This window comes from Geodermatophilus sp. SYSU D00742 (genome assembly GCF_054049935.1).
In genome coordinates, this window is the sequence record NZ_JBJGYJ010000003.1 from 114594 (window position 1) to 226567 (window position 111974).

Sequence of the window (111974 nt, forward strand, 5' to 3'; positions counted from 1 at the left end):
AGCACCCCGCGCACCGTCGTCACCTGGGCCATCGCGTCGGGTGCGGAGGCATCGACGACGTGCAGCACCAGGTCGGCCTCGACGACCTCCTCCAGGGTCGAGCGGAAGGAGTCCACCAGCTGGTGGGGCAGGTGGCGCACGAAGCCGACGGTGTCGGTGAGGGTGTACTCGCGCCCGCCGGGGGTGTGGGTCCGGCGGACGGTGGGGTCCAGCGTGGCGAACAGTGCGTCCTGCACCAGGACGTCGGCGCCGGCCAGCCGGTTCATCAGCGCGGACTTGCCGGCGTTGGTGTAGCCGGTCAGTGCCACCGCCGGCACCCGGTTCCGGCGGCGCCGCAGCCGCGTGCGTTCCCGGCGGCGGGCCGTCTCCTGCACCTGCCGGCGCAGCAGCGTGATCCGGCGGCGCAGCTGCCGGCGCTGGCTCTCCAGCCGCATCTCGCCGGGCCCGCGCACCCCGGTGCCGGCACCGCCCGCCGTCCGGCCGCCGCCGATCCGGGACAGCTCGGTCCCGTGCCCGGTCAGCCGGGGGAGCTGGTAGGCCAGCTGGGCGAGCTCGACCTGCGCCTTGCCCTCACTGCTGCGTGCGTGCTGGGCGAAGATGTCGAGGATCAGCGCCGTCCGGTCGACCACCCGCGCGCCCAGCCGTTCCTCCAGGTTGCGGACCTGCGCGGGGGAGAGGTCGCCGTCGGCGATCACCAGGGCCGCCTCCTGCTCCCGCACCAGCTCGGCGAGCTCGGTGACCTTGCCGGCGCCCAGGTAGGTGGCCGGGTCGGGCCGGTCGCGGGCCTGCGTCATCCGGCTGACGACCGCCACCCCGTCGGTCTCGGCCAGCCGCTGCAGCTCGTCGAGCGGGTCCTCGGACCCGCCCGCCCCGTCGCCGCCGGCCCGCAGGCCGAGCAGGACCGCCCGGGGGCCCTCCCCGTCGGTGCCGGGCGGCGCCTGCGCGCCGAGCAGCCACGTCCCTGGCATGTCGCCTCCCGCGCCCGGGCCGCCGGCCCGGGCCGTGGCCGGAGGTGGGGGGCCGTCCTGGCCCGGCGCCCCGGAGGGCGCCCTCCGGCTCCTCCAGCGTCGTCGCCCGAACGCGTCCGTGCCACCCGACCGGGGGCCGACGGGCCGCTGCGGCCCTCAGGGCAGGAACAGCATCGTGTCGCCGTACTCGTGCCACAGGTACCCCGTGGCGGCGGCGCGGGCGTAGGCGCGGTCGACCAGCTCCCGCCCGGCGACGGCCTCCAACAGCAACAGGTGGCTGGCGTCGGGCGCGTGCAGACCGGTGACCAGCCCGCTCACCGCCCGGACCGCGCGGCCGGGGCCGAGGACGAGGTCGGTCCAGCCGGCGGCCGCGCGCGTGACGCCGTCCTCGCCGGTCGCGGACTCCAGCGCGCGGGTGACGGTGGTGCCCACGGCGACCACCCGCTGACCGGCCCGGCGGGTGGCCTCGACCAGCCGCGCGGTGGGCCCGGGCACGCGGAACCGCTCCGGCGCCGGGGGCTCGTGCAGCTCGGGGCTGGAGACGCCGGCGTGCAGGACCACCGGGGCGACGACGACGCCGCGGGCCATGAGCCGCACGAGGAGCGGCTCGGTGAACGGCCGCCCGGCGCTGGCGTTCTCGGCGCTGCCCGGTTCGGTGGCGTAGACGTTCTGCGCGTCGGCCAGCGACGGGGCGGCGGTGAGGTAGCCGTAGCGGATCGGCTGTCCGTGCCGGCGCAGGTGCTCGGCCACCGCCACCGGCCGGTCGGGCCGGGCGCGCCACAGCCGTGAGGGCCGGGCCGGGTCCGGGAAGCCCGCGAGCAGCTGCAGCCGGACGCCGCCGGGCAGGCCGAGCACCGTGCCGGGCTCGACGCCGCGGTCGGGGCCGTCGTTGTCCGGGCGGCGGACCTCGACCACCCAGTCGCCGTCGTCCAGGGCCGTCGAGACGTGCAGCGGGGTGGTCGTGCCGTCGGCGCGGCGGGCGTCCAGCCGGGCGGGCAGCGTCGCGGAGGTGTTGACCACGAGCAGGTCGCCGGGCTCGAGGTGGTCGGGCAGGTCGCGGAAGGTGGCGTCCGACAGACCGTCGGGGCGGACCACCATCAGGCGGACGCCGTCCCGGGCCACGCCGCGGTGCTCGGGCGGGGCGGTCGCCTCCCGGCCCATCGCCGGTGCGCTCACCGGGTCACCTCCAGGCCGACCGGGGCGTCGACGGCGAGCGGGAGGACCTCCCTGCCCCCCACCCCTCGCAGGCTCGCGGCGGGCCCCTGCGGGGAGGCCGCCACGCGGTACCGGCCGCTGGGCAGGTCGCCGTCGACCAGCCGCAGCAGCGCCGGGACGACCGACTCCGGGGCCGGCAGGCCGGTCGCGTCGGGGTCCGCCGCGCGGTGCATGTCGGTGGCCATGTCGCCGGGGTCGACGGCGTAGAGGCGCAGGTGGGGGTGCTCGACGGCGAGGACGGCGGTCAGCTGGTCCAGCGCGGCCTTGCTCGCGCCGTACCCGCCCCAGCCCGGGTAGGCCTCGACGGCGGCGTCGCTGCTGATGTCCAGCACCCGCCCGCCGGCGCGCTCCAGTGCCGGCAGCACCGCCTGCAGGAGGGCCAGCGGGGCGACGGTGTTGACCGCGAGCACGCGCTCGAGGGCGGCGGGGGGCAGGTCGGCCAGGCGGGGCATCGGGGTGGGGCCGAGGTCGCTGGCGTTGTTGACCAGCAGGTCGAGCCGGCCGGGGACGGCGGCGGCGAGTGCGGCCCGGTGTGCGGGGTCTGCGACGTCGCCGGCGACGGCAGTCACGAGTCCGGGCCGGGGGAGGGCGGCCACGGTGGCGGCGAGACGGTCGGGATCGCGGCCGTCGACGACCAGCCGCCAGCCACGCCGGCTGAGGGCCTCGGTGAGGGCGGCGCCGAGGCCGCGGGACGCTCCGGTGACGAGTGCGGTCGGGGTGCTCATGGGACTACGGTGAGATCTCAAGTCCACTTGAGGTCAAGGGCTCGGGCCGTCTCGACGGTCGGGAGGTGTCGTGGCCGAGGAGCTGACGATCGGGCAGGTGGCGCAGCGGTCGGGGGTCGCCGCGTCGGCGCTGCGCTACTACGAGACGCAGGGACTCATCACGGCGTCCCGCACGGCCGGGGGTGCCCGCCGCTTCCCCCGCAGCGTGCTGCGTCGGCTGGCCTTCATCCGGGCGGCGCAGAACGTGGGGCTGACGCTGCCGGAGATCAGGGACGCGCTGGCGACCCTGCCCGAGGGGCGCACGCCGTCGGCGCGGGACTGGGCACGGCTGTCGCAGGGCTGGCGGGACCGCCTCGACGACCAGATCGCCGCGCTGGTCCAGCTGCGGGACGGGCTGTCGTCGTGCATCGGCTGCGGCTGCCTGTCGCTGACCCGGTGCGCGCTGTCCAACCCCGGGGACGTCGCCGGCGGGGAGGGACCGGGGGCCCGCTGGCTGTCCCCGGCGCTGCGGCGGGTGCCGCCGGTGTCGAATGCGGGGTGACCGGACGGCCTCGCTAACGGCGCGGGTGCGGGTGATGATCGGGGGGTCGCCGTCGACGAGGGAGCAGCCCCATGCCGGTCATGCCCGCCGCGTTCATCGGCCACGGCAACCCGATGAACGCCCTCGAGGAGAACCGCTACACCCAGGCATGGCGGGCGTTCGGCCAGTCGGTGCCCCGGCCACGGGCCATCCTGGTCGTCTCGGCCCACTGGTACGTGCACGCCACCGCCGTGACGGCGATGCCGCGGCCGCGCACCATCCACGACTTCTTCGGCTTCCCGCGCGAGCTGTTCGACGTCAGCTACGAGCCCCCGGGGCTGCCCGAGCTGCACCAGGAGATCGCCGACGTCGTCCACCCGACGTGGGTGGGCGCCGACGTGGACAGCTGGGGCATCGACCACGGCACCTGGTCGGTGCTGCGGCACGCCTTCCCGGATGCCGACATCCCGGTCGTGCAGCTGTCGATCAACGCGCTCAAGCCGTTCGACTACCACCTGCAGCTGGGGGCGTCCCTCGCACCGCTGCGGGAGGACGGCGTGCTGGTGATCGGCAGCGGCAACGTCGTCCACAACCTCGGCGGGGTGAGCCGCGCGATGCCCGACGCCGGGTTCGACTGGGCGCGCCGGTTCGACGAGGAGGCCCGCGAGCTGATGCAGCTCGAGCCCACCGAGGTGGCCAAGCTGGACGGACACCGTGACTACGACCTCGCCGTCCCGACGCCGGACCACTTCCTGCCGCTGCTCTACGTCGCCGGGGTGGCCGGCGCGACCGGCACGACCGCCGACGTGCTGGTCGACGGCTACGCCTACGGCTCGCTGTCGATGACCGCCTACACCGTCGGCATGACCCCACCCGAGGCGAACGGGGGCGGGTTCGCCGCCCCGCTGCCCGAGGAACCGCCCCCGGACGGCGCGAACATCTGACGGACCCGTCCTCCTCGCGGCGAGCCCCTGGTCGGGGCCGACCCGGGGCAGCCGGCCTCGGTCGACGGCCACGCGACCTCCGGCGGGCCCGGGTCCCGGACGTCAGCGCGACGGACTGAGCTCCGCGGCCAGCCGCACGACCTCGCCGACCACCCAGACCGCGGGCGGGCGGATGCCCTCGTCGGCCAGCGTCCGGGCCAGCCCGGCGAGCGTGGTGCGCACGGTCCGCTGCGTGGGGGTCGACCCGTCGGCGACGACGGCGACCGGGGTGTCCGGCGCGCGGCCCTGCTCGACGAGGGCCGCGGCGATCGCCGGGGCGGTGTCCACGCCCATGAGCACGACCAGGGTGCCGCGCAGCCGGGCGAGGGCGGTCCAGTCGACCAGCGACGAGGGGTGGCCCGGGGGCACGTGGCCGGAGACGACGACGAACTCGTGGGTGAGCCCGCGGTGGGTCACCGGGATGCCGGCCAGCGCCGGGACGCCGATCGCCGAGGTCACCCCCGGCACCACCTCGACCGGGACGCCGGCGGCCACGCAGGCCTCCAGCTCCTCCATGCCGCGGCCGAACACGAACGGGTCGCCGCCCTTGAGCCGCACCACCCGTCGGCCGGCCCGCGCGTGCTCGACCAGCAGCGCGTTGATCTGCTCCTGGGCCATGTAACGGCCGCGCGGCAGCTTGGAGGCGTCGATGACCTCCACGTCGGGCGGCAGCGAGGCCAGCAGCGACTGTGGCGCGAGGTGGTCGGCGACGACGACGTCGGCCTGCGACACCGCCTGCTGCCCGCGCACGGTGATCAGCCCGGGGTCGCCGGGGCCGCCGCCGACGAGGACGACGGTGCCCGGCCGCCCCTCCGGCGCGGCCCGCGCGGCGCGGTCGCGGATGCTGCCGTCGGTGAGCCCGGCGACCACCGCGTCACGGACGCCGACCGCCCGCTGCGGGTCGCCGCCACCGTGGACGCCGACCACGAGGTCCCCCTGCCGGCCGACCGCGGGGGTCCAGACGCTGGAGGCGGCGCGGTCGTCGGCGCGGGCGCAGAACACCCGGGCGGCGTCGGCCTCCGCGGCGACCGCGGCGTTGACCGCGGGGTCGTCGGTGGCGGCCACCGCGTACCAGGCGCCGTCGAGGTCGCCGGGCTGGTAGCGGCGGCGCACCCAGACGACCGCGCCGGGGCCGACCAGCGCCTCCAGGGCCGGGGTGACCTCGGGGCTGACGACGGTCACCCGTGCCCGCGCCTCCAGCAGCCCGGCCACGCGGCGGTGGGCGACCTGACCGCCGCCGACGACGACCACCCGCCGGTCGAGCAGCCGCAGCCCGACCGGGTAGACGACGCCGCTGGCGGGGTCGACCGGGGTGGCGTTCACGCGTCCTTCCCCGTGACGCCGGCGGAGTCGAACGTGGCGACGTCGCGCAGGGCCCGCGCGGCGCTGGCGACCAGCGGGAGCGCGAGGAGGGCCCCGGTGCCCTCGCCGAGGCGCAGGTCCAGGCCGAGCAGCGGGCGCAGGCCCAGGGCGCGCAGGGCCAGGCCGTGGCCCGGCTCCGCGGAGGCGTGCCCGGCGAGCGCGTGCTCCAGGGCGGTCGGGCACAGCGCGGCGGCCACCAGCGCCGCCGAGCCCGCGATCACGCCGTCCAGCAGCACGGGCACGCGGGCCGCCGCGGCACCGAGGACGAACCCGGCGAGGGCGGCGTGCTCCAGCCCGCCCAGCTCGGCGACCGCGGCCAGCGCCGCCGAGGGGCCGGCGGGCCGCTCGGGCACCCGCGCCGCCGCCCGGGTCACGACCTCGACCTTGCGGGCCAGGGTGCGGTCGTCGACGCCGGTGCCGCGACCGGTGGCCGCCGCGGGGCTCGCGCCGGTGAACGCGCAGACCAGCGCCGCCGACGCGGTCGTGTTGGTGATCCCCATGTCGCCGGTGACGAGGCAACCGTGGTCGGCGGCGAGCGTCGTCGCCACCTCGATGCCGACCTCCACCGCGCGCCGCGCCTCGTCGACGGTCATCGCCGGTCCGGTGGCGAGGTCGGCGGTGCCGGAGCGGACCCTCCGGCGCAGGAGGGCGGCCGTGGGGTCGACCGCGTAGGGGGTCGCCACGCCGACGTCCACCACGACGACGTCGGCGCCCAGCTGCACGGCGAACGCGTTGACCACCGCGCCGCCGCGGGCGAGGTTGGCCACCATCTGCGCGGTGACCTCCTGCGGCCACGGCGTGACGCCCTGGGCGTGCACCCCGTGGTCGCCGGCGAACACCGCGACCGCGGCGGGCACCGGCAGCGGTGGCGGGCAGGCGCCCGCGGTGCCGGACAGCTGGGCGGCCACGTCCTCCAGGACGCCGAGGGAGCCCGGCGGCTTGGTCATCCGGTCCAGCCGGTCGCGGGCGGCGCGCTCGGCCTCGGCGTCCCGGGGGGCGACCGCGGCGATCGTCTCGCCCAGCAGGGTGCCGGCGAACGGGGTCGGGTCGGTGCTCAGCGGATCTCCTCGGGCTGGCGGGGCTGGGCCCGCGGCGTCGGTGGCGCGGGAGGGATCCCCTCCAGGATCGCAGCGAGGTCGGCGGCGAACGCACGCGAGGTCGCCGGGCGGCGGACGGCGACCCGCAGGTGGTCGGCGGAGAGGCCGGGGAAGGTGTCGCCCCGGCGCACCGCCCAGCCCCGCTGCCGCAGCTCCGACCGCACCCGTTCCCCCTCGGGCACGCGCAGCAGGACGAACGACGACCGCGGGGTGCCGACCACCTCCACGCCGGGCGGCAGCGCGTGCACCAGCACCTCGCGGTGGTCGATCAGGTGGTGGGCCGCCGCGGTGGCCTCGGCGCGGGCGGCGTCCGTCGTGCAGGCGGCCAGCGCGGCCAGCGCGGGCGTGGACAGCGGCCAGTGCGGCTGCTGCGCGGCCAGCGCGGCCACCAGGTCCCGCGGGCCCAGCGTGTAGCCGACCCGGAGCCCGGCCAGCCCCCAGGTCTTGGTCAGGCTGCGCACCACCAGCAGCCCCGGCAGGTCACGGCGGGCGGCCAGCGACTCCGGCTCCCCGGGCACGGTGTCGGCGAACGCCTCGTCGACCAGCAGCACGCGGCCGGGCCGGGCCAGTGCGGCGACGTCCGCGGCCGGGTGCAGCACCGAGGTGGGGTTGGTCGGGTTGCCGAGCACGACCAGGTCGGCGTCCCGCGGGACGGCGGTGGGGTCCAGCCGGTACGCCGGAGTGGGCAGCAGCAGCCGCTCGACCGGGTGGCCGGCGGCCCGCAGCGCCGCCTCCGGCTCGGTGAACGACGGGTGGACGACGACCGCGCGCCGGGGCCGCAGCGCCCGCGCGACGAGGGTGAACGTCTCGGCGGCGCCCGCCGTCAGGAGCACCTCGCCGGCCGGCCGGCCGGAGGCGGCGGCGACCGCGGCGCGCGCGGGGCCGGCGTCGGGGTAGGCGGCGACGTCGGCCACCGCGGCGTGCAGGACGGCGCGCAGCCACGGGGGCGGCGTGCCGGCGCGGACGTTGACGGCGAGGTCGGTCAGCCCCGGGGCGAGCTCCGCGTCCCCGTGGTGGTCGAGGTCGGGCTCACCCACCGGCCACCGCCACGGTGACCCGGCCGACCACGGTCCGGCCGACCAGCAGCGTGCCGCCGCCCAGCAGCGCCGCGGCCTCGGCGACCGAGGCGGTCCCCACCGCGGCCGCCACCCGTGCCGACCGCGAGGGGACCGGGACGGCGGCCAGCGCGGCCGCGGGGTGCCCGGTCAGCGGCCAGCCGCGGGCCGCCGCGGCGACTTGGAGACCGGGCTCCGCGGCGCGGGCGTCGAGGGTGGCCAGCCGCACGTCGCCGGCCCCGGCCGGCAGGACGGCGTCCACCGCGGCCAGCACCTCCGCGGCGGTGACCCCCGGTCGCGCGCCGACGCCCACGACCGTCACGGGGTCACCCCCTCCGGCAGCGCGGCCAGCAGCTCGTCCGCGTTCCGGGGGAGGGCGCCGTCGGGCAGCAGGCCGAGGGCGCGCAGCCGGACGCCGAGGGCCAGCGCCCACGGGCGGTCGAGCCGGGCACGTGCCAGCAGCGCGTCGTCGGCGAGCAGCTCCGCGGGCGCCCCCTGCACCACCGTGCGGTCGACGACGACGGCCACCTCGTCGGCCCAGCGCAGCGCCAGGTCGACGTCGTGGGTGCTCATGACCACGGTGGACCCGGCGCTGCGCAGCCGCTCCAGCGCGGCCAGCGCCTCGGCGACCGCCGAGGGGTCCAGACCGGCGGTGGGCTCGTCGAGCAGCAGCACGCAGGGCCGCATCGCGACCGCGCCGGCGATCGCCACCCGCTTGCGTTCGCCGTAGGAGAGCTGGTGGGTGGGCCGCCCGGCGAGGGAGGCGACGCCCAGCAGGTCGAGGGCCTCGGCGACGCGGAGACGCACGGCGTCCTCCGGCAGGCCGAGGTTGAGCGGGCCGAAGGAGACGTCCTGGGCGACCGAGGCGCTGAACAGCTGGTCGTCGGGGTCCTGCAGCACCAGTTGCACCTCCTGCCGGTGCGCCCGCAGCCCGCGCCGGGTGTGCCGCAGCCGCTCGCCGTCGACCGCGACCGTGCCGGCGGCGGGCTCGAGGGCCCCGGACAGGCAGCGCAGCAGCGTCGTCTTGCCCGACCCGTTGGCGCCCAGCAGCGCCAGCCGCCGTCCGGCGGGGACGGTGAGGTCGGCGCCGTCGAGCACCCGCCGGTCCCGCTCGTAGCCGGCGACCAGGCCCTCGGCGGTCAGCGTGTGGTGGCTCACGCCGCGAGCACCCCCACCGACACGAGCGCCGCCAGCCCGGCGGCGGTCGCGGCGAGGAACGCCCGGGACGAGGGCAGCGCCTCGGGCAGCACCTGCAGGCCGGCCTCCATCCCGCGGCCGGCCAGGCCCTCCTGCAACCGGCGGGCGCGGTCCCAGGAGCGGGTGAGGACGGCGGCGGCGAGCACCCCCGAGGACCGGTAGGAGCGGCGCACCGACGAGTGGCCCATCCTGGCCGCCTGCGCCTCCCGGACGGCGCGCAGGCTGTCCAGCAGCACGAACAGCAGCCGGTAGGTGACCGCGGCGACCTCCACGACGGCAGCGGGGACCCGCAGGCGGCGCAGCGCCGGGAGCAGGTCCGACACCGGCGTGGTGGTGGCCAGCAGGAGCACCGCGCTGGTGCCGGCCACGGCGTGACCGACGAGGGAGCCGGCCCGGGCCGCGGCGTCGGGTGCCCAGCCCAGCCCTCCGGAGTCCACCGACACGACCGCGGTCAGCGCGCCGGTGGCCACGAAGGCCAGCGGCCACCGGACCGCCCGGCCGAACGTGCGGGCCGGCACGCGGGCGGGGCCGAGCGCCAGGGCGACGGCGGTCACGGTGACCAGCACGCTGCCCGGCCAGGCGGGCAGTGCCAGGGCGCAGACGACGAGCCCCGTGCAGAGCAGCAGCTTGTCGCCCGGCGAGCGCCGTCGCCAGGCGCTGCTCCACGCCGCGTCGTCGACGGCCAGCGTCACCGGGGCCCGGGTTCCGGTGCGGGCCCGGGTCCGGGTGCGGTCCCGGGTTGGGGCCGGCGACGTCCGCGCAGCCGGCCGAGGACGTAGCCGAGCACGCCCCCGCCGACGGCGGCCTGCAGGGCGAACAGGCCCGACTCGACCTCGCCGGCCGGGGCGGAGAAGGGCTCGAACCAGGGCGTGTAGCCCGCGGCCTCGAGGTCCTCGGTGACCGCGGCGTCGGTGCCGCCGTACCCGGAGGCGCCGCCGTCGAGCAGCAGCGGGACGGCGAACAGCGCCACCACGGCCAGCACGATGACCGCGTCGACCCACCGACGGCGGGTCATGCGGCACCTCCGGCGGACGCGGGCCGCAACACGCCGAGCCGTTCCAGCTCGGGTCGGGCGTTGACGGTGAGGACGCGGAAGAGGAGCACCCCGAGCAGTCCCTCACCGATGGCCAGCGGGATCTGGGTGACCGCGAAGACGCCGAGGAACTTGCCCAGCGCCCCGGCCAGCCCGGTGCTGGCGTCGGGGAAGGCGAGCGCGAGCTGCACCGACGTCGTCACGTACGTGGCCAGGTCGGCCAGCGCGACGCCGGCGAACACGGCGGGCAGCAGCCCCGCCCCTGCCGCGCGGACCAGCCGGTAGGCCCCGTAGCCGGCCCAGGGCCCCACGACGGCGAAGGCGAAGGCGTTCGCGCCGAGCGTGGTGAGCCCGCCGTGCGCCAGCAGCAGCGCCTGGAACAGCAGGACCACCGTGCCCAGCAACGCCATGACCGGGGGCCGGAAGAGGACCGCCCCGACGCCGGTGCCCGTCGGGTGGCTGGAGCTGCCGGTGACCGAGGGCAGCTTGATGGCGCTCAGCACGAAGGTGAACGCGCCGGCCGCACCGAGCAGCAGCGTCGACTCCGGGTTCTCCCGGACCTCGGTGACGACGGCCCGGGCGCCGTGGACCACGAACGGCGCCGCCGCCACGGTCCAGCCGACGGCGTGGGCCGGCGGCAGGAACCCCTCAGCGATGTGCATGACGTGCCCCCTCCTGGACGGCCGCCGCGCAGGCGGCCACGAGACGCTCGGCCACGGTCGGGGACCCGGCCCAGTTCAGGTGCAGGTAGCTCGCGTGGACGCTGCCGGTGACGAACCCCTCGGGGGAGGCGGGTCCCTGGTGACCGACCCACTGCCAGGCCGGCGCCGGCCCCGCGGCCGGGGTCGCGACGGTGCGGTGGAACTCGTGGCCGCGGACCCGGGTGCCCGCCGGGGCGAGCACCGAGTCGGTGAGCGCCACGGCGGCGCGGTAGCCGAGGGTCAGCTGCGGGGACATCGCCGCGTCGGTGTCGAGGACACCGCACATGGGCAGGCCGTCGAGGCTGCGGGCCAGGTAGAGCAGCCCGGCGCACTCGGCGGCGACCGGACCGCCCCGGGCGGCCAGCGCGGCGACGTCGGTGCGCAGCGTGGTGTTGGCCGACAGGTCCGCGGCGTGCACCTCGGGGAAGCCGCCGCCGACGACCAGCCCGGCGGTGCCCGCGGGCAGGTGCTCGTCGCGCAGCGGGTCGACGGTGACCACCTCGGCGCCGGCGGCCGCGAGCAGCTCGGCGTTCTCCGCGTACCCGAAGGTGAACGCCGCACCGCCCGCGACGGCGACCCGCGGCCGCCCGGGCCCGGGCACGACCTCCGCGGCGGGGTCCCACGGGACGGCGTCCAGCGGCGGGGCCGACCGCGCCAGGCGCAGGACGGCGTCCAGGTCGAGGGCCGCGCCGACCGCCTCGCCGAGCCCGCGGACCGTGGCCAGGGCCTCGGCCGAGCGTTCGGCGGCCGGCACCAGCCCCAGGTGCCGGGACGGCGTGCCGAGGGCGTCCAGCCGGCGGACCGCCCCGAGCACCGGCACCCCGGAGGCGCCCAGCGCGTCGCGGAGGATCTCCTCGTGGCGGTCGCTGCCGACCCGGTTGAGCACCACCCCGCCGAGCCGCACGCCCGGGTCGAAGGTGGCGAAGCCGTGCACCAGCGCGGCGACGGACTGGGCCTGGGCCGAGGCGTCGACGACGAGCACGACCGGCGCCCGCAGCAGCCGGGCGACGTGCGCGGTGGAGGCGAAGCCGGGCTCGACCGAGGGGTGCGTGGCGCCGTCGAACAGGCCCATGACCCCCTCGACGACGGCGACGTCGGCACCTCGCGCCCCGTGCAGGAACAGCGGCACGACCTGCTCCTCGCCGACGAGCACCGGGTCCAGGTTGCGGCCGGGGCGGCCGGCGGCGAGCGCGTGGTAGCCGGGGTCGATGTAGTCGGGGCCGACCTTGTGCGGCGACACCCTCAGCCCGCGGGCGGTGAGGGCGGCGACCAGCCCGGTGGTGACCGAGGTCTTGCCCGCGTTGCTCGCCGGCGCCGCGACGACCACCCGGGGCACCGCGACGCTCACCACTCGATCCCCCGCTGGCCCTTCTGGCCGGCGTCCATCGGGTGCTTGACCTTGGTCATCTCCACGACCAGGTCCGCGGCCTCGACCAGCGCCGGCGGAGCGTCGCGGCCGGTGACCACGACGTGCTGGGTGCCGGGGCGCTCGACCAGCGTGCGCACCACGTCGTCGACGTCCACCCAGCCCCACCGCAGCGGGTAGGTGAACTCGTCGAGGACGTAGAAGCGGTGCGCCTCGGCCGCGAGGTCGCGCTTGACCTGGGCCCACCCCTCGGCGGCGTCGGCGGCGTGGTCGACCTCGCTGCCCTGCCGGCGCGACCAGCTCCACCCCGCGCCCATCTTGTGCCAGACCACCGGGCCGCCCTCGCCGGTCTGCTCGTGCAGCCGGCCCAGGGCGGTGAGGGCGTTCTCCTCGCCCACCTTCCACTTCGCGCTCTTGACGAACTGGTAGACCGCGACCGGCCAGCCCTGGTTCCACGCCCGCATCGCCATGCCGAACGCGGCGGTGGACTTGCCCTTCATCTCCCCGGTGTGGACGACGAGCAGCGGACGGTTGCGCCGCTGGCGGGTGGTCAGCCCGTCGTCCGGGGTGACCGTCACCTGGCCCTTCGGCATCAGGCCGCCTCCCGGACGCCGCGCACCGTGGCCGCCAGCGACTCGGCGGCCAGCTCCTCCAGCCGCAGCGTCGTCGCGCCCAGGTGGGCCCCCAGCGCCCCCGCCAGGCCCAGCCGCACCGGGCCGGACTCGCAGTCGACGACGACGGCCGCCGTCCCGGCCCCGGCCAGCAGCCCGGCCGCGGCGTGCGCGTCGGCGACGTGCGCGCCCCCGCGGGCCCCGGTGGCCCGCCCGTCGGTGACGACGACGAGCAGCGGACGGCGTCGCGGGTCGCGCACCCGCTCCACCCGCAGCGTCTCGTGCGCCCGCAGCAGACCCGCGGCCAGCGGCGTACGCCCACCGGTGGGGAGCTCGCGCAGCCGGGCCGCGGCGGCCTCCACCGACCACGTGGGCGGCAGCGCCAGCTCGGCGCCGGTGCCGCGGAAGGTGACCAGCCCGACCTTGTCCCGCCGCTGGTAGGCGTCCAGCAGCAACGACAGGACCGCGCCCTTGACCGCGGCCATCCGCGACCGCGACCCCATCGAGCCGCTGGCGTCGACGCAGAACAGGACGAGGTTGCCCTCGCGGCCCTCGAGGGTGGCCTGGCGCAGGTCGCTCCGCTGGACGTGCAGGCCGGGCCCGGTGCGGCCGCGCGCGACCTGGTGGGGGGCGGCGGCGAGGACGGTGCCGGTCAGGTGCAGCCGCGTGACGGTGCCCTGCGGGCGGGTCGAGCCGACCACCCGGCCGCGGTCGGCGCGCGCCCGGGACCGCCTCCCGGCGGCACCCGCGCCGATCCCGGGGACCTCCAGCCGTCGCGTGCGGAACGGGTCGGCCGGCGCCACGGCCGCCCGCTCCGGTGCCCGCCCCGTCGTCGACGCGGAGTCGCCGGGGAGCCGGTCCTGCGCCGCGCCGGCTGCACCCGGGGCCGGGGAGGGTCCGTCGTGGCGACCCCCGTCGCCCTCTGCAGCGGTGCCGTCCCCCGGGCCGCTGCCGCCCGAGGGCCCTGCGCCGGGCGGTCCGCCGCCGGCCGGTCCGCCGCCGTCGTCGTCGGGGCCGTCCGGGTCCTCCGGCTCCTCGGGGCGGGCGTCGGAGAGTGCCTGCTCCAGGGTCTGGTCGTCCAGGCCGGGTGCGTCGAACGGGTTGCGCCGGCGACGGTGCGGTAGTGCCAGGCGGGCGGCGACCCGGACGTCGTCCTCGGTGACCTCGTCCCGGCCGGACCAGGCGGCGTGCGCGAGCGCGGCACGGGCGGTGACCAGGTCCGCGCGCAGGCCGTCGACGTCGAACGCCGCGCACACGGCGGTCACCTGGCGCAGCGCCCCGTCGGAGAGGACGACGTGCGGCAGGCGGGCCCGGGCGTCGGCGATGCGGGCGGCCAGGGCGGACTCCTCGGCGCCCCACTGCGCGGCGAACCCGGCCGGGTCGGCGTCGGAGGCGAACCGGCGGCGCACCACCTCGGCCCGCTCGGCCGGGTCCCGGGGGGCGGCGACCTCCACGGTGAGACCGAAGCGGTCGAGCAGTTGCGGGCGCAGCTCGCCCTCCTCGGGGTTCATCGTGCCGACGAGCAGGAACCGGGAGGCGTGCCGGACCGAGACGCCCTCGCGCTCGACGTAGGCGGTGCCCAGCGCGGCCGCGTCCAGCAGCAGGTCCACCAGGTGGTCGTGCAGCAGGTTGACCTCGTCGACGTAGAGCACACCCCGGTGTGCGGCGGCCAGCAGCCCCGGCTCGAACGCCTTCACGCCCTCGGTGAGCGCCCGCTCCAGGTCGAGGGAGCCGACGACGCGGTCCTCCGACGCCCCCACCGGCAGCTCGACCAGCCGGGCGGGGCGGGTCTGCGCGGGGGCCCCGGTGTCGTGCGGACCGTCCGGGCAGGCCGGGTCGGGGGCGGCGGGGTCGCAGGCGAACCGGCACCCGGCGACGACGTCCACCGGCGGCAGGACGGCGGCCAGTGCGCGCACCGCCGTCGACTTCGCCGTCCCCTTCTCACCCCGGACGAGCACGCCCCCGACGGCGGGGGAGACGGCGTTGAGCAGGAGGGCCAGTCGCATGTCGGCCATGCCGACGACAGCGCTGAAGGGGTAGGTCATGCAGGTCGACCGTGCACGGCACGCGTCCTCTCCCCGGGTGTCCACGCCCGGAGGTGGCAGGGGCGACGGCGGGAGTCTCCTGGCTGCCGGATCGTCGTCCGCCCCCGACCTTCCCGTCCCCGGGGGGACAGTGGCCGAGCATGGGGGCGGGCTCCCCGGTCACAGTGGCGGGACCGCGCCGGAGTCTCACCGGGCTTCCTCCACTGCCGTCGCGTGTGGCGGCGTCATCAGACCACGACCCGTCGGCGCGCCGACAGTCCCGGGTGTCCCGACGGCTCCCGGAGTGACCCAGCACCCCCTCCCCGGCCCGGCGGCGCCGACCGGCAGAGTGGGTGCGTGGGCGGCTCCGGGCGGATCGCGTGGCTGGTGGACGCCGTCCTGGTCGTCGCCGGCGCGCTCGCGGCGACCGTCGTCCTCGATGCGCTCGACCTGCCCTCGCCGTCGCTGTTCGGCGGGCTGCTCGCCGGGCTGGTCCGCGGCCTGACCGTCGCCCGCCGGCTCGCCGTCCCCCGGCCGGGCACCACCGCCGCGCAGGCGCTGATCGGCGTCTCCGTCGGCGCGCTGGTCGACCTGGACACCCTCGAGGCGATCGGCCGTGACTGGCTGCCCGTCCTGCTGGTCACCGTCGCCACCCTCGCGCTGACCGTGCTGGCCGGCCTGCTCATGCGGCTGCAGCCCGGCATCACCCCGGTGACCGGTGCGTTCGCGATGATCGCGGGGGGCGCGTCGGGGATCACCGCGATGTCCCGGGACCTCGGGGCCGACGACCGGATGGTCGCGGTCCTGCAGTACCTGCGGGTGCTGATCATCGTCGTCCTCATGCCGGTGGCCGCCACAGCGGTGTTCGGGGCCGAGCCCGGCTCGGGCGGGACGCTCGCCGCGGAGGGCGGTCCCGGCTGGGCGGCCGGGCTGCTGTTCTCGCTGGTGTGCGTGGTGGTGGGGCTGCCGCTGGCCCGGCTGCTGCGGATCCCGGTGCCGGCGCTGCTCGGCCCGATGCTGGTCGCCGCCGGCCTGGACCTCAGTGGCCTGTCGGGCGGCGCGCAGGTGCCCGCGGCGCTGGAGCTCGGGGCGTTCCTGGTCATCGGCCTGATGGTCGGCCTCAACTTCACACGCGACAGCCTGCGCACCATCGGGCGCGCGCTGCCGCTGGCGCTGGTGATCATCCTCGGCCTCATCGCCGCCTGCGCCGGCCTCGGCGCGGTGCTCACCGCCACGACCGACGCCAGCGCGCTGGACGCCTACCTGGCCACGACCCCCGGAGGGCTGTACGCGGTGCTGGCCACCGCCCGGGACGGCGGCGCGGACGCCACGTTCGTCCTCGCCGTCCAGGTGCTGCGGCTGTTCGTGATGCTGCTGTCGGCGCCGCTGCTGGCCCGGTGGCTGCGCCGCGCGCGCTGACGGGAAGCAGGCGGGACACCGGGTGGTTGACCGTTCAACCGACAACGGCAGGGAGTGGCAGTGGAACTCGGGGTCTACACGTTCGGCGACGTCCTCCGGGACCCGCACACCGGGACGACGACCAGTCCCGAGCAGCGGCTGGCCGACCTGCTGGAGGAGGTCGAGCTCGCCGACCAGGTGGGCCTCGACGTCTTCGGCGTCGGTGAGCACCACCGGCCCGACTACGCGGTCAGCTCCCCGGCGACCGTGCTGGCCGCGGCCGCCGTCCGGACCTCGCGCATCCGGCTGACCAGCGCGGTCACCGTGCTCTCGTCGGAGGACCCGGTGCGGGTGTTCCAGCAGTACGCCACCGTCGACCTGCTCTCGCACGGCCGCGCCGAGGTGATGGCCGGCCGCGGCTCGTTCATCGAGTCCTTCCCGCTGTTCGGCTACGACCTCGACGACTACGACGAGCTGTTCGCCGAGAAGCTCGACCTGCTGCTGCGGCTGCGCGACTCCGTCCGCGTGACGTGGTCGGGTCGGCACCGCGCGGCGCTGGCCGACCAGCCGGTCTTCCCCCGGCCGGTGCAGGAGCCGCTGCCGGTCTGGGTGGCGGTCGGCGGCAACCCGCAGTCGGTGGTCCGCGCCGGGGCGCTGGGCCTGCCCCTGGCGCTGGCGATCATCGGCGGCGAGCCGGCCCGGTTCGCGCCGCTCGCCCAGTTGCACCGGCGGGCCGCGGCGCAGTACGGGCACGGCCCCCTGCCGGTCTCGATCAACTCGCACGGGTTCGTCGCCGACACCTCGCAGGCGGCCGCGGACAGCTTCTACGACACCTACGCCGAGGTCATGACCCAGCTGGGGCGCGAGCGGGGCTGGGGCCCGATGACCCGCCCCGACTTCGACGCGCTCGCCGGCCTGCACGGCGCGGTCGTCGTCGGCAGCCCCGAGCAGGTGGCCGAGAAAATCCTGTTCCAGCACGAGTTGTTCGGGCACGACCGGTTCCTGATGCAGTCCTCGCTCGGCGCCGCGCCGCACCGCGAGGTGCTGCGCTCCATCGAGCTGCTGGGCACCGAGGTGGCCCCGATCGTCCGCGCGGAACTGGCCTCGCGCGCGAGGGCGTCGGCCTGATCACTCCTCCAGGGAGAGGCCTCGCCGCCCGGACACGCCTACCCTGGCCCGGGGCGCCAGGGAGGTGAGGGAGCTGTCCGAGGAGACGACGAGCACGGAGGACGCCGTGCTGCTGTTCGTGGGTGGTCCGCTGGACGGGCGGGTGGAGGTCCGCGAGGCCCGGCACGGCGACCCGCTGCCGACCATCACCCACGTGCACCTCCACGGCGGCCCCAAGGTGGTGCACCGCTACGACCTGACGACGCTGCACGGCTCGGCCGGCGTCTACACCGTGCGGCCGCGGCAGTCGGTCCGCGACGAGTCCGTCGCCGACTGACCGCTCACCGGCGCCGCAGCACGAACCCCGCGTAGCCGTACTCGTCGGCGTGCGCGCGGTGCAGGTCGATCTCGCGGCGGGCCTCGGCCAGCACCGCGGCGGTCGGCTCGTCCGGGTCGGGCCAGGCCCCGATCGCCGCCTCCAGCGGGCGGTGGTACTCGTCCTCCCAGTCGGAGTCGGGCAGCACGTACGTGCCCAGGACGTCGTAGCCGGCGGCCCGCGCCGCGGCGACGGTGGCCGGGACGTCGCGCATCGCCGGGTACACCGACCAGAACGCGGCGGCCTCGGGCGAGGGGGTGTCCGTCGTCCACACCGCGTCGGTGAGCACCACGGCACCGCCGGGCGGGACCAGCCGCCGCCACGCGGTCATCGCCGCGTCGACGCCCATGAGGTAGGCCGCCCCCTCGCACCACAGCAGGTCGAACACCCCGTCCGGGTGGGGGAGCGCGCTCATCGACGCCCGCACGACGGCGATCCGCCGACTCAGGCCGGCGTCGACGGCGGCCTGCCGGGCCCTCCGCAGGAAGGGTTCGTGCAGGTCGACGGCGGTGACCCGGGCGCCGGCCTCCGCGAGGACCAGGGACGCCCGCCCCGGGCCGCAGCCGACGTCGAGGGCCCGGGGCTCGTCCGGCAGGGGGCCGGCGAGGCCGAGCAGGGTGCGGGTGGTCGCGTCGGAGCCCACGCCCTCACGCGGGAGGTCGCGGTGCAGTGCCCAGAAGACCCCGGCGGCGTCCATCCCGCGCAGCGTGCCGGGCGACGGCGGGGGCCGTCGACCGGATCCCGGCTCAGCCGCGGTGCAGCGCGCGGACGGCGGCGACGGCCTCGTCGAACGGACGCCGGGCGAGCGCGGCGCCGATCCGCCGGGCGGCGCCCGGCGGGACCAGGAGCAGCCGGTCCAGCCGAGCCTCGCTGGGCCGGCCCTGCGGGTCCCAGCCGCCGGAACCGACGTCGATCCACCGCCGTCCGAACCGCGCCTCGTCCGCGGCGTCCCGGTCGTGGTCCTGACTGGACAGCATGAGGCCGACGAGGTCGGGCCCCCGGCGGCCGATGACCAGCACCGGGCGGTCCTTGCCGCGGCCGTCGCCCTCGTCGAAGGGCACCCACGCCCACACGACCTCGCCCGGGTCGGGCAGGACGTCGTCGCGCGGGGCGTAGCCGAGCTCGACGTCGGCGAGGCTCCCCGGGAGGTCGCGCACCCGAGCAGGGGCGGACGCCGGTCCCGGTGCCGCCTCCGACGTCGGTGTCCGGGTCCGCCGGGCGCGGCGCACCGCGGACCGGGCCGGCCCGGCGGCCGGCCGGAGGGCGGCCCGGACGGCCGGCTCCAGCACCGCCCGCAACCCCGCGGAGAGACGTCGTCCCAACCCTGATCCGGTCATGACCGGCACCGTACGGAACGGCGGGCCGGTGCCGGAGGGTGACCGCCGGAGCGCTGTCCGGGACCTCAGCTGTCACGTGTGACACATCGGCACCAATCGGTCACCCGGAGGGTTCGACCTGCCGGTACGGGGGCACCATGGCGTCACGGGGCGGGTCAGGGGGCTCCTCCGACGAGAGGGGGCCGCGATGACCTCGGCCGAACCGGTTCCGCCGGCCGCGCCACGGGCGCGGGAGGTGCAGGCCAGCGTGCTGGCCGCCTTCCAGCTGGTGGAGGACGCCCGCTACCTCGGCAGCGATCGGCGACAGCGCAGAGGGCGCCGGCGCAGCCTCGTCCAGCGCACCGTGGCCTACCGCAAGCTCGCCCGCGACCTGCGCGCCGGCTGAGGCCGGAGGGTCTCCCTCACGCGACGCAGAACTCGTTGCCCTCCGGGTCGATGAGGGTCGCCCACGTGAACGGCCCCTGGGACTGCCGGTAGAGCTCGGTGGCACCCATGCCCACCAGCCGCGCCACCTCGGCGTCCCGCCGCTCGGGGCCCACGTGCAGGTCGAGGTGCACCCGGTTCTTGACCGTCTTCGCCTCGGGGACGAGCTGGAACAGCACCCGTGGCCGCCCGGGGTCGGGGGAGTCCACCGCGGCCCCGACGCGCCAGACCAGCGCGCCGCGGTGCGTGGTCGTGTCCGCCTCGCTCGCCGCCCCCGACTCCAGCAGGCCCCGGATGAACGCCTCGTCCTGCGCCTCCACCTGCCAGCCCAGGGCCTCGGCCCACCAGTCGGCCAACCCGTGCGGGTCGGCGCTGTCCACCACCACCTGGATGTCGGTCGCCATGCCGGCACCGTAGGGCCGGCCACCGACGGATCAGAGTTCCTGGGCCAGCCCCGCCCGCATGACCGCGTCGTCGGGCAGCGGTGTGGTGAGCCGGCAGTGGTCGCCGAACACCTCGCGCATGGGGGCGAACGCCGAGCGCTCCACCTGGCGCTGCGGGTCCCACAGGCCCGAGCGCATGATCGACTTGGCGCACTGGAAGTAGGCCCGCGTCACCGTCACCACGAGCACCGAGCGGGGGGCGCGGCCGAACTCGGTGAGGTCCACCTCGAGCTCCTCCGGCGCGGTGATCTCCGCGGTGCCGTAGACGCGCAGGGTCTCCTCGATGCCCGGCACCAGGAACATCAGCGCCGCCCGCGGGTTGCCGGCGACGTTGTGCAGGCTGTCGACCCGGTTGTTGCCCGGACGGTCGGGCAGCACCAGCCGGTGCTCGTCGAGCACCTTCACGAAGCCGGGGTCGCCGCCGCGCGGCGACACGTCCGGCCAGCCGTCCGCCGAGGCGGTGGACAGGGTCGCGAACGGCGACAGTCCGATGAAGGCCCGGCAGTGGCGGTCGAGGTGGTCGATCACCTTGTCCCGCACCAGCTGGGAGGGGTCGCGGTAGCGGTCCAGCACGCCGTCCATGCCGAGGACGGTAACCCCGCTACGGTGGCGCTCCGTGACGGCACGGTGGAGCGCCCCGGTCCGGTACGTCGAGTGCGACCAGCAGGGCGTCGTCTTCAACGCGCACTACCTGACGTGGGCCGACGAGGCGTCCAACGCCTGGTGGGCGGCGGCGGGCCTGTCGTGGGCGGAGCTCACCGAGCGCTCCATCGACCCGCTGGTCAAGGCCAGCACCCTCGAGTGGTCGTCGGCGGCCCGCTGGGGGGACACGGTCACCGTGGACGCCGAGACCGAGAAGGTCGGCCGCACCAGCGCGACCGCGCGGTTCACCGTGCGCGTGGGGGAGCGGGTCTGCTGCGTCGTGCGCACCACGTACGTGTGCGTGGCCGACGGCGTGGCCGCTCCCTGGCCGGACGACGTCCGGGAGCGGCTCGCAGCCGGCTGACCGCACGGCGGCTCGCGGTCAGTCCGGCCGGACCACCTGCAGGACCTCGCCCACCTCCGGCGGTCCCTCCAGCCGCATCCCGAACTCCTCGAGGATCGGGGCGAGCGTGGACATCCACTCCGCCATCGCCTCACGGGAGTCCCAGACGTCGACGACGTGCAGCACGTCCCCCGTCATCCACGCGGTGTGGCTCTGCCGACCAGCGGGGTGCCGGAGGCCCCGTTCGTCGATGCGCCGCCAGGCCTCCTCGTAGGCCGCCCGCGCGTCGCTCTTCGGCGTGTTCACCACGTGGACCGCGATCGCCATGACCGTCTCCCGCTGCCGCTACCCGTCCGGGGATGCTCCCGCGCGGCGGCGCCCGGGCACCACGGGTGCCCGGCACCCCGGCGCGCCGCCTCCCGGTGGGTCCGCGCGCCATGGCTCGCCGCGCACACCGCGCGCGGGACGCGTGTCGGTCAGCGCGGCCCGGCGCCGGGCGGGAGCAGCGGCAGGCCGGCCGGCGCGCCGCCCTCGACCAGCCGCCACAGCGCGTCGGTGTCGGCGTGCTCGGCGACCAGGTCTCCGAGGGTGTCCAGGCGCCGCTCGCGGACGGCGGCGAAGTCGGTGTCCGGGGCCGCGACGAACCGCCGGCCGGCCACGCGCGCCACCTCGGCGAGGAACGCCCGGCGGAACCCGTCGTTCTCCATCGCGCCGTGCCAGGTCGTGCCCCACACCGACCCGCGCCGCGCGCCGTCCAGGAACGGCTCGGCGTCGTCGTCGACGGTGACCACGCCGTGGTGGATCTCGTAGGCGTGCACCGGCTGCCCGAACGCCGTCCCGACCGGGCGGGCCAGCGTCTTCTCCGGCGCGAACCGCACGTCGGCCGGCAGCAGCCCCAGGCCCGGCACCGTGCCGGCCCGCGACTCGACGTCGTCGGCGATCGTGCGGGCCAGCATCTGGTGGCCCCCGCAGATGCCCAGCACGGGCAGGCCGTCGGCGGCCCGGCGGCACACCGCGTCGGCCAGGCCCGTCGCACGCAGCCACCGCAGGTCGGCCACCGTCGCGCGGGTGCCCGGGAGCACGACGAGGTCGGCGTCGGCGAGCTCGCCGGGCGTGGTGGCGTAGCGGACCACGACGCCGGGCTCGGCCGCCAGGGCGTCCAGGTCGGTGGAGTTGGACAGCCGCGGCAGCCGGACGGCGGCGACGCGCAGCACCTCCTCCCCGTGCGGTGGGCCGGCGGCCGGACGCGCCGTCCCCAGGCCCAGGGAGTCCTCGACGTCGAGGTCCAGCCCCGGCAGCCACGGCAGGACGCCGAGGGTCGGCCGCCCGGTGAGCCCGGTCAGCGCCTCGAGGCCCGGCTGCAGCAGCCGGACGTCGCCGCGGAACTTGTTGACGAGGAACCCGGCGACCAGCCGCTGGTCGGCCGGCGGCATGAGCGCCACGGTGCCGTAGAGGGCGGGGAAGACCCCGCCGCGGTCGATGTCACCGATGACGACGACCGGCAGCCGCGCCGCGGTGGCCAGCCCCATGTTGGCGATGTCGTCGGCGCGCAGGTTGATCTCGGTCGGGGACCCGGCCCCCTCGCAGACGACGACGTCGAAGCGGGACCGCAGGTCGGCCAGGCTGCTGAGCACCTGCTCCAGCAGCGCGGCCTTCATCGGCCGGTAGGACAGCGCGCTCACCTCGGCCACCGGCCGGCCGAGGACGACGACCTGGCTGGAGTCCTCGCCACCCGGCTTGAGCAGCACCGGGTTCATCGCCGCCTCGGGCGGCACGCGCGCGGCGGCGGCCTGGACCACCTGGGCCCGGCCGATCTCCGCGCCGTCGGGGGTGACCACGGAGTTGTTGCTCATGTTCTGGGCCTTGAACGGCGCCACCGAGACCCCCTGGCGCACCAGCCAGCGGCAGATGCCGGCGGTGACGACGGACTTCCCCGCGTCCGAGGTCGTCCCGGCGACGAGCAGCGCCCCCGTCACACCGTCTCGCGGGGGGCGCCCCAGCCGGCCTTCTCCTGGCCGGACAGCTCGGCGATCGCCTCCATGATCCGGTCGGTGACCGCGCGGCGCGCCCGGCCGTTGCCGGCCATCCCCCGGTACTCGGGGAACGTGAGCGGCTCGCCGAAGGTGACCGACACCTTGTGCGGGCGGGGCCAGCGGGAGCCGACCGGCTGCACCCGGTCGGTGCCGGCCACCGCGACCGGGACCACGGGGCAGTCGGCGGTCAGGGCCAGCCAGGCCACCCCGGTCTTGCCGCGGGCCAGCCGGCCGTCCCGGGACCGGGTGCCCTCCGGGTAGATGCCGAACCCGCCGCCCTGACGCAGCACGCCCAGGGCGGTGTCGAGGGCCTCCTGCGCGGCGCGGTGGGTCTGCCGTTCCACCGGCAGGGCACCGAGCGCGGTGAACAGCGTCTTCGTCAGCCAGCCCGAGAAGCCGGACCCGGTGAAGTACTCCGCCTTCGCCAGGTAGCCGACGCGGCGGGGCGCGGAGAGGGGGATGACCATGCTGTCGATGAAGGACAGGTGGTTGCTGGCCAGGATGAACGCCCCGGTGGCCGGGACGTTCTCCTGTCCGGTCACGTGCGTGCGCAGCACGATGCGGAAGAGCGGGCGCAGCAGGAACCGGACGACGAGGTAGAGCACGCCGCGCTTCCCCTCTCGGCTCGGGGGACCGCCGGCGGCCGCCGGTGGCAGCGGCATTCTCCCGTGCGCCCCGGAGCCGGTTGCCCCAGGGCCCGGCGCGTCAGTGCATGCGGGGACTCGGCGGGCAGACGTCGCGGATGAGCGCGCGGATGTCGGCCGGCAGGGACGCGTGCCCGGCCGCCGACTCGGTGATGGCCACGGCGACGTCGCGCACCTTGCGGTGGGAGTTGCTCGAGATGTGCGCCAGCACGTCGAAGGCGACCTGGTCGCCGCAGCCGGTGAGGAGCATGACGATGCCCTTGGCCTGCTCGATCGCCGCCCGGCTGCCCATCGCGGTGCGCAGCTGGGCCACCTCGGTCTCCAGCTCCCGCACGCGCTGGGCGTCGCCTCCGGCACCGCGGTGGGGTGTGTGCGCCGGCTCGGCGGGCAACGCGACGAGCAGGCCCTCCAGGGCCTCGACCGCGCCGGCCGCGTCCAGCACCGGCTCGCCGATGAGGACGCCCGGGCGCTCGGTGCCGCCGCGGCCACGCAGCCGCACCTGGAGCGAGAACGGCGCCCCGTTGGTGCACGCGGCCGCGATCGCGCCGAGCGCGTGCGGGCGGTCGCCCGAGTGCAGCGAGCGGACCAGCAGCTCCGTGCACGGGTGGGCGCCGCCGTGGCCGCAGTCGAGCAGCGTGGTCATCTCGGGGGACCAGGACCACGAGCCGGTACGCCGCTCGTAGCGGAACCGGCCGGCCAGCCGCCGGGCGACCGGTGCCGGCCGGGACGGCGGGGGTGCGGGGTGGGCCGTCGCCGGGGGTGCAGGCGTGGCGGAGGCCGAGCGGACGGGAGACAGGATGGGTGAGGGCGTCGCTGTCATGTCGACTCCACGAGTGGTCGCCGGAGGCGGAGTCCGGCTGTGCACCGACGGCCGTGGCTTCGACCACCGCGGTGGACCGGTGACTCGGGGTCACGGCACCACCGATGAGAGGCACGGTACGACGCCGCAGCCGGGCCTGCACGCCCTGCGACCGTCCCGACGCGTGCGTCAGCGCGTCGCCACGGGCTGTCGGCCTCCCGGAGCGGTCAGACGACGGTCGCCGGCCGGGCGGGGACCCGTCCCGCACCGGGCGCGGCGGACAGGTCGGCGGACACCCGGGCGAGCAGCTCCACCGCCGTCCGCAGCCGGGCGGGGGGCAGGGTGAACGGCAGCCGGAGGTGGTCGTCGAAGGCGTGCCCGGTGCCGAAGGCACGACCCTCGGCGAGCGCCAGGCCCAGCGGGGCGGCGGCCGCGGTCAGGGCGGCGGAGCTGGTGCCGGGCGGCAGCCGGCACCACATCGAGAGTCCGCCGGACGGCCGGTGCGCCGTCCAGCCGGGCAGGACCCGGGCCAGCTCGGCCAGCAGCACCTCCCGGCGTTCGCGCAGCACCGCACGGCGCTGCGCCAGGACGTCGTCCAGCCCGCGGACGAGGACGACGGCGGCGAGCTGGTCCAGGACGCCGACGGAGAGCTGCCGTCGTCCCAGCGCGGCGCCGAGCTGGTCGGCCAGCGCGGCGTCGGTCCGCACCCAGCCGATCCGCAGGCCACCCCAGGCGGCCTTGGACAGTCCGCCGACGGTGACCGTCGCGGCGTCCGGCACGCTCGCGGCGAACGGGGGCAGCGGGCCGTCGTCCAGGTGCAGCTCCGCGGTGACCTCGTCGACGACGGTCAGGACGCCGTGCTGCCAGAGCGTCGCCGCCAGCCGGCGCCGCCCCGCGGCCGAGAGCCGGGCGCCCGAGGGGTTGGAGAAGTCGGGCATGACGAAGGCCATCCGCGGGCTGCTCTGCCGGGTGACCAGCGAGGCCGCGGACACCAGGGCGTCGGGGTCGGCCGCGTCGACGGGGGCGGGGACGCAGCGCCCCCCCGCGGCGGCCACCATGCCCAGGGCACCGGGGTAGGTGGGGTGCTCGACCAGCACACGGTCACCGGGCTGGAGCAGCGTCTCGAGCACGAGGGCGGTGGCGTCCCCGGTGCCCGCGGTGACCACCACCTGGTCGCGGTCGGTGGGCAGGCCCCGGGCGGTGAACCGGTCGGCGATCGCCGACCGGAGCTCCGGCAGACCGCTGGGCGCATACCCGTGCCCGGCCGTGTACGCCGGGAGCGCGGCCACCGCCTGCTCGTAGGCGGCCAGCACCTGCGGGACCGCCTCGGGGGCGGCGTGCGCGAGGTCGAGCAGCTGCGGGTCGGTGCTCGGCGCCCGCCACGCACTGCTCGCGGTCGGCAGCTCCGTCACCGTGCCCGAGCCGTGCCGCGTGACGGCGAACCCGTCGGTCCGCAGCTGCCGGTAGGCCGAGGCGACGGTGACCCGGCTGGTGCCCAGCTCGGCGGCCAGCTCCCGCTCCGCGGGCAGCCGGCTGCCACTGGGCAGCGCCCCGGTCGTGACCAGCTCCCGGATGCGGCGGGCCAGCGCCGCGTAGCGGGGGCCCGGGACCTCCTCCACGGACCCGATCAGAGTGGCCAGCTGATGCGCCGGAGTGGACTGGTCCGATCGCGGTGGCATGCGGGCCACCATGCCGCAGTGGACCGCTTTCCGCCACCCTGGATGGTGCCACTCTTCGGTCATGACCTCAGGTGGTGTCGTCGTCCTGCTCGTCCTGTTGGGGATCACCGCGCTGTCGGTGACCACCCTCGTCGTCGCCGTCCGGGGTGGCCGCGGTCCGGCCGACCCGCCGGCCAGCCACGCCCGGGTGGACCTGCACGGGTTCCCCGTGCTGCCGGAGGCGCGCGGCCTGTTGCCGCGGCACCCGGCTCAGCCGCGGCAGTCGCGCGGCCCGCGGCGCAGCCGCCCGCTCGCGGCGAGGGCCGCGGCCGCCAGCCACACGGCGCGGGAGAGCCGCACCGCGCGGCGGATGTCGTCCGGTGCCGGCGCCCGGCCGCTGCCGAGCGCCGGCCGGTCCTCGACCCGGTTGCCGTAGACGTTCCGCCCGCCCAGCCGCAGCCCCAGCGCCCCGGCCAGTGCCGCCTCGCACCGGCCGGCGTTGGGGCTGGGGTGCGCGGCGCCGTCGCGGTGCCACGCCGCCCACGCGCCGCGGGCGGACCCTCCCGTCAGCGGTGCCGCCGCCACGGTGAGCGCGGCGGTCAGCCGGGCCGGCAGCCAGTTGGCGACGTCGTCGGCACGGGCGGCGGCCCAGCCGAACCGCAGGTGCCGCGGGGAGCGGTGACCGACCATCGCGTCGAGGGTGTTGGCCGCGCGGTACGCGAGCAGCCCCGGCAGGCCGGCCACCGCGCCCCACACCAGCGGGCCGACGGCCGCGTCGGAGGTGTTCTCGGCCACCGACTCGACGGTGGCGCGGGACAGCTCCGCCCCGTCCAGGCCGGCCGGGTCGCGGCCGGCCAGCGTGGGGAGCAGGCGGCGGGCGGCGGGGAGGTCCCCGGCGTCCAGGGTGGTGGCCATGGCGGTGGCCGCCCGGCCCAGCGAGGTGCCGCCGAGCACGGTCCACGTGGCGGTGGCGGTGACCAGGGCCCGGGGCACGGGGCGACCGCGGGTGGCGCGGTCGAGGGCGACGCCCAGCAGGCCGGCGGCACCGGTCAGCGCCGCGGCGTACCCGACCCCGGCCGGCCGGGAGTCCCGCCAGACCCGCCGCTCCAGGGCAGCGGCGACCCGGCCGAACCCGGCGACGGGGTGCCACCGCCGCGGGTCGGCGAGCAGCAGGTCGGCCGCGGCGCCCAACGCCAGGCCCGTGGCGGTGGGCAGGTCACGCGGGGGCAGCACGCGGCACATCGTGCCAACCGGGCCGGACGGCGCCGTCCCTAGGATGGGCGTCCATGCGCCTGCCCGGCCGTTACAGCGGCACCGCCCGGCCGATCGTCACCTACGGGAGCGACCCGGTCCTGCACCGGCCGTGCGCGCCGGTGACCGAGTTCGGCAAGGACCTCCGCCGGCTGGTGCTGGACATGTTCGCCTCGATGGAGGCCGCCGACGGGGTGGGGCTGGCGGCCAACCAGATCGGCGTCGACGCGCGGGTGTTCGTCATCGACTGCCCGGACGCCGACGGCGAGGACGTCGTCGGCTACGTGGTGAACCCGGAGCTGACGGTCCTCGAGCCGCGGGAGGGCGAGCCGGCCGAGGAGGTCACCGAGGAGGGCTGCCTGTCGGTGCCCGGCCCCTACGCCGAGCTCCCACGGGCCTTCCGCGCCCGGGTGGACGGCGTGGACGCGGCGGGCCACCCGGTCTCGATCGAGGCCACCGGCATGGCCGCCCGCTGCCTGCAGCACGAGGTGGACCACCTGGACGGCACGGTCTACGTCGACCGGCTCCCGGAGGAGACGCGGGAGCGGCTGCTGGCGGAGGCCGCGGGCCCCGGCGGTGAGTTGCCGGCGTGACCGCGCCCGAGGGCTGGGGGGTCACCGTCGTCGGCATCGGCGCCGACGGGTGGGACGGCCTCCCGCCCCGCTCGCGGCGGGCGGTCGAGGACGCCGACGTGCTGCGGGGCAGCGCCCGGCAGCTGGCGCTGGTGCCCGGCACGGTCCGGGCCGAGCGGGTCCCGTGGCCCTCACCGATGACCCCGGCCCTGGCGGCGCTGCCGGAGGCGCATCCGGGACGGCGGGTGGTCGTCCTGGCCAGCGGCGACCCGATGCTGTCCGGCGTCGGCACCTCGCTGGTCCGGCTGCACGGGCCGGCCGCGGTGACGGTGCTGCCCGCGCCGTCCTCGGTGACGCTGGCCTGCGCCCGGCTGGGCTGGGCGGTGGAGGAGACGCAGGTGGTCTCCGTCGTCGGGCGCTCGGTCGACCTGCTCACCGTGCACGTCGCCCCGGGACGCCGGCTGCTGGTGCTCGGCTCGGACACCCGCACGCCGGCCGCGGTCGCCGCCCTCCTCACCGACCGCGGGTACGGGGCCAGCCGGCTGACGGCGCTGGCGCAACTGGGCGGCCCGGACGAGCGCCGCTTCACCGGCCGCGCCGACGACTGGCCGCACACCGAGACCGACCCCCTCGTGCTCACCGCCGTCGAGGTGGTCGCCGACCCCGGCACCGAACCGTGGCCGGCCACGCCCGGGCTGCCCGACGAGGCCTACGCGCACGACGGCCAGCTCACCAAGCGCGACGTCCGGGCGGTCACCCTCGCCCGGCTGGCTCCGCTGCCCGGCCGGCTGCTGTGGGACGTCGGGGCGGGAGCGGGCTCGATCGGCATCGAGTGGATGCGGGTGCACCCCACGTGCCGGGCCGTGGCGGTCGAGTCGCACCCCGAGCGCGCAGAGCGGATCGGGCAGAACGCCGCCCGGCTCGGCGTCCCGGACCTGCGGGTCGTCGCCGGCCGGGCGCCCGGGGCGCTGGCGGGCCTGCCGCGGCCGGACGCCGTCTTCGTCGGTGGCGGGGCGACGGTGCCCGGGGTGCTCGACGCGTGCTGGCGCGCCCTCGGCCCCGGCGGGCGGCTGGTCGTCACGGCGGTGACCGTGGAGAGCGAGGCGCTGGTGGCGCAGTGGCGGGCGCGGGCCGGGGGCGCGCTGACCCGGCTGTCGGTCGCGCACGCCGAGCCGGTGGGGTCGTTCACCGGCTGGAGGCCCGCCATGCCGGTGACGATCTGGAGCGTGGGGAAGCCGTGACACACACCGCTGCGGCCGGGCACGCCCGCGGACCGGCACGGGGCACGTCCGCGGGCGTGCCCGCAGGAACGGGGGGACCGTGACCGTCCACTTCATCGGGGCGGGGCCGGGTGCGGCGGACCTGGTCACCCTCCGCGCCGCCCGGGTGATCGCCGCGGCGCCCGTCTGCCTCTACGCCGGTGCGCTGGTCCCCCGTGAGCTGCTGGCCACCGCGCCGCCGGGAGCGCGGCTGGTCGACACCGCCGAGCTGGACCTGGACCAGATCACCGCCGAGCTGGTCGCCGCGCACGAGGCCGGCCTCGACGTCGCCCGGCTGCACTCCGGGGACCCGTCGGTCTACAGCGCCATGGCCGAGCAGATGCGCCGGCTCGACGCCGTCGGGGTGCCCTACGAGGTGGTGCCGGGGGTGCCGGCGTTCGCGGCGGCGGCCGCGGCGCTCAAGCGGGAGCTGACCGTGCCCGGTGTGGGGCAGACCGTGGTGCTCACCCGCACCAGTGCCCGGTCGACGCCGATGCCGCCGGGGGAGGAGCTGGCCGCCTACGCCGCGACCGGGGCGACGCTGGTCCTGCACCTGGCCGTGCAGCGGATCGCCGAGCTGGCGCCGCAGCTGGCCGAGCACTACGGCGCCGAGGGGCCGGTCGCCGTCGTCGCGCGCGCCAGCCGGGACGACGAGCTCGTGCTGCGGGGCACGCTCGCCGACATCGCCGGCCAGGTGGCGGCGGCCGGGGTCCGGCGCACGGCGGTCGTCGTCGTCGGCCCGGTGCTCACCGCCGCGCAGTTCCCCGACAGCCATCTCTACTCGACGACCCGCCCCCGGTGAGCAACCGGTTGCCGGCCCCGCCGCCGGGGCCCACCGCGGGCCGGCGGGTGGCGGGGGACAGCGGGGTCGGTCTGCTACGCGCGGCCGACGACGGTGCCGGCCCGGTCGATCACCACGACGTCGACCTCCACCGGCGCACCCCGCAGCACACCCAGCGCGGTCTCCCGCGCTCCGGCCGCCACCAGGTCGCCCAGGGGCAGACCCGCGGCCCGGCACTGCTGGAGGGCGTCGAGCGCGGTGTTCGCCGTCCGGACCCCCTCGACGAGTTCGGGCGGGCCACCCGCGTCCCGGACCCGGGCGGCCAGCGACTCGGTCGACACCTGCGAGCGGCCGGAGTGCAGGTCCAGGTGCCCGTCGGCCAGCTTGGCCAGCTTGCCGATGCCGCCGGCGACCGTCAGCCGCGGCACGGGGTGGCGGCGCAGGTACTTGAGGACGGCGCCGGCGAAGTCGCCCATGTCCAGCAGCGCGTCCTCGGGCAGCCCGTACAGCTCGGTGACCACCCGCTCGCTGGTCGAGCCGGTGCACCCCGCGACGTGCCGGTGCCCGGCCGCGCGCGCGACGTCGATGCCGCGCCGGATCGAGTCGATCCACGACGAGCACGAGTACGGGACGACGACCCCGGTCGTGCCCAGGACGGACAGCCCGCCGAGGATGCCCAGCCGCGGGTTCCACGTCCGCCGGGCCAGCTCCTCGCCGTGCTCGACGGACACCTCGACGACGACGTCGCCCGTGCCGCCGTGCCGGGCGGCGACCGCGGCCACGTGCTCGCGGATGAACTGCCGCGGCATGGGGTTGATCGCCGGCTCCCCGACCGGCAGCGGCAACCCCGGCTTGGTGACCGTGCCCACGCCGGGGCCCGCCCGGAACACCACGCCGCTGCCGGGCTCGCCGTGGGTGACGCGGGCGGAGACGAGCGCGCCGTGGGTGACGTCGGGGTCGTCGCCGGCGTCCTTGACGACCCCGGCGCTGGCGGCGCCGTCCTCCAGCTGCTCACGGGCCAGCGCGAAGGTCGGGTGCCGGTCGTTGGGGAGGTCGATGCCCACCGGGTCGGGGAACTCGCCGGTGAGCAACGCGGTGTACGCGGCCGTGGTGGCGGCGGTGGCGCAGGCGCCGGTGGTCCAGCCGTAGCGGAGCCCCGAGCCGCGCTCCCGTCCTGCCTCCGTCACCGGATCAGCATGCACACGTGGTCGGCGTGACCGGACGGGTGCTCGTGCTCGGCGGCACCGGCGAGGCCCGGTGGCTGGCCGAGCGCCTCGTCGCCGAGGGGGTCGAGGTGCTCAGCTCGCTGGCCGGACGGGTGGCCGATCCGCGACTGCCGCCGGGGGAGGTGCGGATCGGTGGCTTCGGCGGCGCGGACGGCCTGGCCGCGGCCCTGGCCGGCGTGGCCGCGGTCGTCGACGCGACCCATCCCTTCGCCGCCACGATGACCGCGCACGCCGCGGCCGCGGCCGCGGCCACGGGCACGCCGCTGCTGCGGCTGCAGCGCCCCGGCTGGACGGCGGGGCCCGGCGACGACTGGCGCTGGGTGGAGTCCCTGGACCAGGCCGCGGCGGCCGTGGCGCGGTACGGCTCGGTCTTCCTCACCACGGGCCGGCAGGGGCTGGCCGCCTTCGCCGGGCTGTCCGGCCGCTGCCTGGTCCGGGCGGTGGAGCCGCCGTCGCCTCCGCTGCCGGGACGGGTCACCGTGGTGCTGGCCCGGGGCCCGTTCACGGTCGAGGAGGAACGCACCCTGATGCGCCGGCACGACGTCGAGGTGCTCGTCACCAAGGACAGCGGTGGGGGGATGACCGCGGCGAAGCTCACCGCGGCCCGCGAGCTGGGCCTGCCGGTGGTCGTCGTCCGCCGTCCGCCGGTGCCCTCGGGCGTACCGCTCGTGGCGACGGTGGAGGAGGCGCTGGCGTGGGTCCTGGCCCGCTGAGTCCGCGGCTCAGACGTTGGCGGGCCAGAACGCCCAGGCGGTCACCCAGACGATGCCGATGGTCACGACCAGGGCGACCGGGACGTGTGCGGCGATCTGTCCGTGGCTGCCCAGCCAGGCCTGCAGGAAGGTGAGCAGGAAGGTGACGCCGGTCAGCGCCGCCGGCCACCACACGCGGGTGCGGCGGCCGTGGAGCGCGGTCGCCAGGAGGAGGAGGCCGGTGGTCACGTGCAGGGCGATCGCACCCGCCCCGTGCCCGTCGTCACCGACCGCGCCGCTCATGAGCCGGCCGGCGGAGAAGAACTGCCAGAGCAGCACGAGCACCGACAGCACGGCCGCGGCCTGGACCGGCCGGACGGTGGACGTGGACGTGGACGTGGACGTGGCGACGGCGTGCTCACGGGTCCGGGTCATCGGGTCCTCCGGTGGTCGGGCGCGGACGGGCGGGGTGTTTGAAGATTGCAGCAGCCACGCTCGGGCGACACCAGTCCCCGGACCTGGGGGTTCCCTGTGAACCGCCTGGTCCTGTTCGACCTCGACGGCACGCTGGTCGACTCCGCCCCGGGCATCTCCGCGTCGCTGCGGGCCGCCGCGGCCGCGGTCGGCCGGCCCGAGCCGACGCCCGCGCAGCTGCGCGCGATGGTCGGACCACCCCTGCAGGACGGCTTCGCGCTCGTCCTGGGCGTTCCGCCGGAGGACGTCCCGCGGGCGGTGGCCGCCTACCGGGCGCACTACACCGCCGGCGCGCTGCTCGACGTCACCGTCCACGCCGGCGTCCCGGAGCTGCTGGCGGAGCTGACCGCCCGGGGCGCGACGCTCGCGGTGGCGACCACCAAGCCCGAGCTGTTCGCCGTCCGGGTGCTGGAGCACACCGGGCTGCTGCCGGCGTTCGCGAGCGTGCACGGGGCCACCCTCGACGGCGCCGTCCGGCACAAGGACCAGGTGGTGGCCGCGGCGCTGGCCGCCCACCCCGGCGGCCGCGACCCGGTGCTGGTCGGCGACCGGGCCCACGACGTGCTGGGCGCCGCGGCTCACGGGCTCCCCTGCATCGGCGCGGGCTGGGGCCCGGGGGAGGACGGCGAGCTCGAGGCGGCCGGCGCCGCCGTCGTGGTGGGCACCCCGGCGGAGGTGCTGACGGCGCTGGACCGGAAAATCGGCTGACCACCCGGCGGTCGTCACGCACGATGTCCGCCGGCAGTCCCACGACGTGAGGAGCAGGAACGGTGCAGGCGCTGACCGAGCGGCAGGTACGGCGCTCGTTCGTGAACTGCTCACGCGGGGAGGCCGGCGGCCTGGCCCTGCCCCTGGGCTTCCCCGACCTCGACTGGGCGGAGCTCGAGGTGCTGGGCTGGCGCGACCCGAAGGCGCCGCTGCGCGGCTACCTCGTCCTCGAGGTCGACGACGGGCCGCTGGGCATCGCCGTCCGCGCCGCCGACACCCGGATGTCGAGCCGGACGACGGCCATGTGCCTGCTCTGCCAGACGGCGCAGACCGGGGACGCCGTCTCGCTGTTCACCGCCCGGCGGGTGGGTGAGGCCGGGCGCAACGGCAACACCGTGGGCACCTACATCTGCGCCGACCTCGCCTGCTCGCAGCGGGTCCGGACGGAGATCCCGCCGTGGCTGCAGGACCGGGACCCGGCCGAGGTGGTCGCGGAGCGGGCGGCGGAGCTGCGCGGACGCGTGCTCGGCTTCGTCGCCGCCGTCCGCCGCTGACGACCCCGTGCACGTCCGCGGATGTGCACGGCGGCATTCAGGCGGCGACGGGCTCCGGACGCTCCACGGCGGCGACCCGGCGCTCGGCGCGGCGCCGGCGCAGCAGGCCGGCCACCGCGGTCAGGGCCAGGACGACGAGCACCGCGCCGTAGACCTCGGCGGTCGGCCGCAGCCCCACCTCCCCGGCGGCGAGGCCCGCGACGATCGCCGGCACGCTGAACGCGAGGTAGCCCACGACGTAGACGCTGGAGAGCAGGCCCGCGCGGTCACCCGGCGCGACGCCGGCGGTGATGGTGCCCATGGCGCCGAGGAAGGCCGAGCCGAAGCCGAAGCCGGAGATCACCGAGGCGGCGAAGAACAGCAGCAGTGAGCCGGTGCCCAGCGCGGCGATGGCGGTGCTGACGCCGAGCACGAACAGCAGGGCGCCGCCGAGCATCGACCGGTGCGGGCGGACCCGCCACATCGTGATCGAGCCGATCGCACCGGTGCCCTGCATGGCGAGGATGAGCAGGCTGCCGACGAGGTGGTCGTCGACGCCGAAGACCCCGACCGCCAGCGAGGGGCCGAGGGAGAGGTACAGCCCGCCGAGCGCCCACATGGCCACCAGGCAGGGAAGGGCCACGAGGAAGGCGGGCCGGTGCGCGCGGGGGACCCGTACCTGCGGACGCAGCGAGGCGAGCGCACCGGGCGTCCGCGGCGAGGTCTCCGGCAGGACGGCGACCACCGCCGTGGCGACGAGGAACGCGACGGCCAGCGGGGCGAAGACCCAGCGGGTCGGCTCGGGGGCGTACTCGACGAGCACCCCGGCGCTGACCGCGCCGAGGGACAGGCCGACCGTCGGGGACGCGGCGTTGAGCATCGCGGCCAGCGGCCGGTCGCGGCGCTGCAGGTCCAGCAGCATCGCGCCGAGCGTTCCGGTCAGCACGCCGACGGAGAGCCCCTGCACCACGCGGGCGGCCAGCAGCCAGCCCACGCCGTCCGCCACGAGGAACAGCACGCCGGCCAGGACCTGGAGCAGCAGCCCGGCGGCGATGACCGGACGGCGGCCGACGTGGTCGGACAGCCGGCCCGCGACGAGCAGCGCGGCCAGCAGGGCGATCGCGTAGATGCCGAAGACGGTCGTCAGCACGCCGGCGGAGAACCCGAACCGCTCCTGGTAGACGCGGTACAGCGGCGAGGGCACCCCCGAGGCCGCGAGGACCAGGACCAGCAGCGTCGCGGCGGTCCAGAAGGCAGCTGGCCGGGGCAGGCGGCGGGAGGGCACGCAACTGGGCAAGCCCTCCCGCCGGAGCCGCATTCCCGCCGCCCGGCGGGTCGTGCGTCTCAGCTGCGGGTGAAGCCCGGCGGCAGGACGACGTCGTCGCGGGTGAGATCGTGCACCGACGACCTGCCCAGCCCCAGCAGCGCCTCGTCGATGCCCTGCCGGATGATCGACAGCACGTTCTGGACGCCGCGCTCACCGCCCGCGGCCATGCCCCACAGGTAGGCACGCCCGATCATCACGGCCTTGGCGCCCAGCGCCATCGCCCGGACGACGTCGCCGCCGCGGCGCACGCCGCCGTCCATCAGGACCTCGACCTGGTCGCCGACGGCCTCGGCGACGGCCGGCAGCGAGCGGATGGCGCCCGGGGTGCCGTCGAGGTTGTTACCGCCGTGGGTGGAGACGGAGATGGCGCTGACGCCGGCGTCGACCGCGCGGCGGGCGTCGTCGACCCGGGTGATGCCCTTGAGCATGAACGGCCCGCCCCACTGCTCACGCAGCCAGGCGACGTCCTCCCAGGTCGGCAGCGGGGTGCCCATCCACTCGCCGTACGCGCCGAAGAAGTTCGGCGGCTCCTGCCCGTCGAGGGCGAGGTTCGGCACGCTGAGCTCGGGGATCGAGCCGGTGCGCAGGTAGGTGGCCAGCCAGCGCGGCTTGCGCAGCACCTCGGGGGCGAACTTCAGGGCGTTCCTGACGTCGATCTTCTCGGGGATCGGCGGGCTGCCCCAGTCACGGCGGGAGGCGAAGGACCAGTCCAGCGTCATGATCAGGCCCTTGGCGCCGGCGGCGCGGGCGCGCTCGGCGCGGGCGAGGATCGTCTCGCGGGAGCCGACCCAGTACATCTGGAACAGGAGCTTGTCGGTGGCCGCGCCGACCTCCTCCACCGGCTTGCTGGCGAAGGAGGACAGCCCCATCGCGACGTCCTGCGCCTTGGCGGCGCGGGCGACGGCGACCTCACCGTCGGGGTGCACCGCCTGCACGCCGGTGGGGGAGATGAGCACGGGCATGGACACCTCCTGGCCCATGACCGTCGTCGCCAGCTCGCGCTTGGCCGACAGGCCGGCCACGTGCGGCCGCCAGGTGATCTCGTCGAAGGCGGCGACGTTGTCGTTGGCCGTCAGCCCCTTCTCGGTGCCGGCGACCAGCGCCATGTACACCGACCGCGGCAGCCGCTTCCTCGCGCGGTGCTGGGCCTCCTCGACGGTCTCGAACCAGTCCTTCGTGCTCGCCATGGGGTCCTCCCGCGCTCGGTCTCCAGCGGCCGACGGGCCCCGGCGAACCGGTGACGCCCGCCACGTCCGGCGACATGCTGCCAGTCGGTGGCACTGAGTGTCACGCGCGCCTTCCCGCCCGCGGAAGGCTCAGCTCCCGGCCGCGGGGTGGGTGCGCGGGCTGTAGACGACGCCGCCGGGCCCGACGCGGGTCTGCGAGGAGCCGACGAGCACCAGGCAGCGCATGTCCACCGTCTCGGGGTCGAGCTCGCCGAGGGTCGTGACGGTGACGCGTTCCTCCGGCCCGCCGACGTCGCGGCCCACCACGACCACGGTCTCGGGCGCTCGGGTCTGCAGCAGCACCTCGCGCGCCTCGCCGAGCTGGTGCGGGCGGGCCCTCGACCGGGGGTTGTACAGCGCGATCACCAGGTCGGCGGCCGCGGCGTGGCGCAGCCGGTCGACGACGACGTCCCACGGCTTGCGGACGTCGGAGAGGCTCAGCACGCAGAAGTCGGCCCCCAGCGGCGCGCCGACCCGCGCGGCCACGGCCTGGGCGGCGGTCAGGCCGGGGAGCACCCGCACCGGCACGCCCGCGAACTCCGGGCGGCCGGCCACCTCCAGCACCGCGGCCGCCATCGCGAACACCCCCGGGTCGCCGCTGGAGACGACCGCGACCCGTCGTCCCTGCCGGGCGAGGGTGAGGGCGTGCGCGGCCCGCTCGGCCTCCACCCGGTTGTCGCTGGGGTACCGCGTCTGCCGCGGGTTGACCGGCACCCGGTCCAGGTAGGGGCCGTAGCCCACGAGGTCGTCGGCGGCGGCCAGCGCCTCGACGGCCTCCGGCGTGGTCCACGAGCGGCGGCCCGGGCCCAGGCCCACCACGACCACCTCACCGGTGCGCGGTGCCGTCTCGTCGTGCTGCTCGGCGCCCGGCAGTGGCCCGGTCAGGGCGCTGGGGAGCAGGGCGAGGGAGAAGTAGGGGACGGTCGCGGGGTCGACGTCGGCCAGCGGGAGGGTGCGCTCGCGGGGGGTGCTGGCCCGCTCGACGTAGAGGGCCCGCTCGAGCACCCCGGCCCGGTCGAACGCCTCCCGCACCTGCGGGAACGTGCGGCCGAGCTTGAGCACCGCGGCCGAGTCGGTGGTGGCCAGCCACTCGGCGAGCTCGTCGGCCGGCAGCGTCCCGGGCAGCACGGTGAGCACCTCGTCGCGCTCCACCAGCGGCCGCCCGACGGCCGCGGCGGCCCCGCTGACGCTGGTCACCCCCGGGACGACCTCGGTCGGGTAGCGGTGCGCCAGCCGCTTGTGCATGTGCATGTAGGAGCCGTAGAAGAACGGGTCCCCCTCGGCGAGGACGACGACGTCCCGGCCGGCGTCCAGGTGCGCGGCCAGGCGCGCCGCGGCCGCCTCGTAGAACTCGTCGATGGCGCCCTGGTAGCCGCCGGGGTGGTCGGTGGTCTCGGTGGTCACCGGGTACACCAGCAGCTCCTCCACCTGGCCCTCGCGCAGGTAGGGCGCGGCCAGCGCACGGGCGACCGAGCGGCCGTGCTGGGCGGCGTGGAAGGCGACGACGTCGGCGGTGCCGATCAGCCGGGCGGCCTTGACGGTGACCAGTTCCGGGTCGCCGGGCCCCAGCCCGACGCCGTAGAGCCGTCCGCTCACTCGGCGTCGCTCGCGATCGCGTTGACCGCCGCCGCGGTGATCGCGCTGCCGCCGCGGCGGCCGCGGACGACCAGGTGCGCCAGGTCGCTGTCCGCCAGCGCCTCCTTCGACTCCGCGGCGCCGACGAAGCCGACCGGGATCCCGAGGACGGCGGCCGGCCGGGGCGCGCCCGCAGCGACCATCTCCAGCAGGTGGAACAGGGCGGTCGGGGCGTTGCCGATCGCCACGACGGCGCCGTCGAGGCGGTCGCGCCACAGCTCCAGCGCCGCCGCCGTGCGGGTCGTCCCCAGGTCGGCGGCGAGCCCGGGCGTGCGCGGGTCGCCGAGGGTGCAGACGACGTCGTTGTGCTTCGGCAGCCGGGCGCGGGTGATCCCCGAGGCCACCATCCGCGCGTCGCACAGCACCGGCGCCCCGGCGTCCAGCGCCTCCCGCGCCCGGACCACGACGTCGGGTGACCAGGCGAGGTCGGCCACGAGGTCCACCTGCCCGCAGGCGTGGACCATCCGCACCGCCACGCGGGCGACGTCCTCGGGCAGGCCGGAGAGGTCGGCCTCGGCGCGGATGGTGGCGAACGAGCGCCGGTAGATCTCCGCGCCGTCCTTCTCGTACTCGTACATCAGGCCTTCCCGATCCGGTATCCGGTCCCTGTCGCCACCACGTCGACCGCCTCGCCCCGCGGGCGGCCGCAGCGGCGCTCGCAGCCGGCCCAGTGCTGCCGGGCGCCGCCGGCGGGCAGCGTGCCGGTGGCCACGGCGCGGGCGGCGTCGGCCCGGACGTCGGCCAGCGACTTCGCGCACCCGGGACGCCCGGCGCACGCGGTCACCCGGGTCCACGGGCTGTCGGCGTCGAAGACCATGCCGGTCCGGTGCAGGGCGACGGCGGCGTCGTCGACGGCGTCCTCGGCGAGGTCCGGGACGACGACGCTGCGCCACGGGGTCAGCTGCACCTCGTCCGCGAGCCGGGCGAGCAGGTCGGCCTGGTCGGCGCCGAGCCGCCCGAGCGGGACGACGCCGACCAGCGCGACCCGGCCGTCGTCCTGGGTCACCGCACCACAACTCCGTCGTCCTCCGGACGACCCCGCGACCAGGTGCCGTTCCCCGCCGGCGGGGAGCCGCTGCCCGTGTCCCGGTCGGGGAGCCTCCGGCCCCCGCGACCGGTCCACCGCGGTCGTGACCCGCCGGGTCACCCGAGCCGGGCCGTCGTCGAGCTCGGCCAGCCGCCATGCGGTGCCGCCCTGGGCGGCGCGCTCGTCGAGGAAGGCGCGGACGGCGGTCAGCGCGAGTGCGACGGCGTCCGCGGGGCCGGCCCGCAGGCCGCTGTCGGCGCCGGCGAGGGTGAGGGCGGCCTCGCCGGGCCCGAGGGCGAGCAGGCCGACGTCACCGCCGAGGCCGGCGACGTCGCCGCGGCCGTCGTCCAGCGTGGCGAGGAAGCGGCCGGGCAGCGCGGCGGACGCCGGCTCGGCGCAGAGCCCGGCGTCCAGCGCCGCGACCCACGGGCGGACGTCGACGTGCCCGCCGGCGCGGCCGGTGAGGACGCTCGCCAGCACGTTGCGGACCCGCTCGTGGGTGGCGCTGGGCAGCAGGCCCGCCACCGCCAGCCGGCGCCCCAGGTCGGCAGCGGCGCCGTCGGCCAGCCCGCGCAGCTGCACGTTGCCCCGGCTGGTCAGCTCGAGCGCGCCGTCGCCCAGCTCCCGGGCGGCGTCGGCCAGCACCCGCACCTGGGCGGCGGTGAGCAGGCCGCCGGGGACCCGCACCCGGGCCAGCGCGCCGTCGGCGGCGGCGTGGGTCTGCAGCGCTCCGGGACAGGCGTCGTCCCGGAGGCGGACGGCGGGGGCGGCGGTCATGGCGCTGGCGAGGGTACGGCCCGCCGCGCCCGGGCTCCTCAGCCGAGTGTGCGGCCGCCCGCGTCGAAGGACATCCACACCTGCCGGCGCTCGGCCCGCGAGTGCACCCGGGCCATCGCCTCGACCCGGCGCCGCTGGTCGGCGGTGGCGGTGTGCTGGACGACGGCGACCTCGGCGTCGCGCATCGCCCGCTCGGCGGCGAACTCCTCGGGCGTGGAGGGGTTCTCGTCGACGTACTCGTCGGCCGGCCGGGGGTGGGCGTAGGGGCTGTCGTCGGGCAGGTGCCCGCCGATCCGGCCGTAGGCGCCCAGCACCAGCAGGAGCAGGCCGGCGACGAAGGAGAAGACGACGTTGCGGAACTCGAACGCCAGGATGTTGAACGACGTCCGCAGCACCGCCAGGTTCAGCAGGCCGGAGAGCAGGAACAGGACACCGATGACGATCATCACCGTCGAGGCGGTCCGGGGGCTGCGGGCCGCGGCGACGAGCAGGACGACGGCCACGACCACCGAGATGGTCGACAGCAAGCCGTTGGACGACAGGCCGAGGATGCGCTGACCGTCGGTGGAGAAGAAGTCCAGGCCCCCGGCGTAGCCGAGGAGGCCGAAGACCAGGAGGAACAGCGCCACGAGGACGGCGCCGGTGCGTTGCACGGCGAACACGCGGGCGCCCGGGCTCGGGTGGTCCTCCGTCGTGTGGGCCGTGCGGTGCGGGAGGTGCAGTCGCAGTGCCATGGGGAGCTCCCAGGAGAGGCGGGACGATGCCCATTGTTCGCCTCCGGTGCGCTCCTGGATGCGGTCCGTGCCGATTTCCCGCCGCCCGGTCGGGACCGCGGGAAGGGCCGCGGGGTCCGCGCCGTTCCCCCGGGCATGAGCCGTCCGTTCGAGATCGACCTGCACTCCGAGTTCCTCCGCGCCGACCTGTTCCTCTCCATGGGGCAGCCGATCGAGGCGGCCAAGGTGCTGGGGCCCGTCGTCGAGGCGGAGCCGGGCAACCAGGCGGCGCTCGAACTGCTGGCGCGGGCCTACTTCGGCTCGGCGCAGCTCGGCCGCGCCGAGGAGACGCTGACCCGGCTGGTCGAGGCGGCGCCGGCCAACGGCTGGGCCCGCCGGGCGCTGGCCCGCACGCTGGAGCGGCAGAGCCGCGGCGACGAGGCCGTGGCGCACCACCGGATGGCCGACGCGCTCGGCGCCGAGTGACCGTCCCGGCCTGACCGGGCCGCGGGCGGTCGTGCCCGCGGCCCCGGTCGCGCGGGCGACCACTGGCCGCTCCCAGCATCCCGTGCGACCGTCTCCCCCGCGGCCGGCGTGGCCGCCGCACCTCGCGAGAGGACGCCGACATGACCGGGATCCGCACCGCCGCCGTCGACCTGGACCTGTACGCGATCGCCTGGCTGGCCGGTGGGCCGCGCCGGGTCGTCGAAACCGCCGTCGTCGCCCTCGTCGACAGCGGCCGGGTCCGGGCCGGCCGGCCCACGGGGGAGCTGCACGTCGTCGCCGCCCGCCCCCGGCACGCGGTGGAGGCCGCCGTGCTGGACGCCGTCGGCGACCGCGGCCGGCGGACCGTCGAGGGCGTCTACTGGCGGGTGCGCAGTGACGCACGGCTCGCCGGGGTCGGGAGCCGGCTGGAGGAGGCGGGACTGCTCGCGCGGGGCGCCGGGGACCCGTCGGCGCGACGCCGGGCCTGGGAGCCGACCCGCACCCGGGCCGGGCGACGTGCGCTGCGTGCGGTCCGCCGCGACCTCCCGCCCCACCTGGTGGGCGGCGGGACCGAGGCCCTGCTCGTGGCGCTGTCGGGACCCGGTGCCATGACCGACCCGGACCTGCGCGCCGTGGTCTTCGACCCGCCGCGCCCCGCGCTCCCGCCCGTCCCCCGGCGGGAGCGGGCACCCGTCCCGTTCTCCGACGGCCGCGGCGGCGGGTACGTCGCCGGCGGCTTCGGGGGCTACGCGGCCTTCGGCGGCGGCGGCGGCGACTGCGGGGGCGGCGGGGACGGCGGCGGGGGCTGCTGAGCCGCGCCCCGAGCGGCACCTCCGCCTGCGCGCCCGCGGTGTGCGCCGCCCTCGGCCTCGACCCGGAGAGCCCCCGCCCGGCCCGGTAGCGTGCGGGCACCACGGCAAGCGCAGCGAGGAAGCCGGTGCGATTCCGGCGCGGTCCCGCCACTGTGAACCCCTCGGGGAAGCCAGACACTCGGCGCTTCCCGTGCCCGACGACCCGGGGCGCGGACCCCGAGTGAGGAAGCGCGCCCCAGTGTTCACCCTGCTCTCCACCAGCGACACCGACCTGCTCTCGGCCCGCGCGAGCGACGCCGGCTGGCGGCTGGGCAACCCCGCCCGCCTCGACGCCGCGGGGGTCGCGGCCCTCGTCGAGGGCGCGGAGCTGGTCGTCGTCCGGCTGCTGGGCGTGCGCCGCCAGTTCGAGGAGCTGCTGGCGCCGCTGCTGGCCGGCCCCGCACCGGTGGTCGTCCTCGGTGGGGAACAGCTGCCCGACGCCGAGCTGATGGAGCTGTCCACCGTCCCCATGGGTGTGGCCACCGAGGCGCACGGCTACCTCGCGCAGGGCGGCCCGGACAACCTCGCCCAGCTGCACCGCTTCCTCTCCGACACCGTGCTGCTCACCGGCGAGGGGTTCGAGGCGCCGTCGGTCGCGCCGGACTGGGGGGTCCTCCAGCGGTCCCGCGCCGGTGACGGGCCGACCGTCGCCGTCCTCTACTACCGGGCCCACCACCTGGCCGGGAACACCGGCTTCGTCGAGGCGCTGTGCACCGCGATCGAGGACGCCGGCGGCCGCGCGCTGCCGGTCTTCACCTCCAGCCTGCGCTCGGTGGACCCGGAGCTGCTGGAGACGCTGCGCGCCGCCGACGCGCTGGTCGTCACGGTGCTCGCCGCGGGTGGCTCGCGGCCGGCCACCGCGCAGGCCGGCGGGGACGACGGCGCGTGGGACGTCGGCGCGCTGGCCTCGCTCGACGTGCCGGTGCTGCAGGGCCTGTGCCTGACCCGCTCCCGCGACGAGTGGCTGGCCGACGACGACGGGCTCTCGCCGCTCGACGTCGGCAACCAGGTGGCCATCCCCGAGTTCGACGGCCGGCTGATCAGCGTGCCGTTCTCCTTCAAGGAGACCGACGCCGACGGCCTGACCAGCTACGTCGCCGACCCCGAGCGGGCGGCCCGGGTGGCCGGGACGGCGGTGGCCCACGCGCGGCTGCGGTCGGTGCCGCCCGCGCACCGGCGGGTCGTGGTGATGCTGTCGGCCTACCCGACCAAGCACGCGCGGATCGGCAACGCCGTCGGGCTGGACACCCCGGCGTCCGTCGTCCGCCTGCTGGCCGCGCTGTCCGGCGCCGGCTACGACGTCGGCCCGTTCGACGGCCCCGGCGCGCTGCCCGGCGTGGCCGACCTGGACGGCGACGCGCTGGTGCACGCGCTGATCGCCGCCGGCGGGCAGGACGCCGACTGGCTGACCGCCGAGCAGCTGTCGGGCAACCCGGTGCGCATCCCCGCCCCGGACTACCGCGCCTTCTTCGAGACGTTGCCGGCAGATCTGCAGACGGCGGTGGTCGAGCACTGGGGGGAGCCGCCGGGCGCGCTGTTCGTGGACGGGGACGAGATCGTCTTCGCCGCGCTGCGGGCGGGCAACGTCGTGGTGATGGTCCAGCCGCCGCGCGGCTTCGGGGAGAACCCGATCGCGATCTACCACGACCCCGACCTCCCGCCGTCGCACCACTACCTGGCCGCCTACTGGTGGTTGCGCTCGGTCTTCGGTGCGCACGCGCTCGTGCACGTCGGCAAGCACGGCAACCTGGAGTGGCTGCCGGGCAAGACGGTCGGCCTGTCGGCCTCGTGCGCGCCGGACGCCGCGATCGGGGACCTCCCGCTGGTCTACCCGTTCCTGGTCAACGACCCGGGGGAGGGCTCGCAGGCCAAGCGGCGGGCGCACGCCACCCTGGTCGACCACCTGGTGCCGCCGATGGCCCGCGCCGAGACCTACGGCGACATCGCGCGGCTGGAGCAGCTGCTCGACGAGCACGCCAACGTCGCCGCGATGGACCCCGCGAAGCTGCCCGCCGTCCGGGCGCAGATCTGGACGCTGATCCAGGCCGCCCGCCTCGACCACGATCTCGGGCTGGCCGACCGGCCGCACGACGCCGAGTTCGACGAGCTGATCCTGCACGTCGACGGCTGGCTCTGTGAGATCAAGGACTCGCAGATCCGCGACGGCCTGCACGTGCTCGGCAGTCCGCCGGCAGGTCAGGACCGGGTCGACCTGGTGCTGGCGGTGCTGCGGGCCCGGCAGATCTGGGGCGGCGCGGTGGCCCTGCCCGGGCTGCGGGAGGCGCTGGGCCTGGCCGAGGGCGCCTCCCGCACCGAGACCGACGCGGTCGAGGCGCGGGCCGCGGCGCTGGTGTCCGGCATGGAGGCGGCCGGGTGGACGTCGTCCGCGGTGCCGTCGGTGGTGACCTCCGTGCTCGGCGGGCCGTCCCCCGACGTCGAGGCCGTGCTCCGGTTCGCCGTCGACGAGGTCGTGCCCCGGCTGGAGCGCACCACCGACGAGCTCGACGCCGTCCTGCACGCCCTCGACGGCGGGTACGTCCCGGCCGGGCCGTCGGGGTCGCCGCTGCGCGGGCTGGTCAACGTGCTGCCGACCGGCCGCAACTTCTACTCCGTCGACCCGCGGGCGATCCCCTCGCGGCTGGCCTGGGAGACCGGGCAGGCGATGGCCGAGTCACTGGTCGAGCGGTACCGCGCCGACACGGGGTCGTGGCCACGCTCGGTCGGACTGTCGGTGTGGGGCACGTCGGCGATGCGCACCTCCGGGGACGACGTCGGCGAGGTGCTGGCGCTGCTCGGCGTCCGCCCGGTGTGGGACGACGCGTCGCGGCGGGTGACCGGGCTGGAGCCGGTCGCGCTGGAGGAGCTGGGCCGACCGCGGATCGACGTCACCGTCCGGATCTCGGGCTTCTTCCGGGACGCCTTCCCGCACGTGGTCACCATGCTGGACGACGCGGTGACCCTGGTGGCGGGCCTGGACGAGTCCCCGTCGGACAACTTCGTGCGGGCGCACGTGGACGCCGACGTCGCCGCGCACGGCGACCGCCGTCGGGCGACGACCCGGGTGTTCGGCTCGAAGCCCGGTGCCTACGGGGCCGGGCTGCTGCCGCTGATCGACTCGCGGGACTGGCGGGGGGACGCCGATCTCGCCGAGGTCTACGCGGTGTGGGGCGGCTACGCCTACGGCCGCGGGCTGGACGGCGTCGCCGCCCGGCCGGACATGGAGTCGGCCTACCGGCGGATCGCGGTGGCGGCGAAGAACGTGGACACCCGCGAGCACGACATCGCCGACTCCGACGACTACTTCCAGTACCACGGCGGGATGGTGGCGACCGTCCGCGCGCTCACCGGCCGGGCGCCGGCCGCCTACATCGGCGACTCCACCCGGCCGGAGTCGGTGCGCACGCGGTCGCTGACCGAGGAGACCGCGCGGGTCTTCCGCGCCCGGGTGGTGAACCCCCGGTGGCTGGCCGCGATGCGCCGGCACGGCTACAAGGGCGCCTTCGAGCTCGCCGCGACCGTCGACTACCTGTTCGGCTACGACGCCACGACCGGTGTGGTCGCGGACTGGATGTACGAGCAGCTCACGCAGGCCTACGTGCTGGACCCGGAGAACCGCGCGTTCCTCGAGCAGGCCAACCCGTGGGCGCTGCACGGCATCGCCGAGCGGCTCCTGGAGGCCGCCGACCGGCAGCTGTGGGCGGAGCCGGACCCCGCGCTGCTGGCCGAGCTGCAGCAGGCCTACCTCGACACGGAGGGGGACCTGGAGGGGGGCGAGACCGCGGCCCAGCAGGGCGCCGCGGGCTGAGGCGTGCATCGACGGCGCCGTTCGGGGTACCCCACCTGCATGAGCATCCTCGGACGACTGATGGGCACGGCAGAGAACACTGCGCGCACCGCCGCTCGCGGGGGGCGGGCGACCGGACGTGGGGCCGTCGGCCGCGGGGCCGCCGGTCGTGGGATGGGCCGCGCGGCGACCGGTCGCGGCATGGGCCGGACGGCCGGCCGCGGCCGGCCGACCACCGCCGCCTCCGGCGGGCTCAGCAGGCTGATGGGTGGTCTGCTGGGCCGTCACTGACGGTCAGGGGACGACGGCCGCGGCCACCAGCAGGGTGACTGCGGCCGTCACCTCCGCCATCGCACCCATGACGTCGCCGGTGACGCCGCCCAGTCGGGTGAGCGCCCGGCGCAGGAGGAGTTCGGCCGCGGCCAGGCCGGCCAGCGCGCTGCCGGCCAGGGCAGCGGCGAGCGCCCACTCGCCGGCCGCGCCCGCCGCGACGGTGCCCGCCGACAGCAGCAGGACGCCCGCCCACCACCGTCGCGAGACGGTGCCGGTGACCGCCCGCCCGAGGGAGGACCCCTCGGCCGCCGGGACGCCGGGCAGGCCGGTGCGCGTCATCGCCAGCCGCGCGGACAGGACGGCCGTCCAGAGCGCCGCCCAGCCGTGGTCGGTGCTCAGCAGCGCGGCGGCGGCGGCGACCTGCAGCAGCACGGTGAGCAGCAGCGTGACGACGCCGAAGGGCCCGACGTCCCCCTGGCGCATGACCTGCAGTGCACGCTCCCGCCCGCGCAGGGGTCCCAGCCCGTCGGCGGTGTCGGCCAGCCCGTCCAGGTGCAGGCCGCGGGTGAGCGCGGCCAGGACGGCGACCGCCAGCACCGCTCCCGCGAGCGGCGAGACCAGCCGGGTGCCGGCGACCGCCACCGCGGTCGCCACCCCGCCCAGGAGCAGGCCCACCAGGGGCGCCCAGGGCAGCACCCCGCCCGTACCCGACGCCGCGCGCGCCGGCACCCGGACGACGGTGAGCAGCGCGAGTGACTCGCACGGCCCGCTCCACCGGGGTCTCGGGACGTCGCTCCGCCGGGACGCCGGCCGGCTCACCGGAGCCGCTGCGGCAGGCCGGCCACGACGAACCAGACCTCGTCGGCGGTGCCGGCCAGGCGCTGGTTGACCGCACCGAGGGTGTCGCGGAACAGCCGGCCCGACCGCGTCTCGGGCACCACACCCAGGCCCACCTCGTCGGAGACGGCCACCACGTGCGCCGGCGTCATCGCCCAGGCGTCGACCAGCGCGTCGCAGCGTGCCGCCAGCCGTCCGGCGGCACCGGGCTCGTCGGTCCAGACGCCGGTCTCGTCCATGAGGGCAGCCACCCAGGTGGTGACGCTGTCCACCAGCACCCACCCACGCCGCAGCAGGTCGCTGGGGGCCGTGGTCTCGACCGTCGTCCAGCCGGCCGGGCGCCGGGCCCGGTGGGCGGCCACCCGCTGCTGCCACTCGGGGTCGTCCGGGACCGGTGGGGAGGTGGCCAGGTAGGTCACGGCCTCCGCCCCGGCGACCAGGCTCTCGGCATGGGCGGACTTCCCCGACCGCGCTCCGCCCAGCACCAGCACCCTGCTCACGTCCGTCGCCCCCGGGGCGCGTGCGACCGGCTCACAGCAGCAGCTCGAGCCGGGTCACCGTGCCGTTGTGCGGGGTGGTCGACGGCAGCGCGTCGGCCCCGAGTCCCGCGGCGACCGCCTGCGCGGCCCGGATCGTGTCGCCGTGCGTGACCAGCGCGATGACCTCCGCGGGCGGCTCCGCGGCGAGGTGCTTGAGGAACGCGCCGACCCGCGCGTGCAGCTCGCCGAGGCTCTCCCCACCCTCGGGGGCCCAGTGCGGGTCGGTCCAGTCGACGACGTCCCACAGCTCGCGCGACGGACGGCCCTCCAGCACGCCGTAGCCCTGCTCGCGCAGCGCGGGGGTGGTGGTGAAGGGCAGGCCGGTCGCGCCGGCGCAGTGCTCGGCCGTCTGGACCGCACGGCGCAGGTCGCTGGAGACGAGGGCACCGGGCCGCAGGCCGGCCAGCTCCCGTGCTGCTGCGGCCGCCTGGACGTGCCCGAGCTCGGTGAGCGGCACGTGCGCCGTCTGACCCTGCATCAGTCCGGCGGCGTTCCACTCGCTCTGCCCGTGGCGCACGAGGAGGAGGGTCAACGGCTGGGCCATGGTGGGAGGCAGCGTAGCCAGGCGACCGCGGGACCCCGGACGCTCCCTCGTACCGTCGTCCGCGTGGGCAGGTGTGCCGGACCGCCCACCGACCCAGCACCGTTGGTCACGGGACCGACGAGCGTCAGACAGGAGGACCTCGTGACCGTCCCCGTCCGCCCGGGCGCCGCCCGCCCCGGCGCCCCTCGAGCCGCAGCGGGGGCGCCCGACCCGCTGGCCCCGTTGCTGGAGCTGCCTGGCGTGCAGGACGCCGCCGACGGCGCCCGCGCGGCCGTCGACCGGCTGTTGCGGCACCGGCTCATGCGCAACCGGTCGGCCGAGATCAGCACCGAGTCGGCGCTGCGCGGCGCCCGCGCCTCGGCCGCGCTGGAGGGGGTCGACATCCCCTTGGCCGACCTGCGCGCCGGCCAGGTGCAGGACTCGGTGGTGCAGGGCTCGCTGCGGACCTCCGTCGCGCTCGGCTCGCTGCAGGACACCTGGGAGCGCGCACCGGGACAGGTGCTCGCCCGGCTGCACGTGCTGGCCGCCGCCGACCTGGCCGACCGGGCCCGGCTGGGCCGGCCGGCGCCGCACGCCGGCCCCCGCCTGGGCGGCCTGTTCGGGCTGGTGACCGGCACCTCCACGGTGCCGGCGGTCCTGGTCGCCGCCGTGGTGCACGGGGAGCTGGCGGCGCTGGCCCCGTTCGGGATCGCCGACGGCGTGGTGGCCCGCGCCGCCGCCCGGCTGACCGGAATCACCCGTGGCCTGGACCCCAAGGCGGTGTCGGTGCCCGAGGTCGGCTTCGTCGAGCTGGGCCGCGACGAGTACGCCCGGGCCGTGGCCGGCTACGCCTCGGGGCAGCCCGAGGGCGTGGCCGCCTGGCTGGTGCACTGCTGCCGCGCCACCGAGCACGGGGCCCTGGAGGGGCTGGCGATCGCCGAGAGCCTGCTGCGGGGCTGACGCCCACGGCACCGTCGTCCGGCCGTCGGGCACCGCCGCCGGGCGCCGTGGCCCTGTGGCGCCCGGCCGCGACGACGGTCGTGAGGCCCCCGGCTCCGGCGTCCGGGCCGTGGGCGTCGGTCCCGGAGCGCCGCCCGTGCCGGGACGGGCAGACTGGGCGACGTGCGGACCCTCGACGTGGACGGGCTCGGTGCGGTCAGCCGCGTCGGCCTCGGGACCTGGCAGTTCGGCTCGCGCGAGTGGGGGTACGGCGACGCCTACGCCTCCGGTGAGGCCGCGGCGATCGTCCGGCGCGCCCGCGAGCTGGGGATCACGCTGTTCGACACCGCGGAGATCTACGGCTTCGGCCGCAGCGAGCGCATCCTCGGCGACGCGCTCGGCGCGGAGCGGGCCGGGGTCGTCGTGGCGACGAAGGTCTTCCCGGTCGCCCCGTTCCCGCCGGTGGTCCGCAACCGGCTCGCGGGCAGTGCCCGCCGGCTGGGGCTGCACCGGGTACCGCTCTACCAGGTGCACCAGCCCAACCCGCTGGTCCCCGACTCGGTGATCATGCCGGGGATGCGGGAGCTGCTCGACGCCGGCCGCATCGGCGCCGTCGGCGTCTCCAACTACTCGCTGGAGCGGTGGCAGGCGGCCGACGCGGCGCTCGGCTGCCCGGTGGTCAGCAACCAGGTGCACTTCTCCCTGGCCGCCCCCGGTGCGCTCGAGGACCTGGTCCCGTTCGCCGAGCGGGAGAGGCGGATGGTGATGGCCTACAGCCCGCTGGCGCAGGGGCTGCTCGGGGGCCGGTACGGCGTGGAGAACCGGCCCGGGGGCGTGCGGACGACCAACCCGCTGTTCGGGACCGAGAACCTGCGCCGGGCCGAGCCGCTGCTCGGCGTCCTCCGGGAGGTCGCCGCGGCCCACGACGTCGCGCCGGCGCAGATCGCGCTGGCGTGGCTGATCGCCCTGCCCCGGGTCGTGGTGATCCCCGGCGCGTCGAGCGTCGCCCAGGTCGAGGCCAATGCCGCGGCCGCGGAGGTCACCCTCCGGCCCGACGAGCAGGCCGCGCTGACCGCGGCGGCGCGGGCGTTCTCGCCGGTGTCGGCGGCGCACACGCTGCTCGAGCGGGTGCGGGAACGGCTGCCGTTCTGACCCCGGCGTCGGGCCGGCCCCCTGCAGGGTCCCGCCGCGGCCCCGTCCAGCAGCTCGCGGCGGCCCCGTCCCCCGTCGGACCCTGAGCCCGCGGAGGACGGGGTCGTCCGTCAGGCGCCGCGACGGCGCCGGCGGCCCGGCAGGGGAGCGGGCGCCGACCGGACGACGCTGGTCTCGCGCAGCGCACGGCGTCGGGCGTACCAGGCCAGCCCGACCACCGCGGCGCCCACGCCCATGGCCGCGCCGGTCACCACCGGTGCCGTGGGCACCGGGAAGCGCGACCGCATGGACACCGGGCGGGTGAACTCCAGCACTGGCCACCCACGCTCGGCTGCCGCCCTGCGCAGCGCACGGTCGGGGTTCACCGCGGTGGGGTGACCGACCTCCGACAGCATCGGCAGGTCGGTGATCGAGTCGCTGTAGGCGTAGCAGTCGGCGAGGTCGTAGCCGTTCTCGGCGGCGACCTCCCGGACCGCGACCGCCTTGTTCTCGCCGTACGCGTAGAAGTCGATCTCGCCGGTGTAGCGGCCGTCGACGGTCACCATCCGGGTCGCCACCACCCGGTCGGCGCCGAGCATCTGCCCGATCGGCTCCACCATCTCGGCACCGCTGCTGGAGACGATGACGATCTCCCGGCCGGCCGCCCGGTGCTCCTCGATCAGGTCCGCGGCCTCGGCGTAGACCAGCGGGTCGACGATCTCGTGGATCGTCTCCCGGACGATCTCGTGCACGGTGGCGACGTCCCAGCCGGTGCACATCTGGGTGATCTGGGCCCGCATGCGCTCCATCTGCTGGGCGTCGGCGCCCGAGAGGGAGAAGACGAACTGGGCGTAGGCACCCTTGAGCACGGCCCGGCGGTTGATCAGCCCGCCCTGGAAGAAGGGCCGGCCGAAGGCCAGGGTGCTCGACTTGGCGATGACCGTCTTGTCCAGGTCGAAGAACGCCGCTGCGCGGGTCACGGTTCACGACTGTAAGTGGACCCGCCGACGGTGACGGGGGTCGCACGCCGTCCACACCCTTTCGGGTCATCCACAGATCCCGTCCGCCCCTCCCGCACCCCGCGTCCCCCCGCTGGGCTCGGCGCGTGCCTGCGCCCCGGTCCATGCCCGCCCGTCCCCTCCTCGTCAGCTCCGACGAGGACCTCCTCGACGACCTGCTCCGGCTGCTGGCCGCCGCGGGCGCCGAACCGGAGGTCGCCACCGGCGGGCCGGCGCTGCGGCGCGCGCACCGCGAGGCGCCGCTGGTCGTGCTGGGCGCCGACGTGCTCCAGGCCGGTCCCGTGCGGGCCCTGCCCCGCCGTCCCGGCGTCGTGGTCGCGGCTCCCGACGAGCCGCCGGCCGCCACCTGGGCCGCGGCGGTGGAGCTGGGGGCCGAGCGGGTGGCGGTGCTGCCCGCCGACGAGGGCTGGCTGCTGTCCCGGGTGGCGTCGGCCCTGAGCCGGCCGGTCGACCGGGGTCCCCTGGTCGCGGTCGGAGGAGCCTGTGGGGGTGCGGGCGCCAGCACGGTCGCCGCCGCGCTGGCGCTCACCGTGGCGGCGGACGCCGACGGCGCGCTCCTGGTCGACGCCGACGCCTGGGGCGCCGGGGTCGACCTGTTGCTCGGGGCCGAGCGGGCCGAGGGCCTGCGGTGGCCCGAGCTCGCCGGGCTCCGGGGCCGGGTGGCCGGCGACGCCCTCATGGCGGCCCTCCCGGAGGTCGACGGGGTGGCGGTGCTGGCGGCCTCGCGGGAGGCGCCCGGCGAGGTCCCGGCCGAGGCGCTCGCGGCGGTCGTGGAGGCGGCCCGTGCCGGAGGGTGGCCGGTGGTGGTCGACCTCGCGCGGGGCGCGGGGCCGGAGACGGCGGAGCTGCTGTTGGCCGAGGCGGACCTGGCGGTGCTCGTCGTGCCGGCCCGGCTGCGGGCGGCGTCGGCGGCGCGTCTGCTCGTCGAGCACGGTCCCGGCGGGCGCCCGTCACCCTGGTCGGCGGGCCGCCCGGTGGTACGGCGCGTGGCGGGTGGGCTGTCGGCGCACGAGGTCGCCGACGTCGTGGGCCGGCCGCTCCTGGCCGAGCTGGCCCTCGACCGCAGCGTCGTGCCGCGGGGTGAGCGCGGGCAGCCACCCCTGGTGACGGCACGCTCGCCGCTCGGCGCCCTGGCCCGACGGGTGCTGGCCGAGGTCCCGCGTGTGGCGGGGGTCGCGGCGTGAGCGGGGGAGCACTGGTCGACCGGGTCCGGGTCCGGCTCGCGCTGGCGCCCGAGGCGCCGACACGGGCCACGGTCGCCGCCCTGGTGCGGGAGGAGTCCGGTGGCCTGCTCGGCGACGACGACGTGCTGCGCGCGGTCCGGGAGGCGGTGGACGAGTTGGCGGGAGCCGGCCCGCTCGAGCCCCTCCTCCGGGCGCCCGGGGTCACCGACGTGCTCGTCAACGGCCCCGACGAGGTCTGGGTGGACAGGGGCGGCGGGCTGGAGCGGTCCGCGGTGCGGTTCCCCGACGAGGACGCCGTGCGCCGGCTGGCCGTCCGCCTCGCGGCCGCGGCGGGCCGCCGGCTCGACGACGCCGCCCCCTGGGTGGACGTCGGCCTGCCCGACGGCACACGGCTGCACGCGGTGCTGCCACCGGTGTCCGGCACGGGCACCTGCCTGTCGCTGCGGGTGCTGCGTCGGGCGTCGCTGACCTTCACCGACCTGGTCCACCGCGGCACCTTCCCCGGGGCGTCCGGTGACCTGCTGCGTGCCCTCATCGATCGGAGGTCGGCGTTCCTGGTCACCGGTGGCACGGGGTCGGGGAAGACGACCCTGTTGGCGGGGCTGCTCGGCCTGGTCCCACCCGGTGAGCGCCTGGTCCTCTGCGAGGACGCGCCCGAACTGCGGCCGGCCCACCCGCACGTCGTCCGGTTGGCCACGCGGCCCCCGAACGTGGAGGCGGTCGGGGAGGTGACCCTGCGCGACCTCGTCCGGCAGGCGCTGCGGATGCGCCCGGACCGCCTCGTGGTCGGGGAGGTGCGCGGCGCCGAGGTCACCGATCTGCTCGCCGCGCTCAACACCGGTCACGAGGGCGGCTGCGGCACCCTCCACGCGAACCGACCCGCGGAGGTGCCGGCCCGGCTGGAGGCCCTCGGCGTCGCCGCCGGCCTCGACCGGCTGGCGGTGCACAGTCAGACGGCGGCCGCGCTCGCCGCGGTGGTGCACCTGCGCCGGACGCCCTCGGGGCGGCGCGTGGACGAGATCGGCGTGGTGCACCGGGCCGGTGACCTCGTCGTCGTCGAGGCGGGCTGGCGCGCCGACGGCGGGCCGTGCCCCGGCGCGGGGCGGCTGGAGGAGCTCCTGGGGCCCGTGCGGTGACCGGTCCGCTGCTGTTGGCCGCCGCCCTGCTGCTGTGGCCGGGCAGCGCCGCGCTGCGCCGGTCGCGGCTGGCCGTGGCCACCGGCCGCCGGGCGCGGCTCACGCCCGGCGTGGCGTCTCTCCCCCGGCCGGTCCTGTGCGGCGGCGCGGCCGCCGCCGTCGCGGCGGTGCTGAGCACCCCGCTGGTCGCGGTCCTGGCAGGGCTGGTCGCGACGCTCGCCGCGCCGGCGGTGGACCGCCGCCGCGCCGGCGTCCGGGAGGACGCGCGGCTGACCGCACTGGCGGAGGCGCTGGCCGCTCTGGCTGCCGAGTTGCGCAGCGGCCGGTCGCTGACCCAGGCCACCGCGGCGGCCGTGGACGCCTGCGTCGACGAGGACAGCGGGCAGGCGCTGGCCCGGGCGGTGGTGGGCCCGGGGGACGCCGGGCGCGCGGCGCGGGCCGGCACGGAGGTCGAGCAGGCGTTGCAGCGGGTGTCGGCGGCAACGGTCCTGAGCCGGCACACGGGGTGCTCCCTCGCAGCGGTCCTCGGTGCGGTCGAGGACGACCTGCGCGCCCGCCACCGCCGGCGGCAGGACCTGCGGTCGGCCACCGCCGGCCCCCGTGCCAGCGCCACCCTCCTGGCCGGCCTGCCCCTGCTCGCCCTCGGCATGGGCAGCGGCATCGGCGCCGACCCCTGGCGGGTGCTCACCGCCACCTCCACCGGGCAGGTGCTGCTCGTCCTGGGTGTGGCGCTGGAGGGCGCCGGGCTGATGTGGTCGGCCCGTCTCGTGCGCCGGGCGGTCCGGTGACCGCGACCGTCGCGGCACTGCTCGCGGCCGCACTGCTCGTCGCCTCGTCCCGGCGCGCGGGCGTGGCGGCCCGGGTGCGGGCGCTGACCCGTGACCGGGCGGCGCCGCCACCCCGCCCCGCTGCCGATCCCCGCCGCGGCTGGCTGCTGGCCGGTGGGACCGGAGTGGCCGCCGGCCTGCTCGTGGGCGGCCTCCCGGGACTGGCCGCGGGGCTGCTGGTGGCCTTCGCCGTCGAGCGCCTGCTGCGCCGTGGGGCGGAGCAGGACCCGCGGGACGGGCCGGCGCTCACCGGCGACCTCCCGGTGGCGTGCGACCTCCTCGCCGCCTGCCTGGCCGCCGGCCTCCCCGTGACCGGCGCCCTGGCCGCGGTCGCCGCCGCGCTGCCGGCTCCGCTGGGCCCGGCCTTGGACGAGGTGGCCGGGCTGTACCGGCTGGGTGCGCCTCCACGGCGGGCGTGGTCCGACGTCCCCGGGGAGCTGGCCGGGTTGGGCCGGGTGCTGGTCCGGGCGGGGGAGTCCGGATCGGCGGTGGTGCCCGCGCTCCAGGCGCTGGCCGCCGACACCCGCGCCGAGGCGCGTAGCCGCGCGGACGCCGCCGTGCGACGGGCCGGGGTGTGGGTCCTCGCGCCGCTGGGCGCCTGCTTCCTGCCGGCCTTCGTGTGCCTGGGTGTGGCGCCGCTCGTGCTCGGCATCGCCGCCGACGTCTTCGGCTGAGCCGCGAGCCGTCGTCCACAGGCGGCGCCCCGCTCCACAGATCGCCGCGGCCCGTGGGAACGGCCCTCGCGCACTGCGAGCGTCGGGTCAGCGGCCCGGACGGCGGGCCGGACGATCCAGGAGGACCCGTGACCGACAACCCCGCAGCACGTCCCGACAACCCCGCAGCACGTCCCGACGCGGCCGGAGCCGACGAGGAGGCCGCCCTCCCGGCCGCGCAGGGTGCCGAGGCGCCCGACAGCGCCGCCGGCCGTGGCCTCCGGGGTCGCTGGCATCGGGTCCGCGCCACCGGTGAGGCCGGCATGAGCACCGCCGAGTACGCCGTCGGCACCGTCGCGGCCTGCGCCTTCGCCGCGGTCCTGTACCGGGTGGTGACCGGGGGCTCGGTCGTCGACGCCCTCGGGGAGTTGGTCTCCTCGGCACTGACCACCCTGTCCTGACCGTGTCCGTCGTGCTGTGGTCGCGGCGACGTGCAGTCCGGCTGAGGTCGGCCGGCCGCAGCGAGGCGGGCCTCGTGACCGCCGAGACGGCCGTCGTCCTGCCCGTGCTGCTGCTCGTCCTCGCCGGGGCGGTGGCAGCGGTGGTGGTGGTCGGCGCCCAGTTGCGGTGCGTGGACGCCGCCCGTGAGGGCGCCCGTGCCGCGGCGCGAGGCGAGGACACCGCGGTGGTGGTCGCGCTCGCCGGCCGGGCCGCCCCCGCAGGCGCGGTGACCACGGTGGCCCACGACGGGCCGGCGGTCTCGGTGACCGTGGCGGCACAGGTCGCCCCGCTCGGGCCCGTACCGTTCCGGGTGCGGGTCTCGGCTACGGCGGTGGCGCAGCGTGAGCCCGACGGCGAGGTGCCGGCCGCGGCGGCCCCGGGCGGCAGCGGGTGAGCGGCCGGTGATCGGCGGCTCCCGGCTCACCGGTGAGCGCGGGTCGGCGACCGTGTGGGTCGTCGCGCTCGCGGGCGTGCTCGCCGCGATCGGTGTCGCGGCCGTCCTCGTTGGCGTTGCCGTGGTGGGCCGGCACCGCGCGTCCGCAGCGGCGGATCTGGCGGCTCTGGCGGCAGCGGAGCAGGCGGTCCGTGGTCGGGCCGACGTCTGCGGTGTGGCCGCCCGGGTGGCGGAGGCCAACGGGGCGCGGCTGACCGGCTGCGGTGTGGACGGCGCAGCGGTGGTCGAGGTCGCCGTCGTGGTCCCGGTGCGCCTGGGGCGACTCGGGATGCGCGAGGCCGCCGCCCGCGCGCGGGCCGGCCCGGTCTGGCCCGTCCCGGTGGGCGATCCGTGACCGGGCCGGCCGGCCCGGCGCGTCAGAAGACCAGGTCGTCCTCTCCGGGAGGCGGTCCGGTCGACGGGTCGGTCCCTGCCGTCGGCGCCGGCGGCGGCTGGTCGCTCCGTGCCGCCGCTGCGTCGGCCGTTCGGGCACCCTGCGCGGTCGGCACCCGATCGCGTCGGGCCGCCGGCTCCCCGACCGCCCCCGTCTCGGCCGGCTGCGCAGGAGGGGACGACGGTGCCGGGCCGTCGTCCCCCGGCGCGGGCGGGCCGGCACGACCGCGCGTGGTCCCCGCGGGGACGGGCTGATCGCCTCTCTCCTCGGCGGCGGCCAGCTCGTCGAGGACGACGTCGAGCACGCGCACCGCGCCGCTCTTGTCCAGCGGGTCGTTGCCGTTGCCGCACTTGGGTGACTGGACGCAGGACGGGCAGCCGCTGTCGCACTCGCAGCTGGCGACGGTGGCGCGGGTGGCCTGCAGCCAGCGCCGCAGGACGGCGAAACCGCGCTCGGCGAAACCCGCACCGCCGGGGTGGCCGTCGTAGACGACGATCGTCGCGGCGCCGGTGTCGGGGTGCAGCGCGGTGGAGACACCGCCGAGGTCCCAGCGGTCGCAGGTGGCCAGGAGCGGGAGGATCCCGATCGCGGCGTGCTCCGCGGCGTGCAGGGACCCGGGCAGACCCACCTCGTCCACCTCGGCGCGGGCCACCGCCTGCTCGTCGAGGGTCAACCAGACCGCCCGGGTGCGCAGCTGGCGGGCGGGGAGGTCGAGCGGGAACTCCGCCAGCACCTCGCCGGTGCCCAGTCGGCGGCGCTGGTAGGCCACCACCTGGTTGGTCACGTCCACGACACCGGTGTGCGCGGCCACGGTCCCCAGGTGCCAGGAGCGGTCGGTGGAGACCACCGCGAGATCGGTGATGTCGCGGGCGACGGTCGTCCACTCCGGGCTCTCGGCGTGCACCACGGCCGTGGCGTCCTCGACGCAGAACTCGTCCACGACGTAGGTCTCACCCCGGTGCACGTACAGGGCGCCCGCGTGCACCGTCGCGTGCGCGGCGTCGCCGTCGACGGTGCCCAGCAGCCGGCCGGTGGCCCCCTCGATGATCGTGACCGGCTCGAGGCCGCTGCCCCGGATGTCGACGTCCGGTCGACCCCGGCCGGCCCAGTACCAGCCCGTCGGGCGCCGCCGGAGCAACCCCTCGGCGACCAGCTCCTCGACCCGCGCCTCGGCGGCCGGCCCCCCGAAGTCCGCGAGGTCGGCGGGCACCAGCGGCAGCTCCGCGGCCGCGCAGCACAGCTGCGGGCCGAGCACGTAGGGGTTGGTGGGGTCGGTGACCGTGGCCTCGACGGGGCGTCCGAACACCGCGCGCGGGTGGTGGGCCAGGTAGTGGTCCAGCGGGTCGTCACGGGCGACGAAGACCACCAGGGACTCCCGCTGCGCACGCCCGGCCCGGCCGGCCTGCTGCCACAGCGAGGCCAGGGTGCCCGGGTACCCGGCGAGGACGACGGCGTCGAGCCCGGCGATGTCGATGCCGAGCTCCAGGGCGTTGGTCGTGGCCACCCCCAGCAGCTCCCCGGTGGACAATGCCCGCTCCAGCTCGCGCCGCTCCTCGGGCAGGTAGCCGCCCCGGTAGGAGTCCACGCGGCGGGCGAGGTCGCCGCGGCCGCGGTCCCGCAGGATGTGGCGGGCCTGGTCGGCGACCGACTCGGCGCTGCGCCGGGACCGCACGAACGCGAGGGTGCGCGCGTCCCGCTCGACCAGGTCGGCGAGGAGGGTCGCGGCGTCGGCGGCCGCCGACCGCCGCAGCGGCGCGCCGTGCTCACCGGTGCGCTCGGTCAGCGGCGGCTCCCACAGGGCGAAGGTGGCTCCCGGCCGGGGCGAACCGTCCTCGGTCACGGCGGTCACCGGGGCGCCGATGAGCCGGGTGGCGGCCGCGGCCGGCTCCGCGACGGTCGCCGAGGCGAGCAGGAACACCGGCTCCGCGCCGTAGCGCCGGCAGATCCGCCGGAGCCGGCGCAGGACGTGGCCGACGTGCGAGCCGAAGACCCCGCGGTAGGAGTGGCACTCGTCGACGACGACGTAGGCCAGCCGGCGCAGGGTGCTCGACCACTTCTGGTGGGCCGGCAGGACTCCGCGGTGCAGCATGTCCGGGTTGGTGACGATCCAGCGCGAGTGCCGCCGGACCCACTCCCGCTCCTCCATCGGGGTGTCGCCGTCGTAGGCGGCGGGTCGCACCGACGGGTCGGCGAGCGCGGCGACCGAGGAGAGCTGGTCGCGGGCCAGCGCCTTGGTCGGGGCGAGGTAGAGGACGCAGGCGCGCGGGTCCTCGGCCAGCCGGGTCAGCGCCGGCAGCTGGTACGCCAGCGACTTGCCCGACGCGGTGCCGGTGGCCACCACCACGTGCCGGCCGTCGTGTGCGAGCTGCGCGGCCTCGACCTGGTGCCGGTAGGGCGTCCGGACGCCCTGCGCCTCCAGCCGTTCCCGCAGCTGCGCGCCCACCCACTCCGGCCACGGCCGGGTGTGGCTCTCGCGCACCGGCAGCCGGTGGACGTGGGTGACGGGTTGCTCGTCCTCCGGCGTCCCGGCGAGGAGCGCGGCCAGCAGGTCCGCGCCGGGCAGGACCCCACCCCGTGCACCGGGGTCCGTGCCGGGAGGGGGAGCCGACCGGACCGGGTGGAGCGTGGTCACGCGTCCTCCTCGCTGGCGTTCGTCGTCCGCGAGCCCACGGGTGCTGTGCCTCTGGGCGACCTCGCGAGCTCGGTCACCCCTCCACTGTCACACCTGACGGCAACCTCCGTCTGTCCGATACAGCGGTTCGTCGGGCCGCCGATACGGCTTGTGATCTCCCTTACACTCACGCGGCGCCAGTCCCTGCGGACCCCCGCACCGACTGGACAGGACCTCCGCCGACCGGAGCGCAGGTGGCCCCGGGGGCAGCCGACCGCTTGGAGGAAACACATGCCGGACAGCGCACTCTCCGGTGGGGACGTCGTCCTCGTGACGATCGTCCTCGCCATCTCGATCGCCGCCCTCGCCTTCGCCGCCTACCTCGTCCGCGCCGTCATGGCCGCCGACCAGGGCACGGCGACGATGCGCGACATCGCGAAGGCGGTGCAGGAGGGTGCGGCGGCGTACCTGCGCAGACAGTTCCGCACCCTCGCCGTCTTCGCCGTCATCGTCTTCCTCGTCCTCCTCGTGCTCCCGGTGCACGACGGCGGCTGGGGGACCCGGCTCGGACGGGCGCTGTTCTTCCTCGTCGGCGCGCTGTTCTCCGCGATGGTCGGGTTCATCGGGATGACGCTCGCAACGCGCGGCAACGTCCGGGTGGCCGCCGCCGCTCGTGCCGGCGGCTACCGGCCGGCCTTCCGCATCGCTTACCGCACCGGGGGCGTCTGCGGGATGATCACCGTCGGACTCGGCCTGTTCGGCGCGGCTCTCGCGCTGCTGCTGTTCGACGAGACCGCCCCCGTCGTCCTGGAGGGCTTCGGCTTCGGCGGCGCGCTGCTGGCGATGTTCATGCGCGTCGGCGGCGGCATCTTCACCAAGGCCGCCGACGTCGGCGCCGACCTGGTCGGCAAGGTCGAGGCGGGCATCCCCGAGGACGATCCCCGCAACGCCGCCACCATCGCCGACAACGTGGGCGACAACGTCGGCGACTGCGCCGGCATGGCCGCCGACCTGTTCGAGTCCTACGCGGTCACGCTCGTCGCCGCGCTGATCCTCGGCCAGGTCTTCTTCGGGGCCGTGGGCATGGTGTTCCCGCTCACCGTCGCCGCCATCGGCGTGATCGCCTCCGTCGTCGGCATCCTCGCCAGCAACCCCGGCAAGGGCGACGCCAACGGGCTGGCGCCGATCAACCGGGGCTTCTTCACCTCCGCCGTCGTCTCCCTCGTGCTCGTCGCGGCGGCCTCGTTCACCGTGCTGCCCAGCGTCGCCGACGTGCCCGACAGCGTGGTCAGCCCGCAGGTCCTGGGCTTCGTCTCCGTGCTCGTCGGCATCGTGCTCGCCGCCGCCATCCAGTTGCTCACCGGCTACTTCACCGAGACCAGCCGCAAGCCGGTGAAGGACGTCGGCCGCAGCTCGCTGACCGGCCCCGCCACGGTCATCCTCTCCGGCATCTCGCTGGGCCTGGAGTCGGCGGTCTACGCCGCGCTCCTGATCGGCGGCGCCGTCTACGGCGCCTTCCTCATCGGCGGCGGCGCCGCGCTCTACGCCGTCGCGCTGGCCGGCTGCGGCCTGCTGACCACCGCAGGCGTGATTGTCTCGATGGACACCTTCGGTCCGGTCAGCGACAACGCCCAGGGCATCGCGGAGATGTCGGGCGACATCGACGAGGACGGCGCCCGGGTGCTCACCGACCTCGACGCGGTCGGCAACACCACCAAGGCCATCACCAAGGGCATCGCGATCGCCACCGCCGTCCTCGCCGCCACGGCGCTGTTCGGCTCCTACAACGCCCAGATCGGCGTGGCGCTGGACGAGGCCGGCGACACCCTCGGCGACGCGTTCAGCCTGGTGAACCCGAACAACGTGGTCGGTGCGGTGCTCGGCGCCGCAGTGGTGTTCCTCTTCTCCGGCCTGGCGATCAGCGCGGTGTCCCGTGCGGCCGGCCGTGTGGTGTTCGAGGTGCGGGAGCAGTTCCGCACCCGCCCCGGGATCATGGACTTCACCGAACGGCCGGACTACAGCCGCGTCGTCGACATCTGCACCAAGGACAGCCTGCGCGAGCTGGCCACCCCGGGCCTGCTGGCGGTCCTCGCACCGGTGGCGGTCGGCTTCGGGCTCGGCTTCGGACCGCTGGCGGCGTACCTGGTGGGCGCCATCGCGGCCGGCACGCTGATGGCGGTGTTCCTCGCCAACTCCGGCGGCGCCTGGGACAACGCCAAGAAGATGGTCGAGGACGGCGCCTACGGCGGGAAGGGCAGCGAGGCCCACGCGGCGACCGTCATCGGTGACACGGTCGGCGACCCCTTCAAGGACACCGCCGGGCCGGCGATCAACCCGCTGATCAAGGTGATGAACCTGGTGGCGCTGCTCATCGCGCCGGCCGTCGTGGGCATGTCGGTCGGGGAGGACCAGAACACGGCACTCCGCCTGACCATCGCCCTCGTCGCGGCCGCGATCATCGTTGGCGCCGTGGTGGTCTCCAAGCGTCGCTCGGTGGTCGTCGGCGGCGCGGCCAACGCCCAGGCCGACTCGCTCACCGTCACCGCTCCCTGACCGCACGCCGGGATCCTCCGGCCGGCACGCACCGGCTGGAGGACCCCGGCGCGCTCTGTGGACACCGCCGGGGGCTGTGGACGGGAGGCCGCGGTCAGCCGGCGCCCGGGCCTAGCGTCCGGCCGCGCCGATCCCACCGGGGGGCCGGCCCGACCGCCGGGAGGCCCCGTGTCCGTGACCATCGCCGCCCAGCTCGACGCCATCGACGCGCTGGCCTCGGAGCTGGGTGCGCTCGCCGCCGAGCTCGGCGAGGACGCGCAGCTGTGCTGGTCCACCGCCGTCTCCCTGGGCGCCGCGGTCGGCGGGGACGTCGGTGAGCGCGCCGGGGCCACCGGCTCCGGCTGGGCCGCGCTGCTCGAGCTGGTCGCCCAGCAGACCGGCGTGCTCGCCGCGACGCTGAGCGCGGCGGTCGACTCCTACCGCCTGACCGACGCGGGCCTCGCCGACCGGCTGCTGGTCCTCCGTCAGGGCGCCGCGTCCCGGTGAGCGTCCACGTCCTCCCCGAGGTCGCCGGCTGGGACGTCCCCCTGCTGCGGGGCGCCGTGGTCACGTTGACCGCGGTGGCCGACCGGCTGCCGGCGTGGCGGGCCAGGACCGAGGCGGTCGGCCGGGCCCTGACCGACGCGGAGTGCTGGTACGGGCCGGCGGCGCAGGCGGCCGGGACCGCGCTCGGCGAGGTCTCCGGCGTGGCCGCCGCGGTGACCGCGGTGCTGACCGAGTCGCTGGACCAGGCGGGGCAGCTGCTGGGGGCGGCCGTCGCGGCCCAGGAGCTGGCCGAGCAGGCGCTGGCGGCCGCGGCCGCCGTCCCGGTCCAGCTCGACTATGCCGGCCGGCTGGTCGGGCTGCGCCCCACCGGGGTGGACGGCGCCGCAGCCGGCCTCGCCGCCGACCAGACCGCCGCCGTGCTCGCCGCCCAGCAGCTGGCGGACGAGGCGCTCGAGGCGGCCGCACGCGCCGGCGTCGCCGCCGGCGCCGCTGCCGAGGCACTGGCCGGACTGGGGGTCGCCGGATCGCTCGCCCCGGTCACGTTCGACGCCCTGGCGCCCCTGGTCCCGGGCCGGTTCCCGTTCCCGACGCAGATGCTGAACCGCCCGCCGGCCGAGGTGAGCGCGTGGTGGGCCGGCCTGTCCACGACCGAACGCGAGTCGGCCATCGAGCGCGTCCCGGTGGTCGTCGGCGCCCTGGAGGGGCTCCCCGCCTGGGCGCGAGACCAGGCCAACCGGGCACACCTCGAGACCGTGCTCGCCGATCCGTCGGCGCCCGGGCACGCGGTCGCGGTCTCCGTCGCGGAGGAGGTGGCCCGGCGGGAGGGTGCGGGGGAGACCGTCCAGCTCTACCAGTTCCAGCCGTCGGAGGAGCTGGTCGCGCTGGCGCTGGGCGACGTCGACACCGCCGACTCCGTCGGGTTGCTGGTCCCCGGCATCCTCAACACGCCACAGGACGACCTGGGCGACCTGGTGGCGGATGCCGACGCGGTGGCCGATGCCGCCCGTGTCGCAGCTCCCGGGATCGCGGCGGCCACCATGGTCTGGCTCGGGTACCGCCCGCCGGGGCTCGTCGGTGCGGTGGGCACGTCGGCGAGCCGGGAGGGCGGTCGCGCGCTGGACGGGGCCCTGGACGGTCTCGCCGCGGCGCGCGCCGGCGATCCGGCGCGGGTCGTGGTCCTCGCGCACAGCTACGGCACCCGGGTGGTCGAACAGGCCGCCGGCGCCGCGGGGGAGCTGGCCGCCGACGCGGTGGTCCTGAACGGGAGCCCGGGCCTGGACGGCGACGCCGAGGGGCTCGAGGTCGCCGAGGTGTACGAGGCGTCCGCCGGGTTCGACCCGATCAACTGGTGGGACTGGCACGGCGGGCACCCCACGTGGGCCGACGGCTTCGGGGCCGTCGGGCTGCCCACCGACGCCGTGATGGTGCACGGTGAGTACTACGACGAGCACTTCCCGACCGTGACCGCGATGGGGGAGGTGCTCGCGGCTCCGTGGCCACCGGACTGACGACGCCGACGCCGGGAATCCGCGCCCGCCGGGAGCCCTTGGAGCGGGCGACGGCACGCCCACGGTGGATCGCCGCGCACCCGCTCGTCGGAGTCGTGGCCTACCGTGGCGTCGCCGAGGGCGTACGCGCAGCAATCGCGTCGCCCGGCGCCGGACGCACGGCGCCTGCACCGAGCAGCACCGACAGGAGCACCGTGGCCCCCACGAAGACCGCGAACAACGGCACCGAGACCGCCGGCCGGACCGCCGGCGGGACGAGCACCCCTGCCCGCCGCCGCACCGCGGCAGCCGGCGGCGGGCGGCCGTTGGTCATCGTGGAGTCCCCCACCAAGGCCGGGAAGATCGCCGGCTACCTGGGCAACGGCTACGTCGTGGAGGCCAGCGTCGGGCACATCCGTGACCTCCCACGCAACGCCGCCGACGTGCCGGCCGAGCACAAGGGCGCCTCGTGGGCCCGGCTCGGGGTGGACGTGGACAACGGGTTCGAGCCGCTCTACGTGGTCAGCCCCGACCGCAAGCAGCAGGTCGGCCGGCTCAAGCAGCTGGTCAAGGACGCCAGCGAGGTCTACCTCGCCACCGATGAGGACCGCGAGGGCGAGGCCATCGCCTGGCACCTCGTCGACACCCTCAAGCCGCGGGTCCCGGTGCGCCGCATGGTCTTCCACGAGATCACCCCCGAGGCGATCGCCCGGGCCGTGGCCAACCCCCGCGAGCTGGACACCGCGCTGGTCGACGCGCAGGAGACCCGCCGCATCCTCGACCGGCTCTACGGCTACGAGGTCAGCCCCGTGCTGTGGAAGAAGGTGCTGCCCAAGCTCTCGGCCGGCCGCGTCCAGTCGGTGGCCACGCGCATCGTCGTCGAGCGGGAGCGGGAGCGGATGGCCTTCCACGCGGCCGACTACTGGTCGCTGGAGGGCACCTTCGCCGTCGCCGAGCGCGCCGCCGGTACCGACGAGGGGGAACCCACGACCCTCCGTGCCCGCCTGGTCAGCGTCGACGACAGCCGGGTCGCCACCGGCCGCGACTTCGACCCCGCCACCGGCCGGGTGACCGGCGACGTCGTGCACCTCGACGAGGCCGGCGCCCGCGGGCTCGCCGCCCGGCTCGAGGGCCGCCAGGTCACCGTCACCCGGGTCGACGAGAAGCCCTACCGGCGCCGGCCCTACGCACCGTTCACCACCTCGACCCTGCAGATGGAGGCCGGGCGCAAGCTCGGCTGGTCCTCGGCCCAGGTCATGCGGGTGGCCCAACGGCTGTACGAGAACGGCCACATCACCTACATGCGGACCGACTCGACCAACCTGTCGAACGAGGCGATCAACGCCGCCCGCACCCAGGCCCGCCAGCTCTACGGCGACGCGTACGTCCCGGCCGAGGCGCGTCGCTACGCGAAGAAGGCCAAGGGCGCGCAGGAGGCACACGAGGCCATCCGGCCCGCCGGCGACAGCTTCCGCACCCCCGGCCAGCTCGCCGGCCAGCTGGCGCGGGACGAGTTCCGGCTCTACGAGCTCATCTGGCAGCGCACGATCGCGTCGCAGATGGCCGACGCGGTGGGGCAGACGGTCAGCATCCGGCTGGCCGGGCGTACCAGCACCGACGAGGCCGTGGAGTTCACCGCCAGCGGGCGGACCATCACCTTCCCCGGCTTCCTCCGCGCCTACGTCGAGTCGCGTGACGAGGGCCCCGCGGGCGACGACGACCAGGGTCGCGACGACGCCGAGCGGCGGCTGCCGCGGCTCGAGCGGGGCCAGCAGCTCGACACCCGCGAGCTGGAGGCCAAGGGGCACACCACCACGCCGCCGTCCCGGTACACCGAGCCGAGCCTGGTCGCCCGGCTCGAGGAGCTCGGCATCGGCCGGCCGTCGACCTACGCGTCGATCATGCAGACCATCCAGGACCGCGGGTACGTCTGGAAGAAGGGCGCCGCGCTGGTGCCCTCCTTCGTCGCCTTCGCGGTGGTCAACCTGCTGGAGCAGCACTTCGCCCAGCTGGTCGACTACGACTTCACCGCCTCCCTGGAGGAGGAGCTCGACGAGATCGCCGCGGGCGACCTGCGCCGGGTGGACTGGCTCACGGAGTTCTACTTCGGCGGCGAGGGTCGGCACGCCGGTGCGATCGCGCAGGCCGGCGGGCTCAAGCAGGTCATCGGGCAGCGGCTGGAGGAGATCGACGCGCGCGGGGTGAACTCCATCCCGCTGCGCGCCACCGGTCCCGGCGGGGAACCGGTCGTCGTCCGGGTCGGGCGGTACGGGCCGTACCTGCAGGTCGGTGGCGAGGAGGGCCCGCGGGTCAGCCTGCCGGAGGACCTCCCGCCCGACGAGCTCACCCAGGAGAAGGTCGAGGAGCTGCTCGCCGCGCCGTCCGGTGACCGGGAGCTCGGCACCGACCCGGAGTCCGGCCTGCCGGTGGTGGTCAAGGCCGGCCGGTACGGCCCGTACGTCACCACGGTCGTCCCCGAGGGCAGCAAGGACGCCCCCCGGACGGCGAGCCTGTTCTCGTCGATGTCGCCGGAGACGGTCACCCTCGACGACGCCCTCAAGCTGCTGACCCTGCCGCGCAGGGTCGGCGCCGCGCCGGACGGCGAGGAGATCCAGGCGCTCAACGGCCGGTACGGGCCCTACCTCAAGAAGGGCAGCGACAGCCGCTCGCTGGAGAACGAGGACCGGCTGTTCACCGTCACGCTCGAGGAGGCCCTGGCGATCTTCGCCCAGCCCAAGCAGCGTGGGCGGCGCGCGGCCGCGGCGCCGCTGAAGGAGCTCGGCCCCGACCCGGTCACCGAGGGGCCGATCACCGTCCGCGAGGGCCGGTTCGGCCCGTACGTGACCGACGGTGAGACCAACGCCAGCCTCCGCAAGGGCGACGACGTGGAGAGCATCACCCTCGAGCGCGCCGCGGAGCTGCTGGCCGACCGGCGGGCGCGGCCGACGACGAAGAAGGCGACCAAGAAGAAGGCCGCCGCGAAGAAGACGACCGCGAAGAAGGCGACCGCCACCAAGGCGACTGCCACCAAGGCGACGGCGAAGAAGACCACGGCGAAGAAGGCGGCTGCCGGCACCGACGCCGTCGCCGCCGGCTGAGGCCCCGGTGGCGACCGGGGACCTCGACCCGACCGTCTGGCAGGAACGGAGACGGTCGTTCGGCTCCGTCGCCGCCGGGTACGCCGCCCTGCGGCCGAGCTACCCGGCCGACGCCGTGGGTTTCCTCGTCGGCGGGCAGTTCCGGCGCGTGCTCGACCTGGGCGCGGGCACCGGGCTGCTCACCGCCGTCCTGCTCGGCGCCGGGCACGAGGTGGTCGCCGTCGACCCCGCCGAGGCGATGCTGGCCGAGCTGCGTGCCCGCCACCCGGACGCGGTCGCCGTGGTCGGCGGGGCCGAGGCCGTCCCGCTCCCGGACGCCGCCGTCGACGCCGTCGTCGCCGGACAGGCCGCGCACTGGTTCCAGCCCGCCCCCGCCGCCGCGGAGATGCGGCGGCTGCTGCGTCCCGGCGGGATCGTCGGACTGGTCTGGAACACCCGCGACGAGCAGGTGCCCTGGGTCGGCGCGCTCGGCCGGGTGCTGGCCGCCGAGGCCCGCGACCACGAGGCCGACCAGCGCGTCGTCGACGACTTCGCCCGGGAGCTGGACGCGCGGGTGGAGCGGTTCCGCTCCGGCATCGTCCAGCGGGTCACCCCGGAGCAGGTGGTCGGCGGCATCGCCACCCGCAGCTACGTCGCGACGATGGACCAGGCCCGCCGGGAGGCCTTCCTCGCCGAGGTCCGGGAGGTGCTCGCCACCCACCCGGACACCCGGGGCCGCGAGGTCGTCGAGCTGCCCTACCGGACCGACGCCTACCGGCTCGTCCCCGGCTGAACCGGGTCACCGGCCCGCGTCGGGGGGACGGCCCCGTCGGCGATGGCCCGCAGCGCGGCCACGTGGGCGCCGAACGCCTCCCGGCCACGCCGGCTGAGCCGCAGCCAGGTGCGCGGGCGCTTGCCCACGTAGCCCTTCCGCACCTCGACGTAGCCGGCCTTCTCCAGGGCGCTGACCGTCTTCGACAGCAGCGAGTCGCTGACCTGGACGCCGTCCCGGACGAACCCGAACTCCGCCTCCTCGGCCGAGGCCAGGGTCGCCATCACCGAGAAGCGCACCGGCGCGTGGATCACCTCGTCCAGCCCGTGCCGCGGGTGCTCCTCCCGCGGAGCGCTCACCGGGGCAGCTCGCGCCAGGCGCCGACGAGACACGGCACCGCCACGAGGACCGCCAGTGGCCCCCAGAAGACCCAGCTGCGCGCCAGGCCGGACTCCAGCCCCACGGCCAGCCCGACGGCGAACACCGCTGCCCACGCCCCCATCACCAGCCCGAACCGGCGGGCGAACCCGTGCCGCGTCGAACGCCGGCCGGCGAGCAGCGCCAGGACCGCGCCCAGCACGGCGAGCACGAAGACCACGGCCGCGGCCAGCACACCGCGGTCACCGTCGGCGACCGGCTGGGCCAGGAAGAACCCGGCGCTCGCACAGCCGAGCGTGGCGAGGAAGCCCGACGAGGCCGGGCTGGCCTCGCGCCGGACACGGGCGTCGGCAGCGGCGGCCTCGGCGAGCAGTGCGGCGGCGGACTGGGGCGTGGGAGCGGTCATCGGCTTCCCCTCTCTACCGGCGGTTGCCGCCACCGTGGCAACTACTTGCCATGCAGTCAAGTAGTTGCGAGGCGGTCAGCGCGGGCGGGAACCGACGGCGAACACCCGCCGGAACGGCAGCAGCGTCGTGCCGTCGTCCCGGCGCGGGTAGGCGACCCGCAGCGCGGCGGCGTACTCCGTCTCCAGCTCGGCCGCGTCGTCCTCCTCCAGCAGGCCGAGCACCGGGCGCAGCACGGTGCTGCGCACCCAGCCCAGGACCGGGTCCTCCCCGGTCAGCACGTGCAGGTAGGTGGTCTCCCACACGTCGGCGGCCAGCCCGGCGCCGGAGAGCACGTCGAGGTAGCCGCCCGGCTCCAGCACCGCGTCCGGGGCGGGGGCCGCCGGTGCCAGCGCGGCCGCCCAGCGCGGCGAGTGGCACAGGTCGGCCAGCAGCGCGTGCGTCGGCGCCCGCCAGTTGCCCGGCACCTGCACGGCCAGCCACCCGCCGGGAGCGAGGTGACCGGCCCACCGGCGCAGCAGGTCGGCGTGCCCCGGCACCCAGTGCAGGACGGCGTTGGAGACGACGACGTCCACCGGCCCGGCGGGACGCCAGTCGCGCACGTCGCCGAGCGTGAAGTCGAGGCGCCCCGGGACGGCGTGGGCGGCCGCCGCGGCCAGCATCTCCGGCGAGGAGTCGACCCCCGTCACGCGCGCGGCCGGCCACCGCGCGGCCAGGGACGCGGTCAGGGCACCCTCGCCGCACCCGAGGTCGACGACCACCCGCGGGTCCCGGGCGCCGATCCGGCCCACCAGGTCGGTGAACGGCCGCGCCCGCTCGTCGGCGAAGCGCAGGTACCCGGCCGGGTCCCACGCGGCGGCGCTCGTCACGGCCCGACCCTAGGGCCGCGGCGTCGAGGAATGGTCGGTGCCGGCCGGTACCGTGGCGCCCGGTCCACCGCCCCAGCCCACCCCCGGGAGCCCGCGATCCCCGTGTCCGACGACGGCCCGCTCGCCCTGCCCGTCGCACCCGGCGACGCCGCGGCGCCCGGCCTCTTCGTCGCCTTCGAGGGCGGTGAGGGCGCGGGCAAGTCCACCCAGGTCCGGCTGCTGTGTGCCTGGCTGGCCGAGGTCGGACGCCGGGCGAGGGCCACCTTCGAGCCGGGCGGGACGCCGGCCGGAGCCGCGATCCGCGCGATCGTGCTCGACCGCGCCCACACCGGCCTGTCGCCGCGGGCGGAGGCGCTGCTGTACGCCGCCGACCGCGCCCAGCACGCCGCCGCCGTCCTGCGGCCGGCCCTGGCGGCCGGCGAGGTGGTGGTGACCGACCGGTTCGTCGACAGCTCGCTGGCCTACCAGGGCGCCGGGCGGACCATCCCGCTCGACGACGTCGCGGCGATCTCCCGCTGGGCCACCGGCGGGCTGCGCCCCGACCTCACCGTGCTGCTGGACCTGCCGCCGGAGGTGGGCCTGGCCCGCGCCCGCGGGCGCGCGGTGGCCGACCGGCTGGAGTCGGAGTCGCTGGACTTCCACGAGCGGGTCCGGGAGACCTTCCGGGCGCTGGCCGCGGCCGAGCCCGGCCGCTACCTGGTCCTCGACGCCACGCGTGGCGTCGGGGAGCTGGCCGCCGACGTCCGGGTCCGGATCGGAGCGCTGCTCGGGGAGCGCGCGTGACGGTCTGGGAGGAGGTGATCGGCCAGCCGGCCGTCGTCGCCGAGCTGCGCGCCGCCGTCGCCGACCCCGCGGCCATGACCCACGCCTGGCTGTTCACCGGGCCGCCCGGCTCCGGGCGGTCGGTGGCCGCCCGCGCCTTCGCCGCGGCGCTGCAGTGCCCCCAGGGCGGGGACGGCACCTGCCACGACTGCCGCACGGTGCTCGCGGGCACCCACGCCGACGTCGCCGTGATCGTCCCGGACGGCCTGTCGATCGGCGTCGCGGAGGCCCGTGAACTGGTCCGGGTGGCCGGGCGGGCGCCGTCCCGGGGGCGCTGGCAGGTGATCATCGTCGAGGACGCCGATCGGATGAGCGAGGCGGCGGCCAACGCGGTCCTCAAGATGATCGAGGAGCCGCCATCGCGGACGGTGATCGTGCTCTGCGCGCCGAGCCTGCACCCGGAGGACGTGTCGGTGACCATCCGCTCGCGGTGTCGCGTGATGGGCCTGCGGACGCCCTCGGTGGACGCCATCTCCGACGTGCTGGTGCGTCGGGACGGCGTCGACCCGGCGCTGGCCGCCTGGGCCGCCGGCGCCTCCGGTGGCCACGTCGGCCGCGCCCGGCGGCTGGCGCGGGACGAGGACGCGCGGCTGGCCCGCAAGGCCGTGCTGGACATCCCGTTGTCGCTGGTCTCGCTCGCCGCCTGCCTCAACGCCGCCGACGACCTCGTCGGTGCGGCCCAGGAGGAGACCGACGCCGCGACCGAGGCGCTGAACGGGGCGGAGACCGAGGCCCTGAAGGCCAGCCTGGGGGTGGGGGCCCGTGGGCCGGGTGTCGTCGCGGCCAGCCGGGGCAGCGCCGGGCAGCTCAAGGAGCTCGAGAAGAGGCAGAAGTCCCGGGCCACCCGGATCGGCCGGGACTCCTTCGACCGGGCCCTGGTCGACCTCGCCGGGCTCTACCGCGACGCGCTGGTCCTCGACTCCGCGCCGGCCGAGCCGCTGCCCCTGAACCACCCGGACCGCCGCGCGGACGCCGAGGAGCTGGCGAGGCGGATCGGCGCGGAGGGGGCGCTGCGGCGCATCGACGCCGTCCTCGCCTGCCGGGTCGCGCTCGAGCAGAACGTGAAGCCGCAGATCGCGCTGGAGGCGCTCACCGTCGCGTTGCGGCTGCCCGCGTGACACACCCGCCCCTGCGCGGCGGGGACGCAGCCGTCACGTAAGCTGTTCGCCGCACGCCCGCCGCCTTAGCTCAGTCGGTAGAGCATCTCACTCGTAATGAGAAGGTCGTCGGTTCGATTCCGACAGGCGGCTCGCACCTGACCAGCGGCCCCGTCCCACGTGGACGGGGCCGCTGCGTCGTTCCCCGCTCTCGTGGGCGCGAGCCGGCCTGAGCACCGGTCCGGCACCGGAACGTGTGGGCGACGGCTCACCGCCGGGCCCGCCGGGCCACGCACACACCGGCCACGGCCACCCCGCCACCACCCACCACCACAGGATTGGTGCGCCGCCGCCCCGGGCACCCGGTGGGGGACCGACCCCACCGGAGGCCCCTGTGCGCCAGCCTGACCGCTCCGTCCCACGGACCCACGTCGACGCCAACCGCCTCTGGGTCGACTCGCGGCCCCGCGCGGTCGCGCAGCGGCGGTTCGAGGCCGCCGTGCTGCGCCGGCTCGGCGGCCCCGTCCCCGGTGGCCACGTGCTCGAGATCGGCACCGGTCGCCGTGGCACCGGGCTGCGCCTGGCCCTGGAGGTCTTCGAGGCCGCTCGGGCCGACGGCATCGAGCTGCATGCCGCCAGCGTCGCCGCCTGCCGGCGAGCGGTGGCCGACCTGGGCGACCGGGTCCGGGTCGAGGAGGGCGACGCCACCCACCTGACCGCGCCGGAGAGGTCCTACGACGCGGTGTTCGACTACCACCTCCTGCACCACACCCCCGCCTGGCGGGACGCCGTCGGGGAGGCCGCTCGAGTGCTCCGCCCCGGGGGCAGGTTGTACGCCTGCGAGATGACCGCCCGGATCGTGGACAGCCGACCGCTGCGAGCAGTGTCCTACCACCCCTGTGACGGGGACCGGCCGACGCCGGAGACGCTCGCGACGGCGTGCCACGACGCCGACCTGGACGTCATCGCGCAGGAGACGCGGTTCGCCGGGTGCTGGACGGCGCTGGTGGCGACCAGGCGCTGACCGCCCACCTGGACCCGGTCGCCCCGCATCAGTCGGTGGTGCTCGACCGCAGCGCCCACCGGCGGGAGTGGCCGGCCGGTACCCCGGCCGGTCCGGCTCCGCCACGTCGCCCCGCAGGACCTGCGGGACCGCGGACGCCGACGGCGGTGCACCCGTCGTGGGGTGCACCGCCGTCGGCGTCCGTCGTGCGCTCGGCGGCCGCTCGGAGAGGGGCCAGCGGTTGCGGTGGGGTCAGTGGTGGCCGTTCTCCTGGGCCCGCTCGAGCGAGGCGTTGATCTCCGCCTCGGCCTCCTCGCGGCCGACCCACTCGGCACCCTCGACCGACTTGCCGGGCTCGAGGTCCTTGTAGGTCTCGAAGAAGTGCTGGATCTCCAGCCGGTCGAACTCCGACACGTCATGGATGTCGGTGAGGTGCGCCATGCGCGGGTCGGTGGCCGGCACACAGAGGACCTTGTCGTCCCCGCCCTTCTCGTCGGTCATGCGGAACATGCCGATGGCCCGGCAGGTGATGAGGCACCCGGGGAACGTCGGCTCGTCGAGCAGCACCAGGGCGTCGAGCGGGTCGTCGTCCATGCCGAGGGTGTTCTCGATGTAGCCGTAGTCCGCCGGATAGCGGGTTGAGGTGAAGAGCATCCGGTCCAAGCGGATGCGTCCGGTGGCGTGGTCCAGCTCGTACTTGTTCCGCTGGCCCTTCGGGATCTCGATCGTCACGTCGAACTGCACGGGTCGTAGTGTGGCCCACCGGACCCCGGACGACCGCCGGAGGTCGTTCCAGGGGGTGGGCACCATCGCGTCGAGCGGGTCGGCGACCGTCACGCCGAAGTACTCACGGTTCCGCCGCCGGCTCCTCCTCGGCGTCCTCGCGGTACTGCTCGTGGTGGGCGGCGGCGTCTGGTTCCTGGTCGCCCCCGGGTCCGGGGACGACGCGACGACGGCCGTCCCCGGTGCCGCCGAGGCCCGCCTGCCCGACGTCGAGTCCGCCGCGCCCGTCCTGGCCGCGCTGGGGTCGCAGGCCCCCGCCCCCGACGCCGACGTGCTGGCCGCCGCGCTCGAGCCGCTGCTGGCCTCGCCCGCCCTCGGCGCCGGGGTCTCCGCCTCCGTGGTCGACGTCGCGACCGGTGAGGTCCTGCTGGAACGGGATGCCGACGCCCCGGCCGTCCCCGCGTCCACGGCGAAGCTGCTGACCGCCGTCGCCGCCCTGACCACCCTCGACCCCGAGACCACCTTCGAGACGACGGTCGTGGCCGGGGAGGCCCCGGGCGAGGTCGTCCTCGTGGGTGGCGGGGACCCGACGCTGTCGACCACCGCGCCCTCCCTGAGCTACCCCGGCGCGCCGACCGTCGCCGACCTCGCCGCCCAGGTGCGCGCCGCGCTGCCCGAGGGCACGCAGGTCACCCGCGTCGTCGTGGACAGCTCGCTGTTCACCGGGCCGCTCACCGCCGCCGGGTGGGGGCCCGGGGACGCGCCGTCCAGCTACGCCGCCCCGGTCACCGCCACGGCGGTGGACGGCGCCCGCGTCCGCCCGGGGGAGACCGCGCGCAGCGGCCAGCCCGGCCTCGACGCCGGCGCGGCGCTGGCCGCGGCGCTCGGCGTGCCCGGCGCGACGATCGCGCTCGACGAGGCACCCGCGCAGGCGGAGACGCTCGGCACGGTCCGGTCGGCGCCGGTGGCCCGGCTGGTGGAGCAGGCCCTCTCCCAGTCCGACAACCTGCTCGCCGAGACCCTCGCCCGCCACGTCGCCCTCGCCCGCGACCTGCCGGCCACCTTCGAGGGTTCCGCGGAGGCGGTCACCGCGGCGCTCGCCGACGCCGGCCTCGACGTCACCGGGGTGACGCTGTCGGACGGCAGCGGGCTGTCGCAGGAGGACCGCCTGCCGGTGGACCTGCTCACCGACCTGCTCACCGGGGCGGCCGACGGCACCATCCCGGAGGCCTCGGCGGTGCTGACCGGGCTGGCGGTCGCCGGCTACGACGGCACCCTGGCCGACCGCGGCGACGAGGACCCGCGGACCGCGCCGGGCGCCGTGCGCGCCAAGACCGGCACGTTGCTCGGCGTCCACGGGCTGGCCGGCACCGTCGTCACCGTCGACGGCCGGCTGCTGACGTTCGCCGTCGTCGCCGACGGCGCCCCCGCCGACGGGCAGGCGGCCGAGGACGCCCTGGACGTCGTCGCCGCCGCGCTGGCCGGCTGCGGCTGCCGCTGAACCGGCGGCGACGTGCTCGAACGGCCACCCGTCAGGGGACCGGCCCCGTCCAGCTCTTCCCGCGTACGGTGAGGCGATGAGCAGCGCCTCCTCGATGGTCGACTGGCAGCTCGCCGGACGCACCGCCCGCCGCCTCGTCGGCCCCGGCCCGGAGACCACGCGGGAGGAGGCCGCCGCCGTCGTCCGTGAGCTGCACGAGGCCGCCGCCACCGCCGTCGCCCACGTCGAGCGGCTGACCGGCCTGCAGGCCCTGCCCTCCGGACCCGTGCCCGAGGTCGCGGTCGTCGACCGCCCCGGCTGGGTGGACGCCAACGCCGCCGGCATGGCCGCGCTCATGGACCCCCTGGTCGAGGCGCTGGTCGCCAGGCAGGAGTCCCGCCCCGGCCCGCTGGCCACCGCCATCGGCTCGCGGGCCACCGGCGTGCAGGCGGGGGGCATCCTCGCGTTCCTGTCCTCCCGCGTGCTCGGGCAGTACGAGGTGTTCGGCACCGGCGGGCGGCTGCTGCTGGTCGCGCCCAACATCGTCGACGCCGAGCGCCGGCTGGGGGTGGACCCGGGCGACTTCCGGCTCTGGGTCTGCCTGCACGAGGTCACCCACCAGCTGCAGTTCACCGCGTTCCCCTGGCTGCGCGACCACCTCGAGGCGCAGGTCGCCGAGTTCGTCGACGCCACCGACCTCGACGCCGACGTGCTCCGCGACCGGCTGCGCGACGTCCTGCGCAGCATCGGCGACGCCGTCCGCGGCGGCGAGGGCGGCGACGACAGCGGGCTGATGGCGCTGGTCCAGGATCCCCGCCAGCGGGCCGTCCTCGACCGGGTCACCGCGGTGATGAGCCTGGTCGAGGGGCACGCGGAGTACGTGATGGACGGCGTCGGCCCCGACGTCGTGCCCTCGGTGAAGACGCTGCGCAAGCGGTTCGCCCAGCGGCGCAAGGGCCGCGGGCCGCTGGACCGGGTGCTGCGCCGGCTGCTCGGGCTGGAGCAGAAGATGAAGCAGTACGCCGACGGGCGGCACTTCGTCGGCGGCGTGGTCGACCTCGTCGGCATGGACGGCTTCAACCGCGTCTGGTCCGGGCCGGAGACGCTGCCCCGGATCGAGGAGCTCACCGACCCGGCCCGCTGGGTGGAGCGCGTCCACGGACGCCCGGCGATCCCCGCCTGAGGCACGTGACCGGCTGGTGAGGTCGCGCACGGGCGCAGCGCCGCCGCCGGGCACGGCGACGGCGGGCGCCGGCGAGGAGTAGTGGTGGCCGGGCCGTCCCCGGCGGTGGCCCGCGTCCGCAGCGCGGTCCGCCCCGGCCTGGCGGCGGACGCCCCGGTGCTCGTCGCCGTCAGCGGGGGAGCGGACTCCCTCGCGCTGGCGGCGGCGGTGGCCTTCGAGGCCCCGCGGGCCGGCGTCCCCGCCGGGGCGGTGACCGTCGACCACGGGCTGCAGCCCGGGTCCGGCGCCCGTGCCGAGGCCACCGCCGCGCTGCTGTGCGGGATGGGTCTGGACCCCGTGTCCGTCGTCCCCGTCCGGGTCGGTGGGGACGGCGGCCCCGAGGCGGCGGCCCGCGCCGCCCGGTACGCAGCCCTCGCCGAGGCCGCGTCGGCCTCCGGTGCCCGGGTCGCCCTCGGGCACACGCTCGACGACCAGGCGGAGACGGTGCTGCTCGGGCTGGGCCGGGGATCGGGCCCGCGCAGCGTCGCCGGGATGGTCGAGCACCGGGGGACGTGGTGGCGTCCGCTGCTCGGCGTCCGCCGGGAGACCACCCGCGCCGCCTGCGCCGACCAGGGCCTGCCGGTGTGGGAGGACCCGTGGAACGCCGACCCCGCCTACACGCGCGTGCGGTTGCGCACCGAGGTCCTGCCCCTGCTGGAGGAGGTCCTCGGCGGTGGCGTCGCCCCGGCCCTCGCCCGGACCGCCGCGATGCTGCGGGAGGACCTCGACGCGCTCGACTCGCTGGCCGCCGCCGAGCTGTCCCGGCTGGCCGGCGCCGACGGCCTGCCGGCGGCCCCGCTGGCCGGGCTGCCGGCGGCCCTGCGCCGGCGGGTGCTGCGCGGGTGGCTCCAGGGCGAGGGCGTGCCCGACCTGCAGGCGGTGCACCTCACCGCCGTCGACGCGTTGCTCAGCCGCTGGCGCGGGCAGGGCCGGGTCGACCTACCCGGCGGTGCGGGCGTCGTCCGGGCGTCTGGCAGGCTCGTGGCCCTGCCCCCGGGTGCGCGGGGCTCCCGATCCGCACCAGCTGAGGAGCGCGACACGTGAGTGAGCAGGCCAGCGGCACCGCAGAGCTGGGCAACCACCACGGCTACGGCCCCGACATCGACCACGTGCTCCTCAGCGAGGAGCAGATCCAGGCCAAGATCGCCGAGCTCGCCGCCCGGATCGGGGAGGACTACGCCGGTAAGGAGGTGCTGCTGGTCGGCGTCCTCAAGGGCGCGGTGCTCTTCATGAGCGACTTCGCCCGGGCACTGCACCTGCCCACCCAGATGGAGTTCATGGCGGTGTCCTCCTACGGCTCGGCCACCAGCTCCTCCGGCGTCGTCCGCATCCTCAAGGACCTCGACCGCGACATCAGCGACAGGCACGTGCTGGTGATCGAGGACATCATCGACTCCGGGCTGACGCTGTCCTGGCTGCTCAAGAACCTCGGCGGCCGCCGGCCGGCGTCCCTCGAGGTGTGCGCCCTGCTGCGCAAGCCCGACGCGGTGAAGGTCGACGTACCGGTCCGCTACATCGGCTTCGACATCCCCAACGAGTTCGTCGTCGGTTACGGCCTGGACTACGCCGAGCGCTACCGGGACCTGCCCTACATCGCCACGCTCAAGCCCGAGGTCTACCAGTGACCTCGCGGTCGCACCGGACCGCACCCCGGGCAGGTGCCGTTCCCGACCGGCGCTGAGCCGCTCCCCGCCTCCCGCGCGGGACGCGCCCCGAACCCCGCGACCGGTCCAGCCCGGGCGGCCAGCGTCGAGCCGCCGCCCGTGGACGGGCCACGTCCCGGTCGTCCACCCGCCCGGGGGAGTGCGGTGCACTCCCGGCTCGCGCACAGCGGACCCACAGGTTCCCCGGTGTACCGTCGATCCAACGACGCTGCACGAGCGCCGGGGTGCCCGCCCAGGTCGCCGGAGCGTCCCCGCGGACGATCAGGAGGGTGGACGGGCCAGGCCGGAGACCCCGGCCGCCCGGCATCGGTGTATGGAACGTAAGAAGATCTTCCGCTCCGTGTGGTTCTGGGTCGTCCTCGTCGTCCTCCTGGCGTTGGCGTTCTCCTCGCTGTTCCGCGGCAACGGTGGCTACCAGGAGGTCAGCACCGCGACCGCGCTCGAGCAGATCACCGGTGGCAACGTCGAGTCGGTCACGATCAACGACAAGGAGCAGACGCTCGACCTCGACCTGACCAACCCGGTCGAGGGCAGCGACAAGGTCACCGCGTCCTTCCCGATCGGCGCCTCCGACGACGTCTTCGACCTCGTCTCCGGCCTGAACGGCAACGGGGACGGCGTCGACTTCAACACCAACGTCACGCAGGACAACGTGCTGGTCAGCATCCTGATCAGCTTCCTGCCGTTCGTGATCCTCCTCCTGCTGCTGTTCTGGCTGTTCAACTCGATGCAGGGCGGCGGCCGCGGGGTCATGGCCTTCGGCAAGTCCAAGGCGAAGCAGATCACCAAGGACAGCCCGAAGACGACCTTCGCCGACGTCGCCGGCGCCGACGAGGCGATCGAGGAGCTGCACGAGATCAAGGACTTCCTCGCCAACCCGGTCAAGTTCCAGGCCGTGGGCGCGAAGATCCCCAAGGGCGTGCTGCTGTTCGGCCCGCCCGGCACCGGCAAGACCCTGCTGGCCCGCGCGGTCGCCGGCGAGGCCGGGGTGCCGTTCTTCTCCATCTCGGGCTCGGACTTCGTCGAGATGTTCGTCGGTGTCGGCGCCAGCCGCGTCCGCGACCTGTTCGAGCAGGCCAAGCAGAACGCGCCGGCGATCATCTTCGTCGACGAGATCGACGCCGTCGGCCGGCACCGTGGCGCCGGCATGGGCGGCGGGCACGACGAGCGCGAGCAGACGCTCAACCAGATGCTCGTCGAGATGGACGGCTTCGACGTCAAGGGCGGCGTCATCATGATCGCCGCCACCAACCGGCCGGACATCCTCGACCCGGCGCTGCTGCGCCCGGGCCGCTTCGACCGGCAGATCGCCGTCGACCGCCCCGACCTCGAGGGCCGCAAGGCGATCCTCGCCGTCCACGCCAAGGGCAAGCCGCTCGCGCCGGACGTCGACCTGGAGACCGTCGCCCGCCGCACCCCCGGTTTCACCGGCGCCGACCTCGCCAACGTCCTCAACGAGGGCGCGCTGCTCACCGCCCGCAACAACGGCACGGTGATCACCGACGCCACCCTCGAGGAGGCGATCGACCGCGTCATCGCCGGCCCCGAGCGCAAGACGCGGGCGATGAGCGAGAAGGAGAAGAAGGTCACCGCCTACCACGAGGGCGGGCACGCCCTGGTGGCGCACGCACTGCCCAACCTGGACCCGGTGCACAAGGTGACGATCCTGCCGCGCGGCCGCTCGCTGGGGCACACGCTGGTGCTGCCGACCGAGGACAAGTACACCCAGACCCGGTCGGAGATGATCGACACCCTCGCCTACGCCCTGGGCGGGCGGGCCGCCGAGGAACTGGTCTTCCACGAGCCGACCACCGGCGCGGGCAACGACATCGAGAAGGCCACCTCGCTGGCCCGCGCGATGGTCACCCAGTACGGGATGAGCGCCAAGCTCGGCGCGGTGAAGTACGGCAGCAACGAGTCCGAGCCGTTCCTGGGCCGTGACATGCACACCCGGCCGGACTACTCCGACGCCGTCGCCGCCGACATCGACGCCGAGATCCGCGCCCTGATCGAGGCCGCGCACGACGAGGCGTGGGAGATCCTGGTCGAGTACCGGGGCGTGCTGGACCAGCTGGTGCTCGAGCTGATGGAGAAGGAGACCCTCTCCAAGGAGGACATGGCCCGCATCTGCCAGCCGGTCACCAAGCGGCCCTCGCTGGCGCCGTACAACGGCTTCGGCAAGCGCACCCCGTCGGACCAGCCGCCGGTGCTCACCCCTGCCGAGCGGGCCGCCCAGAACGGCAACGGCCGGGTCGGCGGCGGCTCCACGGCAGTGGGTGACGTCGGCGCACCGGTGCAGAGGTGAGCGAGCCCGTCGCGCCGCGGACGGCGAGCGCCAGCGAGGAGGCGGCGTGAGCGAGGTCCCGGCGGAGCCGGACGACCTGCTGCTGAGGCGGCCGCCGAGCGCGGGCGTCGACCACGAGCGGGCCGTGGCCGCCGTCCGTGAACTGCTGATCGCGGTGGGGGAGGACCCCGACCGGCCCGGGCTCAAGGACACCCCGGGCCGCGTCGCCCGCGCCTACGCGGAGACCTTCGCCGGGCTGTGGCAGGACCCGGCCGACGTCCTCGCGACGACCTTCGACGAGGACCACGACGAGATGGTCCTCGTGAAGGACATCCCGATGTACTCCACCTGCGAACACCACCTGGTGCCCTTCCACGGGGTCGCGCACATCGGCTACATCCCGGGCGACGACGGGAAGGTCACCGGGCTGTCGAAGCTGGCGCGGCTGGTGGAGGTCTACGCCCGCCGGCCACAGGTGCAGGAGCGGATGACCAGCCAGATCGCCGACGCGCTGGCCGACGTCCTCAAGCCGCGCGGCGTGCTCGTCGTGATCCAGGCCGAGCACCTCTGCATGGCGATGCGCGGCATCCGCAAGCCCGGCTCCACGACCGTCACCTCCGCCGTCCGCGGCATCTTCCGGGACAACCCGGCGACCCGCAGCGAGGCGATGAGCCTCGTCCTGGGCCGGTGACCGTCCCGCTCCCACGCCCAGGACGCTGCCTCGTGATGGGCGTCCTCAACGTCACGCCCGACTCGTTCTCCGACGGCGGCTGCTTCGCCGACGCGCCCTCGGCGATCGCGCACGGACTGGCGATGCAGGCGGCGGGGGCCGACTACGTCGACGTCGGCGGTGAGTCCACGCGCCCCGGTGCCGACCGGGTGGACGCCGACGAGGAGTGCCGCCGGGTCGTCCCCGTGATCGCGGAACTGGCCGCCGCCGGGACCCGGGTCAGCGTGGACACCACCCGCGCCGAGGTGGCCGAGGCCGCGTTGCAGGCGGGGGCGACGCTGGTGAACGACGTCAGCGGCGGGCTGGCCGACGCCGGCATGGCGCGGCTGGTCGCCGACGCGGGCGTCCCCTGGGTGCTGATGCACTGGCGCGGGCACAGCCGCGAGATGTACGCCGCGGCCCGCTACGGCGACGTCGTCACCGAGGTCTGCGCCGAGCTCACCGCCCGCGTGGAGGACGTCGTCGCCGCGGGGGTGGCCCCCGAGCAGCTGGTCCTCGACCCGGGGCTGGGCTTCGCCAAACGGGCCGAGCACAACTGGCGGCTGCTCGCCGGTCTCGACCGGATCGTCGGGCTCGGCCTGCCGGTGCTCGTCGGTGCCTCCCGCAAGACCTTCCTCGGCCGGTTGCTGGCCGACGCCGAGGGCACCGTGCGGCCGGCCGAGCAGCGGGACGCCGCCACCCTGGCCACCACCGTCCTCGCCGCCGAGGCCGGTGCATGGGGGGTGCGGGTGCACGACGCGGCCGCCTCCGCCGACGCCGTCCGCACGGTCGCCGCCGTCCAGGCCGCCCGCCGCGAGGGGAGCACGCGTGCCTGATCGGATCGCCGTCCGCGGGATCACCGCACACGCCCACCACGGCGTCTACGACTGGGAGCGCGAGAGGGGGCAGACCTTCCGCGTCGACGCCGTCCTCGAGCTCGACACCGCCCCCGCCGCGGCCGGCGACGACCTGGCCAAGACGGTCAACTACGCCGAGCTGGCCCAGCAGCTGCACGCCGTCCTCACCGGGGAGCCGGTGGACCTCCTGGAGACCCTCGCCCAGCACCTGGCCGACGTCTGCCTCGCCTCCCCGCTGGTCGACGCCGTCGAGATCACGGTGCACAAGCCCGAAGCCGACCTCGGGGTGCCCTTCGACGACGTCACCGTGGCCGTCCGGCGCGAGCGACGGGCATGACCCGCGCCGTCCTGTCCCTCGGCGCCAACCTCGGCGACCGCGCCGCCGCGCTGCGGGGCGCCATCACCGCGCTGCAGGACGACGGCGTGCTCGTCGCCCGGTCCACGCTGTACGAGACGCCGCCGTGGGGTCCGGTCGAGCAGCCCCCGTACCTCAACGCGGTGGTGGTCGTGCGGGGCGACCGGGACGCCGCCGGCTGGCTGGCCCGCGCGCACGAGCTGGAGCAGGCCGCCGGGCGCACCAGGGAGGTCCGCTGGGGCGCGCGCACCCTCGACGTCGACGTCGTCACCGTCACGGGGGACGACGGGCGGCCGGTGCTCTCCGACGACCCCGCCCTGACGCTGCCGCACCCGCGCGCCCACGAGCGGGCGTTCGTCCTCGTGCCGTGGGTGAGCCTCGACCCCACCGCGGAGCTCCCCGGTCACGGCCGGGCCGCCGACCTGCTGGCCGCGCTGCCGCCCGAGGACGTCGCGGCCGTCGTCCGCTGGGAGCACCTGCATTGAGACCCGTCTCCCGGCGTGATCTCGTCGTCCTCGCCGTGGGCCTGGCCGTGGCGGCCTGGCTGGTGGTGCGGGCCGCCTACGGATCGCTGCCCGAGCTGGGCTGGTGGCTGCCCGTGCCGCTCGCCGTCCTCGCCGTCGCCGAACTGCTCGGTGCGCGCACGCTTCGGGCGCGGCTGGCCGCCCAGCGGGACCGACGTCCGCCGGCCGAGCGGGGCACCGCACCGCCGGTGCGCCCCGTGGAGCCGATGCTCGTGGCCCGCGCGGCCGTGCTGGCCCAGGCCAGCGCGTACGTGGGCGCGGCCTTCGTCGGCATCTGGCTCGGGGTGCTCGCGCACGTGGCACCGGCCGTGTCCCGCCTGGAGGCGGCCGGCGGCGACACCGTCACCGGCGTCGTGGGCGTCGTCTGCGCGGCGGCCCTGACCGGGGCGGCGTTGGTGCTGGAGTCGGTCTGCCGCGTCCCGCCGTCGACCGGGGACGACGAACCGCCCGCCGCCGCACGCGGCTGAGCGGCCGGCAGGACCGACGCGACGCGGGCGCCGGGTCCCGGACGTCACGACCGCGGGTCACCCGGGTGGGCGGCCGTCGACCGATCGGCGCAGGGCGGCGTGCAGCGAGCCCGGGGTGAGCACCCCCAGGTAGCGGTCACCGTCGACGACCGCGACCCAGCCGGCGTCGGACTGCAGCATCGTGGCCAGCGCCGTCTTCAGCGGGGCGCCGACCGGCACCGACTCCCCGCCGCGGGACATCGCCGAGGCCACGGTCCCGGTTCCTCTCGCGCGTGACGCCGGGAGCCACCCGGCGGGCCGGGCGCCGTCCAGGACCACCGCCCAGGCGGTGCCGGCCCGGTCCAGCACGGCGCCGGCGTCGGCCAGCCCGTCGTCGGCACGCAACACCGGCGGCTGCTCCAGGTCGGCGGCGTCGACGGCGGTCACCGCCAGCCGCTTGAGCCCGCGGTCGGCGCCGACGAAGTCGGCCACCCGGTCGTTCGCCGGCCGGCCCAGCAGCTCGGCGGGCGGCGCGAACTGCTCGACCCGGCCCCCGGTGCTCATCACCGCGATGCGGTCGCCGAGCCGCACCGCCTCCTCGATGTCGTGGGTGACGAACACGATCGTCTTGCGCACCGTCTCCTGCAGCCGCAGGAACTCCGTCTGCAGCCGCTCGCGCACGACCGGGTCGACGGCGGAGAACGGCTCGTCCATCAGCAGGACGGCGGGGTCCGCGGCCAGCGCACGGGCCACCCCCGCCCGCTGCCGCTGCCCGCCGGAGAGCTGGGCCGGGTAGCGGTCCCCGTGGACGGCCGGGTCGAGGCCGACCGTCGTCAGCAGCTCGTCCACCCGGTCGCGGGTGCGCCGCTTGTCCCACCCCAGCAGGCGGGGGACGGTGCCGACGTTGGTGCGCACCGTCTGGTGCGGGAACAGGCCCACGCTCTGGATGACGTAGCCGATGCGGCGGCGCAGCCGGTCGGCGTCGACACGGGTGACGTCCTCGCCGCCGATCAGGATCCGGCCGGTCGAGGGCTCGATGATCCGGTTGATCATCTTCATCGTCGTCGTCTTGCCGCACCCCGACGGCCCGACCAGCACCGAGAGCTCCCCGGCGGCGAAGGTGAGGTCGAGCTCGGCCACGCCCACCGTGCCGTCGGGGTAGACCTTGCCGACCCCCTCCAGGCGGATCTCCTGGGCGGCGCCGTCCCCGGTGGGTGCGGGGCGTGCCGTCGTCGGTGACGGCGGAGCGGCAGTAGCGTCCACGACGTGGCCTCCCTGGGTGCGCGCCCGCTGCTGGGCGCGGCGAGCGACCCCGGTGTCCAGGTGCTCGCGGCGGACGGGGCGCCGAACCCCTGGTTCGACCCGTCGTACGTGACGGGCAACTGGGACACCATTGTGGGGTACCTCGGCCAGCACGTCAGGCTCACCGTGGGAGCGGTGCTGCTCGGGGCGCTGCTCGCCCTGCCCCTGGCGTTGCTGGCCCGGCGTACCCGGCTGCTGTCGGCCCCGGTGCTCGGCCTGTCGTCGGTGGTCTACACGATCCCGTCGCTGGCGATGTTCTCCTTCCTCGCGCCGCTGACCGGGCCGCTGTCGGCCACCACCGTGCTCCTCGGGCTGGCCCTCTACACGCTGGTCATCCTCGTGCGGAACTTCCTGGCCGGGCTGCAGTCGGTGCCCGACGACGTCCGCGAGGCCGCGCGCGGCATGGGGTACGGCGCGGCGCGGCTGTTCCTCCAGGTCGACCTGCCACTGGCCCTGCCGGCGTTCATGGCCGGCCTGCGGATCGCCACCGTCTCCACCGTGGCCCTGGTCACCGTGGGGGTGATCACCGGCAACGGTGGCCTGGGGCAGCTGATCGTCGGCGGCTTCAACGCCAACTTCTACCGCGCGGAGATCGTCACCGGCGCCGTCGGCTGCGTCCTGCTGGCGCTGCTCGCCGACGTGCTGCTGGCGGGCCTGGAGCGCGTGCTGACGCCGTGGACGAGGGCGCGCGCATGAGCGCCTTCGGCGACGCCCTCGTCTACCTCAACGACCCGCTCAACTGGAGCCGGCGCGGCGGGGTCCTGGACCTGCTCGGCCAGCACCTCACCGTCTCGGCGGCCGCGGTTCTGGCCGCCGCCGTCCTCGCGCTCCCGGCCGGTGTCCTCCTCGGCCGCAGCGGCCGGGGGGCCGGTTCGATCGTCGTCCTGTCCAACGTCAGCCGGGCGGTGCCGACCCTCGCCCTGCTCACCGTCTTCGCCGTGACCCCCATCGGCTTCAGCGACGCCGCCACGATCGTGGCCCTGGCGGTGTTCGCGGTACCCCCGATGCTCACCAACACCTTCGTGGGCTTCCGGGAGGTCGACCCCGACGTCCGCGAGGCGGGGCGCGCGATGGGGATGAGCCGCGGCCAGCTGCTGCGCCGGGTCGAGCTCCCCCTGGCCCTGCCGCTGGTCATGACCGGCGTCCGGACGGCGACGGTGCAGGTGGTCGCGACGGCGACCCTGGCGGCGCTCGTCGGCGGAGGCGGCCTGGGCCGCATCATCAACCTGGGCTTCGGCCAGCAGGACCTCGGCCAGATCCTCGCCGGGGCCCTGCTCGTCGCCGCACTGGCGCTGCTGACCGAGCTGGTCCTGGTGCTGGTGTCCTGGGCGGTGACGCCCGGTCCGCGGCGGCTGCCCCTGCTCGGCGTCCGCCGGGGCCCCGCGGGACAGCCGGAGCCGACGGCGTCCGGCGTCCCGCTCTGAGCGGCTGACCAGCCCCGCTTCGTAACAACCGGGCAACGGCTGTCCTCGGCCGGTTGGCTCCCGGGCCGGGTGCGGAGTTGCATGACGGTCGCGGGGATCCCCGCCAGACACGCGTCGCGGCCGGTCGGTCGCACGGGACACAGAAGGCGGGCGACATGCTCAGGCGTACCCGGGTCCTCCCTCCGCTGGCGCTCGCCGCGGTGCTGCTCACCGCGACCGCCTGCGGCGAGTCGGGCTCGTCGGGCGAGGGCGGCGGTGGCGGCACCGGCAACGCCGCGTCCGGTGAGGCGTGCGCCCCGGTCGCCGGGGAGCAGCTCGTCGTCCTCGAGGACGACCGCGGGCTGCAGAACGCCGACAACGTCGTCCCCGCGGTCAACGTCGCGACCGCGCAGGCCAACCCGGCGCTGCTCCCGGCGCTCAACGCGGTCTCCGCGGCCCTGACCACCGAGGACCTCATCGAGCTCAACGCCGCGGTGGACGTCGAGCGGCAGAGCGCCGAGGACGTCGCCGCGGGCTGGGTCGAGGCCAGCGGCGTGACCGACGGGCTGGAGCAGGGCAGCGGCGCCATCACCGTCGGCGGAGCCAACTTCACCGAGTCGACGGTGCTGGCCAACGTCTACGCCGACGTGCTGACCGCGGCCGGTTTCGACGCCTCGGTGCGCGAGGTGGGCAACCGTGAGCTGTACCTGCCCGCGCTCATCTCCGGCTCGGAGATCCAGGTGTTCCCGGAGTACCTGGCCACCCTGACCGAGACCCTGAACCGGCAGGTCAACGGGCCCGACGCCACGCAGGACGCGCCGGTCGCCAGCGGTGACCCGCAGGAGACGCTGGCCGGCGCGCAGCCGTTGGTGGAGCAGGTCGGCCTGGTCCTCGGCGAGCCCTCGGAGGCCGCCAACCAGAACGCCTTCGCCGTCACCCAGGAGTTCGCCGACGCCCTGGGCGTCACGACGCTCTCGGAGCTGGCCGACGCCTGCGGCGACGGCTCGCTGGTCCTCGGGGGCCCGACGGAGTGCCCGGAGCGGCCGTACTGCCAGCCGGGGCTGGAGGAGACCTACGGCCTGCAGTTCGCCGAGTTCCGGGAGCTGGACTCCGGCGGCGCACTGACCAAGGCCGCCATCCAGCAGGGTGAGGTGTCGATCGGCCTGGTCTTCAGCTCCGACGGGGCGCTGGCGCAGTAGGAGGACCCGTTCCCTCCACCCCTCGCACGCTCAGGGTGGGCCCCTGAACGGGGCCGCCCGTGCCGCACCCTCTCGTGACGTGGTCAGGAGCTCTCGCACCGTTACCCTGGGGCGCATGCGGGGGGACCAGGACGACGCGCTCCCCGGTCACCCCCGGACGACGTCCCCGGGGCTGCGCGGGGCCGGACTGGCCGTGGGGTTCCTGCTGGCCGTCGCCGCCACGGTGGTCGTGTTCCTCACCGACGACCCCGAGGTCCTGCGGCTGGCGGTCGTGGGCGCCGCCTGGGCGTTCGTGCTCGCCGCCCTGGCGACGACGCGCCGCCGCGGGGGCGAGGTGGCCGACCGGGGCGACCTGGCCGCGGTCGAGCGGGAAGCGGCCGAGCGCGAGGCCGAGCTGCGGCTGGCCTACGAGCTGGAACTCGAGCGCGAGGTCGCCGCACGGCGCGAGGTGGAGCTCCGGGCGGAGAACGACGTGCGCCGGGAGACCGAGCAGGCGGTGCGCAGCGAGCTCGACGCGCTGCGGGGCGAGCTCAGCCGGGTCGCCGAGCTGCGCCGCGAGATGACGCAGGTGGCCGAGCTGCGCCGGGACATCGCCCAGATCGCGGACCTGCGACGGGACCTGGGGCAGGTGGCCGAGCTGCGCCGCGACGTCGCCGCCCTCGGGGAGCTGCGCGCGGGCCTGTCCCAGCTCGGCGACCTCCGCGGGGACCTGGCCCAGCTGGCCGAGCTGCGTGCGGACGTCGGCCGGCTGCGCACGGAGCTCACCGAGCAGCTCTCCGGCGAGATGCTCGTGGAGCGGATCATGCTGCGCACCCAGTCCTCCCGCTCCGTGGCCGGGCCGGGGGAGGCGCCGTCCACGCGCACGATCGACGCCGTGGGCTGGTCCGAGCCGGCCGCGGAGCTGACCGCCGCCCGTCCGGCCCCGCGGCCGGAGGAACTCCCCGACGGCCGGACGCGGCAGATGGAGGGCGTGCGCGCCGAGCAACCGGCCGTGACCGCCACGTCCGCCGCCGCCACGCCGCCCCCGCCGCCGATGGACTGGCTGGCCGAGCGCGCGCTCGTCGCGCCGGAGGAGGCCGACTCCGCCCGGCGGTCCCGGCACGGCGCGGCCGAGGACCCCCCGCAGCCGCCCACCGGGGCGCACGCCCCCGAGGCCGAGCCGCGCCGCCGCCGTACCGACGAGCCGTACCACCGGCCGCCGGTGCCCGCGGATCAGCTCACGCAGCAGCGTCCGGCCGTCCGGCCGGAGCGTCCCGCGGCGCCCGGCCCGGCGTGGTCCGCTGCGCCCACCGGACCGGAGGGGCCGCCGGAGGGGGCCTCCCGGCTGGCGGAGATCCTCGCCCAGAACGGGGTGACGCCCTCGGCCGGAGGGCGCCGCCGGCGGCGCTACCGCGAGGACGGCGACAGCGACGACGTCCTCTCCCGGGTGCTGGGCCGCACCGACTGAGCGGCGGTCAGGCCGGGCCGCGAGACAGCGCGCCTCCGTCCAGCACCAGCGTCTGACCGGTGACCCAGCCCGCGCCGTCGCCGAGCAGGTAGGCCGCGGCCTCGCCGACGTCCGCGGGCTCGCCGAGCCGGCCGACTGGGTACTGCGCGGCCACCTCGGCCTCCCGGCCCTCGTACAGGGCGGTGGCGAAGCGGGTCCTGACCACCGCCGGTGCCACCGCGTTGACCCGCACCCCCGGGCCCAGCTCCACCGACAGCTGGGTGACCAGGTTGATCAGCGCGGCCTTGCTCACCCCGTACGCGCCGATCATCGGTGACGCCTTGAGGCCGGCCACCGACGCCACGACCAGCACCGACCCGCCGTGCTCGGCCATCCACGCCCGCCACGCCTCCTGCACCAGGCCGAGCGTGGAGACGACGTTGGTGTCGAGGATCTTGCGGAACCCGTCGAGCGGCAGGTCGACGAGCGGGCCGTAGAGCGGGTTGATCCCGACGTTGCCGACCAGCATGTCGAGGCTGCCGAAGGTGTCGACGGCGGTGCGCACCGCCGTCGCCCGGTGGTCGGGGTCCGCGGCGTTGCCCGCGACGGCCACGGCCACGTCGGGGCCGCCGAGCTCGCGCACCGCCTCGGTCAGCGCCTCGGCCCTGCGGGCGGTCACGACGACGCGCGCACCGCGGTCGACCAGGCTCTGCGCGATCGCCAGCCCGATGCCACGGCTGGCCCCGGTCACCAGTGCGGTCCGTCCCTCGAGGGTGCCCACGCGTCTCCTCCTGCTGTCGTCGGTGTGCCGGCGCACACCGTAGGTGGCCGCGAGGTGAGGGGCTCCCGAACCCGCCCATGCGGCAGGGCGCCGGGTCGTCGAGCGCCGACGGCCGGCGGAGTGACCCACTGCACAGTGTGCAGGCGTTGCACCGGCCGCCCGCCGGTCACACACTCGCCTTCGGCGTCTGCCCGCGTGACACACCCGGTCGCAGCGGGGTCGGCGCCGGCCCGCACCACCAGCCCGACCCGACGGCCTCCAACGGAGGGGGCCGCGACCTGCCAGTCCGGTACCCGCGAGGGACTGGAACGAGAGGTGCACCGATGCCTGCTGGCCGCAGGACCCCGCGTGCTGCCGGTCTCACCCCGGCCGACAGCGCTCCCGCCCGTCTCCGCGTCGGCGTCGTCGGCGCCGGACGCGTCGGCGCCGTCCTGGGCGCCGCCCTCACCGCCGCCGGCCACGACGTGGTCGCCGCCGCCGGCCTCTCCGCCGCCTCCGCCGAGCGCGCCGCCCGGCTGCTGCCCGGCGTCCCGCTGCTGCCGACCGACGAGGTGGTCGCCGCCGCCGACCTGGTCGTCCTCGCCGTCCCCGACGACACCCTCGCCGGACTCGTCGCCGGCCTGGCCGAGACCGGCGGCTGGCGGGCCGGTCAGTTGGCCTTCCACACCTCCGGGGCGCACGGTCTGGCCGTGCTCGCCCCGGCGGCCCGCGCGGGCGTCCTCCCGCTGGCGCTGCACCCCGCGATGACCTTCACCGGCGCCGACGAGGACGCCGACCGGCTCGCCGGCGCCCCGTTCGGCGTCACCAGCGCCCCGGAGCACCGCCCGGTGGCCGAGACGCTGGTCCTGGAGATGGGCGGGGAGCCGTTCTTCGTCGCCGAGGCCGATCGGCGGCTGTACCACGCCGCGCTGGTCACCGGCGCCAACCACCTGGTCACCCTCGTCGCCGAGGCCGCCGACCTGCTGCGCACCGCCGGCGTCCCCGAACCGGCCCGCGTGCTCGCCCCGCTGCTCACCGCGGCGCTGGACAACGGGCTGCGCCGCGGCGACCGCGGGCTCACCGGGCCGGTCAGCCGCGGCGACGTCGGCACCGTGCGCGACCACCTGGAGACCCTCACCGACCGGGCGCCGGGGTCCGTCGCCGCCTACGTCGCGATGGCCCAGCGCACCACCGAGCGTGCCCTGGCCGCCGGCCGGCTGCGGCGGCACGAGGGAGCCCCGCTGCTGGACCTGCTGGCCGACACCCGCGACGCCGACCCCATGGGCTCCCGGTGACCGCGGCGTCCATGCGCCCCGCCGCCCCGGCCCCGGCCGTCGCCGAGACGACCGCCGACCTGGCGCGGCTGCGTGCGCAGCTGCCCGGCCCGGTCGCCCTCGTCCCGACGATGGGGGCGCTGCACGAGGGGCACCGCACGCTGGTGCGCGCCGCCCGGGAGCACGCCGGCAGCGTCGTCGTCTCCGTGTTCGTCAACCCGACCCAGTTCGGCCCCGGCGAGGACTACGACCGCTACCCCCGCACCTGGGACGCCGACCTCGCCGCGCTGGCCGAGGAGGGCGCCGACGTCGTCTTCCACCCGCCGGTGGAGGAGGTCTACCCGCCGGGCGCACTCGGGGTGACGGTCGACCCCGGCCCGCTCGGCGGGGTCCTGGAGGGCGCGGTCCGGCCCGGCCACTTCGCCGGCGTGCTGACCGTCGTCGCGAAGCTCTTCGGGCTGACCCGGCCCGACCTCGCCTTCTTCGGCGAGAAGGACTACCAGCAGCTGACCCTCATCCGCGCCATGGCCCGCGAGCTGGCCCTGGGGCTCGAGGTGGTCGGCGTCCCGACCGTCCGCGAGGACGACGGCATGGCCCTGTCCTCGCGCAACCGGTACCTGAGCCCGGAACAGCGGGCCACCGCCGCCGCGTTGTCCCGGGCGCTGCGCGCCGGTGCCGCGGCCGGCCCACAGGGTGCCGACGCCGTCCTGACCGCCGCCCGCGAGGTCCTGGCCACCGCCCCGGAACTCGTCCCGGACTACCTCGAGCTCACCGACCCCGACCTCGGCCCCGCGCCCGCCGCCGGTCCGGCCCGCCTGCTGGTCGCCGCCCGCGCCGGCACCACCCGACTCCTCGACAACGTCCCCGTCCTGCTGGGAGCAGACCGATGATGCGCACCATGCTGAAGTCCAAGATCCACCGCGCCACGGTCACCCAGGCCGACCTGCACTACGTGGGGTCGGTGACGATCGACGAGGACCTCCTCGACGCCGCCGACCTGCTGCCCGGCGAGCAGGTCGCGATCGTCGACGTCACCAACGGCGCCCGGCTGGAGACCTACGTCATCCCCGGTGAGCGGGGCAGCGGGGTGATCGGGATCAACGGCGCGGCCGCGCACCTGGTCCACCCCGGCGACCTCGTCATCATGATCAGCTACGGCCTGATGGACGAGACCGAGGCCAAGAGCCACATCCCGAAGGTCGTGCACGTCGACGGCGCCAACCGGATCGTCGAGCTCGGCGGCGACCCCTCGGCCCCGGTCCCCGGCGCGGCCGACCAGCAGCGCAGCGACCTGGGCGTCCCGGTTCGGTGACGGCCGCGGCGACCCGCACCGTCACCGGGCTGCCGGTGCGGCTGGCGGCGCCGGCGCCGGGCTGGGAGCTCGCCGCCGACGTCTGCGTGGTGGGCTCCGGCATCGCGGGGCTGTGCGTCGCGCTGCACGCCCGCGCCGCCGGGCTGTCGGTCGCCGTCGTCACCAAGGTCCGGGTGGACGCCGGGTCGACCCGCTGGGCCCAGGGCGGGATCGCCGCCGTCCTCGACCCCGCCGACACCCCGGAGGCGCACGCCCGCGACACCGAGGTCGCCGGCGTCGGCCTGTGCGAGCCGGACGCGGTGGACGCGCTGGTGCACGAGGGGCCCGACCGGCTGCGCCAGCTGATGGACTGGGGCGCGGCGTTCGACCGGGACGCCTCGGGGCGGCTGCTGCTCACCCGCGAGGGCGGGCACTCCGCCGACCGGATCGTGCACGCCGGCGGCGACGCCACCGGCTCGGAGGTCCAGCGCGCCCTGCAGGACGCCGTCCGCGCCGACCCGGGGGTCACCCTCGTCGAGCACGCGATGGTGCTCGACCTGCTGACCGACGCCGACGGCCGTGCCGCGGGGGTCACCCTGCACGTGCTGGGCGAGGGCACCGCGGACGGCGTCGGGGCGGTGCGCGCCCGCGCGGTCGTGCTGGCCACCGGCGGCATGGGCCAGGTCTACGCCGCCACCACCAACCCGTCGGTCTCCACCGGGGACGGCGTCGCGCTGGGCCTGCGTGCCGGCGCGGTCGCCACCGACCTGGAGTTCGTCCAGTTCCACCCCACGTCGCTGTACCTCGGCCCGGGTGCCCGCGGCCAGCAGCCGCTGGTCAGCGAGGCCCTGCGCGGCGAGGGGGCGGTGCTCCGCGACGACGCGGGGGAGCGGTTCATGGTCGGCGTCCACCCGCTGGCCGAGCTCGCGCCGCGCGACGTCGTCGCCAAGGCGATCACCGGGATCCAGCTGCGCGACGGCGTCCCGCACGTCTGGCTCGACGCCCGCTCGGTGCCGGACGTGGCCCGGCGGTTCCCCACGATCACCGCCAGTTGCCTGGCCATCGGCGTCGACCCGGCCCGCGACCTGGTCCCGGTCACCCCGGCGGCGCACTACGCCTCCGGTGGGCTGGTCACCGACCTCGCCGGGCGGACGACGGTGCCCGGGCTGTACGCCTGCGGGGAGGTCGCCTGCACCGGCGTCCACGGGGCGAACCGGCTGGCGTCGAACTCACTGCTGGAGGGGCTGGTGTTCGCCGCCCGGATCGGCGCGGAGCTGGCCACCCGGCTGCCGCGGCCGGCGGCGGTGCGCTTCCCCGGGACCGTGCCGTCGGGCCTGCTGGACCCCGCCGGTCGCCGGCAGGTCAGCGACACGATGTCGGCCCGGGTCGCAGCGCTGCGCGATGGCGCCGGTCTGGCCGAGGCGATCGACCGGCTGGCCGGGCTGGCCGCCGGACTGGGGTCCGTGGCGCCGGGCGTGGAGAGCTGGGAGGCCACCGACCTGCTCACCGTCGCCAGTGCCGTCACCGCCGCGGCGGCGGCCCGCGAGGAGACCCGCGGGTGCCACTGGCGGGCGGACCACCCCGACACGGAGGAGGCCTGGCGGGTGCACCTGGACATCCGGCTCGATCCCCACGGGCACCTGTCGGTGACCCGTCGCCCCGTCGGCGCCCCGGTGGTGCGGCCGTGGTGAGCGGACGCACGAGCTCGCCCGACAGCGGGGTGGGCCCGGCCCGGGAGCGCGGAGCTCTCGCCGACCCCCGTGACCTGTCCGGCACCGGACTGACCGAGGCCTGGGTGCAGGAGCTGGTGGAGCGGACCCTCGCCGAGGACCTCACCGGCGGAGCCCCGCTGCCCAGCGCCCCCGACCTCGCCGTCGCCCACGACGTGACCAGTGCCGCCACCGTGCCGGCCGCCCAGCTCGGCACCGCCGACCTGGTCGCGCGCGCCGACGGCGTGGTCGCCGGGTTGCCGGTGGCCGCGCGGGTGTTCACCCGACTGGCTCCCGGCGCGACCCTCACCGCGGGCGCCGCCGACGGCGACCGGGTCGGCCGCGGGGACGTGCTGCTGACCGTCCGCGGGCCGGTGCGGGCCCTGCTGGCCGCCGAGCGCAGCGCGCTGAACATCGCCAGCCGGGCCAGTGGCATCGCCACGCTGACCCGCCGCTGGGTGGACGCCGTCGAGGGCACCGGCGCGGTCGTCCTCGACACCCGGAAGACCACACCGGGGCTGCGGCCGCTGGAGAAGTACGCCGTGCGCTGCGGTGGCGGGTCCAACAAGCGGATGGGTCTGTACGACGTCGCGATGGTGAAGGACAACCACGTCGCCGCCGCCGGGTCGGTGGCCGCGGCGGTGGCCGCCGTCCGCGAGCGGGCGCCGGGGGTGACCGTGCAGGTGGAGGTGGACGTCCCCGCGCAGGCGGCCGAGGCGGTCGAGGCGGGCGCGGACTTCCTGCTCTGCGACAACATGCCCCCCGCGGCGCTCCGGGAGGTCGTGGCCCTGGTCGCCGGGCGGGCCGAGTTGGAGGCCACCGGCGGGCTCACCCTGGAGGTGGCCCGCGAGGTGGCCGTGACCGGCGTCGACTACCTGTCGGTGGGCGCCCTCACGCACTCCGCCCCGATCCTCGACCTCGCCCTCGACCTACGGGCCTGAGCCGTGCTGCTCACCGTCGACGTCGGCAACAGCCAGACCGTCCTCGCCACCTTCGACGGCGACCGGCGGGTGGGCTGCTGGCGGGTCACCACCGCGCCGCGGGCCACCGCCGACGAGCTGCGGATGCTCTGGCGCGGCCTGCTGCGCGACGCCGTCGTCACCGGCGTCTCCGCCTGCTCCACCGTCCCCGCGCTGCTTCCGGCGCTGCGCCAGCTGCTGGACTCCCTCGAGGTGCCGGTGGTCCTCATCGGCCCCGGCGTCCGGACCGGCGTCCCGCTGCACGTGGACAACCCGCGCGAGGTCGGGGCCGACCGGGTGGTCACCGCGCTGGCCGCGCACGAGCTGTTCGGCCGCGGGCCCGACGGGGGCACCCGGCCGGTCGTGGTGGTCGACTTCGGCACCTCCACCAACGTCGACGCCGTGGGCCCCGACGGGCAGTTCCTGGGCGGGGCACTGGCACCCGGCGTGGAGGTCAGCCTCGAGGCGCTGGCCACGCGGGCCGCCCAGCTGCGGTCGGTCGAGCTCACCGTGCCGGCGCACGCCATCGGCAAGAACACCGTGGCGGCTCTCCAGTCCGGGCTCGTGCTCGGGTTCGCCGGCCTGGTGGACGGGCTGGTGTCCCGCATCGCCGCGGAGCTGGTCGCGCAGTTCGGGTCCGCACCGGTCGTCGTCGCCACCGGTGGGCTCGCCCCGCTGGTCGCCGACAGCTGCCGCTCGATCGGGGAGCGGGAGCCGGACCTCACCGTCCACGGGCTGCGGCTGGCCTTCGAACGGCAGCAGGGCGCGGGACGGCGGCCGGCGTCCCCGTAGGCTGGACTCCCGTGAGCGAGGCACCCCCCGTGGCCGACGACGTCGACGAACTCCCCGAGCAGCTCCGGGTCCGCCGGGCGAAGCTGGACCGGCTGCGGGACGGCGGCGTCGACCCCTACCCGGTGACCGTCGCCCGCACGACCACGCTGGCCGGCGTCCGCGCCGCCCACCCGGACCTGCCGCCGGACACGATGACGGGGCACACCGTCGGGGTCACCGGCCGGGTCATCTTCTCCCGCAACACCGGCAAGCTGTGCTTCGCGACGCTGCGCGAGGGGGACGCCGAGCTGCAGGTCATGCTCTCCCGCGACCGCGTGGGCGAGGAGTCCCTCGCCGCCTGGAAGTCCGACATCGACCTCGGCGACCACGTGCTGGTCACCGGGGAGGTCGGGACGTCGCGGCGCGGGGAGCTCTCGGTCTTCGCCGACTCCTGGCAGCTGACCTCCAAGGCGCTGCGGCCGCTGCCGGTGGCCCACAAGCCGATGAGCGAGGAGCTGCGGGTCCGCCGCCGCTACGTCGACCTGATCGTCCGCGACGAGGCCCGCCGCACGGTGCGCCAGCGGGCCACGGTGATGTCCACCCTGCGGAGGGGCCTCACCGACCGCGGGTACCTCGAGGTCGAGACGCCGATGCTGCAGACCGTGCACGGCGGTGCGGCCGCGCGCCCGTTCCGGACGCACATGAACGCCTTCGACCTCGACCTCTACATGCGCATCGCGCCCGAGCTGTTCCTCAAGCGCTGCATCGTCGGCGGCCTGGACCGGGTGTTCGAGATCAACCGCAACTTCCGCAACGAGGGCGCCGACAGCACCCACTCGCCGGAGTTCGCGATGCTGGAGGCATATCAGGCGTACGCCGACTACCAGGTCATGGCGACGCTCACGCGCGAACTCACCCAGGAATGCTGCGCGGCGCTGTTCGGGGACCACGTGGCGCGGCACAACGACGGCACCGAGATCGACCTGTCGGGGGAGTGGCCGCAGATCCCCCTCTACACCGCGGTGTCCGACGCCGTCGGTGAGGAGGTGACCCCGGAGACGCCGGTGGAGCGGCTGCGGGCGATCGCGGAGCGGCACGACGTGGGGGTGGACCCGGCATGGGTCCCCGGCAAGCTGGTCGAGGAGCTGTTCGAGACGCTGGTGCAGGACACCCTGCAGTCGCCCACCTTCGTCGTCGACTACCCCCTCGACACCTCACCGCTGACCCGGGCGCACCGGTCGCAGCCGGGCCTGGCCGAGAAGTGGGACCTCTACATCGCCGGGGTGGAGCGGGCCACCGCCTACTCCGAGCTGGTCGACCCGGTCGCGCAGAGGGAGCGCTTCACCGCCCAGGCCGCCCTGGCCGCGGCCGGTGACCCCGAGGCGATGGTGCTCGACGAGGACTTCCTCGAGGCGCTCGAGTACGGAATGCCCCCCACGGGCGGCATGGGCATGGGGATGGACCGGCTCATGATGACCCTCACCGGTCTGGGAATCCGCGAGACGATCCTGTTCCCCTTGGTGCGGCCGATTCCGGGCTGAACGCGCGCGACCCGTTTCACCCCATTGTGTGTGGTGTACCGCAATTCGCACGGAATGCACTATGGTCCTGGGTGTCAATGGATCGCCGCCCTACTGGGGCGACAAACCGCCCCGGGAATCCGGGCGCACAGGGAGTGTGGAACAGGAATGGCTCGTAAGGTCCAGGTGATCCTCAGTGACGACCTCGACGAGAACCTTCCGGCCGACGAGACCGTGAGTTTCTCCCTCGACGGCACCAACTACGAGATCGACCTGGCGGAGAAGAACGCCGAGGAGATGCGCGAGGTGTTCTCCCGCTACGTGCAGGCCGCCCGGAAGGTGGGCCGCGGCAGCAGTCGCGCGTCCGGTGGCGGGCGCTCGCGGGCGACCGGCGGTGGCGGGCGGATGGACCGGGAGCAGGCCGGCGCGATCCGCGACTGGGCCCGCAAGAACGGCCACGCCGTCAGCGACCGCGGCCGCATCCCGGCCAGCGTCGTGGAGGCCTACGAGGCCGCGCACTGAAGGAGGGCCCCCTCGCCCCGGCACGCGCAGGCTCGCCGGGGCCGGCAAGGGGCCGCTCCAGCACGTCACCCGGCCCGGTTCCCCTCCTGGGGAGCCGGGCCGTCGTCGTCCCGTCGTCCGGCGGCCGCTGTCCCCCACCCAGGGACCTAGGGCCCTGGGTGAGGGCAAACGGAACCGTCACGATCAGGATGTGACCCACGGTGCGGTGCCCGCGAGCCCGGTCGGTGACCGGGAACCGGTCGGTGGCCGGGAGCCGGTCGTCCCCTGGGCGGGCGTCCCGCCGCAGGCGCCGACCTTCACCGCCACCGTGGACCAGCGCCAGGGCCTCATCCGCACGCGGGGTCACCTGGACGCAGTCGCCGCGGAACTGCTCGGCGGCAGCATCGTCGCCCTGCAGCGACTGGGGCACCGGCGGATCGCCGTCCGGCTCGGCCACCAGGTCACCGTCGATGCCGAGGCCCGCGCGGTGCTCGCCGAGCTCGGGGCCGGGCTCGCGGCGGACGGCGTGTGCCTGGTCGTCGAGTGAGCGCCGGGACGGACCGCGCACGTCCGCTCTGGGCGTAACGGGACCGGAACACCGTTCGGCCACCATCGGTTGGACCGTGCAGTCCCACTCCACCGCCCCGGCCGCGTGCCGACGGTGGGGCGGGGTCCGCGACTACAGTGGAAAGACCGGTGCCCCCGCGCGCCGACGGACGTCGGGTGCTCCTCCCCACGACGGGGAGGGCAGTGCCGGACCAGCCGGTCAGAGGAGAAGCAGCAGATGTTCGAACGGTTCACCGACCGAGCCCGCCGCGTGGTCGTCCTGGCCCAGGAAGAGGCCCGGATGCTCAACCACAACTACATCGGCACCGAGCACATCCTCCTGGGCCTGATCCACGAGGGTGAGGGCGTCGCTGCCAAGGCTCTCGAGTCCCTGGGCATCTCGCTGGAGGGTGTCCGCCAGCAGGTGGAGGAGATCATCGGGCAGGGCCAGCAGGCCCCGTCCGGGCACATCCCCTTCACCCCGCGGGCCAAGAAGGTGCTCGAGCTGTCCCTGCGCGAGGCGCTGCAGCTCGGCCACAACTACATCGGCACCGAGCACATCCTGCTCGGCCTGATCCGCGAGGGTGAGGGCGTCGCCGCCCAGGTCCTCGTGAAGCTGGGCGCCGACCTCAACCGCGTCCGCCAGCAGGTCATCCAGCTGCTCTCCGGTTACCAGGGCAAGGAGCCGGCCGCGGCCGGCGGCCCGGCCGAGGGCACGCCGTCCACCTCGCTGGTGCTCGACCAGTTCGGCCGCAACCTGACCCAGGCCGCGCGCGACTCCAAGCTCGACCCGGTGATCGGGCGGGCCAAGGAGATCGAGCGGGTCATGCAGGTCCTCTCGCGGCGGACCAAGAACAACCCCGTCCTCATCGGTGAGCCCGGCGTCGGCAAGACCGCCGTCGTCGAGGGCCTGGCCCAGGCCATCGTCAAGGGCGAGGTGCCCGAGACGCTGAAGGACAAGCAGCTCTACACGCTGGACCTCGGTGCGCTCGTCGCCGGTTCCCGCTACCGCGGTGACTTCGAGGAGCGGCTCAAGAAGGTCCTCAAGGAGATCCGCACCCGCGGCGACATCATCCTGTTCATCGACGAGATCCACACCCTCGTCGGTGCCGGTGCCGCGGAGGGCGCGATCGACGCCGCCAGCATCCTCAAGCCGATGCTGGCCCGCGGTGAGCTGCAGACCATCGGCGCCACCACGCTCGACGAGTACCGCAAGCACCTGGAGAAGGACGCCGCGCTCGAGCGCCGGTTCCAGCCGATCCAGGTGGGGGAGCCGACGCTCACCCACACGATCGAGATCCTCAAGGGCCTGCGCGACCGCTACGAGGCGCACCACCGGATCAGCATCACCGACGGCGCCCTGGTGGCCGCCGCGACGCTGGCCGACCGGTACATCTCCGACCGCTTCCTGCCGGACAAGGCCATCGACCTGATCGACGAGGCCGGCGCCCGGATGCGGATCAAGCGGATGACCGCCCCGCCGGACCTGCGCGAGTTCGACGACCGGATCGCGGCCATCCGCCGCGAGAAGGAGTCGGCGATCGACGCCCAGGACTTCGAGAAGGCCGCGTCGCTGCGCGACAAGGAGAAGACCCTCTTGGCCGAGAAGTCCGAGCGCGAGAAGCAGTGGAAGGCCGGCGACATGGACGTCGTCGCCGAGGTCGACGACGAGCAGATCGCCGAGGTCCTCGCCAACTGGACCGGGATCCCCGTCTTCAAGCTGACGGAGGAGGAGACCACCCGACTCCTGCGCATGGAGGAGGAGCTCCACAAGCGGATCATCGGCCAGGAGGAGGCCATCAAGAGCGTCAGCCAGGCGATCCGGCGCACGCGGGCGGGCCTCAAGGACCCCCGCCGTCCCGGTGGATCCTTCATCTTCGCCGGTCCCTCGGGTGTCGGTAAGACGGAGCTGGCGAAGGCGCTGGCGCAGTTCCTGTTCGGTGAGGACGACGCGCTCATCCAGATCGACATGGGTGAGTTCCACGACCGCTTCACCGTCTCGCGCCTGGTCGGTGCCCCTCCCGGCTACGTCGGCTACGACGAGGGTGGCCAGCTGACCGAGAAGGTGCGGCGCAAGCCGTTCTCGGTGGTCCTCTTCGACGAGATCGAGAAGGCGCACGCGGACGTGTTCAACACGCTCCTGCAGGTGCTGGAGGACGGCCGGCTCACCGACGGTCAGGGCCGGATCGTGGACTTCAAGAACACGATCCTGATCCTCACGACCAACCTCGGGACGCGGGACATCTCCAAGGCCGTGGGGCTGGGCTTCCAGGTCGGCAACGACAACCAGTCCAACTACGAGCGGATGAAGAACAAGGTCAACGAGGAGCTCAAGCAGCACTTCCGGCCGGAGTTCCTCAACCGCATCGACGACATCGTCGTGTTCCACCAGCTGACCGAGGACGAGATCATCGAGATCGTCGACCTCATGGTCTCCCGCGTGGAGGGCCAGCTGGCGAACAAGGACATGTCGCTCGAGATCACGCCGGCGGCCAAGAAGCTGCTGGCGCACCGTGGCTTCGACCCGGTGCTGGGTGCCCGGCCGCTGCGCCGGACCATCCAGCGCGAGATCGAGGACGCGCTGTCGGAGAAGATCCTCTACGGCGAGCTGACCGCCGGTCAGATCATCGTGGTGGACGTCGAGGGCGAGGGCACCGACGCGAAGTTCACCTTCCGCGGCGAGACCAAGCCGATCGACCTCCCCGACACCCCGCCGGTCGCGCTGTCCGGTGGCGACGAGGAGGGCCCGGTCACCAAGGCCGAGTGACCCTCCGGCAGTAGACGGCAGGGCCGTCCCCGCTCAGCACGAGCGGGGGCGGCTCTGCCGTCTGTCGGACGGTCGCCCCTCGACCGCGGCGGTGGCGCGGGGCGCGACGGTCAGGTCGGGAGCGTGAACAGGCCGTCGGGGGTCTGCTCGACCAGGCCGTCGACCAGCAGGGAGTCCAGGCACCGGGCACGCTGCACCGGCTCCGCCCAGGCCTGGTCCAGCTGAGGGGCCGGCACAGGGCCCTCAGCGGCTCGCAGGACGTCCAGCAGACGCCCACGTACCTGCCGGTCCGTCCCGGCGAACTTCTGCACCCTGCGGGCCGGTCCGTCCGCCGCGGGACAACCCGCCTGTCGCCAGGCGCAGCTCGTCCGCACCGGGCAGGCCGCGCACCGCGGCGTCCGGGCGACACAGACGAGTGCGCCGAGCTCCATGACCGCCACCGAGAACCGCACCGCCTGCTCCGGGTCGGCGGGGGCGAGTGCGGCGATGTCGGTGAGGTCGGAGGCCCGGGCGGTGCCTGCCTCGGCCCGCCCGTGCACCAGCCGGGCCACCACCCGCCGCACGTTCGTGTCGACCACCGGCTGGACCTGCCCGTGCCCGAAACAGGCGACGGCGCGGGCGGTGTAGGTGCCGATGCCCGGCAGGGCCTCCAGCGCCGTCACGTCAGCCGGGACGGCGCCCCCGTGCCGCGCCACGAGCGCGACGGCGGCCTCCCGCAGCCGCAGCGCCCGCCGCGGGTAGCCGAGCTTGCCCCACGCGCGGATCACCTCGGCCGGTGAGGCGGCGGCCAGCGCCGCCGGGCTCGGCCAGCGGACCATCCACTCCCGCCAGACCGGCTCCACGCGGGCGACCGGCGTCTGCTGGAGCATCACCTCGCTGACGAGCACCGCCCACGGGTCGACGTCCGGTCCCCGCCAGGGCAGGTCGCGCGCGGCGGTGCCGTACCAGTCGACGAGGGCCTCACCGACGTCGTCCCCTCGCGTCGGGGAGGGGCTGGGCGAGCTGTCCACGGGGACCCAGTGTGCCGCCTGCCAGGGACGGCGTGCCGACGCCGGTGGCCGCGGGCGGGCGCACTACCGTTCTCGGCGTGCTGCACCCGGTCGGCCCCCTGCCCTCGGCGGTCTACTGGCGGCGTCGCCTGCTGGTCCTGGCGCTGGTCGTCGCCGTGCTCGGCGGCGGGGGCTGGCTGGTCGTGGCGGCGGCCACCGGCGAATCGGGCAGTGCGTCGGCCGCCGCCACCCCGACCGGCACCACGCCGGCCGAGCCCACCGACCCGCCCGCCCTCGAGCAGGTGGTGCCGTCGCTGGCCAGCGTGCAGACGCCGACGCCTCCGCCGCCGGTGCCCGAGAGCCCCGCGCCGGCAGTACCGGCTCCGGCCGAGGCCCCGGCGGCGCCCAGCCCGGGCGGGCCGTGCAGCGACGACATGATCGGGCTGGAGGTGCGCAGCCCCGGCAGCGCCGCGGTGGGCGGGCGGCCGACCTTCGAGCTGGTCGTCGCCAACGTCTCCGCCGTCCCGTGCGTGCGGACGCTGGACAAGGAGCTGCAGGAGATCGTGCTGCTCGACCAGGCAGGCACCCGGCTGTGGGGCAGCAACGACTGCTTCCCGGAGTCCAGCGACGACACCCGCACGCTCGCGCCGGGGGAGTCGGTGTCCTTCCCGCTGGTCTGGGGCAGCCGCACCAGCGAGCCGACCTGCACCGCCGAGCGCACCGTGCTCGGTGCGGGTCAGTACGTGCTGCGGGGCCGGCTGGACACCAAGGTCAGCGGGGACGCCCCGTTCGCCGTCGTCTGAGCGAGGACCTCGTCCCGAGCAGGCAGGTGATGAGGACGGTGGCCCGCTCGCAGGGGCCTGCCGCGAGCGTGCGAGCGGCGGGGGGCACAGGGCCCTCCGTCAGCTGTAGCGGTCGAGGATCGAGGTCTCGGCCAGCCGCGACAGGCCCTCGCGGATGCCGCGGGCGCGGGCCTCGCCGACGCCCTCGACGGCCAGCAGGTCCTCGATCGTGGCGGCCAGGAGCTTCTGCAGCCCGCCGAAGTGGTCGACCAGGCGGTCGATGATGCCGGCCGGCAGCCGCGGCACGCGGGCCAGCAGCCGGTAGCCCCGCGGGCTCACGGGGGAGTCGAGGGCCTCGGCCGACGTGGGGAGGCCGTAGCAGCGGGCGACCGCGGAGAGGTCGAGCAGTTCGGTCGCCGACAGGGCCCGCAGATCGGTGAGGACCTGCTCGATGGTCCGGGGCCGCCGGGCGCCGCCGGGGAGGTAGTCGCGCACCAGCAGGCCGCGGTCCTCCTCGACGCCGGCGAGCATCTCGTCCAGCTGCAGGGCCAGCAGCCGCCCGTCGGTGCCCAGCTCGACGACGAAGCCCTCGATCTCGTCGGCGATCCGCCGGACCATCTCCAGCCGCTGGCTGACGCTCATCGCGTCGCGGACGGTGACGAGGTCCTCGATCTCGAGCGCGGACAGCGTGCTGGCCACCTCGTCGAGCCGCAGCTTGTAGCGCTCCAGCGCGGCCAGGGCCTGGTTGGCGCGCGCCAGGATCGTGGTCGGGTGCTCGAGGGTGTACCGCCGGCCGGCCACGTAGACGCTGATGATGTGCATCGACTGGCTGACCGAGATCACCGGGAAGCCGGTCTGGATGGCGACCCGCTCGGCGGTGCGGTGGCGGGTGCCGGACTCCTCGGTCGGGACGGTGGGGTCGGGCATCAGGTGGACGCCGGCCCGCACGATGCGCGAACCGTCGTAGGAGACGATGACGGCGCCGTCCATCTTGGCCAGCTCCCGCAGCCGGGTGGCCGAGAGGGCGACGTCGAGGGCGAAGCCGCCGGTGCAGATGGACTCCACCACGCGGTCGTAGCCGAGCACGATCAGGGCGCCGGTGCGCCCGGCGAGGATGCGCTCCAGGCCGTCACGCAGTGCCGTCCCCGGGGCGATGCGACCGAGCAGTTCCCGGAGCGCGACCTCGGGATCCACAGCGGGGGGCACGAGCGCTCCTGACGTTCGGTGTAGTGGCGGCTGAGTCTACGTGGCACCCGACCGTATCGGCCGGGGCCGGTGACCCACCTCACCGGATCCGTCGACGGTCGTCCACCAGGCGATGCGGTCAGAACAGGCGGGCGAAGGCGGCCCCCAGGTCGGGGACCTCCACCAGCCGCATCCCGCGCGGAGCGGGGCCGGCGTCCTCGGGCACGAGCGCCACCCGGTACCCCTGGCGCGCCGCCTCGGCCAGGCGGCGGGAGGTGCCGCCGACGCGGCGGATCTCCCCGGAGAGCCCGACCTCGCCGAGGGCGACCAGGCCCTGCGGCAGGGGTGTGTCCTTGGCGGCCGAGGCGATCGCCAGGGCCAGGGCGAGGTCGGCCGCGGGCTCGGCGATGCGCACACCGCCCACGGAGGCGGCGAAGACGTCGGCGTCGGCCAGCCTCACCCCGCCGCGGCGCTCCACCACGGCGTTGACCATGGCCACCCGCTGGCTGTCCAGCCCGCTCACCGCCCGCCGTGGGGACCCGCCCCCGCCGGACCCGGCGACGAGGGCCTGCACCTCGGCCAGCAGCGGCCGGCTGCCCTCCATGGTCACCGTGACGCAGCTGCCCGGCACCGGGGCGGCCCGCCGGGAGACGAACAGGTGCGAGGGGTCGGGGACGCCGATCACCCCGCCGTCGCCGATCTCGAAGCACCCGATCTCGTCGGCCGGGCCGAACCGGTTCTTGGCCGCCCGGATCAGCCGCAGGGTGGAGTGCCGCTCGCCGTCGAAGGAGATGACCACGTCGACGAGGTGCTCGAGGGCACGGGGGCCGGCGATCGCGCCGTCCTTGGTGACGTGGCCGACCAGGATCGTCGTCATGCCGCGGCTCTTGGCGATGCCGGTGAGGGCGCTGGCCACCGCGCGCACCTGGGTGGCGCCGCCGTCGGTGCCGTCGACGGCGGGGGAGCGGACCGTCTGCACGCTGTCGAGGACCAGCAGCGACGGCGCGACCTGCTCGACGTGGGCGAGGACGGCCGACAGCTCGGTCTCGGCGGCCAGGTAGAGGCGGTCGTGCAGCGCACCGATGCGCTCCGCCCGCAACCGGACCTGCGCCGCGGACTCCTCGCCCGACACCACCAGCGCCGGACCGTTCGAGGCGGCGACCCGGTGGGCCACCTCCAGCAGGAGCGTGGACTTGCCCACGCCCGGCTCACCGGCGACCAGCAGCACCGCGCCTGGCACGAGCCCACCGCCCAGTACCCGGTCGAACTCCTCGATGCCGGTGGGGACGGCCCGCGCGGCGGCCAGTTCCACCTGGGCGATGGGGACGGCCGGGGCGGTCACCGGGCCGGCCACGACGGCGCGCAGCGGCGAGGCCGGGGCGCCGACCTCCTGCAGGGTGCCCCAGGCCTGGCACTCGGGACAGCGGCCGACCCACTTCGCCGAGGCGTAGCCGCACTCGGTGCAGCGGTGGGCGGGTCGGGCGGGCTTCACTCCTGCAGGCACCCGGCGACGCTAACCGCCGGGTACGACAGTTCCCGGCAGGCCGGGGAGGGCGGTCGCGCTCAGCCGCCGGACTCGGGGTTGCCCCCGCCGGCCACCTCGGTGCCGTGCTCCTCGGAGCCCTCCTCCTCCGTGTGGAAGTTGAAGCCCTCCTCGCGCGGCTGCACCCGGTCGGGGTTGGCGACCATGGCGCGGACGGTGACCTCGCCGGCCTGCTCGAAGGTGAACGTCAGCTCGATGCTCTGGCCGGCCGTCAGCTCCTCGGTCAGGTCGGCCAGCTCGACGGTCAGGTCGCCGTCGCCGCCGATGAAGACCGTGGAGCCGGCCGGCACCGGGATGTCGACCTCCGTGCCGGCCGTGGCCGTGCCCGGCGCGGTCGTCGTGGCGGCGGCGCCGCCGGTCTCGGGCGGGGTCGCCGACGGCGAGCCGGGGACGGCGGGCGAGGCGGAGGCCTGGCCGCTCACCAGCACGCCGTCGAAGCCCTCGCCCTCGATGCCGACGAGCGTGTCGGCCTCGTTCCCGGTGTTGACGACCGCCAGGTCCAGCGCGGCGTCGTCCCCGACCTCGTAGCGCCCCTCGTCGGGGTACTCGACGGTGACCGCGCGCAGGGTGATGGCACCCACCTGGGCCTCGGCACCGACCTTGTCCCGGTTCTGCGTGACGGTCTGCGTCACCTGCCCCGCGCTGCACGCGGTCAACGCGATCGGGCTGAGCAGCAGGGCACCCATCGTGGCGGCGCGCAGTGCGCGGTTCACAGCCGTCGACCTCCAGGGACGTGCCGGCCACCGCACGTCGATGGCCCGGGTCGGGCCGAGCCTAACGCCCGCCCCGGGGGCTCCGCCCGGAGGGAAGCGGTGCCGTGGCGCCGCGGCGGGCGGGGCACCGGCCGCGGCCACCCGACCGGGTGGCCGCGGTCCAGGTCCGGGGGCCGGCTGCCGATCAGGGAGGGGACGGGGACCGGCGACAGGAGGCAGTGTGCGGACGGGACTGCCGTTCGACGACGTCCTGGCCGCGGCCCGGGCCGGGGCCGCGTGGGCGTTCGAGGTGCTCTACCGGGACCTCGCCCCGGCGGTGACCGGTTACCTGCGCCTGCACGGCGCCGCCGAGCCCGACGACCTGGCCAGCGAGACCTTCATCGGCGTCCTGACCGGGCTGGCGGGGTTCCGCGGCGACGAGGACGCCCTCCGGGCATGGGTCTTCACCATCGCGCACCGGCGCCTGGTCGACGACTGGCGACGCCGGGGGCGCCGTCCGCAGGTGGCCGACGACGACGCGCTGCTCGACGGCCTCGGCGGGGGCGACGTCGAGGACGACGCGCTCATCCGGCTCGGCGCCGCGGACGTGCACCGGCTCTGCGGCACCCTCCCGGCCGACCAGCGGGCGGTGCTGCTGCTCCGGGTGCTCGGCGACCTCACCGTCGAGCAGGTGGCGCAGGTGCTCGGCCGCTCCGTGGGCTCGGTCAAGGCCCTGCAGCGCCGTGGGCTGCGGACGCTGCGCACCGCACTCCAGGGGACGCCACCCGGACGGGTGGCACCCCCCGCGCACCCTTCTGCGGCCCTCCGGCGATGACGAGGACGAGATGACCATCCCAGCTGACGCCCGAGCCGCCGAGGAGGCCTTCGAGGCCGCCCTCGCCGGCCGTCCGGTACCGGAGGACGCCTCCGGCCTGGCTGCGTTCACCGACGCGGTCCGGGCCGGCGCCACCGTGCCCGGCCGGCCGAGCGCGGCCCTGGCGGAGCTGCTGGCGACCGGTCTGCTCACCCCCACCCAGGAACCGTCCTGCGGGACGGCCGGGCGCCCCGCCCGGACCTCACGGAAGAGGCCTCGCATGTTGCTCTCCACCCTCGTCGCCAAGATCGCCTCCGCCGGCGTCGCCGCCAAGGCGGCGGCCGGGGCCGGTGCCGTCGTGGTCGCCGTCGCCGGCGCGACCACCGCCGGTGCGCTCACGACGTCGGACGAGCCGGTACCGGCCGTCGAGACCGTCGTCCCCGACGTCCCCACCGGTCCCACGGACCCCGGTGCGGAGCCGACCGACGCCACCGCCGACCCGACGGACGCCTCCGCCGACCCGACCGACACCACCGGGACGGAGGTGGACGCCGACGGCGAGGCCGGTGGGGGGACGGACGCGGACGCGGGCGGCGAGGTGCCGCAGCTCCCGGTGACCCCCGGGGCGGTCGTCCCGGAGCCGAGCCCCCAGGACGTGTGGCGTTCAGGGCCCACCGGGGGGCAGTCCCACGGGAGCTGGGTCAGCGAGGGTGCTCGCGAGGGCTGGGTCGACGGCGGCATCGTCAGTGGGCAGGCGCGCGAGCGCAACGACCAGCGGCGGGAGGCCCGTGAGGCCGAGCGCGCCGTCCCGGCGCCGGCGCCGCAGCCGGTCGTGGAGCAGCCGACCGCGTCGGTCACCGACGGCGACACCGCCCACGGCAACGGCCGCGGCAACGGCAACAGCGGGAAGTGACCCCGTCGGTGGGGTCGCGGTCAGGAGACCGCGGCCCCACCGGCGAGCAGGAGGACGACGTCCAGGACGGTCAGCAGCATGACCGCCGGGAACGCCAGCCGGCGGAACCGCGCGCTGCCCGCGAGGGCCGCGACCGCGACGGCGGGCACCGCCAGCGCGAGCCCCACCCAGGCGGCCGCGGTCGGCGGCCCGTCGGGAGCCAGGACCAGCACCAGTGAGGCGCCGCCCAGCAGGAGGGCGCCGGTGACGGCGGAGACCCGGGGCCCCAGTCGGTGCGGGAGCCCGCGGACGCCGGTGGCCAGGTCGTCCTCGATGTCGGGTGCGACGTTGGCCAGGTGCGCGGCGGCACCCAGCGCGCCGCCGGCGGCGACCAGCCACCAGGGCGCCGTCGGGGCCCCCGGGGTGGCGGCCACCACGCCGGCGGGCAGCGCGCCGAAGCCGGTCACGTAGGGCACCACGGAGGCCGCGGTGCGCTTGAGGCCGGCGTTGTAGGCCCACCCGCTGGCCACCAGGACCAGGAGCAGCAGGCCCGGCACCGGGCCGAGGAGCAGGGACAGGACGACGGCCGCCGCGGCCGCCCCCAGGGCGAGGGAGCGCAGCAGCGCGGGGGCGACCGCACCCTGCACGACGGGTTTGTCGGCGCGCGCGACGGCGCGGTCGCGGTCGGCGTCGAGCCAGTCGTTGCTCCAGCCGATGGAGGCCTGACCTGCGAGGACGGCGAGCGTCACGAGCACCACCCGTCCGGCCGGAGACCCGGCGGCGACGGCCAGGAGCGTCGCCACGACGGTCACCGCGACGGCCGGCCCGGGGTGGGTCGCGAGCACCAGGGCGCGGGCCGTGAGGCCCGGCCGCGCGGGGTGCGCAGGCACATCGACCACGCCGCTGTCAACCCCTCCCCGGTAGTTCATCGCGCCGCTGACCTGCGGATTTACGAATCTCGGCCGTCCCGTTCGTCAGTTTGCCGTGGTAACCTGTGGACAGCGAAAGGGGTCACACACACATGGGCTTCACTGTCGGCGAGACCGTTGTCTACCCGCACCACGGTGCCGCGCTCATCGAGGCGATCGAGAAGCGGGTCATCAAGGGTGAAGAGAAGGCCTACCTCGTGCTGAAGGTCGCCCAGGGCGACCTCACCGTGCGCGTGCCGGCTGACAACGCAGAGATCGTCGGCGTCCGTGACGTCGTCGGTCAGGAGGGGCTGAACAGGGTCTTCGAGGTCCTGCGCGCCCCGCACACCGAGGAGCCGACCAACTGGTCGCGCCGGTACAAGGCCAACCTCGAGAAGCTCGCCTCCGGTGACGTGAACAAGGTCGCCGAGGTCGTCCGCGACCTGTGGCGTCGCGACAAGGACCGTGGCCTCTCCGCCGGCGAGAAGCGCATGCTCTCCAAGGCGCGCCAGATCCTGGTCAGCGAGCTCGCGCTCGCCGAGGGCACCAACGAGGACAAGGCGGAGGTCCTGCTCGACGAGGTCCTCGCCAGCTGAGTTCCACTCGGCGCACTCCCCGCACGTCCCAGACCACTCCCGTGCACGCTGTCGGCATCGTCGCAGCGGCCGGGAGTGGTCTGCGTCTGGGCGCGGACCGGCCCAAGGCGCTGGTCCCGCTCGGTGGGCGGGCGCTGGTCTGCTGGGCCGTCGACACCCTTCGGGACGCCGGCGTGGCCGACGTCGTCGTCGCCGTCCCGGAGCAGGAGCTGGGCGCCTTCGCCACCGTGCTGCCGGTGGACGTGCGGCTGGTCGTCGGCGGCGCCACCCGCACCGCATCGGTCCGTGCGGCGCTGGCCGCGGTGTCCGCTCCCGCCCGTCCCGCGCCCGACGCGGTGCTGGTGCACGACGCCGCGCGCCCGCTGACCCCACCGGACGTCGTCCGGCGGGTGCTCGGCGCGCTGGACGCGGGCGCCGCAGCCGTGGTCCCCGTCCTCCCGGTCGTCGACACCACCGTCACCGTGGACGCGGACGGCGTGCTCACCGGCACCCTCGCGCGGGAGGAGCTCCGCCGGGTCCAGACCCCGCAGGGCTTCGCCCGGGCCCCGCTCGCCGAGGCCTACGCGGGGCTGCCCGCCGACGCCGAGATGACCGACGACGCCGCCGTGGTACGGGCGGTCGGCATCCCCGTCACGACCGTGGCCGGCGACGAGCGGGCCGCGAAGGTGACCGTCGCCCACGACCTCGCCCTCGCGGAGCTCCAGCTGGGCGCGCGCCGGTGAGCGCCGACCTGCCCCGGGTCGGCCTCGGCGTCGACGTCCACCCGGTCGAGGCCGGCCGGTCCTGCTGGCTCGCCGGGCTGGAGTGGCCGGGGGTCGACGGCTGCGCCGGCCACTCCGACGGCGACGTGGTCGCCCACGCGCTGACCGACGCGGTCCTGTCCGCGGCCGGGCTGGGCGACATCGGCGGGCTGCTCGGCACCGGCGACCCCCGGTGGGCCGGCGCCCGCGGCACGGCGGTGCTCGAGCACGTGCGGGCGACCCTCGCCGGGGCCGGCTGGCGGGTGGGCAACGCCGCGGTGCAGCTCGTCGGGAACACCCCCAAGGTGGGGCCGCGCCGGGCCGAGGCCGAGGCGGTGCTGTCGGCGGCACTGGGCGCCCCGGTCAGCGTCACCGCCACCACGACCGACGGACTGGGCCTCACCGGGCGAGGCGAGGGCCGGGCGGCGATGGCGACGGCGCTGGTGGTCCGGGCCGACTCCGGACCGAACTGAGCGCCGCGGCTCCGTAGACTCCCAGCAGTGAGCCTCCGCCTGTACGACACGGCCGCCCGGGCGGTCCGCGACTTCACGCCCCTGCGTGCAGGACAGGCCTCGGTGTACGTCTGCGGCCTCACCGTCCAGGGGCCGCCGCACGTCGGGCACGTGCGCGCCCAGCTGAACTTCGACGTGCTCCGGCGGTGGCTGACCGCGGGCGGTCTCGACGTCCGCTACGTCCGCAACGTCACCGACATCGACGACAAGATCCTCGCCAAGGCCGCCGAGAACGGCGTCCCGTGGTGGGCGTGGGCCTACACCAACGAGCTGGCCTGCACCCGCGCCTACGACGTCCTCGGCGTGCTGCCGCCCACCTACGAGCCGCGCGCCACGGGTCACATCCCCGACATGGTGGCGCTCATGGAGCGGCTCATCGAGCGTGGCTCCGCCTACGCCGCCGACGGTGACGTGTACTTCGACGTCCGGTCCTTCCCGGGGTACGGGGAGCTCACCGGCCAGCGGCTGGACAACCTGGAGCCGGCCGCCGACACCGACAGCGACGAGCGCAAGCGCGACCCCCGCGACTTCGCCCTCTGGAAGGCGCACAAGCAGGGCGAGCCGGAGACCGCCGGCTGGGCCACGCCGTGGGGCCGCGGGCGTCCGGGATGGCACCTGGAGTGCTCGGCGATGGCAGAGCGCTACCTGGGGGGCGAGTTCGACATCCACGGTGGCGGGCTGGACCTGCGCTTCCCGCACCACGAGAACGAGCGCGCGCAGTCGATGGCCGCCGGTGACGGGTTCGCGCGGTACTGGCTGCACAACGGCTGGGTGACCCTCGGCGGCGAGAAGATGAGCAAGTCGCTGGGCAACACCGCGCTCGTCGACGAGGTCGTCAAGCGCGTGCGGCCGGTGGAGCTGCGCTACTACCTCGTCGCCCCGCACTACCGGTCGACCATCGAGTTCACCGACGCCGCGCTCGCCGAGGCCGGCGCCGCGTACCGGCGGCTGGAGTCGTTCGTGCGGCGGGCGGCCGAGCGGGTGGGGGAGGGCGCCGGCAAGCCAGAGCTGACGCCGGAGTTCCGGGCCGCCCTGGACGACGACCTGGGCACCCCGGCCGCGGTCGCCGCCGTCCACGAGGTGGTGCGGCAGGGCAACACCGCCCTGGCCGACGGTCGGGACGACGCGGTGGCCGCGGCGCTGGGCTCGGTGCGCGCCATGCTGGCCGTGCTGGGCCTGGACCCGCTCGACCCGCACTGGTCCACCGGCGGGGGCGACGACCGGCTGACCGAGGTCACCGGCGGCCTGGTGGCGCTGGCGCTGGAGCAGCGGCAGGCCGCCCGTGCCCGCAAGGACTACGCGGCCGCCGACGCCATCCGCGACCAGCTCGCCGCCCTCGGCGTGCAGGTCGAGGACACCCCGAACGGACCCCGATGGGAGCTGAGCCGCTGATGGCCGGCAACAGTCAGCGACGGGGCCGCAGCAGCGGCGCCGGCAAGAAGACGGCCACCGCCGGCACCGGCGGGAAGAACCGCCGGGCCCTGGCCGGACGCGGCGCCACCCCGCCGGCCGAGGCCCGCACCGGGCACCCCGCGCAGCGCCGGGCGCAGGCCGACGCGCGGCGCCGGGCCGAGCGGGAGCGCAGCCGGCAGCGCGCCGACGAGTCCCCCGAGCTCCTGCTCGGCCGCAACCCCGTCGTCGAGGCCCTGCGCGCGCAGATCCCGGCGACCGCCCTCTACGTGGTCACCGGTGACACCACCCGCGGTGCCCTCGACGAGCGCATCGCCGAGGCCATCGCGCTCGCCGGGGACCGCGGGCTGCCGCTGCTGGAGGTCGGCAAGGCGGAGTTCGACCGGATGTCGGGCGGGGCGCTGCACCAGGGCATCGGCCTGCAGGTGCCGCCGTACCAGTACGCGCACCCGGACGACCTGCTGGACCTGGCCCGCGACTCCGGCCGGCCGCCGCTGGTCGTGGCGATGGACGGCGTCACCGACCCGCGCAACCTGGGGGCCGTGGTCCGCTCGGCGGCCGCCTTCGACGCGCACGGCGTCGTCGTGCCGCAGCGCCGGTCGGTCGGCATGACCGCCTCGGCGTGGCGCACCAGCGCCGGGGCCGCCGCCCGGCTGCCGGTCGCCCGCGCGGTCAACCTGGCCCGCGCGCTCGCCTCCTACCAGGACGCCGGCCTCATGACCGTCGGCCTGGCGGGGGACGGCGACGTCGACGTGCACGAGTTCGACGGGTTCGCCGACCCGGTGGCGCTCGTGGTGGGCGCCGAAGGGACGGGCCTGTCGCGGCTGGTGCGGGAGCGCTGCGACGTCGTCGTCCGCATCCCGATCGCGCGGGACACCGAGTCCCTCAACGTCAGCGTCGCCGCCGGCATCGCCCTCTACGCCGCCGCGTCGGCCCGTCGCTGACAGCGGCCCGCGGGACCTGCACGGTGGTGGCGACCACCGCCTGACGGCCACCACCGTGCCGGGGCCGGGGACGCCGGTCGCCCTCAGCCGATGAGCTGGGCGGTCGCGTAGATGACGAGCCCGGCCAGGCCGCCGACGACGGTGCCGTTGACGCGGATCCACTGCAGGTCACGGCCGACCTGGAGCTCGATCCGGCGGCTGGTCTCCTCGGTGTCCCAGCGGGCCACCGTGCCACCGACCAGGTCGGCCAGGTCGCCGGAGAACCGCTCGACCAGGTAGCCCGCGACGGTGTGCGCGCGCCGCTGGACCAGCTCCCGCACGGTCGGGTCGGTCTGCAGCAGCCGCGCGCCGTCCCGGATGAGCTCGGCGACCCGCGTGCGCAGGGCCGACTCCGGGTCGGCCGCGGCGGCCAGCACGGCGTTCTTCAGGTTGCTCCACAGCGAGCCCGACCAGGTCCGGACGGCGGGGTGCTCGAGCAGCTCCTTCTTCAGCTCCTCGACGCGGCCCGCGGCGTCCGGGTCGGTGCGCAGCGCGTGCACGTAGGCCCGCAGCCGGGCGTCGTAGTCCCGGCGCAGCTCGTGCCGCGGGTCCTCGCCGACCTCCTCGAGGAACCCCTGCACGGCGGCGAACACCCGGTCGAACACCCGGTCGTCGACCCAGTCCGGCACCCACGCGGGGGAGGCGTCACCCAGCTGGGCACGGAAGACGACCCGGTTGTCCTCGAGGAAGCGCGCCAGCCCCCGCAGTCCGGCGGAGAGCACCTCCTGGTGGCGGTCGCCCTGAACGACCAGTTCCAGTACCCGTGCGACCACGGGGGCGGCCGGGGTGGCGTGCAGCTTGCGGTCGACGAGGGCGGCCACGGCGGGCTGCAGGTCCTCGTCCCGGAGCAGGTCGGCGACGGAGTGCAGCAGGGCCGAGGCGTCCCCGGCCAGCCGCTCAGGCCGA

General features: G+C 76.2%; 114 protein-coding genes, 1 tRNA gene and 2 riboswitches (2 of these 117 cut by a window edge). Of the genes, 66 read left to right on the forward strand and 49 right to left on the reverse strand.

Annotated features, from left to right (window positions below; all coding sequences use genetic code 11):
* The 3 genes from hflX to ACI78V_RS03150 form a co-directional block, all read right to left on the reverse strand.
* On the reverse strand, positions 1-968 hold the 5' portion of the coding sequence (hflX, locus tag ACI78V_RS03140) for a GTPase HflX (RefSeq protein ID WP_456848823.1). Its footprint begins 181 nt before the window's first position; 968 of the gene's 1149 nt are visible here — the first part of the coding sequence; it begins with the start codon at positions 966-968; its stop codon lies off the left edge, out of view.
* A 156-nt stretch (positions 969-1124) separates the two neighbouring features.
* Positions 1125-2144, reverse strand: coding sequence for an S-adenosylmethionine:tRNA ribosyltransferase-isomerase (locus ACI78V_RS03145; protein ID WP_456848825.1), 1020 nt, complete (start codon positions 2142-2144; stop codon positions 1125-1127).
* The gene (locus tag ACI78V_RS03150) at positions 2141-2908 is read right to left on the reverse strand and encodes an SDR family NAD(P)-dependent oxidoreductase (RefSeq protein WP_456848828.1); all 768 of its coding nucleotides are present in this window, start codon (positions 2906-2908) and stop codon (positions 2141-2143) included. The genes ACI78V_RS03145 and ACI78V_RS03150 overlap by 4 nt, the downstream gene beginning before the upstream one ends.
* A 70-nt stretch (positions 2909-2978) precedes the next feature.
* On the opposite strand from ACI78V_RS03150, the gene soxR reads away from it, so the two are divergent.
* Together soxR and ygiD are read left to right on the forward strand one after the other, a co-directional pair.
* On the forward strand, positions 2979-3449 hold the full coding sequence (gene soxR / locus ACI78V_RS03155) for a redox-sensitive transcriptional activator SoxR (protein WP_456848830.1): 471 nt from the start codon (positions 2979-2981) through the stop codon (positions 3447-3449).
* 71 nt (positions 3450-3520) lie between these two features.
* Positions 3521-4372, forward strand: a complete 852-nt coding sequence (gene ygiD / locus ACI78V_RS03160; RefSeq protein WP_456848832.1) for a 4,5-DOPA-extradiol-dioxygenase — start codon at positions 3521-3523, stop codon at positions 4370-4372.
* A gap of 102 nt (positions 4373-4474) precedes the next feature.
* Here the strand turns inward: ygiD and cobA are convergent, their stop codons facing one another.
* From cobA to ACI78V_RS03215, 11 genes are read right to left on the reverse strand one after another with little or no spacing between them, the layout of a single operon-like run.
* Positions 4475-5734, reverse strand: a complete 1260-nt coding sequence (gene cobA / locus ACI78V_RS03165) for a uroporphyrinogen-III C-methyltransferase (protein ID WP_456848834.1) — start codon at positions 5732-5734, stop codon at positions 4475-4477.
* Positions 5731-6831: a nicotinate-nucleotide--dimethylbenzimidazole phosphoribosyltransferase gene (cobT, locus tag ACI78V_RS03170; protein WP_456849061.1), complete on the reverse strand. Its 1101-nt coding sequence runs from the start codon at positions 6829-6831 to the stop codon at positions 5731-5733. The genes cobA and cobT overlap by 4 nt, the downstream gene beginning before the upstream one ends.
* A complete protein-coding gene (cobC, locus tag ACI78V_RS03175) occupies positions 6828-7907 on the reverse strand; it encodes an Rv2231c family pyridoxal phosphate-dependent protein CobC (protein ID WP_456848835.1) in 1080 nt (359 codons plus the stop codon). Before cobC ends, cobT begins: the two co-directional genes overlap by 4 nt.
* Positions 7900-8247 carry a cobalamin biosynthesis protein gene (locus tag ACI78V_RS03180; protein ID WP_456848837.1) on the reverse strand — a complete coding sequence of 116 codons (348 nt, stop codon included), beginning with the start codon at positions 8245-8247 and terminating at the stop codon, positions 7900-7902. Before ACI78V_RS03180 ends, cobC begins: the two co-directional genes overlap by 8 nt.
* Positions 8244-9083 (reverse strand): energy-coupling factor ABC transporter ATP-binding protein, encoded by an 840-nt coding sequence (locus tag ACI78V_RS03185; RefSeq protein ID WP_456848839.1) that lies wholly within the window; start codon positions 9081-9083, stop codon positions 8244-8246. Before ACI78V_RS03185 ends, ACI78V_RS03180 begins: the two co-directional genes overlap by 4 nt.
* Positions 9080-9814 carry a cobalt ECF transporter T component CbiQ gene (gene cbiQ / locus ACI78V_RS03190; RefSeq protein WP_456848841.1) on the reverse strand — a complete coding sequence of 245 codons (735 nt, stop codon included), beginning with the start codon at positions 9812-9814 and terminating at the stop codon, positions 9080-9082. The genes ACI78V_RS03185 and cbiQ overlap by 4 nt, the downstream gene beginning before the upstream one ends.
* On the reverse strand, positions 9811-10137 hold the full coding sequence (locus tag ACI78V_RS03195; RefSeq protein WP_456848843.1) for an energy-coupling factor ABC transporter substrate-binding protein: 327 nt from the start codon (positions 10135-10137) through the stop codon (positions 9811-9813). The genes cbiQ and ACI78V_RS03195 overlap by 4 nt, the downstream gene beginning before the upstream one ends.
* Entirely contained in the window at positions 10134-10817 is a 684-nt protein-coding gene (locus tag ACI78V_RS03200; RefSeq protein ID WP_456848845.1) for an energy-coupling factor ABC transporter permease, read from the reverse strand. Before ACI78V_RS03200 ends, ACI78V_RS03195 begins: the two co-directional genes overlap by 4 nt.
* On the reverse strand, positions 10804-12204 hold the full coding sequence (locus ACI78V_RS03205) for a cobyrinate a,c-diamide synthase (protein ID WP_456848846.1): 1401 nt from the start codon (positions 12202-12204) through the stop codon (positions 10804-10806). The genes ACI78V_RS03200 and ACI78V_RS03205 overlap by 14 nt, the downstream gene beginning before the upstream one ends.
* Positions 12201-12815: a cob(I)yrinic acid a,c-diamide adenosyltransferase gene (cobO, locus tag ACI78V_RS03210; RefSeq protein ID WP_456848848.1), complete on the reverse strand. Its 615-nt coding sequence runs from the start codon at positions 12813-12815 to the stop codon at positions 12201-12203. The genes ACI78V_RS03205 and cobO overlap by 4 nt, the downstream gene beginning before the upstream one ends.
* Complete coding sequence (locus ACI78V_RS03215; protein WP_456848850.1) at positions 12815-14878, reverse strand: putative cobaltochelatase; 2064 nt, start codon at positions 14876-14878, stop codon at positions 12815-12817. Before ACI78V_RS03215 ends, cobO begins: the two co-directional genes overlap by 1 nt.
* 73 nt (positions 14879-14951) lie before the next feature.
* Positions 14952-15078, reverse strand: a riboswitch (cobalamin riboswitch).
* A gap of 136 nt (positions 15079-15214) precedes the next feature.
* Between ACI78V_RS03215 and ACI78V_RS03220 the strand changes: the two genes are divergently transcribed.
* From ACI78V_RS03220 to ACI78V_RS03230, 3 genes are all read left to right on the forward strand, one after another.
* Positions 15215-16276 (forward strand): AbrB family transcriptional regulator, encoded by a 1062-nt coding sequence (locus tag ACI78V_RS03220; RefSeq protein WP_456848852.1) that lies wholly within the window; start codon positions 15215-15217, stop codon positions 16274-16276.
* Between the two features lie 60 nt (positions 16277-16336).
* Entirely contained in the window at positions 16337-17383 is a 1047-nt protein-coding gene (locus tag ACI78V_RS03225) for an LLM class flavin-dependent oxidoreductase (RefSeq protein WP_456848854.1), read from the forward strand.
* A 64-nt stretch (positions 17384-17447) separates the two neighbouring features.
* Positions 17448-17699, forward strand: coding sequence for a hypothetical protein (locus ACI78V_RS03230; protein ID WP_456848856.1), 252 nt, complete (start codon positions 17448-17450; stop codon positions 17697-17699).
* A gap of 4 nt (positions 17700-17703) precedes the next feature.
* Here the strand turns inward: ACI78V_RS03230 and ACI78V_RS03235 are convergent, their stop codons facing one another.
* A complete protein-coding gene (locus ACI78V_RS03235) occupies positions 17704-18435 on the reverse strand; it encodes a class I SAM-dependent methyltransferase (RefSeq protein ID WP_456848858.1) in 732 nt (243 codons plus the stop codon).
* A 49-nt stretch (positions 18436-18484) separates the two neighbouring features.
* Positions 18485-19075: a type II toxin-antitoxin system PemK/MazF family toxin gene (locus ACI78V_RS03240; RefSeq protein ID WP_456848860.1), complete on the reverse strand. Its 591-nt coding sequence runs from the start codon at positions 19073-19075 to the stop codon at positions 18485-18487.
* A gap of 187 nt (positions 19076-19262) precedes the next feature.
* On the opposite strand from ACI78V_RS03240, the gene ACI78V_RS03245 reads away from it, so the two are divergent.
* The gene (locus tag ACI78V_RS03245; RefSeq protein ID WP_456848862.1) at positions 19263-19460 is read left to right on the forward strand and encodes a hypothetical protein; all 198 of its coding nucleotides are present in this window, start codon (positions 19263-19265) and stop codon (positions 19458-19460) included.
* A 16-nt stretch (positions 19461-19476) separates the two neighbouring features.
* Here the strand turns inward: ACI78V_RS03245 and ACI78V_RS03250 are convergent, their stop codons facing one another.
* Both ACI78V_RS03250 and ACI78V_RS03255 read right to left on the reverse strand, forming a co-directional pair.
* The gene (locus tag ACI78V_RS03250) at positions 19477-19902 is read right to left on the reverse strand and encodes a VOC family protein (protein WP_456848864.1); all 426 of its coding nucleotides are present in this window, start codon (positions 19900-19902) and stop codon (positions 19477-19479) included.
* A 30-nt stretch (positions 19903-19932) separates the two neighbouring features.
* Positions 19933-20523, reverse strand: coding sequence for an MSMEG_1061 family FMN-dependent PPOX-type flavoprotein (locus ACI78V_RS03255; RefSeq protein ID WP_456848866.1), 591 nt, complete (start codon positions 20521-20523; stop codon positions 19933-19935).
* A gap of 34 nt (positions 20524-20557) precedes the next feature.
* Between ACI78V_RS03255 and ACI78V_RS03260 the strand changes: the two genes are divergently transcribed.
* Positions 20558-20947: an acyl-CoA thioesterase gene (locus tag ACI78V_RS03260; protein WP_456848868.1), complete on the forward strand. Its 390-nt coding sequence runs from the start codon at positions 20558-20560 to the stop codon at positions 20945-20947.
* A gap of 18 nt (positions 20948-20965) precedes the next feature.
* Here the strand turns inward: ACI78V_RS03260 and ACI78V_RS03265 are convergent, their stop codons facing one another.
* From ACI78V_RS03265 to ACI78V_RS03290, 6 genes are all read right to left on the reverse strand, one after another.
* The gene (locus ACI78V_RS03265; RefSeq protein WP_456848870.1) at positions 20966-21253 is read right to left on the reverse strand and encodes an antibiotic biosynthesis monooxygenase; all 288 of its coding nucleotides are present in this window, start codon (positions 21251-21253) and stop codon (positions 20966-20968) included.
* A gap of 149 nt (positions 21254-21402) precedes the next feature.
* A complete protein-coding gene (locus ACI78V_RS03270) occupies positions 21403-22902 on the reverse strand; it encodes a cobyric acid synthase (RefSeq protein WP_456848872.1) in 1500 nt (499 codons plus the stop codon).
* Complete coding sequence (locus ACI78V_RS03275) at positions 22899-23564, reverse strand: lysophospholipid acyltransferase family protein (RefSeq protein WP_456848874.1); 666 nt, start codon at positions 23562-23564, stop codon at positions 22899-22901. Before ACI78V_RS03275 ends, ACI78V_RS03270 begins: the two co-directional genes overlap by 4 nt.
* A gap of 100 nt (positions 23565-23664) precedes the next feature.
* Positions 23665-24423 (reverse strand): ANTAR domain-containing protein, encoded by a 759-nt coding sequence (locus ACI78V_RS03280; RefSeq protein ID WP_456848876.1) that lies wholly within the window; start codon positions 24421-24423, stop codon positions 23665-23667.
* Positions 24424-24629: 206 nt separating this feature from the next.
* Positions 24630-26093 (reverse strand): MocR-like transcription factor YczR, encoded by a 1464-nt coding sequence (gene yczR / locus ACI78V_RS03285; RefSeq protein ID WP_456849063.1) that lies wholly within the window; start codon positions 26091-26093, stop codon positions 24630-24632.
* Between the two features lie 237 nt (positions 26094-26330).
* The gene (locus ACI78V_RS03290; protein WP_456848878.1) at positions 26331-27302 is read right to left on the reverse strand and encodes a cobalamin biosynthesis protein; all 972 of its coding nucleotides are present in this window, start codon (positions 27300-27302) and stop codon (positions 26331-26333) included.
* Positions 27303-27346: 44 nt separating this feature from the next.
* Here ACI78V_RS03290 and def point away from each other — a divergent pair, with 44 nt between their 5' ends.
* From def to cobM, 3 genes are all read left to right on the forward strand, one after another.
* Positions 27347-27904, forward strand: coding sequence for a peptide deformylase (def, locus tag ACI78V_RS03295; protein WP_456848879.1), 558 nt, complete (start codon positions 27347-27349; stop codon positions 27902-27904).
* Complete coding sequence (gene cbiE, locus ACI78V_RS03300) at positions 27901-29124, forward strand: precorrin-6y C5,15-methyltransferase (decarboxylating) subunit CbiE (protein ID WP_456848881.1); 1224 nt, start codon at positions 27901-27903, stop codon at positions 29122-29124. Before def ends, cbiE begins: the two co-directional genes overlap by 4 nt.
* Positions 29125-29203: 79 nt before the next feature.
* Positions 29204-29944, forward strand: a complete 741-nt coding sequence (gene cobM / locus ACI78V_RS03305) for a precorrin-4 C(11)-methyltransferase (RefSeq protein WP_456848883.1) — start codon at positions 29204-29206, stop codon at positions 29942-29944.
* A gap of 74 nt (positions 29945-30018) precedes the next feature.
* Here the strand turns inward: cobM and ACI78V_RS03310 are convergent, their stop codons facing one another.
* The gene (locus ACI78V_RS03310; RefSeq protein WP_456848885.1) at positions 30019-31110 is read right to left on the reverse strand and encodes a cobalt-precorrin-5B (C(1))-methyltransferase; all 1092 of its coding nucleotides are present in this window, start codon (positions 31108-31110) and stop codon (positions 30019-30021) included.
* A 17-nt stretch (positions 31111-31127) separates the two neighbouring features.
* Here ACI78V_RS03310 and ACI78V_RS03315 point away from each other — a divergent pair, with 17 nt between their 5' ends.
* Positions 31128-31862 carry a cobalt-precorrin-6A reductase gene (locus ACI78V_RS03315; protein WP_456848887.1) on the forward strand — a complete coding sequence of 245 codons (735 nt, stop codon included), beginning with the start codon at positions 31128-31130 and terminating at the stop codon, positions 31860-31862.
* 9 nt (positions 31863-31871) lie between these two features.
* On the opposite strand, the gene ACI78V_RS03320 is transcribed toward ACI78V_RS03315, so the two are convergent.
* Positions 31872-32276 carry a hypothetical protein gene (locus ACI78V_RS03320; RefSeq protein WP_456848889.1) on the reverse strand — a complete coding sequence of 135 codons (405 nt, stop codon included), beginning with the start codon at positions 32274-32276 and terminating at the stop codon, positions 31872-31874.
* Positions 32277-32372: 96 nt separating this feature from the next.
* Between ACI78V_RS03320 and ACI78V_RS03325 the strand changes: the two genes are divergently transcribed.
* Positions 32373-33023, forward strand: a complete 651-nt coding sequence (locus ACI78V_RS03325; protein ID WP_456848891.1) for an HAD hydrolase-like protein — start codon at positions 32373-32375, stop codon at positions 33021-33023.
* A gap of 62 nt (positions 33024-33085) precedes the next feature.
* Positions 33086-33577: an FBP domain-containing protein gene (locus tag ACI78V_RS03330; RefSeq protein ID WP_456848893.1), complete on the forward strand. Its 492-nt coding sequence runs from the start codon at positions 33086-33088 to the stop codon at positions 33575-33577.
* A gap of 37 nt (positions 33578-33614) precedes the next feature.
* On the opposite strand, the gene ACI78V_RS03335 is transcribed toward ACI78V_RS03330, so the two are convergent.
* The 6 genes from ACI78V_RS03335 to ACI78V_RS03360 form a co-directional block, all read right to left on the reverse strand.
* Positions 33615-34841 (reverse strand): MFS transporter, encoded by a 1227-nt coding sequence (locus ACI78V_RS03335; RefSeq protein ID WP_456848895.1) that lies wholly within the window; start codon positions 34839-34841, stop codon positions 33615-33617.
* A gap of 59 nt (positions 34842-34900) precedes the next feature.
* On the reverse strand, positions 34901-36070 hold the full coding sequence (mftD, locus tag ACI78V_RS03340; protein WP_456848897.1) for a pre-mycofactocin synthase MftD: 1170 nt from the start codon (positions 36068-36070) through the stop codon (positions 34901-34903).
* A gap of 129 nt (positions 36071-36199) precedes the next feature.
* Positions 36200-37705 carry a precorrin-2 C(20)-methyltransferase gene (locus ACI78V_RS03345; RefSeq protein WP_456848898.1) on the reverse strand — a complete coding sequence of 502 codons (1506 nt, stop codon included), beginning with the start codon at positions 37703-37705 and terminating at the stop codon, positions 36200-36202.
* On the reverse strand, positions 37702-38322 hold the full coding sequence (locus ACI78V_RS03350; protein ID WP_456848900.1) for a precorrin-8X methylmutase: 621 nt from the start codon (positions 38320-38322) through the stop codon (positions 37702-37704). The genes ACI78V_RS03345 and ACI78V_RS03350 overlap by 4 nt, the downstream gene beginning before the upstream one ends.
* Complete coding sequence (gene cobG / locus ACI78V_RS03355) at positions 38322-39548, reverse strand: precorrin-3B synthase (RefSeq protein WP_456848902.1); 1227 nt, start codon at positions 39546-39548, stop codon at positions 38322-38324. Before cobG ends, ACI78V_RS03350 begins: the two co-directional genes overlap by 1 nt.
* Positions 39549-39586: 38 nt before the next feature.
* Entirely contained in the window at positions 39587-40282 is a 696-nt protein-coding gene (locus ACI78V_RS03360) for a DUF4383 domain-containing protein (RefSeq protein WP_456848904.1), read from the reverse strand.
* Positions 40283-40417: 135 nt separating this feature from the next.
* Between ACI78V_RS03360 and ACI78V_RS03365 the strand changes: the two genes are divergently transcribed.
* From ACI78V_RS03365 to cobN, 3 genes are all read left to right on the forward strand, one after another.
* Positions 40418-40747 (forward strand): tetratricopeptide repeat protein, encoded by a 330-nt coding sequence (locus tag ACI78V_RS03365; RefSeq protein WP_456848906.1) that lies wholly within the window; start codon positions 40418-40420, stop codon positions 40745-40747.
* Positions 40748-40887: 140 nt separating this feature from the next.
* On the forward strand, positions 40888-41559 hold the full coding sequence (locus ACI78V_RS03370) for a TIGR04222 domain-containing membrane protein (protein ID WP_456848908.1): 672 nt from the start codon (positions 40888-40890) through the stop codon (positions 41557-41559).
* Positions 41560-41650: 91 nt separating this feature from the next.
* A riboswitch (cobalamin riboswitch) is annotated at positions 41651-41740 on the forward strand.
* 57 nt (positions 41741-41797) lie between these two features.
* Positions 41798-45403, forward strand: coding sequence for a cobaltochelatase subunit CobN (gene cobN / locus ACI78V_RS03375; RefSeq protein WP_456848910.1), 3606 nt, complete (start codon positions 41798-41800; stop codon positions 45401-45403).
* Between the two features lie 273 nt (positions 45404-45676).
* Here cobN and ACI78V_RS03380 read toward each other — a convergent pair whose 3' ends face one another.
* The 3 genes from ACI78V_RS03380 to ACI78V_RS03390 form a co-directional block, all read right to left on the reverse strand.
* Positions 45677-46384, reverse strand: coding sequence for an adenosylcobinamide-GDP ribazoletransferase (locus ACI78V_RS03380; RefSeq protein WP_456848912.1), 708 nt, complete (start codon positions 46382-46384; stop codon positions 45677-45679).
* Positions 46385-46470: 86 nt separating this feature from the next.
* Positions 46471-46992 carry a bifunctional adenosylcobinamide kinase/adenosylcobinamide-phosphate guanylyltransferase gene (cobU, locus tag ACI78V_RS03385; RefSeq protein ID WP_456848914.1) on the reverse strand — a complete coding sequence of 174 codons (522 nt, stop codon included), beginning with the start codon at positions 46990-46992 and terminating at the stop codon, positions 46471-46473.
* A 31-nt stretch (positions 46993-47023) separates the two neighbouring features.
* Positions 47024-47575, reverse strand: coding sequence for a histidine phosphatase family protein (locus tag ACI78V_RS03390; RefSeq protein WP_456848916.1), 552 nt, complete (start codon positions 47573-47575; stop codon positions 47024-47026).
* Between the two features lie 141 nt (positions 47576-47716).
* Between ACI78V_RS03390 and ACI78V_RS03395 the strand changes: the two genes are divergently transcribed.
* Together ACI78V_RS03395 and ACI78V_RS03400 are read left to right on the forward strand one after the other, a co-directional pair.
* The gene (locus tag ACI78V_RS03395; RefSeq protein ID WP_456848918.1) at positions 47717-48514 is read left to right on the forward strand and encodes an oxidoreductase; all 798 of its coding nucleotides are present in this window, start codon (positions 47717-47719) and stop codon (positions 48512-48514) included.
* A 162-nt stretch (positions 48515-48676) separates the two neighbouring features.
* Positions 48677-49645 carry an aldo/keto reductase gene (locus tag ACI78V_RS03400; protein ID WP_456848920.1) on the forward strand — a complete coding sequence of 323 codons (969 nt, stop codon included), beginning with the start codon at positions 48677-48679 and terminating at the stop codon, positions 49643-49645.
* 110 nt (positions 49646-49755) lie between these two features.
* Here ACI78V_RS03400 and ACI78V_RS03405 read toward each other — a convergent pair whose 3' ends face one another.
* Positions 49756-50604, reverse strand: coding sequence for an HAD family hydrolase (locus tag ACI78V_RS03405; protein ID WP_456848922.1), 849 nt, complete (start codon positions 50602-50604; stop codon positions 49756-49758).
* A 143-nt stretch (positions 50605-50747) separates the two neighbouring features.
* Between ACI78V_RS03405 and ssd the strand changes: the two genes are divergently transcribed.
* The 7 genes from ssd (at position 50748) to ACI78V_RS03440 (ending at position 55732) form a co-directional block, all read left to right on the forward strand.
* Positions 50748-51827, forward strand: coding sequence for a septum site-determining protein Ssd (gene ssd, locus ACI78V_RS03410; protein WP_456848924.1), 1080 nt, complete (start codon positions 50748-50750; stop codon positions 51825-51827).
* Positions 51824-52963, forward strand: a complete 1140-nt coding sequence (locus ACI78V_RS03415; protein ID WP_456848926.1) for a TadA family conjugal transfer-associated ATPase — start codon at positions 51824-51826, stop codon at positions 52961-52963. Before ssd ends, ACI78V_RS03415 begins: the two co-directional genes overlap by 4 nt.
* Positions 52960-53751: a type II secretion system F family protein gene (locus ACI78V_RS03420; protein WP_456848928.1), complete on the forward strand. Its 792-nt coding sequence runs from the start codon at positions 52960-52962 to the stop codon at positions 53749-53751. The genes ACI78V_RS03415 and ACI78V_RS03420 overlap by 4 nt, the downstream gene beginning before the upstream one ends.
* Positions 53748-54464: a type II secretion system F family protein gene (locus tag ACI78V_RS03425; RefSeq protein ID WP_456848930.1), complete on the forward strand. Its 717-nt coding sequence runs from the start codon at positions 53748-53750 to the stop codon at positions 54462-54464. The genes ACI78V_RS03420 and ACI78V_RS03425 overlap by 4 nt, the downstream gene beginning before the upstream one ends.
* A 128-nt stretch (positions 54465-54592) precedes the next feature.
* Entirely contained in the window at positions 54593-54904 is a 312-nt protein-coding gene (locus ACI78V_RS03430) for a DUF4244 domain-containing protein (protein WP_456848932.1), read from the forward strand.
* Between the two features lie 74 nt (positions 54905-54978).
* Positions 54979-55338 (forward strand): TadE family type IV pilus minor pilin, encoded by a 360-nt coding sequence (locus ACI78V_RS03435; protein ID WP_456848934.1) that lies wholly within the window; start codon positions 54979-54981, stop codon positions 55336-55338.
* A 7-nt stretch (positions 55339-55345) separates the two neighbouring features.
* Positions 55346-55732, forward strand: coding sequence for an Rv3654c family TadE-like protein (locus ACI78V_RS03440; protein WP_456848936.1), 387 nt, complete (start codon positions 55346-55348; stop codon positions 55730-55732).
* A 22-nt stretch (positions 55733-55754) separates the two neighbouring features.
* On the opposite strand, the gene ACI78V_RS03445 is transcribed toward ACI78V_RS03440, so the two are convergent.
* Positions 55755-58403, reverse strand: a complete 2649-nt coding sequence (locus tag ACI78V_RS03445; RefSeq protein WP_456848938.1) for a DEAD/DEAH box helicase — start codon at positions 58401-58403, stop codon at positions 55755-55757.
* A gap of 270 nt (positions 58404-58673) precedes the next feature.
* Between ACI78V_RS03445 and ACI78V_RS03450 the strand changes: the two genes are divergently transcribed.
* The 5 genes from ACI78V_RS03450 (at position 58674) to ACI78V_RS03470 (ending at position 66778) form a co-directional block, all read left to right on the forward strand.
* Positions 58674-60935 carry a sodium-translocating pyrophosphatase gene (locus ACI78V_RS03450; RefSeq protein WP_456848940.1) on the forward strand — a complete coding sequence of 754 codons (2262 nt, stop codon included), beginning with the start codon at positions 58674-58676 and terminating at the stop codon, positions 60933-60935.
* 168 nt (positions 60936-61103) lie between these two features.
* Positions 61104-61421, forward strand: coding sequence for a hypothetical protein (locus ACI78V_RS03455; protein ID WP_456848942.1), 318 nt, complete (start codon positions 61104-61106; stop codon positions 61419-61421).
* Positions 61418-62929 carry an alpha/beta hydrolase gene (locus tag ACI78V_RS03460; RefSeq protein ID WP_456848944.1) on the forward strand — a complete coding sequence of 504 codons (1512 nt, stop codon included), beginning with the start codon at positions 61418-61420 and terminating at the stop codon, positions 62927-62929. The genes ACI78V_RS03455 and ACI78V_RS03460 overlap by 4 nt, the downstream gene beginning before the upstream one ends.
* 194 nt (positions 62930-63123) lie before the next feature.
* The gene (gene topA, locus ACI78V_RS03465; protein ID WP_456848946.1) at positions 63124-66006 is read left to right on the forward strand and encodes a type I DNA topoisomerase; all 2883 of its coding nucleotides are present in this window, start codon (positions 63124-63126) and stop codon (positions 66004-66006) included.
* A 7-nt stretch (positions 66007-66013) separates the two neighbouring features.
* The gene (locus ACI78V_RS03470; protein ID WP_456848948.1) at positions 66014-66778 is read left to right on the forward strand and encodes a class I SAM-dependent methyltransferase; all 765 of its coding nucleotides are present in this window, start codon (positions 66014-66016) and stop codon (positions 66776-66778) included.
* On the opposite strand, the gene ACI78V_RS03475 is transcribed toward ACI78V_RS03470, so the two are convergent.
* From ACI78V_RS03475 to ACI78V_RS03485, 3 genes are all read right to left on the reverse strand, one after another.
* A complete protein-coding gene (locus ACI78V_RS03475) occupies positions 66757-67116 on the reverse strand; it encodes a winged helix-turn-helix domain-containing protein (protein ID WP_456848950.1) in 360 nt (119 codons plus the stop codon). The genes ACI78V_RS03470 and ACI78V_RS03475 overlap by 22 nt on opposite strands.
* Positions 67113-67541, reverse strand: coding sequence for a hypothetical protein (locus tag ACI78V_RS03480; RefSeq protein ID WP_456848952.1), 429 nt, complete (start codon positions 67539-67541; stop codon positions 67113-67115). The genes ACI78V_RS03475 and ACI78V_RS03480 overlap by 4 nt, the downstream gene beginning before the upstream one ends.
* Positions 67542-67616: 75 nt before the next feature.
* The gene (locus ACI78V_RS03485) at positions 67617-68408 is read right to left on the reverse strand and encodes a trans-aconitate 2-methyltransferase (protein WP_456848954.1); all 792 of its coding nucleotides are present in this window, start codon (positions 68406-68408) and stop codon (positions 67617-67619) included.
* 102 nt (positions 68409-68510) lie between these two features.
* Here ACI78V_RS03485 and tmk point away from each other — a divergent pair, with 102 nt between their 5' ends.
* The 4 genes from tmk to ACI78V_RS03505 all read left to right on the forward strand — a co-directional run bounded on the left by tmk (position 68511) and on the right by ACI78V_RS03505 (position 71351).
* Positions 68511-69191 (forward strand): dTMP kinase, encoded by a 681-nt coding sequence (gene tmk, locus ACI78V_RS03490; protein ID WP_456848956.1) that lies wholly within the window; start codon positions 68511-68513, stop codon positions 69189-69191.
* The gene (locus tag ACI78V_RS03495) at positions 69188-70348 is read left to right on the forward strand and encodes a DNA polymerase III subunit delta' (RefSeq protein ID WP_456848958.1); all 1161 of its coding nucleotides are present in this window, start codon (positions 69188-69190) and stop codon (positions 70346-70348) included. The genes tmk and ACI78V_RS03495 overlap by 4 nt, the downstream gene beginning before the upstream one ends.
* A 59-nt stretch (positions 70349-70407) precedes the next feature.
* Positions 70408-70480 (forward strand) — tRNA-Thr (locus tag ACI78V_RS03500).
* Positions 70481-70721: 241 nt separating this feature from the next.
* Entirely contained in the window at positions 70722-71351 is a 630-nt protein-coding gene (locus ACI78V_RS03505; RefSeq protein ID WP_456848959.1) for a class I SAM-dependent methyltransferase, read from the forward strand.
* Positions 71352-71582: 231 nt separating this feature from the next.
* On the opposite strand, the gene ACI78V_RS03510 is transcribed toward ACI78V_RS03505, so the two are convergent.
* Positions 71583-72074, reverse strand: coding sequence for an inorganic diphosphatase (locus ACI78V_RS03510; protein ID WP_456848961.1), 492 nt, complete (start codon positions 72072-72074; stop codon positions 71583-71585).
* 55 nt (positions 72075-72129) lie between these two features.
* On the opposite strand from ACI78V_RS03510, the gene dacB reads away from it, so the two are divergent.
* The 10 genes from dacB (at position 72130) to ACI78V_RS03560 (ending at position 81615) form a co-directional block, all read left to right on the forward strand.
* Complete coding sequence (dacB, locus tag ACI78V_RS03515; protein ID WP_456848963.1) at positions 72130-73554, forward strand: D-alanyl-D-alanine carboxypeptidase/D-alanyl-D-alanine endopeptidase; 1425 nt, start codon at positions 72130-72132, stop codon at positions 73552-73554.
* A 76-nt stretch (positions 73555-73630) separates the two neighbouring features.
* A complete protein-coding gene (locus ACI78V_RS03520; protein ID WP_456848965.1) occupies positions 73631-74716 on the forward strand; it encodes a zinc-dependent metalloprotease in 1086 nt (361 codons plus the stop codon).
* A gap of 84 nt (positions 74717-74800) precedes the next feature.
* Positions 74801-75799: a tRNA lysidine(34) synthetase TilS gene (tilS, locus tag ACI78V_RS03525; RefSeq protein ID WP_456848967.1), complete on the forward strand. Its 999-nt coding sequence runs from the start codon at positions 74801-74803 to the stop codon at positions 75797-75799.
* Positions 75796-76380 carry a hypoxanthine phosphoribosyltransferase gene (hpt, locus tag ACI78V_RS03530; RefSeq protein ID WP_456848969.1) on the forward strand — a complete coding sequence of 195 codons (585 nt, stop codon included), beginning with the start codon at positions 75796-75798 and terminating at the stop codon, positions 76378-76380. The genes tilS and hpt overlap by 4 nt, the downstream gene beginning before the upstream one ends.
* Positions 76381-76732: 352 nt before the next feature.
* Positions 76733-78724 carry an ATP-dependent zinc metalloprotease FtsH gene (gene ftsH, locus ACI78V_RS03535; protein WP_456848971.1) on the forward strand — a complete coding sequence of 664 codons (1992 nt, stop codon included), beginning with the start codon at positions 76733-76735 and terminating at the stop codon, positions 78722-78724.
* 46 nt (positions 78725-78770) lie between these two features.
* On the forward strand, positions 78771-79394 hold the full coding sequence (gene folE / locus ACI78V_RS03540) for a GTP cyclohydrolase I FolE (protein ID WP_456848973.1): 624 nt from the start codon (positions 78771-78773) through the stop codon (positions 79392-79394).
* Between the two features lie 35 nt (positions 79395-79429).
* Positions 79430-80248, forward strand: coding sequence for a dihydropteroate synthase (folP, locus tag ACI78V_RS03545; protein ID WP_456848975.1), 819 nt, complete (start codon positions 79430-79432; stop codon positions 80246-80248).
* Entirely contained in the window at positions 80241-80606 is a 366-nt protein-coding gene (gene folB / locus ACI78V_RS03550) for a dihydroneopterin aldolase (RefSeq protein ID WP_456848977.1), read from the forward strand. The genes folP and folB overlap by 8 nt, the downstream gene beginning before the upstream one ends.
* The gene (folK, locus tag ACI78V_RS03555; RefSeq protein WP_456848979.1) at positions 80603-81109 is read left to right on the forward strand and encodes a 2-amino-4-hydroxy-6-hydroxymethyldihydropteridine diphosphokinase; all 507 of its coding nucleotides are present in this window, start codon (positions 80603-80605) and stop codon (positions 81107-81109) included. Before folB ends, folK begins: the two co-directional genes overlap by 4 nt.
* The gene (locus ACI78V_RS03560; RefSeq protein WP_456848981.1) at positions 81106-81615 is read left to right on the forward strand and encodes a DUF3180 domain-containing protein; all 510 of its coding nucleotides are present in this window, start codon (positions 81106-81108) and stop codon (positions 81613-81615) included. Before folK ends, ACI78V_RS03560 begins: the two co-directional genes overlap by 4 nt.
* 57 nt (positions 81616-81672) lie before the next feature.
* Here ACI78V_RS03560 and ACI78V_RS03565 read toward each other — a convergent pair whose 3' ends face one another.
* Entirely contained in the window at positions 81673-82857 is a 1185-nt protein-coding gene (locus ACI78V_RS03565; protein ID WP_456848983.1) for an ABC transporter ATP-binding protein, read from the reverse strand.
* Between the two features lie 3 nt (positions 82858-82860).
* Here ACI78V_RS03565 and ACI78V_RS03570 point away from each other — a divergent pair, with 3 nt between their 5' ends.
* The 4 genes from ACI78V_RS03570 to ACI78V_RS03585 all read left to right on the forward strand — a co-directional run bounded on the left by ACI78V_RS03570 (position 82861) and on the right by ACI78V_RS03585 (position 86945).
* On the forward strand, positions 82861-83592 hold the full coding sequence (locus ACI78V_RS03570) for an ABC transporter permease (RefSeq protein WP_456848985.1): 732 nt from the start codon (positions 82861-82863) through the stop codon (positions 83590-83592).
* A complete protein-coding gene (locus ACI78V_RS03575; RefSeq protein WP_456848987.1) occupies positions 83589-84320 on the forward strand; it encodes an ABC transporter permease in 732 nt (243 codons plus the stop codon). The genes ACI78V_RS03570 and ACI78V_RS03575 overlap by 4 nt, the downstream gene beginning before the upstream one ends.
* Before the next feature lie 155 nt (positions 84321-84475).
* Complete coding sequence (locus ACI78V_RS03580; RefSeq protein ID WP_456848989.1) at positions 84476-85498, forward strand: glycine betaine ABC transporter substrate-binding protein; 1023 nt, start codon at positions 84476-84478, stop codon at positions 85496-85498.
* A gap of 115 nt (positions 85499-85613) precedes the next feature.
* Positions 85614-86945 (forward strand): DUF6779 domain-containing protein, encoded by a 1332-nt coding sequence (locus tag ACI78V_RS03585; protein ID WP_456848991.1) that lies wholly within the window; start codon positions 85614-85616, stop codon positions 86943-86945.
* A gap of 7 nt (positions 86946-86952) precedes the next feature.
* On the opposite strand, the gene ACI78V_RS03590 is transcribed toward ACI78V_RS03585, so the two are convergent.
* Complete coding sequence (locus tag ACI78V_RS03590) at positions 86953-87705, reverse strand: SDR family oxidoreductase (RefSeq protein WP_456848993.1); 753 nt, start codon at positions 87703-87705, stop codon at positions 86953-86955.
* Positions 87706-88028: 323 nt separating this feature from the next.
* Between ACI78V_RS03590 and ACI78V_RS03595 the strand changes: the two genes are divergently transcribed.
* The 10 genes from ACI78V_RS03595 to ACI78V_RS03640 all read left to right on the forward strand — a co-directional run bounded on the left by ACI78V_RS03595 (position 88029) and on the right by ACI78V_RS03640 (position 99022).
* Positions 88029-88979 carry a Rossmann-like and DUF2520 domain-containing protein gene (locus ACI78V_RS03595; protein ID WP_456848995.1) on the forward strand — a complete coding sequence of 317 codons (951 nt, stop codon included), beginning with the start codon at positions 88029-88031 and terminating at the stop codon, positions 88977-88979.
* A complete protein-coding gene (panC, locus tag ACI78V_RS03600) occupies positions 88976-89848 on the forward strand; it encodes a pantoate--beta-alanine ligase (protein WP_456848997.1) in 873 nt (290 codons plus the stop codon). The genes ACI78V_RS03595 and panC overlap by 4 nt, the downstream gene beginning before the upstream one ends.
* Before the next feature lie 8 nt (positions 89849-89856).
* Entirely contained in the window at positions 89857-90270 is a 414-nt protein-coding gene (panD, locus tag ACI78V_RS03605; RefSeq protein ID WP_456848999.1) for an aspartate 1-decarboxylase, read from the forward strand.
* A complete protein-coding gene (locus ACI78V_RS03610) occupies positions 90267-91940 on the forward strand; it encodes an L-aspartate oxidase (RefSeq protein WP_456849001.1) in 1674 nt (557 codons plus the stop codon). The genes panD and ACI78V_RS03610 overlap by 4 nt, the downstream gene beginning before the upstream one ends.
* Positions 91937-92899 (forward strand): carboxylating nicotinate-nucleotide diphosphorylase, encoded by a 963-nt coding sequence (nadC, locus tag ACI78V_RS03615; RefSeq protein WP_456849003.1) that lies wholly within the window; start codon positions 91937-91939, stop codon positions 92897-92899. Before ACI78V_RS03610 ends, nadC begins: the two co-directional genes overlap by 4 nt.
* Positions 92900-92902: 3 nt before the next feature.
* Positions 92903-93709 carry a type III pantothenate kinase gene (locus ACI78V_RS03620; RefSeq protein WP_456849005.1) on the forward strand — a complete coding sequence of 269 codons (807 nt, stop codon included), beginning with the start codon at positions 92903-92905 and terminating at the stop codon, positions 93707-93709.
* Between the two features lie 11 nt (positions 93710-93720).
* Entirely contained in the window at positions 93721-95229 is a 1509-nt protein-coding gene (gene lysS, locus ACI78V_RS03625; RefSeq protein ID WP_456849007.1) for a lysine--tRNA ligase, read from the forward strand.
* A gap of 147 nt (positions 95230-95376) precedes the next feature.
* A complete protein-coding gene (locus tag ACI78V_RS03630) occupies positions 95377-95730 on the forward strand; it encodes a histone-like nucleoid-structuring protein Lsr2 (protein WP_456849009.1) in 354 nt (117 codons plus the stop codon).
* A 190-nt stretch (positions 95731-95920) separates the two neighbouring features.
* A complete protein-coding gene (locus ACI78V_RS03635) occupies positions 95921-96256 on the forward strand; it encodes a hypothetical protein (RefSeq protein ID WP_456849011.1) in 336 nt (111 codons plus the stop codon).
* 237 nt (positions 96257-96493) lie between these two features.
* Positions 96494-99022, forward strand: coding sequence for an ATP-dependent Clp protease ATP-binding subunit (locus ACI78V_RS03640; RefSeq protein ID WP_456849013.1), 2529 nt, complete (start codon positions 96494-96496; stop codon positions 99020-99022).
* Positions 99023-99132: 110 nt separating this feature from the next.
* On the opposite strand, the gene ACI78V_RS03645 is transcribed toward ACI78V_RS03640, so the two are convergent.
* A complete protein-coding gene (locus ACI78V_RS03645; RefSeq protein WP_456849015.1) occupies positions 99133-100032 on the reverse strand; it encodes an A/G-specific adenine glycosylase in 900 nt (299 codons plus the stop codon).
* 77 nt (positions 100033-100109) lie between these two features.
* Between ACI78V_RS03645 and ACI78V_RS03650 the strand changes: the two genes are divergently transcribed.
* The gene (locus ACI78V_RS03650) at positions 100110-100814 is read left to right on the forward strand and encodes a MucR family transcriptional regulator (protein ID WP_456849017.1); all 705 of its coding nucleotides are present in this window, start codon (positions 100110-100112) and stop codon (positions 100812-100814) included.
* Between the two features lie 99 nt (positions 100815-100913).
* Here the strand turns inward: ACI78V_RS03650 and disA are convergent, their stop codons facing one another.
* The 3 genes from disA to ACI78V_RS03665 all read right to left on the reverse strand — a co-directional run bounded on the left by disA (position 100914) and on the right by ACI78V_RS03665 (position 104234).
* A complete protein-coding gene (gene disA / locus ACI78V_RS03655) occupies positions 100914-101999 on the reverse strand; it encodes a DNA integrity scanning diadenylate cyclase DisA (RefSeq protein WP_456849019.1) in 1086 nt (361 codons plus the stop codon).
* 118 nt (positions 102000-102117) lie between these two features.
* On the reverse strand, positions 102118-103482 hold the full coding sequence (gene radA, locus ACI78V_RS03660; RefSeq protein ID WP_456849021.1) for a DNA repair protein RadA: 1365 nt from the start codon (positions 103480-103482) through the stop codon (positions 102118-102120).
* 59 nt (positions 103483-103541) lie between these two features.
* Positions 103542-104234: a hypothetical protein gene (locus ACI78V_RS03665; RefSeq protein WP_456849023.1), complete on the reverse strand. Its 693-nt coding sequence runs from the start codon at positions 104232-104234 to the stop codon at positions 103542-103544.
* A 220-nt stretch (positions 104235-104454) separates the two neighbouring features.
* Here ACI78V_RS03665 and ACI78V_RS03670 point away from each other — a divergent pair, with 220 nt between their 5' ends.
* Both ACI78V_RS03670 and ACI78V_RS03675 read left to right on the forward strand, forming a co-directional pair.
* Positions 104455-105048 carry an RNA polymerase sigma factor gene (locus ACI78V_RS03670; RefSeq protein WP_456849025.1) on the forward strand — a complete coding sequence of 198 codons (594 nt, stop codon included), beginning with the start codon at positions 104455-104457 and terminating at the stop codon, positions 105046-105048.
* Positions 105049-105058: 10 nt separating this feature from the next.
* Complete coding sequence (locus ACI78V_RS03675) at positions 105059-105940, forward strand: hypothetical protein (protein WP_456849027.1); 882 nt, start codon at positions 105059-105061, stop codon at positions 105938-105940.
* Positions 105941-105960: 20 nt separating this feature from the next.
* Here ACI78V_RS03675 and ACI78V_RS03680 read toward each other — a convergent pair whose 3' ends face one another.
* On the reverse strand, positions 105961-106818 hold the full coding sequence (locus tag ACI78V_RS03680; protein WP_456849029.1) for a UbiA family prenyltransferase: 858 nt from the start codon (positions 106816-106818) through the stop codon (positions 105961-105963).
* Positions 106819-106940: 122 nt separating this feature from the next.
* Here ACI78V_RS03680 and ACI78V_RS03685 point away from each other — a divergent pair, with 122 nt between their 5' ends.
* From ACI78V_RS03685 to rlmB, 5 genes are read left to right on the forward strand one after another with little or no spacing between them, the layout of a single operon-like run.
* The gene (locus ACI78V_RS03685) at positions 106941-107423 is read left to right on the forward strand and encodes a CarD family transcriptional regulator (protein WP_097206868.1); all 483 of its coding nucleotides are present in this window, start codon (positions 106941-106943) and stop codon (positions 107421-107423) included.
* A gap of 41 nt (positions 107424-107464) precedes the next feature.
* Positions 107465-108145: a 2-C-methyl-D-erythritol 4-phosphate cytidylyltransferase gene (gene ispD / locus ACI78V_RS03690; RefSeq protein ID WP_456849031.1), complete on the forward strand. Its 681-nt coding sequence runs from the start codon at positions 107465-107467 to the stop codon at positions 108143-108145.
* Positions 108142-108636 (forward strand): 2-C-methyl-D-erythritol 2,4-cyclodiphosphate synthase, encoded by a 495-nt coding sequence (ispF, locus tag ACI78V_RS03695; RefSeq protein ID WP_456849033.1) that lies wholly within the window; start codon positions 108142-108144, stop codon positions 108634-108636. The genes ispD and ispF overlap by 4 nt, the downstream gene beginning before the upstream one ends.
* Before the next feature lie 27 nt (positions 108637-108663).
* On the forward strand, positions 108664-110067 hold the full coding sequence (gene cysS, locus ACI78V_RS03700) for a cysteine--tRNA ligase (protein WP_456849035.1): 1404 nt from the start codon (positions 108664-108666) through the stop codon (positions 110065-110067).
* On the forward strand, positions 110067-111029 hold the full coding sequence (rlmB, locus tag ACI78V_RS03705) for a 23S rRNA (guanosine(2251)-2'-O)-methyltransferase RlmB (protein ID WP_456849037.1): 963 nt from the start codon (positions 110067-110069) through the stop codon (positions 111027-111029). The genes cysS and rlmB overlap by 1 nt, the downstream gene beginning before the upstream one ends.
* Positions 111030-111112: 83 nt before the next feature.
* Here rlmB and ACI78V_RS03710 read toward each other — a convergent pair whose 3' ends face one another.
* Positions 111113-111974, reverse strand: the 3' portion of a protein-coding gene (locus ACI78V_RS03710) for a DUF445 domain-containing protein (protein ID WP_456849039.1). 344 nt of this gene lie beyond the right edge of the window; the window shows 862 of its 1206 coding nt (coding positions 345-1206); its start codon lies off the right edge, out of view; it ends in the stop codon at positions 111113-111115.

What these genes read in the sequence shown, in the direction of transcription:
- ACI78V_RS03150 (WP_456848828.1), bottom strand. Translation starts at nt 2,908, where the DNA reads ATGAGCACCCCGACCGCACTCGTCACCGGAGCGTCCCGCGGCCTCGGC.
- ygiD (WP_456848832.1), top strand. Translation starts at nt 3,521, where the DNA reads ATGCCGGTCATGCCCGCCGCGTTCATCGGCCACGGCAACCCGATGAAC.
- ACI78V_RS03195 (WP_456848843.1), bottom strand. Translation starts at nt 10,137, where the DNA reads ATGACCCGCCGTCGGTGGGTCGACGCGGTCATCGTGCTGGCCGTGGTG.
- ACI78V_RS03200 (WP_456848845.1), bottom strand. Translation starts at nt 10,817, where the DNA reads ATGCACATCGCTGAGGGGTTCCTGCCGCCGGCCCACGCCGTCGGCTGG.
- cobO (WP_456848848.1), bottom strand. Translation starts at nt 12,815, where the DNA reads ATGCCGAAGGGCCAGGTGACGGTCACCCCGGACGACGGGCTGACCACC.
- ACI78V_RS03215 (WP_456848850.1), bottom strand. Translation starts at nt 14,878, where the DNA reads ATGACCTACCCCTTCAGCGCTGTCGTCGGCATGGCCGACATGCGACTG.
- ACI78V_RS03235 (WP_456848858.1), bottom strand. Translation starts at nt 18,435, where the DNA reads ATGGACGCCGCCGGGGTCTTCTGGGCACTGCACCGCGACCTCCCGCGT.
- ACI78V_RS03240 (WP_456848860.1), bottom strand. Translation starts at nt 19,075, where the DNA reads ATGACCGGATCAGGGTTGGGACGACGTCTCTCCGCGGGGTTGCGGGCG.
- ACI78V_RS03245 (WP_456848862.1), top strand. Translation starts at nt 19,263, where the DNA reads ATGACCTCGGCCGAACCGGTTCCGCCGGCCGCGCCACGGGCGCGGGAG.
- ACI78V_RS03250 (WP_456848864.1), bottom strand. Translation starts at nt 19,902, where the DNA reads ATGGCGACCGACATCCAGGTGGTGGTGGACAGCGCCGACCCGCACGGG.
- ACI78V_RS03255 (WP_456848866.1), bottom strand. Translation starts at nt 20,523, where the DNA reads ATGGACGGCGTGCTGGACCGCTACCGCGACCCCTCCCAGCTGGTGCGG.
- ACI78V_RS03265 (WP_456848870.1), bottom strand. Translation starts at nt 21,253, where the DNA reads ATGGCGATCGCGGTCCACGTGGTGAACACGCCGAAGAGCGACGCGCGG.
- ACI78V_RS03280 (WP_456848876.1), bottom strand. Translation starts at nt 24,423, where the DNA reads ATGACAGCGACGCCCTCACCCATCCTGTCTCCCGTCCGCTCGGCCTCC.
- yczR (WP_456849063.1), bottom strand. Translation starts at nt 26,093, where the DNA reads ATGGTGGCCCGCATGCCACCGCGATCGGACCAGTCCACTCCGGCGCAT.
- ACI78V_RS03290 (WP_456848878.1), bottom strand. Translation starts at nt 27,302, where the DNA reads ATGTGCCGCGTGCTGCCCCCGCGTGACCTGCCCACCGCCACGGGCCTG.
- def (WP_456848879.1), top strand. Translation starts at nt 27,347, where the DNA reads ATGCGCCTGCCCGGCCGTTACAGCGGCACCGCCCGGCCGATCGTCACC.
- ACI78V_RS03320 (WP_456848889.1), bottom strand. Translation starts at nt 32,276, where the DNA reads ATGACCCGGACCCGTGAGCACGCCGTCGCCACGTCCACGTCCACGTCC.
- mftD (WP_456848897.1), bottom strand. Translation starts at nt 36,070, where the DNA reads ATGGCGAGCACGAAGGACTGGTTCGAGACCGTCGAGGAGGCCCAGCAC.
- ACI78V_RS03350 (WP_456848900.1), bottom strand. Translation starts at nt 38,322, where the DNA reads ATGTACGAGTACGAGAAGGACGGCGCGGAGATCTACCGGCGCTCGTTC.
- cobG (WP_456848902.1), bottom strand. Translation starts at nt 39,548, where the DNA reads ATGACCGCCGCCCCCGCCGTCCGCCTCCGGGACGACGCCTGTCCCGGA.
- ACI78V_RS03360 (WP_456848904.1), bottom strand. Translation starts at nt 40,282, where the DNA reads ATGGCACTGCGACTGCACCTCCCGCACCGCACGGCCCACACGACGGAG.
- ACI78V_RS03365 (WP_456848906.1), top strand. Translation starts at nt 40,418, where the DNA reads ATGAGCCGTCCGTTCGAGATCGACCTGCACTCCGAGTTCCTCCGCGCC.
- ACI78V_RS03370 (WP_456848908.1), top strand. Translation starts at nt 40,888, where the DNA reads ATGACCGGGATCCGCACCGCCGCCGTCGACCTGGACCTGTACGCGATC.
- ACI78V_RS03390 (WP_456848916.1), bottom strand. Translation starts at nt 47,575, where the DNA reads ATGGCCCAGCCGTTGACCCTCCTCCTCGTGCGCCACGGGCAGAGCGAG.
- ssd (WP_456848924.1), top strand. Translation starts at nt 50,748, where the DNA reads ATGCCCGCCCGTCCCCTCCTCGTCAGCTCCGACGAGGACCTCCTCGAC.
- ACI78V_RS03450 (WP_456848940.1), top strand. Translation starts at nt 58,674, where the DNA reads ATGCCGGACAGCGCACTCTCCGGTGGGGACGTCGTCCTCGTGACGATC.
- ACI78V_RS03480 (WP_456848952.1), bottom strand. Translation starts at nt 67,541, where the DNA reads ATGACCGCTCCCACGCCCCAGTCCGCCGCCGCACTGCTCGCCGAGGCC.
- ACI78V_RS03520 (WP_456848965.1), top strand. Translation starts at nt 73,631, where the DNA reads ATGAGCAGCGCCTCCTCGATGGTCGACTGGCAGCTCGCCGGACGCACC.
- ftsH (WP_456848971.1), top strand. Translation starts at nt 76,733, where the DNA reads ATGGAACGTAAGAAGATCTTCCGCTCCGTGTGGTTCTGGGTCGTCCTC.
- folP (WP_456848975.1), top strand. Translation starts at nt 79,430, where the DNA reads ATGGGCGTCCTCAACGTCACGCCCGACTCGTTCTCCGACGGCGGCTGC.
- folK (WP_456848979.1), top strand. Translation starts at nt 80,603, where the DNA reads ATGACCCGCGCCGTCCTGTCCCTCGGCGCCAACCTCGGCGACCGCGCC.
- ACI78V_RS03575 (WP_456848987.1), top strand. Translation starts at nt 83,589, where the DNA reads ATGAGCGCCTTCGGCGACGCCCTCGTCTACCTCAACGACCCGCTCAAC.
- ACI78V_RS03580 (WP_456848989.1), top strand. Translation starts at nt 84,476, where the DNA reads ATGCTCAGGCGTACCCGGGTCCTCCCTCCGCTGGCGCTCGCCGCGGTG.
- ACI78V_RS03585 (WP_456848991.1), top strand. Translation starts at nt 85,614, where the DNA reads ATGCGGGGGGACCAGGACGACGCGCTCCCCGGTCACCCCCGGACGACG.
- ACI78V_RS03595 (WP_456848995.1), top strand. Translation starts at nt 88,029, where the DNA reads ATGCCTGCTGGCCGCAGGACCCCGCGTGCTGCCGGTCTCACCCCGGCC.
- panD (WP_456848999.1), top strand. Translation starts at nt 89,857, where the DNA reads ATGCTGAAGTCCAAGATCCACCGCGCCACGGTCACCCAGGCCGACCTG.
- ACI78V_RS03630 (WP_456849009.1), top strand. Translation starts at nt 95,377, where the DNA reads ATGGCTCGTAAGGTCCAGGTGATCCTCAGTGACGACCTCGACGAGAAC.
- ACI78V_RS03640 (WP_456849013.1), top strand. Translation starts at nt 96,494, where the DNA reads ATGTTCGAACGGTTCACCGACCGAGCCCGCCGCGTGGTCGTCCTGGCC.
- ACI78V_RS03675 (WP_456849027.1), top strand. Translation starts at nt 105,059, where the DNA reads ATGACCATCCCAGCTGACGCCCGAGCCGCCGAGGAGGCCTTCGAGGCC.
- ACI78V_RS03685 (WP_097206868.1), top strand. Translation starts at nt 106,941, where the DNA reads ATGGGCTTCACTGTCGGCGAGACCGTTGTCTACCCGCACCACGGTGCC.
- rlmB (WP_456849037.1), top strand. Translation starts at nt 110,067, where the DNA reads ATGGCCGGCAACAGTCAGCGACGGGGCCGCAGCAGCGGCGCCGGCAAG.